This is a genomic window from Achromobacter sp. UBA4530, assembly GCF_002388205.1.
Taxonomy (GTDB): domain Bacteria; phylum Pseudomonadota; class Gammaproteobacteria; order Burkholderiales; family Burkholderiaceae_B; genus Achromobacter; species Achromobacter animicus.
This window is the reverse complement of record NZ_DGMA01000019.1, coordinates 1-113179: the sequence shown is the minus strand read 5'-3', so window position 1 is coordinate 113179 and position 113179 is coordinate 1. Positions and strand designations below refer to the sequence as shown.

The window sequence follows — 113179 nt, the reverse complement described above, 5'->3', positions numbered from 1 at the left end:
CCTGATCTTTTCCGGCCCGGCGGCCGCGCAAGGCGCGCCCGGCACGCAAGGCACGGTGCAACCCGCCGCCAACCCCGCGCTGGCCGCGCAGATTGACGAACGCGCCAAGGCCATCGAAGACAAGCTTATCGCGTGGCGCCGCGACATCCATCAGCATCCGGAGCTCGGCAACCAGGAACACCGCACGTCCAAACTGGTCGCCGATCATCTGCGCGCGCTGGGCATGGACGTGAAGACCGGCGTTGCGGGCACCGGCGTGGTCGCGGTCCTCAAGGGCGGCAAGCCAGGGCCCGTGGTGGCGCTGCGCGCGGACATGGACGCCCTGCCCGTCAAAGAACAGGTAGACGTGCCGTTCGCGTCCAAGGCCAAGGGCACGTACCTCGGCAAGGAAGTCGACGTCATGCACGCGTGCGGCCACGATGCGCACACGGCGATCCTGATGGCGGCCGCCGAAGTGCTGGCCGGCATGAAGGACGAGCTGCCCGGCACGGTCAAGTTCATCTTCCAGCCCGCCGAGGAAAGCCCCGCGGACTTCGAGCCCGACGGCAAGAAGGTCTGGGGCGCGAAGATGATGGTGCAGGAAGGCGTGCTGGACAATCCCAAAGTCGACGCGATCTTCGGTCTGCACGTGTCCAGCGCTTACCCGGCCGGCTGGCTGGCATGGCGCGCAGGTCCCGCAATGGCCGCCGCCGACCAGTTCTGGATCGACGTGACCGGCAAGCAGACGCACGGCGCGCGCCCGTGGTCCGGCATCGACCCCATCGTAGTCAGCTCGCAGATCATCCTGGGTTTGCAGACCATTCCCAGCCGACAGATCAACAGCATGCTGGAACCGGCGGTGATCACGGTGGGCGCCATCCACGGCGGCAACCGCATGAACATCGTGCCCGACAGCGTTGCGATGACCGGCACCATCCGGACATACGACGAAGGCATGAAGAAGGACATCCATCAACGCATCGCACGCACCGCGGACATGATCGCGCAAAGCGCGGGCGCCAAGGCGGACGTGCGAGTCGTCGAGCTTTACAACGCCACCGTCAATCCGCCGGCGCTGGCCGAGCAGATGGGTCCCACGCTGCGGCGCGTGGCGGGCGAAGGCAACTATGGCTTGCAACCCAAGTCGACGGCGTCCGAGGACTTTTCGTTCTATCAGGAGAAGGTGCCCGGCATGTTCTTCTACCTGGGCGTAACGCCCAAGGGAACGGATGTCGACAAGGCCGCACCGAACCATTCGCCGCGCTTTCACGTTGACGAGTCGGGGCTCATCAACGGCGTGCGCGCGCTGTCGAACCTGACGGTCGACTACATGGCGAGCGCGCGCAAGGGCAGTTGATCGTTCTTACCGGGATCGCCGATGCACGCGCCGCGTCCATCGCGGAACGTGCATCGGCAACGGTGGCGACAGGCTTTACGCCTGCTATCGCTTCGGCTACCAGGACGGCATAAGCAAACGGCTACAAATTCTTTGTCAGCCGCCGCCCCGCTTCTTACAGTGTGCGCCTTTGCCGCCATGCGGCCGCACGACAGAAGCTTTCGCCATGCCGATCTCCCGACGCAAATTCCTGCTTGCCAGCACGCTGGCGCTGCCGCTGGCTCGGCCTCGACTGGCGCGCGCGTCAGACTGGCCCGCGCGTCCCATCCGTCTTGTCGTCACGTTTCCGCCCGGTGGCGCCAGCGACATCGCCGCGCGCATCATTGCGCCCGTGCTGGCCGAACGGCTGGGTCAGTCCATCGTGATCGAAAACAAGCCGGGCGCGGGCTCGACCATCGGCGCAAATCTTGTCGCACAGTCGCCCGCCGACGGCTACACGTTGCTGATGTCGAACTCGGCGCCCCTGTCGATCTCGCCGGCGCTGATGCCGCAGGGCGGTTACGACGCGCTGGCCAGCTTCCGCCATATTGCCTACCTGGGCGCAGTGCCCACGGTGTTTGTCGTGCACCCGTCCGTGCCGGTGTCCAGCCTTGCCGAGCTGACCGCCTGGATCAAGGCGCAGGACCAGCCGGTGCAATATGGCAGCGGCGGGCTGGCGTCCGTGGGGCAGATCGTGGGCGAGCTGTATTCGCGGCAGACGGGCGCGCCGCTGCAGCACATTCCGTACAAGGGTTCCGGCGCCATGCGCAACGATCTGCTGGGCGGACAGATCCGCGTGGCGGTGGATGCCCTGCCGCAGAACCTGCCCTTCCTGCGTTCAGGGCAACTGCGCCTGTTGGCCGTCACCACGCAGGACCGCGTGCCGCAGGCGCCCAGCATCGCTTCGGTGGGCGAACTGGGCTATCCGGGCCTGGTCGCGGAAAACTTCATCGGGCTCTCCGCCCCCGCGGGCCTGCCTGACGCGGTGGCGGCGCGGCTGCATGCGGACGTCGCATCCGTCATGGGCGATCCGGACATTCGGGCCAAGCTCGAGGGCCAGGGCTTCGTGCTGGCGCAGAAGACGCCGGCGGAGTTCACCGATTTCGTGCGCCGGCAGGCCGATAGCTGGGGGCCGGTCGTGCGCGCGACGGGAGCCAGCCTGTGAGCGCCCGCCGTCTGCTCGTGCTGTTCGGCTTTCCCGGCCGGGGCGGCTTCAACGAGGCGGCATTGCAGGGCGCCGAGCGCGCGGCGCGAGCGGGCCATGCGCTGCACGAGGAATGGGTCGCGGCCACTGATCCGGCCGCGCGTGCCGAGCGCCTTGCGCAGTTGTGCAACGGCAATCCGGATCTGGTGATCGTGCACGGCGGCCAGGGCGACGTGCCCGTTGCCGAGGTGGCGCCGCATTTTCCGCGCACGCAGTTCGCGATCACACAAGGCAGTCATACGGCGGCCAACGTCGCGAGCTATGAGATTCTGCAGGAGCATTCCGCGTTTCTTGCCGGGATTCTGGCCGGCTTGCGGACGCAGGGAGATGGCGCGGGTGACCTGGTCGCGGATGGCCGCCCCGCGGGTGGCCGCCCCGCACACCTCTCCGGCGAGCGCGTCCCGCCCGGTCTGAAGGGCCGCGCCGCCTTTGCCGACGGCGTGCGCCGCATGACGGGCCGGGATCCGCTTACGGGCTTTTGCGGCAATCAGCACGACCCCGACCTGGGTGAGGCCTGGACACGTGCGCTCGCCGCACAACGCGCCCGCGTGCTGTTCGCGATGATGGATGGCGGCCGCGACGGCGTCACGCGCGCCTGCCGCGAGGCCGGCATCTGGCAGATCGGCAACGTGCTGGATTGGGTAGCCCGCGATCCGGAGGTCTATCTGGCATCGGCGCTGGCGGACTCCGGCCTGTGCGTTGAGCGCGCGGCCGCGGACCACGCCGCGGGCGCGCTGGCCGCGGGACGCATCACGCGTTTCGGCCTGGAGGCTGCGCACTCGTTGCGGCTCGTGCTAGGCGCAGACGTCACCGCCTACGAGCGGCGCGAGCTGGACGCCTGGTCTGGGCGCCTGGCGTCCGGCGAGATCGAGATTGCCAGCCACTACGACGGCCAGGAATTCGCGCTGTCGTAGATGCCCTCGCAGCGTCACCGCACCGGCAACATGTGGCGCGTTGCGGGCAACGTGACCCACGGCCCTGCGCACACGTCTCGCGAGCCTTGCGGGCATCCCGCATTGACGCGTCGCCATGCCGTGGCTACAGTGGCCGGCAGTCTTGCGGCAAGGCTTTTGCGCCGCATTTTCGAACCGCCCGCGGTCCCGCCGTTGGCCCAACACTCCGGATACCCATGAACAGCTTCCGCGTCGGCATCGCCGGCTTCGGCGCCATCGGCCAGGCCGTGGCGCAATCCCTGGATGCGGGCCTGCCCGGCCTGACCCTCGCCGCCGTCGCGGTGCGCGATCCCAACGCCCCGCCCGCCTTCGACTGGAAGAACGGCGCGCCCACGTTCACCACCATCGGCGGGCTTACCGAGCACTGCGATGTGGTGGTGGAATGCGCGCCCGCTGCCGTGTTCCGCGACATCGCCGAACCCGTGCTGCGCGCCGGCAAGAAGATGGTGGTGCTCAGTTCGGGCGCGTTGCTGCGCCACGAAGACCTGATCGGCATCGCGGGCCAGCATGGTGGCCAGGTCATCGTGCCGTCGGGCGCCATTCTTGGGCTGGACGCCATCACCGCCGCCGCGGAAGGCGTCATCCACTCGGTCACGATGATCACCCGCAAACCGGTGCGCGGCCTGCTCGGCGCGCCCTACCTTACCGAAAACAACATCGACATCGAAGGCATCACCGAACCGCGCCTGATCTTCCGCGGCTCGCCGCGCGAGGCCGCCGTGGGCTTTCCGGCCAACCTCAACGTGGCCGTCAGCGTGTCGCTGGCGGGCATCGGCCCGGACCGCACCACGCTGGAAATCTGGGCAGATCCCTCACTCGAACGCAACGTGCATCGCGTCGAGGTCGTGTCGGATTCCGCCTCGTTCTCGGTGGAAATCCAGAACATTCCCTCCGCCAATCCCAAGACCGGCCGCATCACCGCGCAAAGCGTGATTGCCGCGCTGCGCAAGCTGACCGGACCGCTGCGCGTGGGCACCTGATTTCCGGTGGAACGTATCAAAGGCCGCTGCTCGCTGCCTTTTTTCATCTTCGTTTGGAGCAGTGTCAGACGCCCCTGCGACGCTTTGGGTGATTGGCCTTCAAGCCGCCGCTCTGCGCAGCGCATCGCCATGGCGCGACGCCGGCATCGGGCCGACCTTCCAACGGCCCGTTCCATCCAGATCCAGCCGCTGCGTATGGAACGCATCCAGCGTGCTGCGATGGCCCACGCTGACCAGCATGCTGTCCGGCAACGCGTCGCGCAGCAGGCTGTACAGCATGTGTTCCAGTCCTTCGTCCGTGGCCGAAGTGGCCTCGTCCAGAAACACCAGCGCCGGCCGGTTGTACAGCACGCGCGCAAACGCGATGCGCTGCTGCTCGCCCAGCGACAACACGCGCGACCAGTCGTGCACCTCGTCGAGCCGGCCGGCCAGATGCCCCAGGTTGACCTGCCTGAGCGCGTCGGCCAGACGCGCGTCGTCGGCCGGCTGCGCCAGTCCCGGATACGCCACCGCGCCTCGCAGGTCGCCTAGCGGCAGATAAGGCCGCTGCGACAGGAACAACGCGGACTCGCCTTGCGGCCGCCGCACCTCGCCGCTGGCATACGGCCACAGGCCCGCCAGCGCGCGCAGCAAGGTCGTTTTGCCGCTACCCGACGGCCCCTTGATCAGCAGGGCCTGACCGGGGTGCAGGCGCAGGTTCAGGTTTTCCAGAAGACGCGCGCCATCCGGGCGCGACACGTTCAGGCCTTCGATCTGCAGCCCGTCCGGCAGGGCTTGCGTCTGCACCTGCGGCAGCGCGCGGGCGGCCTCGTTAGCGTCCAGGAATCCGTTCAGACGATCCAGCGTGGCGCGGTACTGCGCGAAGGTGTCGTACGAACTGCGAAAGAACGACAGCGATTCCTGGACCTGCCCGAACGCCTGCGAGGTCTGCATGACATCGCCCAGCTTGATTGCCCCGCTGAAGAAACGCGGCGCCTGCAGGATGAACGGAAACACCACCGCGATCTGGCTGACCGACAGGTTGAAGCCGTCGAACTTCAAGCCCCGGTACACGCGCTGCCAGAGATTGGCGATGTAGGAGGTGAAGCGGGTCCACAAGGTCGCGCGCTCGACTTCCTCGCCCTGGTAGAACGCGACGTTCTCGGCGTTCTCGCGCAGGCGCACCAGCGCATAACGGAAGTTGGCGGTCAGACGCTCGGACAGGAAGTTCAGCTTGATGAGCGGACGCCCGATCTTGAAGGCCAGCCACGTGGCGACGATGACGTACAGGTACACCACAAACACCATGGCGCGCGGGATTTCAACGCCGCCGAGTGTCAACGGCCCTGACAACCCCCACAGGATCGACGTGAAGGCCACCAGCGACACGATCGCGCTCAGCGCGCCGATAGCCAGCGTGCGCGAGCCCGTCACGAACTGCGCGATGTCCTGCTCGATCCGCTGGTCGGGGTTGTCGACGGGTTCGGCCAGGAAGTGTCCGCGGTAGTAGGCGCCCGCGCCCAGCCAGTCGCGCGTCAGCCGATCATTCAGCCAGACGCGCCAATGGATGTCGAAGGCCTGCCCCACATAGCTGTCGGCCAGGCTGCGCACCACATGCACGGTGGCCAGCACGGCGAAAATGCCCAGAAAGTGCCAGAAGACGGCCTGATCCAGCGCCTGCAGGGCGCTATAGAAGCCGTTGTACCAGAACGAAAACAGCACGGTCATGCGCACCGCGAACATCGCCAGGAACAGCAGCAGCGCCAGCGTCAGCATCGGGCGCCAACTGCGGCGGGGCGTGAGATACGGCCAGGCCAGCCGCCAGAATTTGCGGCCCCAGACGGTGGTGCGGGTCAGTACGAGCGTGACCAGCGCCAGCGCGACGGCGGAGATGCCGAATGCGCGCGCGAGCCACAGGGCGCTTTCCGCGAGTTGCTGCTGCCAATTCAGATCCATGAGCCCGGAACCTCGCAAAGACGTTCCTGGTTAGACGGCGGGATCGACGGCAGTTCCGGCAAAAACGCGGTTTTAAGCCTCGCTTAAGCCTGATTGAAGGACGTTGAAGGGCCGTTGAAAGACGTGACGCACTTTATTCAGATCTGAGATCCAGATTGGCGAACAGATCCGCCAGCGTCGGCACGCTGCGCGCCGGCCAGATCGCGCTCAAGTCGAAGCTGGGCAGACGCTCGCCATCGCGCACTTCGCAAAAGCGGACGCCCCGAAATCCCATGGACCGGATCCAGCTGGGCAGCAAGGCCACGCCGCAGCCGCCCGCCACGCACGACAGCACCGTCAGCGTGAGGCTCGCCTCCTGGTTCACGTGCGCATCGTGGCCGCCCTTGCGCATGGCATCCAGGATGGCCGCATAAAATGCAGGCAGCTGCGTCTGCGGGTACATCACGAGACCAGCCTGCGCGATCTGCGCCATCGACACCTGGCCGTCGGCATCGACCTCGAATTCGTCGGGCACGGCGGCCACCAGCCGGTCGCGCAACAGCTGGCGCTCGCGCATGCGGCCGCCGACGGCCACGGGCGTATGCATCAGGCCGATGTCGATGTCACCGGTCTGCAAGGCCTCGGCCTGTTGGGCGTTGCTCATTTCACGCAGGATGATGCGCACGCCGGGCGCCTGCTTGCGCATCTGCCGCAGCGCGCGGGGCAAGGTGTCAAAGAGCGCCGAGGAAACCAGCCCGACCGTCAACTGGCCCGCGCTGCCCCGCCCGATCTCCCTGGCGCGCCGGGCCGCCGCATCAATGCGGGCGACGCTGGCGCGCACGTCCTCCAGGATGGCCTGCGCGGCGGGCGTGGGCGTCGTGCCCTGCCGCGACCGCTCGAACAGGCGCACGCCCAGGTCTTTCTCCATGCGCGTCAACGCCTGGCTCAGCGCCGGCTGCGCGATGCCCAGCCAGTCCGAGGCGCGGCTCACGCTGCCGTGGTCAACCACTGCCAGGAAGTACCGCAGATGCCGGGTTTCCATATCGTTCCAATATATTTATTGCGCCTTTCCAGAATGGAAAACTATACCCCGACTTCCTAGAATCCCGACTTACAGAACACTACATAGCGCGTCGCCGTTCCAAGAGAGCGGTGCGCCGCATGAGGAGACCGCTTTGCCCTCGCCGATTCCAGGCGCCGCCGTCGACACCCACGCCCACGTGTTTCACCAAGGCCTCGCCTTGGCCAACACGCGCCGTCACACGCCCGACTACGACGCCACGCTGGCCGAGTACCTGGGGCTGCTGGACGCGCACGGCTTGACCCACGGCGTCCTGGTGCAGCCCAGTTTCCTGGGCACGGACAACAGCCATCTGGTCGAGGCGCTGCGTGCCGCCCCCGCCCGCCTGCGCGGCGTGGCCGTCGTGGCGCAGGATGCCAGCGAATCCGAACTGCAGGCCCTGGCCGACGCCGGCGTGGTCGGCATCCGTCTGAACCTTTTCGGCCTGGACACGCCCGCGCTGCACACGCCGGCGTGGCAGGTGCTGCTGGCCCGCGTCAATGCCCTGAACTGGCACGTTGAAGTGCACTTGCAAGCCGCGCGCCTGGACGGCGTGTTGCCGGCCTTGCTGGCGGCCGGCTGCCGCATCGTGGTCGACCATTTCGGACGCCCGGATCCCGCGCTCGGCGTCCTGGACGCAGGCTTCCAATACCTGCTGCGCCAGGCGGACAGCGGCCGGATCTGGGTCAAGCTGGCCGCGCCGTACCGCAACTGGGCGGCGCCGGCCTGCGCCGCGGCCGGCCGTCTGGCCACGCAGCAATTGCTGGACGCCTACACCCCTGAACGCCTGATGTGGGGCAGCGACTGGCCCCATACCGAACATCGCCACCTGGCGTCCTATCCCGCCGCGACGCAGTGGCTGGACGCCTGGATCGACGACCCCGCGCAACGGCGCACCGTACTCGCCGACACGCCGTTGCGGCTATTCCAATTCCAAGGAGACGCTCCATGACCCCTCTGTTCAAACGCCTGGCGCACCGTAGCGCGCTGTTCGCCGCCGCCGGCCTGCTGGCTGGCGCTGCTGGCGCCGCGCACGCCGCCTACCCCGAACGCGCCGTCACGCTGGTCGTGACCTACCCGCCCGGCGGCACCGTGGACGTGGTCGCCCGCCTGATCGGCCCGAAGCTCGCGGCTGAACTCGGCCAGCCCGTCGTCATCGAAAACCGCGGCGGCGCCGGCGGCATGATCGGCGGCGCGGTCGTCGCCAAGGCCCAGCCCGACGGCTACACGCTGATGCTGGACGCTTCCAACCACGCGCAGAACCCCGCGCTGCACAGCAAGATGCAGTTCGACACGCTGTCGGCCTTCGCGCCCGTGTCGCTGCTGCTGCGCGTGCCCAACGTGCTGGTCGTGACGCCGTCGTATGAAGTGAAGTCGGTCGGCGACCTGATCAAGCTCGGTCAGCCCGATGCCAAGGAGCCGGTGTACTTCGCGTCGGCCGGCCCCGGCTCCGCCCAGCACCTGGCGGGTGAACTATTCAACCTGCTTGCCAAGACGCAGTTGCAGCACGTCGCGTACAAGGGCGGCGGCCCGGCCATGATCGACGTGATGTCGGGCCAGGTCCCCGTCATGTTCGCAAGCATGGGCTCGGCGTGGCAGCACGTGAAGAACGGCAAGCTGCGCGCCGTGGCCGTTGGCGGGCTGGAACGCTCCAAGACCGCGCCCGAATTGCCCACCATCGCCGAGTCGGGCGTGCCGGGCTACGAGACCTACGAATGGAACGCCGTGTTCGCCCCGGCCGGCACGCCGCCCGCCATCGTCGAGCAAGTCTCGCAGGCGCTGGCCAAGGTGCTGAAGGATCCTACGATTGCCGAGCAGCTTGCCGGCATCGGCGCCGAGCCCATCGGCTCCACGCCCGCCGAACTGGACACGTTCCGCCGCGCCGAAATCGAGAAGTGGCAGCGCGTCGTGAAGGAAGCTGGATTGAAGCTGGATTGAGTACTGCCGGGCCCCACGGCCCGGACACCGCGTAGCCGGTTTGCGGCGCTCTTCGGGGCGCCGCTTTTTTTTGCCCTGCGCGGTCGCCATTGCGGCAACGGTTGGCGACGCGCGCGCGGGTGCATGCCATGCCCGCCGGCGCTTCCGGTCTCCGGGCGGCGCTATCATGACGCCTTGACCAGCTTTACCGCAGGAACCCGCAGGATGGACAAGATCCGGCTCGACAAATGGCTTTGGGCGGCGCGCTTCTACAAGACGCGCAGCCTGGCTTCGGATGAAATCGGCAAGGGCCGCGTGTTCGTGAACGGACAGCCCGCCAAGCCCGCGCGCGAGGTCGGCGCGGGCGATGTGATCACGGTACGCAAGGAAGACCCCGCCGTGCAGGTGCGCGTCGTGGCCGTCAGCGGCGTGCGCGGGCCTGCCCCGGTTGCGCGCCAACTGTACGAAGAGACGCCCGAAAGCGTGGCCGCCCGCGAACGCGCTGCCGAAATGCGCCGCCTCGCGCCGGAGCCGGCACTGGGCATCGAAGCGGGGCGCCCCACCAAGCGTGACCGCCGTCTCATCGACCAGATGCGGGGCAAATCCTGATGAAGCGCGCCGCAACCGGCGGCCTGGTCTATTCCACCGAAACCGGGCGCATGTGCCCGCAATGCCGTCAGCCCGTCGCGCAATGTCAATGCAAGGCGGCGGCCTCGAAAGTCGCGGCAGGTGACGGCGTGGCGCGGGTCTCGCGTGAAACCAAGGGCCGCGGCGGCAAGAGCGTGACGCTGGTGCGCGGACTGGCGCTGGCGCCCGACGCCTTGAACGCGTTGGGCAAGCAACTGCGGACCGCGTGCGGTTCGGGCGGCACCGTCAAGGACGGCGTGATCGAGGTGCAGGGCGACCACTGCGACCGCATCCTCGACGCGTTGACGAAACAGGGCCACCGCGCCAAGCGCGCGGGCGGCTGAACCGTATCAGGTATCAGGTATCAGGACAGAACGATGGAAATTTCCGTGACCGACGTCGCGAGCTGGCATGCCCATGTGTACTTCGACGCGGCAAGCCGCGACACCGCGTTCGCCCTGCGCGAACGGATCGTCGCGACGTTCGACGGCAAGATGGAAATGGGGCGCTTCCATGAGCGCCCCGTGGGTCCGCATCCGCAATGGAGCTACCAGATTGCGTTCGGCCCGCAGCATCTGGCCGAGATCGCCACGTGGCTCACGCTGAACCACGGCGCGCTCGATGTTTTCATGCACCCGAACACCGGCCATTCGCTGCGCGATCACCGCGACTGCGCGGTGTGGATCGGGCGCAGCCACATGTTGAACCTGGCTGCGCTGGGCGGCTGAAGCCTTACAGCGCCCGGCCCACGATCAGCGAGTCGATCGCCATATGCGGGTCGTCGCTCTTGCCCTCGTAAGGCAGGCGGCTCAGCACATAACGCATGGCGTTCAGACGGGCGCGCTTCTTGCAGTCGGACTTGACCACGATCCACGGCGCGTCGGCGGTGTCGGTGTGGGCAAACATGGCTTCCTTGGCGCGCGTGTAGTCGTCCCACTTGTCCAGAGATGCCAGATCGACCGGGCTCAGCTTCCATTGCTTGAGCGGATGCACCTTGCGTTGCTGGAAGCGGCTGCGCTGTTCTTCTTGGCTGACCGAAAACCACAGCTTGATCAGCGTGATGCCGCTACTGACCAGATGGCGCTCGAAATCGGGCGTCTGGCGCAGGAACGCAAGGTATTCGTCCTGCGAGCAAAAGCCCATCACGCGTTCGACGCCGGCGCGGTTGTACCAGGAGCGATCGAACATGACGATCTCGCCGGCGGTCGGCAGGTGTTGCACGTAACGCTGGAAGTACCACTGGCCCTTTTCGGTATCGGACGGTTTTTCCAGTGCGACCACACGCGCGCCCCGCGGATTCAGGTGTTCCATCATGCGCTTGATCGTGCCGCCCTTGCCTGCGGCGTCGCGCCCCTCGAACAGGATCACGACACGCTGGCCGGTGGCCTTGACCCACGCCTGCAGTTTCAGCAGTTCGACCTGCAGCTTGTACTTCTGCTTTTCGTAATTGCGCCGCAGCATGCGGTGACGATACGGGTAGACGCCCTCGCGCCAATCTCGCGCCAGCTCGTCGTCGGGATTGCGGCGCGTGCCCGGGGTCTGACGGTTGGCCTCCAGCAGCGCGCGATGCACCGCCTGCGCGTCGTCGGGCGACAGCGCGTCGATAACGGTGCGCAGCGCCGCGTGCGCCTCACCGGGATTGCCGATGGTGTAGCGGCTGGCGATATCGGCCAGCACCGCCGCGGTCTCCTGCCGCGCCGCGTCCTGCCGCGCGGCCACCCGCTTGCGCAATGCAAGGGCCGGTTCAACGGCGGGGTCGGTGCCCGCCCCTGCAACGCCGGGCGGCTTCGCTTCACCCTTGGCGGCGCGGGTGACGGGCGCGCGGCGCGCGCTTGCCGTGCGCTTGGCTGCGGCTTGGCCGCTGCTGGACCGCTTGGCGGGCGCCGGCGCGGCGTCTTGATCGGGGGCTGGCGATGTCTTGTCGGTCATTGGTCCTGTCCTTGCTGCGCAAACATCAAACCCTAACTTGCGCCACGGCACGCGGGATTGATGGGGATCAACAGTTGTAACATTTTTTCACGAACCCGGCCCCATTACACTGCACGTCCCTCCTCCCCTCATTCGCGACGCCATGTGGTCACGCATCAAGCGATGGTTTGCCGGTCCGCCAGCGGCCGAAGACCCCTTGCAGGAAATCGTGCGCTTTGAAGACGCCGGCCTCACGCGGTCGGGCGAGCTGGCGCGCGCCATGGGGCTGCAGCAGTTCTGGCCCTGGCGCGACGTGCATGAGTTCGGCTTCGCGTTCACCCAGGCGATCTACCCGGATCCCTGGTTCGGCGACTACATGGAAAGCCTGTGGTTCGTCCGCGTGGCCAACGAAGACGGCGGGCTGATGCGGATGGAGTTCGACGAGCGCGTGCTGGATATCAACGACTTGCCGCCCGCCCTGCTTCGCAACATGCCGGGACTCGACATGGACGTGCTGCGGGAGGGTCTGGCGACCGCCGCGCGCGGCCTGCGTCATTTCGAAGGCGATGGCGAGTGGGTGGCATGGCGGCGCGACGTTTCCGAGGAACAGCCGTCATCACCGTCCTGATCGCCGCCGTAAACGCCGCCCCATCAACGTCGTAATTGCCGCCTTTTGCGTCTTGCTGATCGCTGCCCTCAACGGCAGATCCGATGCCAGGCCCGGCTACACGCGATCCAGCCCCTGCTTGAGATCGGCCAGAATGTCCGCCGGCGTTTCCAGCCCGACCGACAACCGCAGCAGGCCTTCCGACAGCCCATAGCGCTCGCGGTCTTCGGCCGAGTAGCTGGCATGCGTCATCGATGCCGGATGCTGTATCAGCGTCTCGGGATCGCCCAGGCTGACCGCGATGCGCGCCAGCTTCAGGCTGTTCAGCAGCGTCTTTCCCGCCGCAAGGCCACCCTTCAGCTCAAAAGCCACCAACCCGCCGCCCGCCGCCTGCTGGCGCTGCGCAATGTCGGCGCCCGCCGTGCCGGACAGGCCCGGATAGAACACGTCGGCCACCGCCGGATGCTCGCGCAGCAGCTTGGCCACCCTCAGCGCGGATTCGCTGTGGCGCTGCACACGCAGCTCCAGCGTCTTGATCCCGCGCAGCACCAGAAACGCCGTGAACGGCGACAGCGTCGCGCCCGTGAAATACCGCAGGCCTTGCAGCCGGATGGCGTCGATGTGCTGCTTGCGGCCCACCACCGCGCCCGCCAGCAGGTCGCCATGCCCGCCCAGGTACTTGGTGGCCGAATGCAGCACGATGTCCGCACCGTGTTCAAGCGGCCGCTGGAGCACCGGCGTGGCAAAGGTGTTGTCGACGATGGTCAGCAACCCCTTGCCACGCGCGATGGCCGAGATGGCCGCAATGTCCACCAGGCGCAGGTTCGGATTGGCGGGGGTCTCGAAGTACACCGCCCGGGTATTGGGGCCGATGGCCGCGGCCACGGACTGCGGCTGGGTGAAATCCGCGAATACGGCGCGCACGCCGAATCGGGACAGCCCCTGCGTGAACAGCGTGAAGGCCGTGCCGTAGACGATCTGGTCCACCACGATCTCGTCCCCGCTTTGCAGCAGCGAGAACAGGGTGGCCGAAATGGCCGCCATGCCCGACGCCGTGACCACGCCAGCCTCGGCGCCTTCCAGCGATGCCAGCCGCTCTTCCAGCAGCGCCTGCGTCGGATTCCGCGTCCGGCCGTAGACATAGCCTTGGGCCTCGCCGAGCCGGATCCGGTCGAAGGCCTCGATGCTGTCCTGCGTGTAGGTGGACGTCAGATACAGCGGCGGCGACAGCGCGCCCTGTTCGTCCAGCGGATCGTAGCCCAGGTGGATGGCGCGAGTCGCAAAACCCTGCTGCGCGTGGTCGGTCATGGTGTTCACTCCTGTCATGGGTGGGTGCAGGGGCGCATCGCGCCTGCCTGGAAATCGGAAAGTGCCGCCAGCCCGCGGCATTGACGGGGCCGAAGCGAGTCTTTACAGTCAAACGCCGTATCCCCGTTTTCGTGCGCGACATGAACGACCCGCAAGCGCCCGCCACGGCCGCCGGCCCGGCGGTTCCCCCCGCGACACCGCCCCAACCCGGCTGGCTGCTCAAGGCCGCCACCTGTCTGGTCTATTCCGGGGTGCTGGCGTGGGCGGTCTACAGCAGCCGGCCCGCCACCATGCTGGACGTGGCCAAGCTGGCCTTCGGCGGGGCCATCCTGCTGGGCCTCCTGCCGTTTGTCGTCCTGGGGGTCTTTTCGATCTGGAAGCGCTTTCGCACGCCGCGCAACCGCTTGCGCATCATGCTGGGCACGGGGGTATTTCTGCTGGCCGCCGTGGCCGGGCCGCTTGCCGAACGCAACCACGACAACCGCCAGCGCGACATTGCCAACACCGAAATCCGCAAAGCCATCGACGCGCTGCGCCTGCAGGCCGGCGGCGGCAGTGGCGCGCCCGAAGACGTGCCCGCCATCGACCCCTCGCCCAAAGCCACCGGCCCGTACGGCGAAATGGAACGGGCCATGAAGACCATCGCGGGCAAACGGCTGGCGCAGCATCGCGCCTACCTGCAGGAACTCAAGGAAATCGGCCTGCCCAAGCTGTTCGACGCCCGGCGGCTGGCGCGCGACTCGGGCCTGATCGAAAGCCGCCTGATCCTGGAACAGGCAGAAAAGCTTGTACCGGGGTACCGCGAACAAAGCATGGAAGTCTTGAACGGCATGCCGGCGCTGGTGCGTTCGCTGACCATTGCCGAGCCGGAAAAGGACAAGATCCTGAAAGCGCTGCAGGACTCGCGGGCGGCTAGCACCGAAAAGCTGGCGCGCGTCTGGGACCTGGAAACGCAGATCCTGCACGAGTTCGGGATGATGATCACGCTGCTCGATGACAACCGGCAGTTCTGGTACGCGGACCGCGACGAGCTGATGTTCGGCCGCGACGCCGACCTGGCGCGCTTTCATCAGCATCAGGACGCCGTCAACCGGCTGGCCGGCGAGCAGGAGAAGCTGGCGACGCAGTCCCTGGCCGCCATGCCGCAAGCGCCCTTGCGCTGAACCGGACGATGTCACGCGCGCGGCTCGCATTGTTCACCGCTTGTGATCGGCGCGGCGCGACAGCCACTCGCCGGTGAACTGCACGATCGACACCAGCGCGATCAGGATGACGATCACCTCGAACATCACCCGGGTCTCGTAGCGCTCGTAGCCGTAGCGGATCGCCAGGTCGCCCAGGCCGCCCGCCCCCACCGCGCCCGCCATCGCTGACGCGTTGATCATGGCGATGACGCTGACCGTCATGCCGCCGATGATGCCCGGCAGCGCCTCAGGCAGCAGCACGTGCCGCACGATGTGCCAGCGCCGGCAGCCCATGGCGCGCGCCGCCTCGACCAGACCGGGGTCCACGTCGTTCAGGCTGACCTGCGCAATGCGCGCAAAGAATGGAATCAGGTTGGCCGACAGCGGCACGATCGCGGCCCATGTGCCCAGCGTCGTGCCGACCAGAAAGCGCGTGAACGGCAGCATCGCCACCAGCAGGATGATGAACGGGATGGCGCGGAACGTGTTGACCGTGATCGACAGCGCCTTGTTGAACCGCGGACGCGGGTAGAGATTGCCGGGCGCCGTGATGGTCAGAACCACGGCCAGCGCCAGTCCGGTCGCGATGGCGATGGCGGCGGAAATGCTCACCATCGTCAGGGTCTGCAGAAACGCCTGCAGGTACTTGTCAAGCATCGGTAGCGACATAGCCCAGCACCTTGATCTGATCGGCCACCAGCGCGGCGCGCGCGGCCTCTTCCTGTAGCGCGTGCGCGGGCACGGACACCAGCAGACTGCCCTGCGCATGGCCGCGCAGCCGGTCCAGTCCGCCGTGCAGCAGCGTGGCGCCCGGCCCCATTGCCGCCAGCGCCTGAAGCGACACGCCCTCCGGCCGGTCCTGTCCGGTGAAGCGCAGGCGCAGCACCGCGACGCCGGCGCGTCCTTGCAGGTCGGGCACCAGCTTGGCCGCCAGGTCCGCGGGCAGGTCGTGTTGCAACGGCCGCAGCAGTGCGCGCGTGGCGTCGGCCTGAGGGTTGCCGAACACGCGCCACACTTCGCCCAGTTCGACGTTGCGGCCGCCGTCCAGCACCAGCACGTTGTGGCAGACCTCGCGGATGACGGCCATGTCGTGCGTGATCAGCACGACAGTCAGGCCCAGCTTGCGGTTGATGTCCAGCAGCAGGCCCAGGATCGACTGCGTGGTTTCGGGATCGAGCGCGGAGGTCGCCTCGTCGCACAGCAGGATCTCGGGCTCATGCACCAGCGCGCGCGCGATGCCCACGCGCTGCTTCTGGCCGCCGGACAGCTTTGACGGATACACGTCGGCCTTGTCCCGCAGGCCCACCATCTCAAGCAGCGCTTCGACCCGCGCCCGCGCCGCGGCGGGCTTAACGCCGGCCACGCGTAGCGGCAGCGCGACGTTCTCGGCCACCGTCTTGGCGGACAACAGATTGAAGTGCTGGAAGATCATGCCGATCCGGCGGCGCAGGCCGACGAGCGCATCCTCGTCCAGGCTGCCCACGTCCACGCCGTCCACCCGCACGCGGCCGGCGCTGGGACGTTCCAGCATGTTGATCGAGCGCAGCAGCGTCGACTTGCCTGCGCCGCTGCGGCCGATGATGCCGAACACCTCGCCGCGCGCGATCGAGAACGACACGTCCGACAGCGCCACGACGGGGCCCGCGGGCCCTTGATATTGCTTTTGCAGGCCCTCGAACACGATGTGCGCGTCGCGCCCCGGCGATGGCGCTGCGCCGGCCGCGTCCGCGGCCAGGGAAAGTTCGCGTTGCATCTTGGCTTAGAAGACCGGAATCACCGAACCTTCGAACTTGGTCAGGATGAACTGGCGAACCTCTTCCGAGTGATACGCCTTGACCAGCGCGGGCACCCACGGCGCGTCCTTGTCCTTCTCGCGCACGACGATGATGTTCACGTACGGATTGTTTTCTTTCTTCTCGACCGCGATGCCGTCGCGCGTGGCGATCAGCCCGGCTTGGTACGCAAAGCTGTTGACGATGGCGGCGGTGTCCACGTCGGGCAGCGAGCGCGCCAGCACCACCGAGGCGCTTTCCACGAAGTTGAGCTTCTTGGGATTGGACGTCACGTCGGCCAGCGTGGCGGTGCCGGTGGCCGGGTCGAAACCGTCTTTCAGCGTGATCAGGCCCTGGTCGCGCAGGATGACCAGTGCGCGCGTCTGGTTGCTGGGGTCATTGGGAATGCCGACCTTCGCGCCCTCCGGCAAGTCCTTGAGCGACTTGTATTTCTTCGAATAGAACGCGATGGGCGAGATCAGCGTGTTCGCGACCGGCACCAGCTTGTAGCCGCGCTGCTTGATCTGGTCGTTCAGGAAGGGAATGTGCTGGAAGGCGTTGGCTTCCAGGTCGCCGTTGTTCAGCGCTTCGTTCGGGCTGGCGGTGCCGGTGATGACGACCGGCTCGACGGCCAGTCCGTTTTTCTTGGCCACCTGCGTCACCACTTCCCAGATCTGCTCGTCCACGCCGCCGCGCACACCCACCTTGAGCGGCTTGGGGTCTGCCGAGAACGCCGGGCCGTGGAACATGGCGGCCGAGGCCAGCACGGCGCCCAAGAGGCGCTTGAACAGCGGCGTCCATGCCATGCGCGATTGCTGCGCGGCTTGGGAAACGCCTGCATCCGCGGAAGCCCCGGCGGCAAGAATACGGATAGTCATGATGGAATCGCCTCTAAGTCAACGCAGTTATGAGAGAGACGATTCTAGGGACGGGGCTTATGCGCGCGAACGAATAGTTGGTTGAGTCGTTATTACGGGGTTTTTTGGATATGGCGCGTTGGCATATGGCGCGTCGGCGCGGTGCCGAACGCGCAGTCAGGCCGGGCCGATCAGGCCGGGGCGATCAGAACGGCTTGACCACCGCCAGCGTCACGATGGCCGTCGCCGCCAGCACGACATAAGGCGCCTGCAGATCGATCAGGGGCGGCCGCTTGCCGCTGCCGCCGGCCATGCGCCGCAGCGATGCGCTTTGCATGCCGAGCAACCCCGACAGGCTCAGCGCAAAGGCCACCTTGATCCAGATCCAGTTCATCGCGAACCACCCGAACGTCATGGCCAGATGCAGGCCGATGAGCCAGGTGATGACCATGGCGGGCGTGGTGACGTAGAGCGTCCAGCGGCGCAGCGCGTGGAGCATCTTGCGTTCCTTCGGCGCATCTTCGCCTTCCTGCGGCTGCGAGGTCAGAAGAAACAGGGCAACGAAGAGCGAGCCGCAAAGCCACGCGACCGCGGCCGCGACGTGGGCCATCTTGAGGAGTTGATATGTCATGCGCGGCATTATCGCCGCTCGCTGGAAGAGCCGTGCGGCGCGTGCGCGCAGGCAGTTTGCGATACGGCAAACCGGGCGGCGGTCGATGCGCTGGGATGTTGGGCGTTAGTTGACGGACTGCGGCGCGGGCGGCGTGGCGGGTGCGGCGGGCGAACCTGTATCGGGCGTCGCTGCCGCGGGCGCTTTTTCCGTGGCCGATCCGGCAGCCGGCGCCCCTTGGACAGGCGATCCTGCGGCAGGCGATCCTGCGGCAGGCGCTCCCCCCGTAGGCGTCTTCGCAGGCGCCGCATCGCCAGCCGGGGCCGGCTTGTCACCGCCAGCCTCCGTCGGATTCAACGTATCCGCCGGCGCATTCGGCGCCACCACCGGGTCTGCGGGCGCAGGCGCCGGGGCGGACTTGGGCGCGGCGCCCTTCGTCCGCACGGTCGGCTCATGCGGCGCGGCAGCCGCCTGCGCATCCGGCAGGAACCGCTGCAGCAACTGGAAGAACCCGTCATAGAACTTGGGCCGCGTCACCGTCTGGCTGGCGGTCTTGACCAGCGAATCGTCGCTGCCCCCAAACGGCATGGACACCTGCCCCAACACGCTGACGCCCACGCTGGCCGAGTTGCCGGTGCGTTTGATCGAATAGCGGTCCTGCACGGCGTTCGCAAATACGGTGGTGCGGTCGCTCGCACCGCCGTCCGATGCACATTCGACGTTGAAGCTGATCTGCGTATGCTGCCCGTCCTCGCCCTCGAAGTTCTTGTGGCCCGTGACGCGAGACGGCTCGTACTTGTCGATGAGATAGCCCTGGCTGAGCAAGGCGCGCCGGCCCGCGTCGCACGCGGCGCTGCTGGCCGCCGGAACGCTGCGCGAATAAGTATCCGTTTGCGCGAAGTCCTCGCGTTCGTAGACGGGCTTGGGGGAAGAACATCCGGCCAGGACGGCCGTAAGGGTGGCAAACAACGGAAAAGCGATACGGCGGGTGACGCGAGGCATGAGAGGTCCGGCGTGGGGCGACGACCTGCATTATCGGACAAGAAATCCGTTTATTTATTGGGGACAGGATAAGCCGGAGATATGTTGAAACAGGTTCGGGCGGTCTGTCATGACCGCCAAAGCGGTTCCCCCTGCGTACCGGCGGGGCATCCCATACCGGCACACGTCGTAATTCGTATCGAAATCGGCGCGCCATTCCATGGCCCGCGCGCAACACCCTTGGCAACGCGTCAGTGCACACGTTCCTGATGCCGACGCGCCGCGGGCCTGCTCCCGGCGCGCGGCGCAAACCTGCAATCAACGCGCGGCGCGGGCCGCGGACGGCTGCTTGTCCAGTTCGCCCAGGATTTCCGCCGCCAACCGCACGCGCGCCTCGTTCGGATAGTTGCGGTTGGCCAGAATGACGATGCCCAACTTGCGCGCGGGCACAAACGCCACATAGGCGCCAAAGCCGTTGGTCGAGCCCGTCTTGTTGATCCAACTCTCGGCCAGCGGCGCCAACGGCGGTTGCAGCGCCTGGGCCGGATGGCTCTGGCTGTTCAGCGTGCCGGCGTTGGCCGTCAGCAGCGTGTCCAGCGCCACCGGATACGGAAACTGTTCCCATGCCATGTCCTGCGTCATGCTGCCTACCTGGTAGTAGCCCACATGGGTATCCGCAAGGGCGCGGCGGATGTCCTTGTCCAGCACGTCCATGTCCATGCTGGCTTCAATAAAGCGCAGCATGTCGCGCGCGCTGGACTTGACGCCATAGGCCTCGGCCGCGAGCACACCGGGATTCACGCGCACCGGCGCGCCCTGTTTGTTGTAGCCCTGCGCATAGCGCGACATCTTGGCGGCGGGCACGTCGATGTACGTGCTGGACAGGCCCAGCTTCGGAAACAGGTCCTTTTCCATCGCCTGCGAGAACGGTTGCTTCAGGCTGGCGGCGGCCACGACACCCAGCATGCCGATGCTGGGATTGGCATACGCGCGAGACGTGCCGGGCGCGTGTTCAGGCTTCCATGCCTTCAGGTACTGCATCAATTGCGCGTTGTCGCGCACGTCGTCGGGCACCTGCAATGGAAACCCGCCCGTGGTGTGCGTGGCAAGATTCACCAGCGTCAGCTTGGCGAACTCGGTGCCGGCAAGCTCGGGCACGAACCGGGCCGGACTGTCGGTCAGCGTCAGCAGTCCCTTGGCCTGCGCGTAGGTGGCAAGCGTCGCGGTGAAGGTCTTGCTGATCGAGCCCAGCTCGAAGAGCGTGTCCCGATTGACCGCGCGCCGCGTTTCCAGCGACTCGACGCCGTAGGTGTAGAAGCGCTGGCGGCCCTGATGCGTGACGGCGATCACCATGCCCGCGATGTCGTGCCGCCGCATGACCGAGCGGGCCGCTTCGTTCACGACGCTGTCGATGTAAGGCAATTCAGAGCGGCCAAGGGCGGGACCGGACACGGCAGTAAGAATGCCGGCGCAAAGCAGGCCGGCGCAGAGGTGTCTACGGGTGTTCATGCAGCGTTCTCAGGGAGGGGGACAAACGAGCCGGCAGGACGGGCGGCGCGGCGATGTCGAATCGTACCGCGACGCGCGTCCCGTCTGGCGCAATTTCCCTTCCTGCGATCGCCGCAGCGCCTGGCAATGGGACCCCTTCTCCCCTTCGCCCCGCGCTCTGCCTCAGGCCAAGGCCGGCTCCGCACGCAGCGGCTGGGCCGGGTTCAATAGCCCCGTGCCTTCCTGCCCCGTGCCGCACGTGTCCTTGCAGACCTTCCCGTCCTTCATCACCAGCACGATCCGCGCGGGATCGACCAGCAGCGACAGATTGTGCAGCGGATTGCCGTCTACCATGACGACGTCCGCAAGATACCCGGGCCGCAGCATTCCCAGCTCGTCAGGGCGCTGCATGATCTGCCCGCCCAGCCGCGTGGCCGCGACTAGCGCCTCGACCGGCGTCATGCCAATGTAGTCCACGAAGTATTGGAGGTCATTGGCGTTCGTGCCGTGCGGCATCCAGGCAAATCCGTAATCACCGCCCGGCAGGATTCGTATGCCGCGCTTGTGCATCTTGCGCAGGCTATCCGCGGCGATTTCCAGCTCGCGCTTGTAGCCCATGCTTTCGGCTATGGCGGGCGTGATGCCGTAGTCGGACGCATGGTAGGCGGTGCGGACCAGCCAGCCGATGCCCGGCGCGACAAAATGCTTGTCCTTGTTGGCTTCCAGCATGTCCAGCGCTTCGTCGTCCGCAAAGCTGGCGTGATAGACCATCTCGATACCGTGGCGCACGCATTGCTTGACCGATTCGCTGGACCGCGCGTGGGCCGCGATCCGCTTGCCGTACCGCTTGGCCTCCGACGCCAGCATGGCGACCTCGTCTTCCGCGAAAGGCGACATCTCGGCTGGCAGGCCAGCGATGTACTCGCCCGACAGATTGATCTTCAGATGGTCGACGCCGTACTTGATGAATGTGCGGACCGAGCGGCGAATCTCCTCGGGACCGCTGCAGACGCTGCCAAAGCTCAGCTCTTCGAAGTGCATGTGCGGCAACGTGTTGTCGCCTAGCGCACCGATGGTCGTAATCTCCTGGCTGCCGGCCAGGTAGCGCGGACCCGGGCACTCGCCGGCCTCGATCGCATTGCGCAGCACCACATCCAGCCGCGGCTTGGCGGCGGCCGCGCCGATGGCGGACGTCCACCCCATTTCCAGATAGCGCTTGGCCACGCGGACACACCACAAAATGTGCTCTTCGGGCGGCATGAACTGAATCGCCGCCAGCGTGGGCTGGTCATTCCACGAGAAATGCGTGTGCGCCTCGGTCATTCCCGGCATCAGGAACCGGCCTTTGCCGTCGATGACGCGCGCGCCGTCCCGGCTGACCCGTTCGGGCAGGCGCGCCACCTCGGCGATGCGGCCGCCGTCGATCAGCAACTCTCCGTCAAAGACGTCGTCGCCGCTTCCGTCAAAGATGGCGACATTGGTAATCGCGATTCTGGACATGCGTGGTCTCCTCCTGGCCCGTGGGGGCCGGAATTTTTTTATGAAAAGTGTTGATGCGAAATGGTTGCTGCGAATCCAGAGCTGCGGCTCGAGGACTCGCTCGATTACCGCCAGCCCGGCAGTCAGGCTCGCTTCATCGAGCCAAGCCCGCGTGAAACGCTTGCAACGCTTCAATGCAAGCGCCGGGCTGCTCAAACGTGGTCCAGTGTCCGCAGTCCGGGACGATGGTGCAGCGGCTGCCCGGGATGCGCCCCGCCATCACCTGCACGTTCGCCGGCGGCGCAACGCCGTCTTCGTCGCCCGTCACCAGCAGCACGGGCACATCCAGACGCTCAAGATCGGCAGACTCCGCCGCGGCCAGCGCTTCGCAGCTTTGCGCATATCCTTCCGGCGGCTGCCGCATCACGCTTTCCCGGACCAGCGCCAGCACCGCGGGTTGTTCCGCCTTGGTGCGACGGCTGGTGGCGCCCTTGACGATGGCATCGGCGATCTCCTGCATGGCGGGCGCGCCCTGGCGGGCCAGCGCCGCCCGCGCCCGGATGCCTGGCCGCCCCGCCTCCGGCGGCTCGGCCAGCGGTCCGAACAGCGCCAGCGATTGGACCCCGGCCGGTTCCTTCAGCGCCAGATGCTGCGCAACGATGGTCCCCAGCGAATGCGCCACGACGTGCACCGCACCGCAGTCCAGCGCTTTCAACACCGAGACCAGCGCGTCGACATAGCCCGAGATGGACAGCTTGCCGTCCGGCAAAGGCGATCTGGCGCTCCCCGGCAGATCCGGGCGGATGACGCGATACCCCGTCAAGGCGCCCATCAGAGGTGTCCAGGTGTTGGACGAACCGCCCAGCCCGTGAATGCACAGCAATGCGGGCCCGTCGCCGTCGATTTCCACCGTCAGGCCATTGATCGTTCTTGTCGTCATGACGCCTTCTCCACGAATTCGTTCTCGATGCTGCCCAGCCCCTCGACCTCCACGCGAACCACGTCGCCAGCCGCCAGATACCGGGGCGGCGTCATCCCCATGCCGACACCCGCTGGCGTCCCGGTGGCGATCACGTCGCCGGGATACAGCGTGATGCCGCGCGAGATCGTTTCGATCAGGGTCGGGATGTCGAAGATCATGTTCTCCGTGGGACCGTCCTGCCGAAGTTCTCCGTTGACCCAGCAGCGCACGCGCGTTCTCGTCCCATCGAATGCATCTGCCGTGACGATCCACGGCCCCATTGGACAGAAGGTATCGAACGACTTGCCCATGTCCCATTGCTGATGCCGCATCTGCACGTCGCGGGCGGTGACATCGTTGATGACGGTGTAGCCGAAGACGTGTTCCATCGCCGCACCGCGCGCGATGTTCTTGCCCGTCTTGCCGATGACTACGCCCAGCTCGGCCTCGTAGTCGATCTGCGCGGACACGCCGACCGGCAGCAGAACCTGCGCGTGCGGTCCCACCACGCATTCCGGCACCTTGGTAAAGACAATGGGCCACGATTCCGGATTGGCGTCGTTGTCCTTGAAGACGGACGCAGACAACTCCTTTGCATGCGCATGGTAGTTGCGCCCCACGCACCACACGTTGCGCCGCGGCCGGGGTAGCGGCGCCCGCAGGTCGACGTCGGACAGGCGCAGCGGCGCCAACGTGTCGGGCAGCGGGCGGCCCGCCGTCAACAGGTCGATCACGGCCTGCGCGCCGAGATGCCTGCCCGCCGCCTCAAGCGCCAGGGGCGCGACCGACAGGCCGTCGTCCGACACCAGGCCGACGCCGGGCTCTCCATTCATCAAAAAACTTGCAATCCGCACCGCAGTCTCCTTCGTGCTTCTGAAAGTGGGCGAGCGGTTCATGCCTCGCCGTCAGCACGACTTTAGAAGCGCCGGCACGGCCGCGCTTATCGTTCGGTGCGGGAACTTATCGCAGAGTCAGATGGCGAGATAGGTGTATACACCTAGAGCCCGGCAATGCCCGAAACCACGCCCATAAAATTCCCGCAGAAGGCCCCGGCGGACAGGTGGCCATGGCGAGGCGAGTGCGCGCGCCTCGCCCGATCAGAAACTGGGAGACAGATCATGCAAGAGACTTACGCCTTGCACGAAGGCGCGTTCGGCCGCGCGGTCGTGCTGGAGCTGCGCGGGGATTTGATTGCGCATGCACATGCGGAAGTGCAGCTTGCCCTGTGGCTGGGCGGCGCAAGAGCCGAGGCGCACGTCGGCTCGAAACTGGTGCCCTACAGCGAACATCTTGCGCTCGGCACCAACACCTATGAATCCCATGACGCCCGCCTGCTCGACCGCTCGGGTCCGGCCGTCTTCCTGGTTCTGTACATCGCCAAGCCCTGGCTGGACGAGCGCCGCGCCGCCACCGGTCGGCCGTTTCGTTTCACCGCGCCCGGCGTGCCCATCGACCCGGCCGTGCGCCAGGGCTGTTGGAGCCTGCTGGACAAGATCGTCGCGCCGCAGGACCATCCGCGCGCCGACATCGACGCCGAGGTCGAGGCCCTGCTGCAGGCAGCGATCGAATCGTCCTCCCAGACCAGCCGCCCGCCCGGCGCGGCCGCGCGCCCGCAGACGCTGGACCGGCGCCTTCGCACTGCCATCCTGTACATGCGCGAAAACGTCCACGAACCGGTTGCCGTGGAAGACATCGCCAGCAAGGTGGGGCTGTCGCGGGGGCACTTTTTTGCGCTGTTCCGCGACCAGCTCAACACCACGCCGCAGGTGTTCTGGAGCGCGGTGCGCGTGGAGGAAGCCGTGCGCAGACTGGTCCAGCAAGAACAGCCGCTGACCTCGGTCGCGATGGACCTGGGGTTTTCGACGCCTGGAAATTTCTCGCGATTCTTTCGCGATCACATGGGCGTGTCGCCGTCGCGCTTCCGGCGCGCGGCCTCGGGCTCCGCGCCCCATCTGCTGACGGGGATCCCCTGACTACGCTTCTCCGCACTCCCAACGCGGCACCACCTCGAAAGGCGCATCCTCCGCCGGCGGCAACAGCGCCAACGCCGCATCCACGGACGCCTCATTGATCCAAACCGTCAAGCCGTCCGCCGGCGCTGACGGGGCATCCGCCATCAACCGGTCCAGTTCCGCCTGCATCACCAACGGCAGGTATTCCTTCAATGCGTTGATGTTCGCCGCGACACAAGCCACCGCCTCGGCCGCCGTGAGGCCATCCTCGACAAGATGCCCCACGTCCGCCGCGCTACGCACCAGCGCGTCGAACACAAACGCCTCGAACGATGCCCACTCCACGCGCGCATCGCCGCTGTCATGCCAGACGAGGGCAACGCCCACGCCGCCACCCGCCGTGGGCGTCAGGCAATAGGCATCGCCCGCGCCGGACTCTGCAAAGGGCAGAAAGCGCCTGCCATGCTGATAGCCGGGATTGAGCCACTCCTCGGCGGTTTCGCGCGCCTGATGCGCATCGATCCACTCCAGGTCATCCATGCAGGACAGCACGGGCCGCGCGGCCAGCGTGTTGCCCTTCCAGTCAGCGCGCCACGCCGCGCTGTCCTCGCCATAGCCGGTGCGCCCGGCGTCGATCAGCCGGGCCAGCATCCCGGGCAATGCCACGCCGCAATCCTCGGCCAGTTCGGCAAACGTCGCCATTCGTCTTTTTCCTTCGTCAGAACTCAAGCACATCCAGAAAGCACTCGGCCTCGACGGGGTCGCCCAGCACAATGGTGAGCGCCTGCAACGCACGCGCCCGATGCTCGGGCCTGATTTCCCAGTCATCATTGCGCAGGTCTTCGTCGGCCTCCAGGCAGACGACGCCCACCGCGGCCAGCGCGGCCGCGAACGTCGGCAGATCGGGCGCCACCACGTCGGCGTCCCACGCGCCCGTGCCGTGCATGGCGTAAAGAATCTCGCCGGTCCCGGTGTCCAGGATGAAGGGGTCCGCGTTCTGGTCGGCAATCACCAGCCAGTTGTCCTGCCATTCTGCAACGCGTTCGCCGTTCGACGCGTCCCAGCGATAGCCGGCCTGCCGGTCCCACAGCTTGAACAGCGGCGGAAAGCTGATGTTGGTTTCGGAAAGCGTGATGCCGACCGGCCCCACGTTCTGGTGATAGGTGGCGCCCCACGGCCCCACCTGTTCGTAGAAGTCGGCGAGCACCTGTGGCAGCGCAATGTCGCCCTGCCACGCGTCGCGCGGCTGCGGGCGCAGTTCGCCAAACCGGGCGAACTGCGCCCGGAGGGATTCAAAGGAATTCATGTTGATGCGTATCTGGACAACGTATTAGCGATAAATCTTGCCGCGCCGTCAGCGCGGACGGTAGCGCGGACGGTAGCGCGGGTGGTAGCAACTGAACTTCGCACGCGGCGCCAGACCGCATTTTGCTACATTTGAACGCCCTGCTCCGAGGCGACGCACGATTGAAGCGCCACAGGGCGGCGGCAGAAGAAAACCGCTTTCGACCACGGACAATCCATGCGCCTACCGTTTGCAGTTTCCGCCTTAACCTTGGCCGCACTCCTCGCCGGCTCCGGCGCTCACGTGCAGCAATGGTTCGACGTGCCGCCGCGTCCCGATCACCCCAACGTCTCGATCCGGATCGGGGGCCTGCCCAACACACAGCAAGCGTCGGGCAACGCCCGGGGCAGGATGGAACTGCGCTACACCGCTGCGCAGACCATTCCGGGCGCGGACAAACAGCCCGTGCGCTATGACCGGTCGGTGACCGAGGTGCTGTTCGATTGCCGCCGGTCGCAGGTCGGCTTCTTGCCGGCCACCAGCTACTTCCTGAACGACACCCTGGTCACCACCATCAAGGACGAGACACTGGACGAAAGCCAGGTTCAGTTCGTGCGCTTTGCGCCAGGCAGCCCGCAGATGAAGGCGTTGCAGGCCGCCTGCGGAAAATAGCGGCGCTAAGCAAGCATCAACGTGCCCGGGGCGCGAGTGGGATCTTGCTCGGGTCCGCGCCGCGTGGCGTCTTCGGACAACCGAAACACGCCCACCGCCCGCACCAGCTCGCGTGCCTGGTCCTGCATCGAGCCGGCGGCGGCAGCGGCTTCCTCGACCAGCGCCGCGTTCTGCTGCGTCACCTCGTCCATCTGCGCCACGGCGAGGTTTACCTGATCGATACCGCTGGCCTGCTCGTGCGACGCGGCGGCGATCTCGCCCATGATGTCGGTCACGTGCTGCACGGCGGTGACGATCTCTTGCATGGTGGCGCCCGCGCCCTCGGCCTGACGCGCGCCCGCGCCCACCTTGCCGGCGGAATCCTCGATCAAGGCCTTGATCTCGCGCGCGGCCTGCGCGCTGCGCTGCGCCAGCGAGCGGACTTCGCCCGCCACCACGGCAAAGCCCTTGCCCTCCTCGCCCGCACGGGCCGCTTCAACGGCCGCGTTGAGCGCAAGGATGTTGGTCTGGAACGCGATGCCGTCGATCACCGACACGATGTCGGAAATCTTGTGCGAGCTGGCCGAGATCTCCTGCATGGTGCCGACCACCGCGGACACCGCCGCGCCGCCGCGCAGCGCGATTTCCGATGCGCTGGCTGCAAGGTGGTTGGCCTGGCGCGCGTTGTCCGCGTTCTGCTTCACGGTCGAGGCCAGCTCCTCCATTGACGCCGCGGTTTCCTCGAGCGATGCCGCCTGTTCTTCGGTGCGGCTGGAGAGATCGGCGTTGCCCGCCGCGATCTGGCTCGAGGCGCTGGAAATTGTTTCCGACCCGTGCCGGATTGCACGGACGGCGCCCGCCAGCCGCTCCTGCATGTCCTGCAAAGCGTGAAGCAGGCGCCCGGTCTCATCGCGGGAGCCCGCTTCGATCCGCTGGCCCAGGTCGCCGCCCGCCACGGTTTCGGCGGCCTTGACCGCACGCGCCAGCGGACGGGTGATCGACCGGCTGACCCGCCACGCGAGCAACGCGCCCAAGGCGAGCGCCAGCCCGGCCAGGCCCACGTTCAGGCGCTCGGCTTCCTGGATGACGGCCTGGCTTGCAATGCCGGCCTCGTCCATGTCGGCCGACTGTTCCCGGGACAACGCGATGATGTGATCCTGCAGGCTGTCCAGAATGGGCAACGTCTCTTGCAGCATGCGCTGGCGGGCGCCATCGCGATCAGCGCTCCTGAGCAGGGCGCCCACCGATTGGAAGGACTTCACGTAGCGGCCCCGAGCCTCTTCCAGCGTGCGCAGCCGGGCGCTGGCATCGGCCGTCGCCATCAACGGCCGCAGTGTGGCCAGGGCGTCGTCGATGCGTTTACGGTTGGCCTCGATCTGCTGGAACAGCTTGTCCATCGCGGCCGGGTCGGCGTTGACGATCAGTTCCAGATTGACGCGGGCGTTGGCGCGCGTCGTGACGTCGACCACCGAGATCGCGTTGGCCTTCACCCAGGTTTCCTGCGTGATGGCGCGGTTGATGCTGCCGATGCGTGTCAGTTCGAAATGCGACACGCCGGCCAGGGCCAGCAGCAGGGCCAGCACGACGCCGAAGCCCAGGCCCAGTTTGGTGCCGATGGAGAGATTGCCGAAATGGGTGCGGAGCTTCATAGAGGGGCCTCAGGGAAAACCCCAGTCTATGTTTGCCGACACATTTCGCAAACATTTGCGCACGTCGTTGTTTGCGATTCCACAAAGACAACGAAGATAGGGCGTGGCGCAGCAACACTGCTGAAACAAGCTTGACGTCGGCCCGCGAGCGGCAGCGTTCAAGCGGAGTTTGCCGCGCAATCTCCGTGCTATTGATACCGCTCGCGATATCCCACGGGCGACATGCCGCAGTATTTGTTGAAGATGTCGCGGAAGGCCTTGGTGTCGTTGTAGCCGACTTCGTACATGACTTCGGCGACGCTCTTGCGCGAGCTTTCCAGCCGCTGCTTCGCGGCTTCGACGCGCACGCGCTGAACGTATTCCACGATGCTGTTGCCGGTGGCCTGGCGGAAGCGCCGCTCCAGCGTGCGGCGGCCCAGCGCGTGGCGGCCGGCCAGTTCCTCGACGGTGATCTTTTCCTGGTAGCGGCCTTCAATGTATTCCTGCACCGCCCGCACGATCTCGTCCGCGTGCGACTTCTGCCCCATGAAGACCGAAAAAGGCAACTGGCTCTGGCGGCTCCAGTCCAGCTGGAAATACTTGGCGCACCAGATCGCGGTGTCGCGGTCGGTGTACTTTTCGATCAGGTGCAGCACGAGATGCGCGGCCGAAAATGCGCCGCCGCTCGTATAAACGCCGTTTTCTGCCATGACGACGCGATCGCTGGTCCATCGCACCGTCGGAAAAAGGCTGGCGTACAGGTTTTGCGCAACCCAGTGCACCACCGCCTGCTGCCCGTCGAGCACGCCGCCCGCCGCGAGCAGCGCGGCGCCCATGCACAGGCTGGCGACCTCGCCGCCTTCGCGGTGATGGCGCGACAGCCATTCGATGAGTTCGCGGTTGGACAGGACCGCGTCCGATACCGAACCCAGAAGCGGCGGCGCAATGCAGATATGGATGTCGGTGGCGTCGGCCAGCACCATGTCGGCCTGCACCTTGATGCGTCCGTCGTCCAGGCTGACCTCGCGCGTCAGCGCAAGCGTGCGCACATGGAACCGCGGCTCGCGGCCGTGCGCGCGCAGGTATTCGTTGGCCACCATGAAGCCGTGGCGCGCGGTTTCCAGGGACGCAATATTGGTCCCCTTGGGCAGCAGGAACGCGACGTTTTTCATGTTGCCAAGCATACGCCTGCAGGCTGACGCAATCCACCCGCAAGATTGTCGCAATTGCCTATCTGAAAGCCGCGCGGATCCCGATAAAGTGGTTCCTGCCGATCCAGGAATCCGGACGGCGGCCGGAACGGATTGCGGACGTGCCGGCCCGAACCAGAACAACACGGACGTGAGGAGTGATCGATGGACAAGTACATAGACGGTTTCCTGCTGTGCGTACCCAAGGCCAACCTGGAGACGTACAAGAAAATGGCCACGCACGCCGAGGGCATCTGGCGCGAGCACGGCGCGCTGGACTACCGCGAAGGCGTGGCTGACGACATCGACGGAGAAGGCTTCGCGTCGTTCAGCGCGGCAGCCGGCGCGCGCGAAGGCGAAGTCGTGGTCTTTGCGTGGATCCTGTATCCCAGCAAGGAAGCGCGCAACAGCATCAACGCCAAAGTGATGTCCGATCCGCGCCTGGCGGAAATGTGCTGCGAGGGGGTGTTCGACGTCAAGCGCATGTGCTGGGGCGGCTTTGCCACGCTGGTCGGCACCTAGCGTGCGAGGCCACGCCCCGAGCGCAACCATTCAACCCGCAGCCGTTCAATAAACCTGGAGACACATCATGGCCACCAAAGCAGCCAAGCCCATTCCCGACGGCATGCACACGCTGACGCCGCATATCATTTGCGAGGGCGCCTCCGACGCGCTCGCCTTCTACAAGAAAGCCTTCAATGCCGAGGAGCTGATGCGGCTGCCCGGACCCAACGGCAAGATCATGCACGCGGCCATCCGGATCGGCGATTCGGTCCTGATGCTGATGGATGATTTTCCGGAATGGGGCAGCCTGGGACCGAAGGCGCTCAAGGGCACGCCCGCGGTGCTGCACTTGTACGTGACCGACGCAGACGCCGCGATCCAGCAGGCGGTCGCGGCGGGCGCGCAAGTCACGATGCCCGCTGCCGACATGTTCTGGGGCGACCGCTACGGGCAGGTGGTTGACCCATTCGGCCACCGCTGGTCCATCGCCACGCACATGCAGGACCTCACGCCCGAGGAGATCCAGCAGAACATGGCGAAGATGGGGCCAACGGATGGCTGCGGGGACCCGTCAAAAAATTGAGCGTGCGGCGCGGCGCGGGGGACGCCGCGTCCGCCTTGATTCATCAGGGGGCCAGTTGCGGGTACGGTCCCAGGAAATCCAGCTTGCCGATCGGCACGCCTGCCTGGCGCAGGATGCCGTAGGCGGTGGTCACGTGGAAGTAGAAGTTGGGCAGCGCGAACGTCAGCAGATACTCGTCGCCCTGGAATTCAGGCTTGAAGTTGCCAAAGCTCAGCGTGATGCGACGGCCTTCGGCGCCGTCGACCTGCTCGGGCTTGACGCTTTCCAGATATGCGATCGTGTCCGCGACGCGCTGCTGCAATTGTGCAAGCGTGGTCTCGGTGTCGGCGAATTTCGGGGCGTCGCCTTGCGACAGCCGCTGTGCCGCGAACTTGGACGCATCGCTGGCACGTTGCACTTGGCCCGACAGCGGGTACATGTCGGGCGCGAGGCGCGCGTTAACGAGTTCCGCAGGGTCGATGCCGGTGGCTTGCGCATGCGCGGCAGCCTTTTCCAGCAGCGCGGCCAGCACGTTCAGGCCGCGGATGAAGACAGGCACGGACGCCTGGTACATGGACAGGGGCATATCGACGATTTCCGTAAAAATGGGGTTGGCGAAGGGTGTCAACGGGCGCCAGGCGCTTTGAGATTGCAGCGATGTTACGCCGCCACGGAGTCGCCCGGACGCCGGTGGCGGCGACAACATCATTCTGGATGCCCGGACAATGGCGCACCGCAGCCGGCCACCTGCCTGCTGCCCGCCGCCAGCCACCAGCCAGTCCTTTTTGACGCCGGTGTCTGTCATTGCGCAACGGCAATCGCGCCCGTACGCCGCTGACTCTGAAAGAACCGCCAGACCAGCGCGGAGGCATCAGGACCGCTGCGCGCGTGATACCGGATGGCAGGATCCCCGCCACTCCAGGCGTGTTCAAGCCGCGTGATCTCGCACAACCGCAGCACCGTCTTGCGGCCGCGCAGCACATCCACCCTGCGGTACGCTTTTTCGGTGCCCAACCCCAGCACGCGCTCGATCGGCAACGCGTGCGGATCAGCGGCATTCAGGTTGCGGAACTGTTCGAACAACTGCCTGGCATTGCGCGGCGCCACGGCCGGATCAAGCTGGCCGTGCAGGATCAGTGCCGGCATGCCCAGGTCAAAAACGGCGGGGTCCGCCACGGCTTGCACCAGCGGCGCCAACGGCTTGATACTGCCGCGCCGCATGGTGCTCAGGCCATTGCCGGCGTTATGCGCGTCGCCCACGACCGGCCCCGAGTGCATGGCCACCGCAGCGATCAGGCTTGGATGACGCAGGGCGACCAGGGCCGCCATCCCCGCCCCTGCCGACAGGCCCGCCACGTAGACGCGTTCGGGGTCCAGACCGTGACGCACGACTTCCGACCGGATCAGGGCCGCGATCAGATCAGCCTCGGCCCCGCCATGATCGTCATCCGGCTGAAACCAGCGCCAGCAGCGCTGCACCTGACGCGCCAGCGATTGCTGCGGATACAGCACCATGAAATCCCCGGCGTCCGCCCACTGGTTCATGCGCGATCCACGCGCGAAAGCCTCGGCTGTCTGTCGGCATCCGTGCAGCATCACGACCAGCGGCATGCCGGCGGCTGTGGCACTTACGGAAGCGGGGGTGTAGCGGGCAAAGGCCAGCCGGCGGCCGGTCTTGTCCGTGAACTGGCGGGAGGCCTCCCAGCGGCCGGCGCCAAGCGACGCCGCCTCGGGCGCTGCTGCCCTGCCCGCGCCCGCCGTCCCGCCTGGCCGCGCCGTCTTGACCGCACGCCCCGCCGTGGAGCCGGCGGCCGTCTTGCGCGCCGGCGTGGCGCGCTTGCGGGCTGGTTTGGGGGCCGCCATGCGCATTGCCGTGCGCTGGAGGCGGGTGATCTTTTTTGCCGCTTTGAAAAACAGACTGCTGAAACTGCGCGCCATTGTTAGGGCCTGTTCGGAAGTTCCTGTTTGCCGCGCCGCCCGGGGTGCCGGGGTTGGCAGCGCCGGACGGCGGTCGCCGCGGCTACGCCGCTCCGCAAGGCGGATGCCTGTCGTCTGGTGCGCACGCGTGGATGGGCGGAGAGGACGCCCCAACCGAAAGACCTGGTGCCGGATTCATGAGTGCTTCCCCTAAGAGTGTCGATCACGGCAACGCCTGGCGCGGCCGACGTGCAAGCCCGGAGTGAAGAACATGCGACGCCTCTTTGGGCGATTCGTTCGCGGGACGAATGTATCACAGCGTAACGACGTTGCGATCGGTCAAGCCTACCCGACGCGCGCCTTGAGCGCGCATGCCAAAAAGCCTAAGGTGGAAAACTTGTCATCAACAGGCTCCCCATGTTTCCCAACGACCGACCCCAGACCCTGGGCGAAGAAATCGCCAACAGCATCAGCCACGGCCTGGGCGCCGTGGGCGCGCTGGCCGGCACGCCGCTCCTGATTGCCGCCGCCGTGCGCCAGGGCGATGCCGCCTTCATCGCCGGCGCCGCCGTGTTTGCCGCGTCAATGTGCCTGCTGTACCTCGCGTCCGCCATCTATCACGCCCTGCCCCGCTGCCGCGCCAAGCAGATCTTCAATGTGCTGGACCACTCGGCCATCTACCTGCTCATCGCGGGCACCTACACCCCGTTCGCGCTGGGCGCGCTGCGTGGCCCTTGGGGGTGGACCCTCTTCGGACTGGTGTGGGGCCTGGCGCTGCTGGGCGTGGGCCTGAAGGCCAGCAAGCGGCTCAACCGGCCCTCGCTATCCACCGGCCTGTATCTGGCGATGGGCTGGATCGTCGTTATCGCGGTCAAACCCTTGCTTGAACTGGTGCCGACCGGCGGCCTGTGGTGGCTGGTGGCTGGCGGCCTCGCCTACACCGGCGGCGTGGTCTTCTTTGTGTTCGACAACCGCTGGCGCTACAGCCATTTCATCTGGCATCTGTTCGTGCTGGCCGGCACCGTCTGCCATTTCTTCGCGGTGTTCTGGTACGCGGCGTAAGCCCGCAAAGGCGCCGGATCCGCTTCCGAAGGACAAACCTAAGGACACATCGCGGCCAGCAGCGACTACGAAACCGCGCAAAACGTTTCGAGCGCAAGGGGCCGGCCCCCCCCGGGGCTGCCCCCGCGCCGCGCGTCGGGGATCTCGTGGTCTGCCGACACAGGAAAACACATCGCGAAACTTGTCCCACGGCGGTCCGGCTGGTCATCATGGTCGGACTTTCAACCGGAACAAGGAGTTTTGATGCAGCGTTCCAAATATGCATTCCTATCCGCCGCCATTCTGACGACGGCGCTGTCCGGTGCCCCTGCCCTGGCTCAACAGGCCGCCCAGGCTCCGGCGCAGACGCAAGCTCAGCCGGGCATGGCGCCCGCCGTGCAGAAGCCGACGGATCAGCAATTGCAGAAGTTCGCTTCGGCGTCGCAGAAGATCTCTGGCGTCGTTGACGAATACCGTCCGAAGGTCGAAGCCGCCAAGACCGACGACGCCAAGCAGAAGGTCGTCAAGGAAGCGGACGAAAAAATGGTCAAGCTGGTCCGCGCGGACGGGCTGTCGGTCGAGGAATTCAACGGCATCGGCCAGGCCGTGCAGCAGGATCCCCAGCTTCGTGATCGCCTGATGAAGATGCAGCCGGCGCGGTAAGCCCAGGCGCTGACGGGCACGCAGTCACGCCGCCCACGACGGCCGCCTCGGAAAAACAAGGCGCCGCATGCCCTGAACGGGACATGCGGCGCCTTTCGCATTGCGCGAGGCTCGACGCTGCTGTTGTATCAGGTCTTCAGGCGGTAGCCCGTCTTGAAAATCCACCGCACGCCAATCAGGCATGCAACCAGGAAGGCCAGCGTCATGCCCACGCTGACGCCGATGCTGACGTCCGCTACGCCAAAGAACGCCCAGCGGAAACCGCTGACCAGGTAGACCACCGGATTGAACAGCGTGACGGTCTGCCAGAACGGCGGAAGCATGTTGATCGAATAGAACGTGCCCCCCAGAAAGGTCAGCGGCGTGATGATCATCAACGGAATGATCTGCAGCTTTTCAAACCCGTCGGCCCAGATCCCGATGATGAAACCGAACAGGCTGAACGTGACGGCGGTCAGCACCAGGAACGACAGCATCCAGAACGGATGCGCCACGTCGAACGTCACGAACAGGCGCGCGGTGGCCAGCATGATGAGGCCCAGGATGATGGACTTGCTGGCGGCCGCGCCGACGTAGCCCATCAGGATTTCCACATACGAAATGGGCGCCGAATGGATTTCGTAGATCGTGCCTGAAAAGCGCGGCATGTAAATGCCGAACGAGGCGTTGGCCACGCTCTGCGTCAGCAGCGACAGCATGATCATGCCGGGCACGATGAACGCGCCGTAGCTCACGCCGTCAATTTCGACCATGTGCGAACCGATGGCGGAACCGAACACGACGAAGTAAAGAGACGTTGAAATCACCGGCGACAGCACGCTTTGCATCAGCGTGCGCCAGGCGCGGGCCATTTCGAAAAGGTAGATGGCGCGGATGGCGTAGAAGTTCATGATTGACCGTGCACCAGGCTGACAAAGATGTCCTCGAGCGAGCTTTCCGAGGTGTTCAGGTCTGCAAATTCGATCTGCAGGCGGCTCAGGTCCTGCAGCAGACGCGAAATATCGCCGCCGCGCTCGTTGTCGTAGGTATAGACGAGCTTGTAGCCGTCGGGCGAAAGCTCAAGCTGGTAGGCGTCCAACGCCGTCGGAATGCCGGGCAGCGGCGCCTTCAGTGTCAGCGCAAGCTGGCGTTTGCCCAGCTTGGCCATCAGCGCATTCTTCTCCTCGACCAGGATGATCTCGCCCTTGCGGATCACGCCGATGCGGTCCGCCATTTCCTGGGCTTCTTCGATGTAGTGCGTGGTGAGGATGATGGTGACGCCGCTTTCGCGCAGCCGTCGCACCATTTCCCACATGCCGCGCCGCAATTCGACGTCGACACCCGCGGTGGGCTCGTCCAGGAACAGGATGGCCGGTTCGTGCGACAGCGCCTTGGCGATCATGACGCGCCGCTTCATGCCGCCGGACAGCGCCATGATGCGGCTGTCCTTCTTGTCCCACAGCGACAGATCGCGCAGGACCTTTTCGATATAGGCGGGGTCCGCCGGCTTGCCGAACAGCCCGCGGCTGAAGGTGACCGTGTTCCAGACGCTTTCGAAGGCGTCCGTGGAGATTTCCTGCGGCACCAAACCGATCTTGGACCGGGCGGCGCGGAAATCGGACACGATGTCGTGGCCGTCAGCCAGCACCGTGCCGTGGGTGGGATTGACGATGCCGCAGATGATGCTGATCAGCGTCGTCTTGCCCGCGCCGTTCGGCCCGAGCAACGCGAAGATTTCGCCGCGCTGGATGTCCAGGCTGACATTCTTGAGCGCCTGGAATCCCGACGCATATTGCTTGGATAAGCCTTGTACTGAAATGACTGGCTGCACGCGAGCCCCCAACTTGACCATAGCCGGAGGATTTTACCCGTCGCGCGGCCCGCGCTTGTTCAACCTGGCGGAACGGTGTGTTTTCTTTTTGGGAACACTGGAACTAGTTTTTGGAACACTGGAACTAGAAGTCGTCGTCCTCTTCAACCTTGGGCATCAGGTACGCCGTCAGCGCGCTGGACAGGCCGGCCATCACCCACAAGACAAAAAACGACACCGTGTAGAAGCCCATTCTGCCGGTTGGGACGTAGCCGAAAATGGCCACGTCCAGCGGGTCGATCAGGGCGAAGATCAGTGCGCTACCCGCAGCCGCCGCCATGAACGACGGCCACAGGATCCACATCAAAGATCGCAATCCCATGCGTGAACTCCCCCGATCAAGGTTTGGCGGCTGCAGAGCCGGCGGGCGTCGATGCCGGGCTCGCGGTCGCGCCGGTCGCGGTCTGTTCGATGACCAGACCGCGTTTGACCACACCCTCCTGGATGGGCTGGCTGGCGAATTGGGTCATTGCGAAGTAGATCGTGATGAAGCAGCCGACCATGGCGGCGAACGGACCCGCCATCAGGATCCACGGCCAGGGCTCGCGGTACCAGGGCTTGGCGGGATGCGCCGCGTCGGCGGCGTCAACGGTGATTTGTGCAGCGTTCATGAAGATTCCTTTTGGTGACCAGGGCGGTGTCTGCCCTACTCGGGCACGTAGAAACTGGCAGCTTCGTCGGTTTCAACCTGCCGGTTCTCGCCATCCTGCCCCTTGGCGCGCAGCGTGATGGGATGGGCGCCGGGCGCCGCGCCCGCCGGGGCGCGGATGACCATCGGCACCAGTTTGTTGGCGGCGGGTTCGACCTCGACCACGTCCGATCCCTGTTGGCCCGCCAGCACCGCCAGGTCGGGCATGCCTTCGGCCGTCAGGCGCAGCCGCATGGGCGCGTCCGACGTATTGATGATCTGCAGGCGATACACGTTTTCGATCATGCCCCCTGCTACCTCGCGGCCCAGCACGCCGCGGTCGCGGATCACATCGACGCGCAGCGGGTTGCGGACCACCAGCGAGACGACGAAGGCGATCGCCAGCAACAGGATCAACGTGCCGTAGATCAGGACGCGGGGCCGCAGCAGATGCGACCGCGCGCTCTTCGTGGACAGGCCATCCAGCATGGCGCGCTCGGACGTGTAGCGGATGAGGCCCGGCTCGTACTGCATCTTGTCCATCACCTGATCACAGGCGTCGATGCAGGCGCCGCACCCGATACACATGTACTGCAGACCGTCACGGATGTCGATGCCGGTCGGGCAGACCTGCACGCAGAGACTGCAATCGACGCAGTCGCCCAGCCCCTTCGCCTTGTGGTCCACCTTGCGCGAGCGGCCGCCACGCGGATCGCCGCGGCGCTTGTCGTAGGTGACGACGAAGGTGTCCGGGTCGACCATCACGCTCTGGAAGCGGGCGTACGGGCACATGTACTTGCACACCGATTCGCGCATGAAGCCGGCGTTGCCCCAGGTGGCGAAACCGTAGAACAGCATCCAGAACCACTGCCAGGGTCCGAGCTGCAGCGCGAAGAGTTCGTGACCGAGTTCGCGGATGGGCGCGAAGTAGCCGATGAACGTAGAGCCGGTCCACCAGGCCAACGCGATCCACAGGAAATGCTTGGTGAACTTCAGGCGGAACTTGCGCCAGCTCCAGGGGGATTCGTCCAGCCGGATGCGCGCGATTCGGTCGCCTTCGACCTTGCGCTCGATCCACATGAAGATTTCGGTGTAGACGGTCTGGGGACAGGCGTAGCCGCAGAACAGGCGCCCGGCCACCGCGGTGAAGAGAAACAGCGCCAATGCCGAAATGACCAGCAGCACGGCAAGGTACACGACGTCCTGCGGCCACAGCACCAGGCCGAAGATGTAGAACTTGCGCGCGCCCAGGTCGAACAGCACCGCCTGGCGGCCGTTCCATTCGAGCCAGGGCAAGCCATAGAAGATGATCTGCGTGATAAAGACGAACGCGATACGCCAGCGGGCAAAGATGCCACTGACGGATCGCGGATAGATCTTGCTGCGCACCCCCGCCAACGTCTGCTCCAGGGTCTCCTGGCCAGGACGCGGCGGCCGCGTATGCGGCCGCCAGGGCGGCGGGTCACCGCCAGGCGAACTGCTGACGCTTGCGGTTGACCCATCTTCCATTTGCTGCTCCGTGCTTGTAAGTGCTTAGTGATATGGGAGGCCGCGCGGCCTCCCATTTACGTGCTGCCGGTTCACTGCTTGGCAGTGCTGGCCTCGGCCGGCGCGGCAGCGGTCTGCGTAGACGCGTCGGGCTTGTTGGACAGTCCCCAGACCCACGCAGTCAGGATCTTGATCTGCTCGGGACTCAGGATGTGTTCGTGCGCCGGCATGCGGTTGTCGCGGCCATCAAGAATGGTCTTGACGATGCTGGCTTCCGAACTGCCGTAGAGCCACACGTCGTCCGTCAGGTTCGGCGCACCGACAAGCTGGTTGCCCTTGCCATCGACACCGTGACAGGCGACGCAGAAGTTGGCGAACTCGCGCTTGCCGCGGAACACGCGGACCGGATCGGCGGTCAGGCCCGACAGCGAACGCACGTACTGCGCGATGTCGCCGGCCATCTTGGGATCGATCGAAGCCTTCCAGGGCGGCATGATGCCGTGGCGGCCTTCTTTGATGGTCTGCATGATGGCTTCGGGCGAACCGCCGTGCAGCCAGTCGCCGTCCGTCAGGTTGGGAAAGCTGGGCGCACCCTTGGCGTCGGAGCCGTGGCACTGCGCGCAGGTGTTCAGGAAGAGACGCTGGCCGATTTCACGGGCGCCCGGATCCTGCGCAATCTGCGGCACCGTCATGGTCTCGAAGCGCGCATAGATGGGACGCACGGCTTCAGCCATCTTGGCCTGCTGCTGCGCCACTTCGTCTGCGCTGCTGTAGCCCAGCTTGCCCTTGTATTCGCCCAGGCCCGGCATCAGGAAGAGGTATCCCAGTGCAAAGGCGCAGGCCAGCAGGTACATCCACGTCCACCAGGTGGGGACCGGGTTGTTGAGTTCGGTCAGGTCGCCGTCCCAGACGTGCCCGGTGTCCTCGACCTGGCCGCTGGCCGGCTTGGCGGTGAGCCAGCGGCGTTGCGTGTACAGCAGCCACACGCACCACACCACCCCGCCCACGGCGACGATCGAGATGAAATACCCCCAGAAGCCATTGACGAAATCGCTCATGACCGATTCGCTCCATCTTGTTGTGCCTGCCCGAATTCATCGGGCAGTGCGAACGGCAGCATGGCCGATTCGCGGTTGGCGCCCTGGCGGCCGCGCGAGCAGGCCCACCAGACGATGCCGAAAAAGGTTGCCATCGAGATGGCGGTGACGATTGCGCTCAGGTAGCCGACCATGATCAGCCTCCTGTGGCCGCTTGCGCGGCGGGTTGCACGGCCGATTGGGCGGCAGGTTGCTGAGCCTTCTTGGCCGCTTCCGCCTTGGCCTCTTCGGCCTGCTTGGCAAGCTGCGCCTTGCGCACGCCGACACCCAGGCCTTGCAGATAGGCCACCAGCGCGTCTTCTTCCGTCTTGCCTTCGATTGCCTTGGGCGCGGCGGCGATTTCCTCGTCGGTGTAAGGCACGCCCAGGGCACGCAGGGCACGCATGCGCTGGTCGACGTTCTGGCCGGTGATGACCGTCTTTTCCAGCCACGGATACGCCGGCATGTTGGATTCCGGCACGACCTTGCGCGGATCGCGCAAGTGGATGCGGTGCCAGTCGTCGGAGTAGCGCTCGCCGACGCGCGCCAGGTCCGGACCCGTGCGCTTGGAGCCCCACAGGAACGGGTGATCGAACACCGATTCGGACGCCAGCGAGTACGACCCGTAGCGCTGGACTTCAGCGGCGAGCACGCGCACCTGCTGCGAATGGCAGCCCACGCAGCCTTCGCGGATGTACACGTCGCGGCCCATCAGCCGAAGCGGGCTGTAGGGCTCGACGCCCGCCACGGGCTGGGTGGTGCTGTGCTGGAAGAACAGCGGGATGATTTGCACCAGGCCTGCGAAGGAGACCACCAGGATGCTGGCGATGATCATCCAGCCGATGTTCTTCTCGAGGGTCTGATGAGAAAAGAAGCCGTGATTCTTGTTGGCCATGATGTCCTCGTCAAACAGTGGCCGGCACGGCGGTCGCGGGGACCGACGGACGGGCGGCATGGGGATCGTCTTGCGGAATGGCGGGATTGACCGCGGTCGCGCCGCTCACCGTCTTCCATACGTTCCAGGCCATGACGAACACACCGCACAAGAACAGGGTTCCACCCAGCAAACGGATCAGGTAGTACGGAACGCGCGTCTTCAGTTCTTCGACGAAGCTGTAGACCAGGGTGCCGTCCGGCGCCGTGTCGCGCCACATCAGGCCCTGCTGCACGCCGGCGATCCACATGGCGGCGATGTACAGCACCACGCCGATGGTCGCGATCCAGAAGTGCAGTTCGATGGCCTTGACGCTGTACATCTTTTCGCGGCCATAGAGGCGCGGGATCAGGTAGTAGAGCGAGCCGAACGAAATCATGGCGACCCAGCCCAGCGCGCCGGAGTGCACGTGGCCGATGGTCCAGTCCGTGTAGTGCGACAGCGCGTTCACGGTGCGGATCGACATCATCGAGCCTTCGAACGTGGACATGCCGTAGAACGACAGCGCGGTGACCATGAACTTCAGGATCGGGTCGGTGCGCAGCTTGTACCAGGCGCCCTGCAGGGTCATGATGCCGTTGATCATGCCGCCCCAGGAAGGCGCCAGCAGGATCAGCGAGAAGGTCATGCCCAGCGACTGGGTCCAGTCGGGCAGCGAGGTGTACAGCAGATGGTGCGGGCCCGCCCACATGTACGTGAAGGCCAGCGCCCAGAAGTGGACGATGGACAGGCGGTACGAGTAGATGGGACGGCCGGCCTGCTTGGGCACGAAGTAATACATCATGCCCAGGAAGCTGGTGGTCAGGAAGAAGCCCACCGCGTTATGGCCGTACCACCACTGCACCATGGCGTCCTGCACGCCCGCGTAGGCGGAGTAGGACTTCCACATCGACACCGGCATTTCAATGTTGTTGAAAATGTGCAGGATGGCGATGGTGAGGATGTACGAGCCGAAGAACCAGTTGGCCACGTAGATGTGCTTGGACCGGCGCTTGATGATGGTGCCGAAGAACACGATGGCGTAGGCGACCCAGACCAGCGTGATCAGGATGTCGATGGGCCATTCGAGTTCGGCGTATTCCTTGCTGCTGGTAAAACCCATGGGCAAGGTGATGGCGGCTGCGACGATGACGACCTGCCAGCCCCAGAACGTGAAGGCGGCAAGCTTGTCGCAGAAGAGGCGCGCCTGACAGGTGCGCTGGACGACGTAATAGGACGTCGCGAAAAGTGCGCTGCCGCCGAAGGCGAAGATCACGGCGTTGGTGTGCAGCGGGCGCAGGCGGCCGTAGCTGAGCCATGCGGTGTCGAAATTCAATTGAGGCCAAATTAGCTGAGCGGCCAGAAAAACACCGACAGCCATGCCGACAATGCCCCAGACCACGGTCATGATGGCGAACTGCCGCACGACCTTGTAGTTGAAGGTATCGGACTTGCTTGCGATTGCGGGGCAATCGTTCATCACCCATCCCCTAAAGTAACAAGAACTTCCAGGTTTCGATGATGGGACTAGTCACTCGAGGAGGCGTTGATTTGGATCAACCGGGTTGCGACGCCTTGGACATCGCTGCATAACCGCAACGCTATTAGGGGTATCGGGCCGTGAAAAGACCTGGCCGATGCGCTGCGGCGGGGTCCGCAGAGGCGCATCGGCGGCGGTAATTTGCGCCCCGGCGATCAGCGGCGGCCGGCGGGGCCGCTGTCGTCGTCGCGCAGGATGGCCGTGCCGGCGCTGTCGGTGTCGTCGTACTGACCGTTGAAGACGGCCCACCACAGCGATACGCCGATCGCCAGCACGAAAAGCAGCGACAGCGGCAGTAGCAGGTAGAGGATGGTCATGGCGCGGCTCCCAGTGCGGCGCCAGCGGCCAGACGGCCCGACCAGTCGCGGCGGCACAGGCGCCAGGAGTTGTAGGCCACGGCCAGCGACGACACCAGCATGGTGATGGCGGCAAGCCAGGGCGTGACCCAGCCCACCAGGGCCAGCGGCGTCATCAGCAGATGCCAGACGAGCGAGCCGTAAAGATTCTGCCGCGCCTTGCGCCGGGCATCGGCAAGCAGCGCGTCAAGCGCGGCCTCGGGCATGTCCGGATGCGCCGCCAGCGCGCTGTGCGCGGAAGCCATGGCGGTGGGGACGGCCATGGACATGGCACAGGGACAGCTCATGACCAGCAGCGCCACCATGACGGGAATGCTGTGGGCGGGATCGATGTAGGCCCAGCCCGCCGCGGCGGCCAATGCCAGCGCGACCTGCACCATGACGAAACGCGACGCCACGCGGTCGGCGCGCGTGCCGAGCAACAGGCGCTGGTCTTCGACGCGGGCATGGCGGCGGCCGGCGGAACCCGCGCCGCCGAAGGATTGGCGGGCGCACAGTTCCAGATAGCGCGCGGTCAGCAGGAACGCGACGAACATCGTGACCGAGTCGAAATAGACTTCGCCCCGCCCCGTATACGTGGCGTGGACGCTGGGGATGAAGGCGGCAATGATGCCTAGCGCCACCGGCACATCCATGCCGGCGCGGCCCTGCCGCAGATTGGCGCCCGCGTGGCGCCAGATGGGCCATGCCGAATACAGGACGACGGGCACGGTCAGCGCGAAGCTGGCCCAGTTCATGAGGACGATGGCCCAGTCCAGGGTTTCCAGCGCGTCGGCGGGCATGGATTCATGGCGCAGATAGCCGGGCCAGGCGAACATCATGACCTGCATCATTGCCAGCCAGGCGAGCGACAGACGCACCAGCGCATGGCGGCGTTGCTGGCGGTCGGCATCGGGCAGGCTGGCCGGGACGGCGAAAATCGATTTGGCACGCATGTTGCCGATGGTAGTCAGGCCTGTCCCCGACCGCCTTGATCTGAATCAAGACGCCAAAGACGATTTGCCACTGCCCCGCCGCCCCGCCGCCCTGCCGCCTCCCCGCCTCGCCTCCCCGCCTCGCCATCATGCCGCCCGCCCATCCTCCGGCACTGATCTATGTGACGGGTGGCGCGCGGACGGGGCAACTGATAAAACGGTGCTCTGGCCGCTGCGGTTGTCCATTGCGCTGCCGCAGCCGCCTCCCCTACGCCCGCGGCACGTCCGCAGGTTCCGGCGCTGTCCGGCCGCGCTCGACCAACATGGGGCCGTGGTGACCATTCACCTGGCTTGCGGTATGCAGAAGACATCGACGCGGCGCCCCGTCGGGGTTTTTGTAACCGGCACCGATACCGGTATCGGCAAGACGCTGGTGTCGGCCATCCTCGCCCGCGCCTGGAACGCCGACTACTGGAAACCCGTGCAGACGGGTGTCGCCGAGGATCCGGGCGATACCGACACCGTGGCGCAGCTGGCGCAGTTGCCGCCCCACCGCCTGCATTTACTTGCCTACGTCCTCCAGGCGCCGCTATCGCCATGGGCGGCAGCCACGCTGGAAGAGACCGTGGTCGATGCCACCAGCATCGTGCCGCCCCCGACACGCGCGCCGCTGATCGTGGAAGGCGCGGGCGGCCTGTATATGCCGATCGACGATACGCACATGATGATCGACCTGATCGCGCGCCTGGGCATGCCGGTGGTGTTGGCGGCGCGCAGCGGACTGGGCACCATCAACCACACCTTGCTCAGCCTCGCGGCGCTGCAGCGGCACGGCATTCCGGTGCTTGGCGTGGTCATGAGCGGACCGCCCTCCGCGGGCAACAAGGAAGCCATCGAACGCTTTGGCGGCGTGCGGGTGCTGGCCGAGATACCGCCGCTGCCGCGTGTGGACGCTGCCGCGGTCGACGAACTAGCCAAGGGCATTGCGCCGCTGACCGAATGTCTGGCGTCGCTGTACGGCGCCGAGGCCGAAGCGGACTAGCCGGGCCAGCGGCTTCGTGCGCGGCGCGTCACTGCCGCGCCATGTCGATGAACGCCCGCAGCGCCGATGACACACGGCGCTGGCGGGGGTAATACAACATGAATCCGGGGATCGTCGGGCACCAGTCCTCAAGCAGCCGCACCAGCTTGCCGGATGCCAACAGTCCGGCAACGTAGTTTTCCGGCACGTAGCCGATGCCGATGCCGTCGGCGGCCGCCCGCACCTCGGCGTGCACGTCGCTCAGGGCCAGACGCCCCGGCACGTCGAACTCCAGCACCTCGCCGTCCCGCTTGAATACCCACTTGAAGTACCGGCCACTGGGGAAACGATAGCGGACGCATTCGTGCCTCATCAGGTCAGCCGGATGCCGTGGCGGCTCGCGCTCCCGCAGGTAATCCGGCGAGGCCACCACCACGGAGCGCAGCGCCGGGCCGATGGGAACGGCCACCATGTCCTCGGGCACCGCTTCGAGCAGACGCACACCTGCGTCGAAGCCGGACTTCACGATGTCGACAAAGCTGTCGTCTTCGCCGATCTCCAGGCGGATGTCCGGGTAGGCGGCCAGGAACTGAGCCGCCATCGGCATCAGCAGCAGGTACGACGCCGCGCGCGACGTATTGATGCGCAGCGTGCCGGCGGCGGAGCCGCGAAAGTGGTTCATTTCGTCCAGCGCGTCGTCCAGCCCGTGCAGCACCGGCTGCAAACGCTCGGCCAGGCGCTGGCCCGCGTCGGTCAGTGCCACGCTGCGCGTCGTGCGGTTAAAGAGATTCACGCCCAGCCGCTCTTCCAGTTTGCGGATCGCGTAGCTGACCGCCGATGTGGACAGGCTGAGCTCTTCGCCCGCCTTGCGGAAACTGCCCAGGCGGGCCACTGCTGAGAACGCGGCAAGATGGGACAGGTTGTCGAGCGGCATGATTATGCAAATTCATTCAATAAATCATGCCGAAATTCTAGCTTGAATGGGGTCCTTACCCGGAATATTGTGAACGCCTGCTCAACAAATACCCCAAGAGGCCGTCATGATCCAAGCCCAAGGCTACGCCGCCCACAGCGCCGACACCCCGCTCGTCCCCTTCAGCTTCACGCGCCGTGAACCCGGCGATGACGATGTGCTGATCGACATCCTGTATAGCGGCATCTGCCACTCCGACCTGCACCAGGCGCGCGGCGACTGGGGCAATTCCATGTACCCCATGGTGCCCGGCCACGAGATCATCGGCCGCGTCGCGCAAGTGGGCAAGAACGTGTCGAAGTTCAAGGTGGGCGATTACGCCGGCGTGGGTTGCATGGTGGACTCGTGCCGCCATTGCAAGGCATGCCAACTGAACCTCGAACAGTACTGCGAGGAAAACGCCACGCTGACCTACAACGACAAGGAACGCGGCAGCGACCAGCTGACGTTTGGCGGGTATTCCGATCGCATCGTGGTCCGCGAGCATTTTGTCGTGAAGGTGTCCGACAAGCTCGACCTGAAGGCCGTCGCGCCGCTGCTGTGCGCCGGCATCACCACCTACTCTCCGCTGCGCCACTGGAAGGTCGGCCCCGGCAAGAAGGTGGGCGTCATCGGTCTGGGCGGCCTGGGCCACATGGGCGTCAAGTTTGCACACGCGATGGGCGCTCACGTGGTGATGATCACGACGTCTGCCGACAAGGCGCGCGACGCCAAGCGTCTGGGCGCGGATGAAGTGCTGGTGTCGCGCGATGCCGACGCCATGGCGGCGCACGCCGGCACGTTCGACTTTCTGTTGAACACCGTTCCCGTCAGCCACGACGTCAATCCCTACATGGCGCTGCTGGCGCTGGACGGCACCATGGCGCTGGTGGGCGCATTGACGCCGTTGGATCCGATCCCCGGCGCCAACCTCATCATGGGCCGCAAGTCCCTGGCGGGCTCGGCGATCGGCGGCATGGAAGAGACCCAGGAGATGATGGACTTCTGCGCCGAACACAACATCGTCAGCGATGTCGAAATGGTGCCGATCCAGGCCGTCAACGAGGCCTACGAGCGGCTGGTGAAGAACGACGTCAAATATCGCTTCGTGATCGACATGGCTTCGCTGAAGGAAGAACGCGCCGCCGCGTAGGTCAACACACACGCAAGGCAAAGCGGGGCCGGGTTCGTTACGGACGCAAACAAAAAAAAGCGGACCCGGATTCACGTCGTCAATCGGGATGGCGGCCGACCTGCGCGCCGCAGACCTACGCCGCATCTCTTAGAACAAAAGGTTGAGATTTCACTTCAACCGTTCCTCTGGCGTCATCCTTCCTACAACCTTCGTTTACATCCATCCGGCTTTTCCGGACGTTGCTGCGGTCGCTCGTGGAATCGTGTGCGGCCGCAGCCGGGGCACGCGCGGCCTCCCGTCACGACATTGACGGCAGACGCGGCGGGCGGATAGATTTTCGCCACTTGCACCGTTCGATTCAGATCGGGCAAATCAAGCAGTCCGACATTCAAGCAGTTCGCTGTGCGCAGTTCGATTCGCAGGTAGCTGGACCATCGCCCGTACACGGGCATGGGCAGGGATTTGTTTCCCGGGTTCCTTGTTTGGAGAACTGGCATGGCCACGAAAAAGCCTCGTCCGGCTGCGAAGACCGACACCGTGAAACGCCGCGAACCTGCGGCAGGCGAACCTGCGGCAGGCGAACCTGCGGCTGGCGGACTCGCCGCAGGCGGACCAAGGGTGGTGATCGATGGCGGCGTTGTCCGCATCCCGCCCATCCTTCCCCTCTTTCCGCCCGATCACAACCGCAACTTTTTCGACGGCTCGCGTCCCGGCCATCCGGTATTGCGCGCCGACGATCTGCTGGCCTTGCGCATCGAACTGCGCAACCTGACCATCACGCCGGGACAGCCGCCGCGGCTGCAAAAAACCGCCAGCGGCGCCGCGACGTTGATCCTGCACTTTCCGCCGCAGTCCATCGCCGAGGAAACGTTCTTCGAGACTGCGGCCGCCGGCACGAAGAACCCCGACCCGCCGCGTCCCGGCACGCCCGCCAAGCCCGAGCCGTCCGGCGGCGGCGCCGAACCGCCGACCGGCCCGCCGGTGCGCGCCCGCATCGCCAACGAGTCCCGGCTGGCCTTTACCGTGCCGGACGGCTTTGACGTGCCGTACACGCTGGAACGGGTGCTGCAGGCCGTCGAGTCGCTGCCGTTAGCCGTGCCCGCCAACGCACGGCCGCCCACGGCCAAGGCGCCGCGCCCCCCGCTTCGCTGGCACGACCTGCTGGAGATCGGTTTTGACAAGCGCGTGGCCAAGCTGCCCCCGGCGCAGCGCGCGGCGCTGTCGAGCTTTGCCTTGCGCAACGCGCGCATCGCCATGCAGCCCGACGCCCCCGGCGCCAATCTGCTGCTGCGGCAGGCAAGCGGCAGTCCGGGACTGCGGGCCTACCGCCTGCCGGCCGTCCGGACCGACGTACCGCCGCTGCGCGCCGGCGACATCGCCATCCCCGTGCCGCGGGGGCCGCGCCCCGCGCCGCCAACGGCGCAGCAGACGGCGATCGAACTGCCGTGGCGGCTGATCCTCAGCCCATATGCACAGGAGCGCTGGCGCCACGCCAAATCCCCCGCCACGTCAGCAGCCACGCTGCATACGGAGCTATGGCATTCGCGGCTGCTGGCGCCCGCGTCGGCCGATCCCGACGTCGAACCGCCGCAGGCCGACGCCCAGCGCACCGTGCGCGCGGTCTGGGCATTGGGCGGCGAAGGCACCACGAAGCCCATGCAATCGGCCTTTCCCGTGCCGGCCAGCACGTATCTGCCCGCCCCCGGCATCAGTCCCTTCCGCATGCCGATGGACGACTTCGACCGGTTCCAGATCGCGCATCTGTCTTCCAATTTCTCGGTGGCCAATTACGCGCCGCAGGCCATCGGCACAAACCTGCTGATGTTGTCCGCGCTGGGCGCATGGCTGGATTCTCGCGGCAACTGGGATGCGCCCGGGCTGTCGCTGGAAGAATGGACGCATCGCGGCACGATGGGCCGCGACCACTATGTGCGCGTGGTCTACAAAGGCCTGCTGTTTCCGTTCGGCCATCGCGTCTCGCTCATCAAGGTCAGCGAACGCAAGTTCCATCGCGACCGCAGCGGGAATCCGGCGTACCTGCGCCAACGTCTTTTCATCGTCGTGCGCGAGCGCGAAAAGGTCTTTGCGCATCCCGACTACGTGACGCGCGATCCGGCGGGCAACACCGTGTTCCTGCACCGTCAGATGCCGTTGACCAGCGTGCGCATCCTGACCTCGTCCACGCCCAACCTGGATTCGCCGCTGGCATCGCCCGGCGGCATCTTGGGCCAACTGTTGTTCTGGCCCTACGTGGGCGGCGCGCCCTTCCGCTTCGCGTGCGCGGCCACGGACATCGACGGGCGCGTCATGCAGTTCGACCTGCCCATGATCTTCATGGACGGCGGCGAGGCCTGCCCGCGCAAGCAATCCGGGCAATGGCTGACGCCCATGTTCGACAAGGCGGAGGACTTTGCCGAAACCGCCCGGACCGCGTGGCGAAACGCCCCGCTGTCGCAGCGCAGCGCGCCCATGAACCAGCAGCAGGTAACGCTGGCGCCCAGCCAGAAGGCGGGCGACACCGCTGCGCAGGCCGACTCGCTGGAATTCGACGCGGTCGTCGACAAGGGCAATGTGCAGTTGCGGGCCTACAGCGACGACCTGACCGGCCCCGTCTTCTATCCGTACATCCGGCGCGCCGCCATCCGCATCGCCGCGCTGGCCAAGCTGACCGGCAGCGCAAAGAACAGCACGCTGACATGGAATCCGTACTACCTGGCGCACGGCTTTGACGGCAATGCCGGACAGGTGTTCGGCGACATCGATGCGGAGCCCGGCTACCAGGGCGGCGCGTCCCTGGACTTCTCGGCGCAGGGCGACCGCTCGGGCGGCTTCGTGCAGCCGAATCTGCGGCCCACGGCGCTGTCGCGGCTGGCGGGCCCGATCAGCGGCAAGGCCGACGACTTCATCGCCGGGCGCATGATCGGCGCCGACGTGTTCCCCGCGTCAGGCGGCGGGCTGCCGTTGCCGCTGTTGTTTGGCTGCATTCCGCTGGGCGACGTGATCCAGGTCGTGGAGGACGTGGCCGGGCAGGCGGACAAGGTGCCGCGCTTCGTGGCCGAGGCCTGCTCGCAGCTCGAAAGCCTGGTGAACGACGCGGGCCGGCTGTACGGGCTGGTGGCGGGCATGGTGCAGGAACCGGGCCGCATCGCGCAAGGCGCCCTCACCGCGCTGGACGACACGCTGGACGACCTGCAGGAGCAGGCCGAGGCGTACGCGCAACCCCTGGTGCAGAACGCGCGCGACCAGGTGGACGCGCTGGCGGCGGCTGCCACGGCGATCAGCGCGCAGGTGGCGCAGCTGGCCGGCATGTCCTTCGACACGGCGCCCGCCCTGCCCGGCCTGCCAGCAGCGTTGACCACGGCGCAAGGCGCCATCACCAACTTGCGGGGCGCGGCGGACGCCAAAGTCGGCGGCGTCTCGCTGCCGTCGGGTCTGCGCCAGTCGCTCCTGGAGGCGGCACGGACAGCCGAGATCCTGGTCAACGGCCTGGGCGTCGTGCCCGTGCTGCTGACGCAAGGCAAGACGCTGTACGACGCGCTGGATGCACTGGTCGGGCAGCCCGATCAACTGGGCGCGATCTTCTCGGACCCCACGGTGCTCAAGCCCCGGCTGCAGGCCGTCTCCGCGGCGGTGCAACCGCTGGCCGACACGATTGCCGCTTCCGTACTGCTGGACGGCGCGCCGCGCCAATTGCTGACCACCGCGCTGCGCGCCGTGAAAACCGCCATGGACGCGGTGCTGGCCAGCGCCGAGCTGCTGGAGATGCTGACCGGCGACGAATTGACACTGCGCTTTGACTGGAACCCCGCGATCAAGAGCTGGTCGCTGGTCGCGGGCGAACCGCCGCTCTTTCGCGTCAATGACCCGCAGGGCTTTCGCGTGGCCGTGGAAGCCAAGGTGCGCAAGAACGGCCAGAGCGCGCCCAAGCTGTCGGTGACGTGTTCGCTCAAGAGCTTTGACCTGGTGCTGATCGCGCCGGCCAGCTTTCTGGAACTGAATTTCGAGAAGATCGAGTTTCGCGTGAACACCGCGTCCAAGATGAACGTGGACGTGCTGCTGACGGGCATCAAGTTCGTCGGGCCGCTGTCGTTCGTGGAAACGCTGCGCGACCTGATTCCGCTGGACGGCTTCTCCGATCCGCCGCATCTGGACATCACGCCGCAAGGCATCGACGCGGGCTACAACGTGGCGCTGCCGGCCATCGCCATCGGCGTGTTCAACCTGTCCAACCTGAGCCTGGGCGCGGGCTTCACGGTGCCCTTCATCGGCCAGCCGCTGTCGGTGCGCTTCAACTTCTGCACGCGCGAGCAACCCTTCAACCTGTCCGTCTGCATGTTCGGCGGCGGGGGCTTTTTCGGCATCACGCTGGATCCGAAGGGCGTGCAGATCATGGAGGCGGCGTTCGAGTTCGGCGCCAGCGTGTCCGTGAACCTGGGCGTGGCCTCGGGCGGTGTGCACGTCATGGCCGGCATCTACTTCCGCATGGAGCAGACCGCGTGCTCGCTGACCGGGTACTTCCGCATGGGCGGGTACGTCAGCGTGCTGGGCCTGATCAGCGTGTCGATCGAGCTGTACCTGGAGATGCGCTACGAGTTCGAAAGCGGCAAGTGCGCCGGACGCGCCACGCTGACGATCGAGATCGAGATCTTCATGTTTTCCAAGACCGTGGAGATCAGTTGCGAGCGCAAGTTCGCGGGCGCCAACGGCGACCCGGGATTCCGCGACCTGATGGGCCCGCGTCCCGACCTGCCGCTGGACGAGGAACTGGCGCTTATCGACGACGACAGCCGCTACGCCTGGCGCGAATACGCCGAAGCCTTTGCCTGAGGACTGCCCATGCCCAAGCAAACCATCCTGTGGACCGTCATTCCCAACGGCCGCGTGCCGGACGGTGAATTCGCCGGCCGTCTGCGCGTGTCCATCGTGGCGTCGCCCCGGCTCACGCCGCAGGCCGCCGACGAGCAGCGGCTGGATGCCTACGCGGACTGGGTCGACTGGCCCGCCACGCTTGCCCGCGCGCGCTTCACGCTGAACGCCGATGGCGAGGAGATCCCGCTGGAAACGCTGCCGCAGGCCGATTCGCAGCTCTGGACGCGGCTCCTGCCGCCCGCGACGCCCGTGGCGGGCTTTGTGTTCCGCGACATGAGCCGCGTGAACCTGTTTTCGTTTTCCGTCGCCAGCGTACTGAGCCTGACGCGCGAGCATTATGGAAACCTGGCGCTCAACGCCACCACCACGCACCCGACGCTGCTGCCATGGCGCAACGCGCATCCCGGGTTGCGCGGCCTGCTGGAAGCCTGCGGCACCCGGACCGAACACGTGCGCGGCGACGGCCGCGAGCGCGTCGAACAGCTGGTGCCGGGCCTGGACCGGTTCTTCGGCGATCGCGAAGGCGGCATCGACCGCGCGCTGCGCGGACAGGTCTATGGCGAGCACAGCGTGTATCCCGGCAAGACCACTGCCCCCGGCAGCGAGGCCGATGGCAAGCCGCAGGCCGGCCCCACGTTTGCGCTGCGCGCCATGCCGGGCCGGTGGCAGGACCCGGCGCATCAAGGTGTGGACCAGAGCCTGATGGCGAGCTGGCGCTCGCAGGGCGAGTACACGCTCTTCATGGCCAACCGCTTCTATCGCCGCGATCCGCCCACTGCCGCCCAGCGCGCGATCCGGCGGCCCGACGGCAAGAACGTACCGCCTCCGCCCAAGCAGCCCGAGATGGATTTCCACGCCATCGTGGCCTCGTATGGCGATTACCCGGCGCTGATGCGGCGGCTGGGGCTGGTGATCGACTGCGTGCTGCCTGCCGATTCGCCGCTGGACAAGCGGATTGCCGCCGGGCAGCAAACCCAGGGCCGAATCTTTTTGGTGCCGCGCTGGGACGGCGGGCAGCCCGAGGGTGGCGCCTTTCCCGCGACGGCCTGGCGGGGCGATGCGGAGCGCTTCACGACGCGGCCGCGCAGCCCCGACCACGAGCGCGGCATGCTGCGGCTGCGCAGCGCCGACGACCGGTGGAATCTTACTGAGCCGCGCAATCCGCTGTTCGACGTCTACCAGCTGGATCCGGACGGCGCCGCGCTCAAGACGGTCGACTTCGTTTTGACGGCACAGAACCTGATCGGCCGCAGCCTGAAGCACGGCGCCGACGGTGAGGTGACCTACAGCACCGGAGACAAGCAGCCCGTGGCGGCGCTGCGTTCCGGCGGCCTGGGCATTTCGCGCCGCGACCGTGCGCGCGAAGTCGCGCAGAATGCGGCCTCGGCGGCGCTCAAGAATGCGGCGCTGGAGGGCGCCCCCGGCAGCATGCTGCTCTACACGGAAGACCTGCTGCGCGGCTACCGTATCGACGTACAGCCCTACCCGGCCAATGACCCGCAAAAGTGGCAATCGCTCTGTCATCGCCACGGCGTGTACCGCTGCACCGACGGCGGCCCGGACCTGGATCTGCCGGACGACGAAGGCTACGTCAAAGGCGCGTCCGCCACGGGCGGCGGGCAGCCCGACGATCACTACCTGCACGAATCGCTGTTCCGATGGACGGGCTGGAGCCTTGTCGCCCCGCGCCCCGGGCGCACGCTGCGCGACCAGACGGACCCGGCAAGCGGCGTGCAGGGCGAACGGCCCGAGGACGTGCAGGACACGGTCACGGACAAGGGCAACGGGCTGGCGGTGACCTTCAGCGCGGTCAAGGGCAGCCTGCCGCGGCTGCGCTACGGCATGCCCTACCGGCTTCGCGCGCGTCTGGTCGACCTGGCGGGCAACAGCCTGGCGCCGGACGATCCGTCGCTGGAAAAAGACGACAACGTCACGCAGCCGGTGACCTATTGGCGCTTCGAACCCGTGGACCCGCCCGCGCTGGTGCATCGCACGCGGACCAGCGAAGGCGAATCGCTGGAACGTCTGGTGATCCGCAGCAACCGCGGTCAGGATCCCCAGGTCTATCTGGCCAGCCCGGATTTCCTGGCGTCGGTGACCACCACCGATTTCACCTACAGTCCGGTCAACGAACGGCATGTGGTGCCGCCGAAAGCCGCCCAGCTGCAATGCGAAACGCATGGGCTGTTCGACAGCATGTTCGGCACCGCGGATGGCATCAAGAAGGCGTACGAGATTTCGGCGCGCGACATCGGCACGCTGTTCGACAAACTGCCCGGTTCGCAGGTGGAGCTGATTACCCCGCAAGCGCTTGCCGAGGTCGCCCGGACGGATCAGGTGCCGCCGCAGCAGCCCAGCGCCGAAGAACCCACGGGTCAGCGTCTGGCCGCCGGCCAATACGTGATCCACGGCGAGGAGCAGGTGCGCACGCCGTATCTGCCCGACGCGGCCGCCTGGGGCATCTGCCTGCGCGCGCAACCCGGCTACAGCCTGCCGGGCGTCACGGGACCGGCATTACTGGGTGAAGGCGTCGCCGTGCTGGCCACGCCGTCCGCCGGTGAACTGGTGCTGCTGGTCACCTATGCGGGCCAATGGCCCGACACGCAGGGCTTGCGCATTGCGCTGGCCGAACGCCCCGCGACCCTGACCGATCCGCCCTGCTCCGAAAGCTATCCGGACGACGGCATGCCCAAGTGGGACAAGGACAACCGTATCCTGACGTTCTTCCTGCCCAAGGGCATGATTGCGCGGCTGCGCTACTCCAGCTTCGTGCACCACGGACTGCTCAAAGCGTTCGGCCTGCCGGAATGGACCGGCACCGACGCTGGCCGCAAGACCTTGCAGACCGCCGCCATCCTGGGCAACTGCTGGATGCTGACGCCGTACCGCCCGCTCGTGCTGGTGCATGCCACCCAGCAGCCCGTCTGCGACCCGCTCCTGCTGCTGCCCGGCCAACCGCAGCGCGAATCCGGCGCGGCGCATGTCGATCTGGAAGCGCGCGTGCGGCTGCACGGGCCGACGACCGGCAAGATCGAGATCGAGGCCGACTGGCACGAATGGGAAGACGATCCGGCGCGGCCGCGTCCAAGACGGCTCGATGGTCACGGCGTGCTGGCCGAAATGCCGCTGGCCGAGAACTATCCCAACCTCTTCAGCCTGAGCCACATCATCGCGGAACAGTCGTTCAACGGCACACGCCAGCGCGCGCCGGGCAACCGCCACGAATTCGGCGATACGCGCTTCCGGCTGATCCGGTACCGGCTGCGCGCCACCACGCGGTTCCGCGAGTACCTGCCGCCCGCGCTGTACGACCAGACGGATAAGGTGACCGTGTTGGGGCCCGTCGCGCAGGGGCCGCTGGTGCAGGAAGGCGCCCCGGACGACCCCGGCGCGCCCGTGCTGGCGCAGGCCGGCGAAGCGCCCAACACCATCGTGCCGGCCAGCGCACCGCCCGATGCGCCGCGCCTCATGTACGTGCTCCCCACCTTCCGCTGGCAGCAGACCGCGGGCGACGGCACGCTGGACATCACGCGCCTGGGCAACGGGCTGCGCGTGTGGCTGGAGCGCCCGTGGTTCTCGTCGGGCGACGGCGAACTATTGGGCGTGGTGATCTACGGTGAAAACAAGAACTTCACCGACGTGCCCGACGCCTTGACGCCGCTGGTCACGCAGTGGGGCATGGATCCGCTGTGGGACGCGCCGCTGCCCAAGCACCGCACCCGCGCCGCCGACTTTCCGGCGCGCGTCATCGACGATGACGTGCCGTTGCAGGAAATGCCCGGCCAGCGCGTGCGCGTGGTCGGTCACCGCGTGCGATGGGACGACGAGCGTGCGCGCTGGTACTGCGACATCGAGCTGGACCCGGGCCGCAGCTATATGCCGTTTGCGCGGCTGGCGCTGGCGCGGTATCAGCCCAACGCCATCGACAGCGCCAAGCTCTCTCGCGTCGTGCTGGCCGAGTTCTCGCAGGTGCTGCCGCGCCGCCGTGCCGTCTTCACGCGCCAGCGCGGCCGGCTGGCGTTCACGCTGCGCGGCGTGGTTCCGGCGCACGGGCCGATGCTGTTCCCGATGGAGTCCGAGTATCTGGACATCTCGTTCATCCCCGGCCCCGGGCAAACGGGCGAAACCGGCCGCAACCGGGTCGAGCTGGTACTGCAGACCCGCGATCCGGCGTTGGACACCGACCTGGCGTGGACCGATGCCAGCGTGCTGGCCTCCAGCCTGCTCAGTCCGGCCAGCGGCGGCATCGCGCAGACGATCAGTCCGGCGGTCACCGACGTGGCGCGCCGGTTGACCCCGCGCGACGTGTCGTTGCACGAGGCGCCGGCCCGGCTCGGCGAGATCGTTGCCGGTCCGGTGGTGCGTTTTCCGCCGGTGTTCGAAGGCCCCGTGCTGGGCGAGCTGCTGGACCCTGTCATCTGGAGCGCGGGCGTCCCCCTGCCCGATCTTGGCGGCAAGCCGGCACGCGTCGCGGTGCGCGAGTACGAGCGCTATTACACCGACAGCACCGTGCCCGAGCAGCGCGCGGGCGCCGTGCGCCAGCGGCGCGTGGTGGAGGAGCGGCTGGTGTATTCGGCCGTGTTCGATCTGTGAGATCGATCTGTGAGTTCGATCTGTAATGCGGCGGCGCGGACGGGTGGTGCGGGCAAAAAAGAGGGTGCCCGCAGGCACCCTTGAATCCACCCTACAACAGCACCTGCAACTACACACCTGCGCGCGGCGTCCGGCATCCCAGGTGGGAACCGGGCGCCGCCGATCGACACCGCCGCGTTATGCGGCCTTCTGCGTCTTGCCGTGTTCGAACTGCGCTTCTTCGGTCGAGCCGGTCAGCGCGGTCGTGGACGACTTGCCGCCCTCGATCGTCTGCGTCACGGCGTCGAAGTAGCCCGTACCCACTTCGCGCTGGTGCTTCACAGCGGTGAAGCCCATTTCGGCAGCGGCGAATTCCTTCTGCTGCAGTTCCACGAAGGCGCTCATCTGGCGGCGGGCGTAGCCGTGGGCCAACTCGAACATGCCGTAGTTCAGCGCGTGGAAACCGGCCAGCGTGATGAACTGGAACTTGTAGCCCATGGCGCCCAGCTCACGCTGGAACTTGGCGATGGTGCCGTCGTCCAGGTTCTTCTTCCAGTTGAAGGACGGCGAGCAGTTGTAGGCCAGCAGCTTGCCCGGGAATTGGCGATGGATGGCGTCCGCGAACTTGCGCGCGTATTCCAGATTGGGCGTGGACGTTTCGCACCAGATCAGGTCGGCGTACGGCGCGTAGGCCAGGCCGCGCGAAATGGCCTGATCGATGCCGGCGCGGGTGCGGAAGAAGCCTTCCACCGTGCGATCGCCCGTGATGAAGGGGCGGTCGTTTTCGTCGACGTCGCTGGTCACCAGGTCGGCGGCGTCGGCGTCGGTACGCGCCAGCAGCAGCGTGGGCGTGCCCATCGTGTCGGCGGCCAGGCGGGCCGACACCAGCTTGGCCACGGCTTCGCGGGTCGGCACCAGCACCTTGCCGCCCATGTGGCCGCACTTCTTCACGGAAGCCAGTTGGTCCTCGAAGTGGACGCCCGACGCGCCGGCCTCGATCATGGCCTTCATCAGTTCATACGCGTTGAGCACGCCGCCGAAACCGGCCTCGGCGTCCGCCACGATGGGCGCGAAGAAGTCGATGTAGCCCTCGTCGCCCGGGTTCTTGCCTTCCATCCACTGAATCTGGTCGCAGCGCGTCAGCGAATTGTTGATGCGGCGAACCACTTGGGGCACGGAGTTGGCGGGGTAAAGCGACTGGTCGGGATACATTTCGCCGGCCAGGTTGGCGTCGCCGGCGACCTGCCAGCCCGAAAGATAGATGGCCTTCAGGCCGGCCTTGACCTGCTGCATGGCCTGGTTGCCGGTCAGGGCGCCCAGCGAATTGACGAACGGCTCGCTGTGCAGGAGCTCCCAAAGACGCGTGGCGCCGCGGCGGGCAAGCGTGTGTTCGACGCTGATCGAGCCACGCAGGCGGATGACGTCTTCGGCGCTGTAGTCGCGCTTGATGCCCTGCCAGCGGCTGTTTTCGGCCCAATCTTTCTGGAGATTGCGGATTTCGGTTTCGCGATTGCTCATTGTGATGCTCCTGGTCAGTGATAAGAGACTTCAAAAGATTCGCGTCTGGCTTTGCGTGAATCGATGGGAGAAAGTCTATGCCTGTGCTGCGGAGCAATGTGACGCCGGGTCTTATACAAGAGGAAAAATCTTAGTCAGTTAAATCAATGGGTTACAGACGGGATTTTGTATAATGAAACGCCATTGTCGTTTGTGAAATGCCGTCCCGCTGCTGCGCAGCACGGACTTTCACATGCCGAGAATTACGTTTCACATTGTGGAAAATCGGCCGCTTTTTAAGCGCCTACAATGCCGCCATCCCCCGTTCTATTTGTCTCTGCTATGACCCTGTCTCACGGCCCGCTTGGGCAGAGCGTGGCCTACGCCTCGCAATACGATCCGTCGCTGCTGTTTCCCATTGCGCGTTCGCACAACCGCGCAGCGCTCAATCTGACCGCCGGCAGCCTGCCGTTCACGGGCGTGGACCTGTGGAACGCCTACGAGCTGTCGTGGCTGGATGCCAAGGGCAAGCCGCGGGTGGCGATGGCGACGTTTTCGGTGCCGGCCGACAGCCCCAACATCATCGAATCCAAGTCGTTCAAGCTGTACCTGAATTCGTTCAACCAGACCCGCCTGGTCAATTCGGCAGCCCTGCGCGGCCGGCTGGAACGCGACCTGAGCGCAGCCGCGGGCGCGCCGGTCGGCCTGGACTTCTTCCTGCCGCAGCGGTTTTCCGAGCTGCAGATGGGCGAGCTGGACGGCATCTATATAGACAAGCTGGATATCGAGATCGACACCTACGAGCCCGCGCCCGAACTGCTGCGTACCCGGGCGGGCGATGTGGTCGAAGAGACGCTGGCGTCGCGCCTGTTGAAGTCGAACTGCCCGGTGACCGGCCAGCCCGATTGGGCGACGGTGCAGATCCGCTACCGGGGCAAGCCGATCGATCGCGAATCCCTGCTGCGGTATGTGGTGTCGTTCCGCCAGCACGCGGAGTTCCACGAGCACTGCGTCGAGCGCATCTTCAGCGACATCATGCAGGCCTGCGGGCCGGAGCAGTTGACGGTGTATGCGCGGTATACCCGGCGCGGCGGGCTGGACATCAATCCGTGGCGCAGCAACTTTGAAGCGGCGCCGCCCGCGGACGTGCGCACGGTTCGGCAGTAAGCATTCCAGCAAGCACATACGCGCCGATATCGGTTATCGATAGCCGGCGCTTACCGCAAACGGCCTTCCCGGGAACTGACCCGGGAAGGCCGTTTTGTTTTACCGCTGTTGCTTCACCGCTTTTCCTTCACCGTTTTCGCATCACTTCACGAACGGTTCGGGCCGCGGCGTATCGTCTTCGGAAGGCGGCAGGAACGGGTACTGAATGACCGGCTGGTCGCCCGTCAGCGTCTTCAGGAACGCGACGATCTGGCCGTTTTCCTCGGCGGTGAATGTGCGGCCCAGTTGCAGGCGGCCCATCACGTCGACGGCCTGCGTCAGCGTGGCCGCTTCGCCGTCGTGGAAGTACGGATAGGTCAGCGCCACATTGCGCAGCGTCGGCACCTTGAAGTTGAAGCGGTCCGCGTCCTTGCCCGTGACCGCGGCGCGGCCTTCGGCCTTGTTCTCGGTCACGTAGGGCGTGACCAGACCCATCTTCTGGAACGAGTTGCCGCCCACCGCCACGCCGTTGTGGCAGGCCACGCAGCCGCTGTTCTTGAAGAGCTCATAGCCCGCCAGCTCGCGCACCGTCAGCGCGTTCTTGTCGCCCTTGAGCCATTGGTCGAAGCGCGAATTCGGCGTGACCAGCGTTTCTTCAAACGCGGCCAGCGCGCTGGTGACCTCGTCAATGGTGATCTTGTCCTTGCCGAAGACTTGTTTGAATTCGGCGCGGTAACCGGGGATGGAATTGAGCACCTGCACCGCCAATTCGTGCGTGGAGGCCATTTCCATCGGGTTTTCGATCGGGCCGCCGGCTTGCTCGCGCAGGTCCTTGGCGCGGCCGTCCCAGAATTGGGCAATGTTCAGGCTGGAATTGAGCACGGTGGGCGAGTTGATGCCGCCCTGCTGCCACTTGTGTCCGATGGAGGCCTTCAGGTTGTCCGAACCGCCCATGGCCAGGTTGTGGCACGAATTACAGGAGATTGCGCCGGAGCGCGACAGTCGGGGATCGAAGAAGAGTTTCTTGCCCAGTTCGACCTTGGCCGGCTCTTTGATAACCGCCGGTTCGACGGGCTGGATGGGCTCTTGCGATGCGCTCCAGACCTGCCCTGCCCACAGTCCGAGTACCAGCCCCGCAGCCAGCAACGTTGTTTTCTTTCTCATTTGCTTCTCCTGTGAATAACCAGACCAACCATGTGGTTATTACAGCGAGGAAGCCATGCAGTGACCTTGCGAGGCGTCAATCGGCGCCGGCCGGCGCCAGAGACCGAAACCGAAGCTTGACGGCGCGCAACATGGCGTCGGCGCCGTCAAGGCGGATCAAGGGTGTCCAGCGGTCAGGGGCGCGCGGCGGCCACCGCGGCGGGCGGTTCGGCGCGGCGCGCCTGCACCGCGATCCACTGCGCCAGGAAAGCGGCCACGGCGAACGCCACGCCCGCGCCCACCCATGGCCCCTGCCGCAAGCCGGCGTCCAGCAGCAGACCGAAGGCCAGCGGCCCCAGGGCCGAGCCGACGTCCATCCCCGAATACACCAGGCCGTACACCGACCCCGTCGAGCCTTTGGGCGTCACGCGGCGGATCAGCATGTCGCGCGACGGCGCGGCCACGCCCGAGCAGAAGCCCGCCAGCCCCACGACCGGCGCGGCCAGCACGGCGGGCACAAGGCCCAGCGCCAGCACGACCAGCGTCAGACCGGCCAGGATGAGCGCGACCATGACGGTACGCTCGGTACGCGGATTGGCCGACACCAGGAAGCCGCCCGCCGCCATGCCGACGGCCGAGGCGACCATGTAACCGGACAACGCCGAGCTGGCCGTGACCTTGGACAGGTCGTACAGCTGACCCAGCAGCGGAATCGTGTAGTTCTGCACCGAGGACAGCGCAATGGACGTGCAGGCAAAGAACAGGAATGCGCCCCACAGCGCGGGCTTGGCAAGCAGCGCGGACAGGGTCGCGAGCACGCCTTCCTGCGGCTTGGCGGCAGGCTTGGGCGCATTGCCGGCGTCCTTGGCGTCGCCGCCCGCCTCCACCGGTGACGGGCCGCCCAGCAGATCGCGTCCCAGCACCGTCAGCAACAGCACCAGCGCCACGAGGCCGGCGGCGCTGTAAGCCGCGACGCGCCAGTTGGCGAGCAGCGTAATGGTGGTGATGAACACGGGCGTCAGCGCCCAGCCCAGGTTACCGGTCAAACCGTGCGTCGAGAAGGCGTGGCCCAGCCGCGGCGCGGTGATGCGGTGATTGATGATGGAATAGTCCGCCGGATGGAACACCGAATTGCCGATGCCCCCCACGACCGCCGCAGCCATCAGCATGACGTAGCCGTTCGCCGAGCCGATCAGCACACCCGACAGCACAAAGCACGCCAGCCCGAACCACAGCACGGGACGCGCCCCGATGCGGTCCACGACGAAGCCCGACGACGCCTGGCCGATGCCGGACACCACGTAGAAGGTGGACACCAGGAGGCCCAGCCGCGCGAAATCCAGCCCGAATTCCAGGCCGAGCGCGCCATAGAGCGACGGCAGGACCAGCTGGAAGAAGTGGGACGAGGCATGCGCCACGCCGATGAGCAGGATGATTTTCCAGTCGCGCCGGCGTACGGCGGCGTCCGAGAGCAAGGGGGTGGCGGCGGTAGCGGTGTTCATTGCACAAGGCCGCGCATGGGCGGCAGGTTGCGGGCCGCCTTGGGCGGCTCGCGGGTTGTCTCCGGCGTCGCGCAGACTTGTGTCCGGGCGACGTATTCATGGCGATTGCGGCGCGCGTGCCGTGCCGGATCGAGCCGGCGTATCGCTCTTGAAGTGACACGGCGGCCGTCTTGCGCGAGCCGGGCCGCCGTGCGGTATTGCAACTGCACCGGGCCGGCTGTTGCGCAGCCGGCCCGGCAAATCGGTCACATGGCCTTTTCGCGGATTGCGGGCCAGGCGCGCTGCAGGTAATACAGCATCGACCAGACCGTCAGCACCGCGGCCACGATGATCAGGATGTCACCCAGCAGCTTGGTGTTGATGCCGTAGATGGACTGGTTATACAGCAGGCACGGAATCGCGATCATCTGCGCGGCGGTCTTGAACTTGCCCAAGCGGTGCACGGCCACGCTGGCGCTGGCGCCGATCTTGGCCATCCATTCGCGCAGCGCGGAAATGGTGATTTCGCGGCCGATGATGATGAGGGAGATGAAGGCATCGACGCGGCTCAGGTCGAGCAGCACGATGAGGGCGGCGCAGACCATCAGCTTGTCGGCGACGGGATCCAGGAAGGCGCCAAATGCCGATGTCTGGTTCCAGCGCCGGGCGAGCCAGCCGTCAAACCAGTCGGTCAGCGCGGCAATGATGAATGCCCATGCCGCCAGCGTGTCGCGCATGGGAACAGACATCCAGCTTTCGGGCAGATAAAACAGCCCGACCACCAGCGGAATCATGGCGATACGCAGCCACGTCAGAATAATGGGAACGTTAATTGGCATAGTGTCCGTATCCTAACAGAGGGCGGTCCCCCCCGAAGCGCCTTTGGCGCCTCCCCCAGGGGCGCCGCAGCGGACCGGCGGAGCCGGATCCGCGCGGCCCGGATTGCTCGTCGGGGCGGGTGGTGGAAATTTGGGGGCGGGTTGATGAGTTGGGCGTGAATTGAAGCGTTCGCTCTGGGACGTCGTCAAGCTTATCGGCGAGGCTCCACGTTCGGGCGTCTCGGTGGTCGGCGTCGAGGGTGACACAAATTCGTGACATCTGGGCGATTCCGGGGCTTCAGCGCAGCGCCTCGTAGATGCGGATTGCCAGGTCTTGCGAAATGCCGTCCACCGATGCCAGGTCCTCGATGCTGGCGCGGGCGACGCCGGAGAAGCCGCCGAAGCGGGCCAGCAGGCGTTGGCGGCGGCGGGCGCCTACACCTTCGATTTCTTCCAGGCGCGAGACGTTGCGCGTCTTGGCGCGGCGGGCGCGCATGCCGGTGATTGCGAAGCGGTGGGCTTCGTCGCGGACCTGGGCGATCAGCATCAGGGCGGCGGATTCGCCGCCTAGCGCGACGGGCGGGCGGCCGTCGGCGAAGACCAGGGTTTCCAGGCCGACCTTGCGCCCTTCTCCCTTTGCCACGCCGACCAGGGTCTGGATGTCCAGGCCCAGTTCCGCGAAGACCTTGCGTGCGACCTCGACCTGGCCCTTGCCGCCGTCGATGAGGACGAGGCCCGGCATCTGCGCGTCGCCGTCGGCGACCTTGGCAAAGCGGCGGGTCAGCACCTGGCGCATCGCGGCGTAGTCGTCGCCGGGCGTGATGCCGGCGATGTTGTAGCGGCGGTACAGCGAGGGCTGCATGTCGTGGTGTTCAAACACCACACAGGACGCCTGGGTGGCTTCGCCGGCAGTGTGGCTGATGTCGAAGCATTCGATGCGCAGGGCGTCCAGCGCGGCTTCGTCCGTGTCCAGATCCAGGGCTTCGGCCAGCGCCAGCGTTCGGGCGGCGCGGGCGCCGGATTCGGTCAGCGCGCGGGCGAGCGCCATCTCGGCGTTCTTGGAGGCCTGTTCCAGCCAGGACCGGCGCGTGCCCTGCGGGCGCGTCAGCACGCGGGACGGCCGGCCGCCGGATTGCTCGACCAGCAGCGCGATCAGCTCGGGATCGGGCAAGGTATGCGAACAGACCAGGATGGGGGGCATCGCGTTGTCGGTGTAATGCTGGGCCACAAAGGCCTCCAGCACCTGCGGCGCGGCCTCGCCCTCGGCGTGCGACGGAAAGAACGGTTTGTCGCCCAGATGGCGGCCGCCGCGGACCATGGCCAGGTTCACGCAGACCTTGCCGCCGGCGATGGCCACCGCAATGATGTCGGTGTCCTCGCCGCTGACGTTTTCCATGGTCTGCTGGTGCAGCACGCGCGCCAGCGACCCCATCTGGTCGCGCAGCGCCGCGGCTTCCTCGAAGCGCAGTTCCATGGAGGCCTGCAGCATGCGGGCCTCGATCTCGCCCATGACGTCCTTGGCCTCGCCGTTCAGAAAGCGCACGGCCCGGTGCACGTCGCGCTCGTATTCGGCCGCTTCGATCGCGCCGACGCACGGCGCGGAGCAGCGCCCGATCTGATGCAGCAGACAGGGGCGCGAGCGGTTCGCAAAGACGCTGTCTTCGCAGGTGCGCAGGCGAAACACCTTCTGCAGGATCTGGATGGTTTCGCGCACCGCCCAGGCGTTGGGGAACGGGCCGAAGAACTGTCCGCGCTTGTTGGTGGCGCCGCGGTAATACGCGATGCGCGGCCATTCATGCCCGGTGATGTGCAGGTACGGATAGGACTTGTCGTCGCGAAACAGGATGTTGTAGCGCGGCTTCAAGCTCTTGATGAGGTTATTTTCCAGGATCAGCGCTTCGGCTTCCGAGCGCGTCACCGTGACCTCAAGCCGCGCCACCTTCGCCACCATCTGGGCGATGCGCGGGCTGGACAGCGTCTTCTGGAAATACGACGAGACGCGCTTCTTCAGGTCGCGCGCCTTGCCGACATACATGACCTCGCCGGCCGCATCCAGGTGCCGGTAGACACCCGGCAGATGCGGCAGGTCAGACAGGAACGATTTGAGATTGAAGTCGTCGGGCATTCTGGTAACGGCTTTCGGCTTGCAGGGTGTCCCAATCGGGCGCATCGAAACGCGGCATCAGGCGCCGGATGCGCGCCACGGACTCGGGCGCATGGTCGAATTCCAGGCGCGCCAGCAGGTCGTCGGCCAGGTCCGGGCGGTTGCACACCAGCACCATGTCGCAGCCGGCGCGCAGCGCGGCGTTGGCGCGGTCCAGGATGTCGCCCGCGACCGAGGCGCCTTCCATCGTCAGGTCGTCCGAGAACACGACGCCATCGTAGCCCAGTCGCTTGCGCAGGATGTCCTGCACCCAGCGCTTGGAAAAACCGGCGGGATGCTTGTCCACCTTGGGGTAGATGACGTGCGCGGGCATGACGGACGGCAGCACGGCGTCGCCCAGCCATGCATAGGGCGCGGCGTCGTCCTTCAGGATTTCATCGAGCGTGCGCGGATCGACCGGAATCTCGTGGTGCGAGTCGGCGCCCACGTAACCGTGGCCGGGGAAGTGCTTGCCGCAGGACGACATGCCGGCCAGCGCCAAGCCCTGAACCAAGGCGCGCGACAGCATCGTCACCACGCGGGGATCGTGGTGGAAGGCGCGGTTGCCTATCACCTTGCTGACGCCGTAGTCCAGGTCCAGCACCGGGGTGAAGCTCATGTCCACGCCGCAGGCGCGCAGCTCGGCGGCCAGGACGTAACCGGCCTCGGTCGCCAGGCGCATGGCCTGCAGGGGATCGGTGTCCCACAATTCGCCCAGCGCGCGCATCGGGGGCAAGGGCGTGAAGCCGTCCTCGCGGAAGCGCTGCACGCGGCCGCCTTCGTGATCCACCAGGATCAGCAGCGGCTCCTTGCGGGCCTTGTGGATCTGGCGCGTCAGCGCGGTGAGCTGGGCGCGGTTCTCGAAATTGCGGGCAAAAAGGATGACGCCGCCCACCAGCGGGTGGCGCAGGCGCTTCTTTTCCGCCTTGGTGAGCGAATATCCCGCCACATCGACCATCACGGGGCCGGGGGGCAGGACCGCCTTGGATTTTTTCTTGGCCATGGAGGCTGTCCTTGTAACTGGGTGCGGCAAGCCGGCGGGGATGGCCCCGAGTGCAGGGCTTAGGGCTTGCGCTCGACCACCACATACGCGGCGGCCATGTCGGATTCATCGGTAATGGAAACGTGGGCCGCGCCAAACCGGTCAGCGTACCAGCTCAGCAGTTCGGGAGCGATCACCAGCACGGGGCGGCCGCCCGGCGCGTTCAGCGTCTGCACGCGCCGCCACGTCATTGGCATGCGCATGCCCAGCCCGATCGCCTTGGAAAACGCTTCCTTGGCGGCAAAGCGGGTGGCCAGAAAGCGCAGCCCGCGCACCGGGTCGCGGGCGCGGCGGGCGTGGAATTTCAGGAGTTCCTCGGGGCCGAGGATCTTTTCGGCAAACCGGTCGCCGTGGCGGGCGAGCGCGCGCTCGATGCGGTCGATGCGCAGGAGGTCCATGCCGATGCCGGCAATGGCGCCGGCGGGCGTGGCGGAAGAAGAGTCGGACATCGGCATCGCCTGGCTAGCGGTCAAAACGCGTCATCGGCCCGCGTTCAAAGCCCGCGCAGCGCGTGCAGGCGCGCCTGCACCATCAGCGCCTTCATGTCGCGCACGGCCTTTTCCCAGCCGTCGAAGATAGCCTGCGCGACGATGGCGTGGCCGATGTTGAGTTCGGAAATGCCGTCCAGCGCGGCCACCGGCTTGACGTTGCCATAGTGCAGGCCATGGCCGGCGTTCACGCGCAGTCCGTGGCGCAGCCCTTCGGCCACGGCCACGCGGATGCGTTGCAGTTCCGCTTCGGCGGCTTCGCCCTCGGCTTCGGCGTAGGCGCCGGTGTGCAGTTCGATGACGGGTGCGCCGGCCTTGGCGGCAGCGGCGATCTGGACCGGGTCCGGATCGATGAACAGCGACACGCGGATGCCGGCTTCGGCCAGCAGCGCCACGGCGTCGGATACGGGGCCAAACGCGCCGGCCACTTCCAGCCCGCCTTCGGTCGTGAGCTCGGTGCGCTTTTCGGGCACCAGGCAGACGTCGCTGGGCTTGACCGCGCAGGCGATCTCCAGCATTTCCGGCGTGACCGCGCATTCCAGGTTCATGCGGGTGCGCAGTTGCGGGCGGATCGCGTAAACGTCGGCGTCCTGGATGTGGCGCCGGTCTTCGCGCAGATGCAGCGTGATCAGGTCGGCGCCAGCATCTTCGGCGCGCAGCGCCGCGGCGATCGGGTCGGGATAAGCCGTATGGCGCTGCTGCCGCAGCGTGGCGACGTGATCAATATTTACACCGAGTTCTATCATTGCACTTTCGTTGTTTCTTCCCAGCCGCCGCCCAGCGCCTTGTACAGCTCCACGCGGTTGATCAGCGCGGCCAGGCCGGTTTGCACGAGCGACAGCTGGGCGTTGAAAAAGTCCACCTGCGCGGTCTGCACCTGCAGGTAGCTGTCGATACCGTTGGTATAACGCAAATTCGACAACTCCAGCGTCCGCGCCGACGAATCCTGCAGCGCGCGCTGGGCGTCAAGCTGCGCCCCGTAGGTGGCCTCGCCCGCCAGCGCGTCCGACACTTCGCGGAACGCCTGCTGGATGGTCTGTTCGTACTGCGCGACGGCGATATTGTCGCGCGCCTTGGCCAGGCTCAGTCCCTCGCGGATGCTGCCGCCGGCAAATAGCGGCGTCGTGATCGACGGCGAGAAGCTCCAGTAGCCCTGCCCGCCCTTGAAGAGGTCGCCCAGCGACGGACTGGCCACGCCCAACAGGCCGGTCAGCGAGATGGTCGGGAAAAACGCCGCGCGCGCCGCGCCGATGTTGGCATTGGCGGACAGCAACTGGTTTTCGGCGGCCGCGATGTCGGGACGGCGTTCCAGCAGGTCGGACGGCAGGCCGGACGGCACCGTGGCCAGCAACTGGTCGCGGCCGAAGGTGGCCGGCGGGGGCAGCGTGTCGGGCAGCGGCGTGCCCACCACCAGCACCAGCGCGTTCATGGCTTGCGACCGGGCGCGGGCCAGTTGCGCCAGGTCGGCGGAGGCCGTGTCCAGCAGCGATTTGGATTGGTTCAGGTCCAGTTCGGACGCGACGCCGCCATCGAAACGGCGTTTGACCAGGTCATACGATTCCTGGCGCGAGGCCAGCGTGCGCTGCGTCAATTCCAGCTGGACCTCGGCCGCGCGCAGATTGAAATACGACTGCGCGACGGATCCGACCAGCGTGATGTGCACGCTTTTTTGTGCCTGTTCCGTCGACAGGTACTGCTGGTACGCGGCTTCGGACAGGTTGCGCAGGCGGCCGAACAGGTCGATCTCGAAGGTCGTCAGACCGATCCCAGCCTGGTACGAACTGCTGATGGAACTGGAATCGGGACCGCCGGGTCGCATGTTGGCCGGCAGATGCTGACGCTGGCCCTGGATGCCGGCGCCGATGCTGGGCCACTGCGCGCCGCGCTGGATGCCGTACTGCGCCCTGGCTTCTTCGACACGCTGGACGGCGACACGCAGGTCGCGGTTGTTGACCAGCGACAGTTCGATCAACGCCTGCAGGCGCGGGTCGCGGAAAAATTCGCGCCAGCCCAGGTCCGCGGCAGGCGTGCCGGCTTGCGGCATCACATCGGCGGCGGGCTGCGAGCCCAGCGTGGTGGCGCGCGTGTACGCGCCGTACTGCACCTTGGGCTGGTCGGGCCACGCCGGGCTGACCGGCGCGTCGGGACGCTTGTAATCGGGAGCCAGCGAGCAGCCGGCCAACGCCACCGCCACAAAGGCGGACAAGGCGGTCTGTCTGAACATCAGGGCTTTCATTCCTTGCCCTCCTGGCCACCAGTGGGTTGTGCGGGCTGCGGCGTTCCGGGCAAGGACGCCTTTTCGGCCTCCGCCTTCTTGGCAGCCTGTTCTTCCTCGAAGAGACGCTTTTCGGCGCCCAACAGGCGCGGGCGGGTCTTGAAGAGACCCAGCACCACCACGAAGAACGTCGGCACGAAAATCACGGCGAACGGCGTGGCGGCCAGCATGCCACCCAGCACGCCCAGGCCCACTGCGCGCTGGCTGGCCGCACCGGCGCCGGTGGCCATCGCCAGCGGGATCACGCCCAGGATGAACGCCAGCGACGTCATCAGAATCGGACGGAAACGCAGTCGCGCCGCCTCGACCGCGGATTCATAAAGCCCCATGCCGCGGGCGTACTGGTCCTTGGCGAACTCCACGATAAGAATGGCGTTCTTGGCCGCCAAGCCGATCACGGTCACCATCCCGACCTGGAAGTACACGTCGTTGGACATGCCCAGCGCGCTGACCAGCGCCACCGCGCCCAGCATGCCCAGCGGCACCACCAGCATGACGGAAATGGGGATGGCCCAGCTTTCGTACAGCGCGGCCAGCACCAGGAACACGACCAGCAGCGACAAGCCCATCAGGATCGGGGCCTGGTTGCCGGCCTGCAATTCCTGGTAGGACAGCCCGGTCCACTCGTAGCCGAAGCCTTGCGGCAACTGCGCGACCAGACGCTGCATTTCTTCCATGGCCTGGCCGGTGGAGTAGCCCGGCGCCGAGGCCCCGCCGATACGCATGGACTCGTAGCTGTTGTAGCGCACCACCTGCACCGGCCCCTGAACCCATTCCGCCGACACGAACGTCGACAGCGGCACCATCCCGCCCTGCCCGTTGCGCGCGTTCAGCTTGAGCACGTCGGACAACTGCATGCGGTACGGCGCATCGGCCTGGACCCAGATGTTCTGCATCCGGCCCATGTTGGGGAACTTGCTGAGATACGCCGAGCCGACGGCGGTGGAAATGAGCGAGGCGGCTTCATTGAAGTCCACGCCCAACGCGGCCGCCTTGTCGCGGTCGATGTTCAGCGTGAGCTGCGTGCCCGCCGACAGGCCCGTGATGCGGACCTGCGACAGGATCGGGCTCTTCATGGCCTCGCCCATCAGCTGGGCGGTGGCCGCGGCAAGCGCCTCGGTGCCGGCCGCGCCGCGGTCCTGCAGGCGCAGGTCGAAGCCCGTGGCGTTGCCCAGCGACGAAATGGCCGGCGGCACCAGCGTGAACACCTGCGCGTCATGGATGCCCATGAGCTGCTTTTCGAAAGCGGTGAACGCAATGGCGCCGGCGGAATCCTGGCGCTCCTTGCGGTCCTTGAAGTCCTTGAGGGTGGTGAACGCAATGGCGGCGTTCAGGCCGTTGCCGTTGAAGCTGTAGCCCTGCACGGCGATGATGTTCTCGACGGCCGGAATGCCCTGGAAGTATTTCTCGACCTGCTCGATGACCTCGACCGTGCGATTGGCGCTGGCGCCGGTGGGCAGCTCGATGTTGCTGACCACATAGCCCTGGTCTTCCTCGGGCAGGAACGACGACGGCAGACGCAGGTACAGCCAGCCCAGCAAGAGGACCAGCACCAGGAACACCAGCATCATCCGGCCGCCCTTGTGCAGGATGCGCGACACCCAGTTCTGGTAGCCGTGGGTAGTGGCGTCGAACTTGCGGTTGAACCAGCCGAAGAAACCCTTCTTGTCCTCGTGGTGGCCCTTGGCCACCGGCTTGAGGATGGTGGCGCACAGCGCCGGCGTGAAGGTCAGCGCCAGCAGTGCCGAGAAGAAGATGGACACGGCCATGGCCACCGAGAACTGACGGTAGATCACGCCCACCGAGCCGCTCATGAAGGCCAGCGGCAGGAACACTGTCACCAGCACCAGCGTGATCCCGATGATGGCGCCGCTGATCTGCGGCATGGCCTTCTTGGTGGCCTCTTTGGGCGGCAAGCCCTCGGTCGCCATGATCCGTTCAACGTTTTCGACGACCACGATGGCATCGTCCACCAGAATCCCGATGGCAAGCACCATCGCGAACATGGTCAGCACGTTGATCGAGAATCCAAGCGCCAGCATCACCGCGAACGCTCCCAGCATGGCCACTGGGACGACCAGCGCCGGGATCAGCGTGTACCGCACGTTCTGCAGGAACAGATACATGACCAGGAACACCAGCACCATGGCTTCAGCCAGGGTGTGCAGCACCTGTTCGATGGACACCTTGACGTAGGGCGCGGTGTCGTACGGCACCGAGTACTGGATGTTGTCCGGGAAGTACTTGGACAGCTCCTGCATCTGGTTGCGCACGCCTTGCGCCGTGGCCAGCGCGTTGGCGTTGGGCGACAGCACAATGGCGAAGGCGGCCGTCGGCTTGCCGTTCAGGCGGGCGCCGAACTGATAGTTGTCGGCGCCGACCTCGATGCGGGCGACGTCGCGCAGCAGCACCTTGGAGCCGTCGGTATTGGCGCGCAGGACGATCCGGCCGAAGCCGTCGACCGTGCTGAGCTGGCCGTTGGCCGTGACCGTGGCCGTGATGCGCTGCGAATCCGGATTGGGCGGCGCGCCGATGCTGCCGCCGGAGATCAGCACGTTCTGGCCGGCGATGGCGTTGTTGACCTCTGACATGCTGAGGTTGAAACCCACGAGCTTTGCCGGGTCCACCCAGATGCGCATCGCGCGCGGCGCGGCAAAGAGCTGGAACTGGCCCACGCCCGGCACCCGGGACACCGGATTCTTCACGTTGCGGGTGATGTAGTCGGCCAGGGCCGTCTGGTCCAGGGTGCCGTCCGTGGACGACAGCGTCACGATCATCAGAAAGCCGGTGCTGGTCTGCTCATACTGCAGGCCCTGCTGCTGCACGGCGGCCGGCAACTGGGCGATCACGTTGGACACGCGGTTCTGCACGTCCACCTGTGCCAGGTCGGGATTGGTGCCGGGCGCAAACGTGGCGGTGATGGTCGAGGTGCCGTAGGAATCGCTGACCGACTCGTAATAGATCAGGCCCTTGGCGCCGTTGAGCTGGTCTTCGATGATGCTGGTGACCGACTCGGCTACTTCCGGGGCGGACGCGCCCGGGTAGGTGGCCGTGATCGTGATGGCGGGCGGCGCCACATCGGGGTACTGCGCGACCGGCATGTTCGGGATGGCCAACACCCCTGCCAGCAGAATGAAAAGGGCGACTACCCAGGCGAAGATTGGTCGATCGATAAAAAATTGCGGCATGTGGGCTGACTCTGAAAGCGATGCTCACCAAAGAGGAACGCGGCGCTTGCTGCGCCGCGTGCCGCTTACGATTTCTGGCCTGCGGCCTTGTCCTGCTGGGCAGGTTCGGCCGGCTTGGCGCCGGGCTGCGGGGCGGATTCGGCGGGCTTGGCGGCGGGGGCTGCGGCACCCTCAGCGGGCTTGGCGCCAGGCTGCGCGGCTGGCGCGCCGCCCTGTTTCCATTGGCTGACCTGCACCGGCGCGCCGGGGCGGATCTTCTGGAAGCCCTCGACCACCACCACGTCGCCGGCCTTCAGGCCGCTGGTGATCAGCCAGTTGTTCTGGAAGGCGCCACCGGTGGTGACCGGCGACTGCGCAATCTTGTTGTCGCGCACCAGCATCAGGCTCTGCTTGCCGTCGGCCGTGCGTTGCAGCGCCTGCTGGGGAACCATCAGGGCAACGTCGTCAAAGCCCTGCTCCAGCCGGACGCGCACATACATGCCGGGCAGCAGGATGCCGTCGGGATTGGGGACTTCGGCCCGCAGGTTCACCTGGCCCGTGCTGGGATCCACGGTGATGCCCGTGAACAGCAGCTTGCCGGGGTGATCGTATTCGGAGCCGTCTTCGAGCACGACGGTGGCGCGGGCCGCGTCCTTGCCCACCTGCTGCAGCCGGCCGCTGGCAAAGGCGCGGCGCAGCGCGGCCAGGTCGGCGGTGGACTGCGTGAAGTCGACGTAGATGGGGTCCAGCTGCTGCACCGTGGCCATCTGCGTGGCGGAGGTGGATTCGACCAGCGCGCCTTCGGTGACCAGCGGCTTGCCGATGCGGCCGGTGATCGGCGAGGTGACGTCCGTGTAGCTCAGATTGATCGCGGCGTTGTCCTGCGCGGCCTTGGCGGCGGCGACGGTGGCGTCGGCCTGGCGGAAGGATGCCACGGCGTTGTCATATTCCTGCTTGCTGACGGCGTTGGCCTTGACCAGCGGGGCGTAGCGGTCGGCCAGCAGCTTGGCGCTGAACAGGTTGGCCTGCGCCTGCTTCAACTGCGCCGTTGCCTGATCGTAGGCGGCCTTGTAGGGCGCCGGATCGATCTTGAACAGCAGCTGGTTTTCTTTCACATCGCCGCCCTGCTCGAACGTGATGCGCTGCACGATGCCGGTGACACGGGCGCGGATCTGCGCGTCGCGCACGGCGTCCACGCGGCCGGGCAGTTCAGAGACGATGGGTGCGCGTTGCGGCTGCACGGTGACGACGCTGACCTGGGGCATGCCAGGATTCATCTGGGGCTTTTCACCACAACCCGCCAATATCAGCGCGAGGACGCCACCGGAAACAGCCAGACCCGAAAATCGTTTAGGCGAAAACCGCATTGAAACCCCCGCGTAGCGTAATGAATCGCGTCGTGAAATCGCGTCAGGAACCGCAGCAATCCGAACGTGCCAGGAGGCAGCGATCAAATCATGACCAAGCGTCACCAACGACACGTGAATAGCCCAGTAATGTAACTCAGATATTGGGGAAATCACGTACTTTCGGGCGGTTCGCGGGAACTTTCGGGAGTAATTCCGCAACAATTTTTAGCCGGTGGCGAGCTCCCGCAGATTGCCCAGGAATGCGTAGCCCACGCCATGCACCGTGTGCAAAGGCAGCCGTGCGCCCGCAAGGCGGACCTTGGTGCGAAGCCGGCAGATGGCGACGTTGAGCGACCGCATGTTCATGCCGCCACGCAAGGATTTCACTTCGCTGCGGGCCAGTTCGCGGCGCGGGTTCTTTAGCAGGCACGCAAAGCAGGCGCGCTCGACCTCGGTGAGATCCAGCCGCACACCGTTGGGCAGTTGTAGCGTCCAGCCCCAATAGAGCAGGCTCCACCAGCCGTCGACGGGTTCGTGCGCCTGGCTGGAAGACCACGGGCCGGGAGCCGTAACACCGGCAGCAACGACAGCCGTCATGCCAGGAGCCACGCCGGCAGAAACGCCAGCGTGAACGGAAGCAATACCGGGATCAGGAAAGGGAGCGTTCAAGGCGGATCTCCACCAGGACGGCCGGTGGCTCGCTTTGGGGCGGCCCGTCCCGGAACAAGGTTGCGGTTTGTCCCGGAAGGCTACCCTCACGGCGGGGTTCTGCGCCCGTCGCCGCTCATCTATCAGACCAATCCGACTTTTACGCCGCCGGATGATCCCGCCGCCCGCTACGAATGATGGGTGCCGTTGCGATGAATGTCGTGCGTGACGAAGCAGCTGTCCTGCGTCGGACGGGCCAGGATGCCCGGCTTTTCAAGCGTGCGGCGGATGTCCGTCAATCCCGACTCCCAGTGCTCGCGCATGGCTTCGGTGCCGAACTCGTAGTCCTTGGAGTACCGCTCGCGGTGCTTGGCCTCGTAGATGAGGTTGACGATGTTGGTGGCCGGCGTGTGCGAAAGCTTGCGGATGTCGGCCAGGTCCGGCGCGTCGCGTTCGCTTTCGGGCAGGCGCTCAAGCAGCCGCTGCAGTCCGTGGCGCAGTTTCAGCACGCGCCGCAGCTGATCGGTGACCAGGCGGGTGCGGCTGGAATACTGGATATCCTTTTGCCGCTCGGCCACCTCTTCGAGCGACGTGGGCAGATCGCCGCGCGCCGGCCAGAGATCGACCTGGAACGCGAGCGTGTCACGCATGTTTTCGGTGGTCAGCACCTGCGCCAGCGGCGTGTTGGAGACGACGCCGCCGTCCCAATAGTGCTCGCCGCCGATCTCCACCGACGGGAACCCCGGCGGCAAGGCGCCCGAGGCCATGACGTGCTCGGGACCGAGCGTGTGATGCAGGGTGTCGAAATACGCGAAGTTGCCCGAGCGCACGTTCACGGCGCCGAAGCTGGCCCGCACCGCGCCGCTGTTGAGCAGCTTGAAATCCACGAACTGGCGCAGCGTGTCGGCCAGCGGCGTGGTGTCGTAGAAGCTGGTGGAAGCGGCGCCGCGGCCCCGCACCAGATAGGGCGGCGGAAAGCGCGGCTTGAAGAAACCGGGCTGGCCGGTCAACAGGGCCTGCATTGCCGAGACCTGCCCGTTCATCGCGGGCGAGCCAAAGCCAAACGGCTGGCCCTCGAACATGCGGGTGAAGGCATCACCCCAGGGCAACGAGGCAAAACCGGTAGGCCGGCAGATACTTTCCCAGAAACCGCGCAGGCGGTCGACCCGCTCGTCTTCCGGGGATCCTGCGATGATGGCGGCGTTGATCGACCCGATGGAAATGCCGGAAATCCAGTTGGGCCGGATGCCGGCTTCGTGCAGGCCCTGGTACACCCCCGCCTGGTAGGAACCGAGCGCGCCGCCACCCTGCAGCACGAGCGCGACGGTATCGTAGGGCGGCGTATCGCCGGTGTCTTCGGCCAGGGCCTTGCGGCGAGCGGTCATGCGGCGTCCTCTATCGCTTGGTCTTGTCGGGCACCTGCGGCGTGCCGACGCCGGCGCGGAACGGGTATTTGGCGAAGACCTCCGCCACCACCTTGTCCACGTTCTCCGCCGAACCCGCGCTGTCGGGATTCTGGACCTCGCCCACGGCGACGCCCTCCCAGACCAGTTGCCGCCGCCGCGCATCCACCAGGTCGACGCTCAGCGTGCCTTCGGTGTATTGGTAGACGTCGTCGCCCCAGCCGTAGCCGGGCCAGCCGCCGTAGAAACCGGTGCGATACCCGTAATACGGGCCCATGGGCGCGAAGCCGGGCGTGACTTCGGTCTGCTGCTGGAGCTTGGCGCCGAAATTCAGAAGCAGGTCGGGATTGGTGGCGCTGTAGGTATAGCCGCGCATTTCCATCTGGCCGCGGGCCGCGCTCTTGAGCCGTTCGGTCAGCAGCGTGTTGTAGCCGGCCTTGTCCGTCCCCAGCGGAGACATGTAGCCGAACGTCTGATACTGCGCAAAATTTGCCTGGTGGTCGTAATCGCTCTTGACCGTTGGGCCTGAGGCGCAGGCCGCCAGAAATGCCGTCATGGAACCCGCCGTCAGCAATTTCAACGCTTTCATGTCGATCTCTCCGTGAGTTCAAGGCGACCACATAGTGCCGCGAAGCCATCAAAGTTTCAACAGAATCTCATTCGCAACCACCAAAATTCCAGGCAAGATCACGCGATGCCGCGCGTGCCGCCAAATTGGGGGTGCCTGTTCACCTGCGCGTCCGGACTGCCGTGGCGCCGTGCAGGACGACTTCCACGCCGCGCAGGATCACTTCCCTAACGCCCCGCGTGCCGGGTCCATTACACTTCCGGTCGCTTCCGGCCATCCCTACAGACACGCCCATGCTTGAACTCGACGGCTCCATTTGGTTTCGCTCCGGCGCCCAGACCTGGGGCGGCAAGAACCGCATTGATCTGCTGGCGCAGATCGACGCGACCGGATCGATCACGGCGGCGGCGCGCGCCGTGGGCATGAGCTACAAGGGCGCGTGGGACGCCATCGACGCCATGAACAACCTGGCCGGCGAACCGCTGGTGCTGCGCGCGGCGGGCGGCAAGGGCGGCGGCGGCACGCAGCTGACGGACCGGGCGCGCCGCCTGATCACGACCTTCCGGGCGCTTGAAGTCGAACACCGCAAGTTCATGGACAACCTGACGCGCGCGGGGCTGGATGCCAGCGGCGACATCGACCTGATGAGGCGTTTCATGCTCAAGACCAGCGCACGCAACAAGTTTCTGGGCACCGTCATCGAGATCCGCGAGGGCGCCGTCAACGATGAAGTGGTGCTGCGCATTGCAGGCGGCCACACGGTCACGGCCACCATCACCCGTGAAAGCACCAAAGAGCTGGGCCTCGCGCCCGGCAAGGAAGCCATCGCGCTGGTCAAGGCGTCGTCGGTCATCGTCGGCGCGCCCGGGCCGGGACTGCGCCTGTCGGCCCGCAATCAATTGCAGGGTCGCATCACCGACCTGCGCCCAGGCGCCGTCAACAGCGAAATCCTGATTGCCATGGACGGCGGCGCCACGCTGGCCGCCATCGTCACGAACGAGAGCGCGGCGGACTTGAAGCTGGATGTCGGCGCCGAGGCGGTGGCGATCTTCAAGGCGTCCAGCGTGATTCTTGGCGTGCTGGACTGACGCCGGCAATCGCGGCGGCCTTCACCCAAGTCTGGCCGTCACGCGAATCAGGCCTTCACCGTGTTGTTTACAGCCCCACGTTCTCGTCGTGGCGCCCCACCCTGCCCTCACGCACCTCGAACACCTCGTCGGCCAGGGCCTCCACGTCCGCGGGATCGTGCGTGATCAGCAGCATCGGCACATCCAGCTGCCGCTGCAACGCATCCAGTTCCTGCCGCATCTTGCCGCGCAACTGCGAGTCCAGCGCGGAAAACGGTTCGTCCAGCAGCAGGATGTCGGGCTGCAGCATCAGCGCCCGCGCCAGCGCGACGCGCTGCTTCTGCCCGCCCGAAATCTCATTGGGATAGCTGCCGACGATGGCGCCCAGTTCAAAAGCGTCCACCCAGCGCTGCGCCTCGCGCGTCACCTCGCGGCGTGGCGGATTGAGCCAACCGCCGCGCAGGCCGAATGCGATGTTCTGCGCCACGGTCAGATGGGGAAACAGCGCGTAGTCCTGAAACAGATACGCCACGCGGCGCGAGCGCGCCGGCAGGTTGATGCCCGACTCGCCGTCGAACAGCACCCGTCCATTGATGACGATGCGCCCGGCGTCGGGGCGCAGCAATCCGGCCACGGCCCGCAAGGTCAGGCTCTTGCCCGCGCCCGAGGGCCCGAACAGCGCGATGCGTTTGGCGGCCGACTTGAATTGCACGTCGAGTTCAAATTTGCGGTCGCCCGACACCATATGCTTGCGCACGGCAAGGTCGATACTCATCGCCCGCCTCCGTTGCGCTGGCCAGCGCCGATGGGCACCAGCTTGCCGGCAGCCAGCAGCACGACGATGCAGGTGATGGATGTGACCAGCACCAGCATGTTGGCGGTGGCGTCATCGCCCGCCTGCACCGCTTCGTAGATGGCGACCGACAGCGTCTGCGTGCGGCCCGGCAGGTTGCCGGCGATCATCAACGTGGCGCCGAATTCGCCCAGCGCCCGCGCAAACGCCAGCAGCACGCCGGCCGCGATGCCGCGGGCAGCCAGCGGCAAGGTGACGCGAAAGAACACGCCCGCCTCGCCCACGCCCAGCACGCGCGCCGCGTTTTCAAGCTGGCCATCCACGTTTTCAAACGCGGCACGCGCCGACTTGAACACCAGCGGAAAAGCCACCACCGACGCCGCGATCACGGCGCCCTGCCACGTGAAGACCAGCTCGATATTCCAGCGCGCCAGCGTCTCGCCGATGATGCCGCGCCGGCCCAGCAGCACCAGCAGGTAGTAACCCAGCACGGTCGGCGGCAGCACCAGCGGCAGCGTCAGGATAGCGTCCAGCAGGTCGCGGCCGGGCCAGCGCCAGCGCGACAGGCCGTACGCCGCAGCCGTGCCGGCCACGGTCGCCAAAAGCGTCGCCCAACCGGCCACTTTCAGGGAAAGCAGCAGCGGGACCCAGACCGGATCACTCATCAATACCTACGATTCAACAAAGACTCAGGGCTTCTGAAAGCCGAAACGCGACAGTATCGCCTGCCCGGCGGGCGACATGACATAGGCCACGAAGCTTTCGGCCTCCTTGGCCGCGGCCTCGCGCGTGGTCAACGCAATGGGATAGGTCACGGGCGTGGTCGACGGCACGCGCACGGCGACATTGACCTTGCCCGGCATGATGGCTGCGTCGGTCGCGAACACGAAGCCCGCATCGACCTCACCGCGCGCCACGTAGTCCAGGCTTTGGCGCACGTTCTGCGCCAGCACGCTCTTGGCCTGCACGGCGTCCCACAGCCCCTCGGCCTGCAGCGCGGCCTGCGTATAGCGGCCGACCGGCACCGAGGCCGGATTGCCGTAAGCAATGCGCTTGACCTCGTCACGCTCCAGGTCCTTGAGCGACTTGATGCCCGCCTTGCTGTCGGTCGGAACGATCAGCACGATCTGGTTGGCCGCGAAGTCCACGCGGGTGGCGGGCTTGACGGCCTTTTCCTCGATCGCCTTGTCCATCGCCTTCTGGTCGGCGGACGCGAATACATCCGCGGGCGCGCCCTTCACGATCTGCTGCAAGAGCACGTCGGAGGCGCCGAAGTTCAGGACCACCTTGGTGCCGGCATGTTCCTTTTCAAAGCCCTGCGCCACTTCCTTGAAGGCATTGGTCAGGCTGGCGGCGGCCGACACCACGATTTCTCCGGCGCTGGCATTGGCGCTCCATGCGGCGGCGAGCGCCAGGGTCAGCGCCACGAGCGGGCGTTTGTGCAACATGTATTTCTCCTGTGGATGGCGGCGTGTCAGGATCGAAATATATCCAGGTATATAACGGTCGTCAATTTCGCTTGCCACAGGGGTTTATGAAATATCAAGGGAGACGCCGGGCGGCGGAATCAGCCGCGGTCGACAGTGGTGACGTGAACGGACTCGGGCGCCAGCGCAACGCGCAGAAAGCCCAACGCGGTTTCGGGCCGGGCCGCGCCGCACATGAAGATGTCCAGGGCCGCGAAGCAGTGCTCCGGCCAGGAATGGATGCTGATATGGGATTCGCTGAGCAGGATCACGCCGGTTACCCCCGCCCCTTCCCCGAAATGATGGAAATGGGTGCTCAGCACCTGCGCCCCGGCCGCGCGCGCCGCCGCGGTCATGTGCCGTTCCAGCGCCTGCGCGTCGGTCAGGAGGTCTGGCGCCACGCCGCGTAAGTCCGCCAGCACGTGCCGGCCGGGTGTCCCGTACACGGTCACTTGTGGGATCCGCCCGAGGACCAGCCCGAGCCGCCCGAGGAGCTGCTGCCCCAACTGCTGCTACTGCTGCCGCCGCCCAGGCGCGTGCCCGGCGCACTGGCGCTGGTGGTGGCCAGTACGACCACCATCGCGTACATGGCATACAACAACTTGCCCTTCATCTATTCGTCCTCGCCTGTCAGCATGTCGGCCAGCATGGCCGGTAGCCAGAGAAACACCATCCCGATCAGAACCGGAATGAAGCGGCCGGCAAAAATATTGTTGAAGTTCAGGAACACCATCGCGATCAGCGCGCCCTTGGCCCATTTGCGATAGCCGCCCCCGCCCTTGGCCGACGCCACCCGCATCGCCTTCTGGCGATTAAGCTCCGGGCGGTCGAACCACTGGGCCAGTTGCGCCGGCGACACCGGCGCCGACGCCGACCAGCCCAGTTCCTTGTCGGCCAGTTCGCGGGTCAGCTTCAACGTGCCGACCTGGTAATCCGTGATCTGCGTGCTGTCGCCCACCTTGACGCGCCAGTTGAACGCGCCCAGCGCCATTTCAACGCGCGAGGTGTAGTCGTACAGCTTCTGGTACACCCGGTTGCGCCAGCGCACGCTGGTGGCGTTGTTGTGGCTGGGCCAGGTGTCGCAGACCTGCACGCGTTCCCAACCCTCGTCGGACTCCACCAGCCAGACGAACCCCTTGACCGGGTTGAACAGCAGGTATTCCATCCAGCTTGAAGGTTCTTCGGGATCGGGATCGGCGCACTTCATCAGGCCGATCAGCGTGAAGTCGGCGCCTTCCATCTTGGCGACCGAGCCCAGCGGCAGCGTGGCGCGGATCTTCTGCACCTTGCGCGCCTTTTCGATGACCTCAGCCGTGGGGCCCGAGCAATCGACGGCGGCGGCGCACGACGGGCAAACGACATTCGTGGCCATGGCGGCCACGAAGGAGATCGGCGCGCCGCAGTTCGGGCAGTCCAGCGCCTTGATCTGGCCGCGGAAGCGTCCCGCGGTTTCCTCGACCTGTTCTTTGGTGCGCAACGAGCCCGCCTGCATGGCGGACAGGTCGAACGCCTTGCCGATATAGAGTTCGGGCTGCGGACCGTCGGAGAAATCCAGCGTCAGGAACGCGTCCAGGCTGCGGTAGTCGGCCACCTTGGCCTGCCAGCCGTCGCCCGGCACGAAGGGCAGCTCGCCCTGCGCGCCGCCTGCCTGGCTGGTGCGCACGTCCGCCGCCACGAAGCGCTGGCCGTCGAGTTTCAGCTCGTCGCCGGGCGAGATGCTGTCGAACGCCGGCATCTCCTGTACGGACTTGACCTTGCGGCGTCGCGTGACGGCATACTGGCCCGAGGCGTCCGACAGCCAGCCGTCGGATGCGTCATCGAACCACACGTACCACTCGTTCCAGAAACCCTCGTCAAAGCGCATCTGGATGCGGCCGATGACGTCAAAGCGCTTGCCGTCATAGGTGCCCGTCGCGCCCAGGCACAGCGGCGAATAGTCCTCAAGGACGTCGGCCGCCTCGCCGATGCGCCTGACCGACTCGGCATCCTTGAGCAAGGTGCTGCGGCAGGCGCCGCAGACCGCCATGACGGAGGCCGCGGACGTGAACTTGACTGGGGCGCCGCACTGCGGACACAGAACCTGCTGCATGGGGCCTTAGCTGGTGAGTTTCTTCAGCACCTCGGCCTTGGCCGAGTCGTAGTCCGCCGCCGTGATGAGGCCCTTGTCCAGCAGGTCTTTCAATTGCTGCAGGCGCTGCACCGGATCGGCCTGCGCGGGCTGAGCGGCGGGTTGTTGCGGCTGCTGCTGCGGCTGCTGTTGGGCCGGCTGCTGTTGGGCCGGCTGCTGCGGCTGGCCCTGAGATACGCCCAGCCCCTGCGCCATCGTCTGGCCCAGCGCCGCACCGGCCGCCAGGCCCGCGCCGATGCCGGCAATGCCGCCTTCGTTCTGCGCGGCCAGCGGAATCGACGACGCGGTTTGGTACTGCGTGAACTTGCCCAGGTCGCCGGCCATGCCCATCGAGATCCGGGTGTCCAGCGCCTTCTGCAGTTCCTCGGGCAACGACACGTTCTCGACCGTGAAGTTGTCCAGCTTGACGCCGTAGCGGTCGAACACGGGCGCGAGCTGTTCGGCGATGCTCTGCGACATCAGGCCCTGGTTGCCGGCGATGTCCAGGAACGGCACCTTGGAACTGCCCAGGGCGGTCGTCATGGCGGCCACGACCATATTGCGCAGTTGCGCTTCAAGGTCGTCCACCGTGTACACGTCGCGCGTGCCGCTGATTTCGCGGTAGAACTTGCCGGGATCGGAGATCTGGTACGAATACACGCCAAACGCACGCAGGCGCACCATGCCGAATTCGCTGTCGCGCAACGTCACCGGCTGCGCCGTGCCCCAGCGCCGGCCCAACTGCAGGCGGGTGCTGAAGAAGATGACGTCCGACTTGAAGGGCGACTCGAACAGCTTGTCCCAGTTCTTCAGGTAGGTCAGGATCGGCAGCGTCTGCGTCGTCAGCTTGTACATGCCGGGGCCGAACACGTCGGCCACCTTGCCTTCGTTGACGAACACCGCCATCTGCGATTCCCGCACGGTCAGGCTGGCGCCGTACTGGATTTCGAAATCCTGCATCGGATGGCGCCAGGCGAGCACGCCGTCGCGATCCTCGTTCCATTGCAGGATGTCGATGAACTGCTTGCGAATGAATGAACCGAGACTCATGGAAAGTCCTCCTGTGTCAGATCGGAGAGTGCGCGCCGCTCAGGTCAGGCAGGCGGCGTTGACGATGCCGGCCGACAGCGAAATCGCGCCGATCAGGCCGCCCATGGCGATGTTGTTTTCGGCGATGGCGTCGGTCATGCCGCGTATGGCCTTGGACACCACCGCGTAAACGACGATCTGCACGATCATCGCCGCCACGCCCCAGACCACGAACATGACGAAGCTGGCGTGGACCGCGATGCTGGAACACAGGGTCAGGCTGAAGCCGACCAGCGCGCCGCCATAGGACAGGGCGGCGGCAATGTTGCCCTCGCGGATGAGGTCGAATTCCTTGTAGTGCGTGATGGCCGTGTAGACCGCCGTAAAAACGCCCAGCATGACAAGCGCCGAGACGATATAGATCAGATAGGTCACCGCCGGATGCATTGCTTCTCCCATTGCCAGCCTCCCAATTGCGCGCAGTATATACGTCGCGTTCGATATACTGCGAACGCATTTTTTGGCTCGGACACTCCCATGCGCGACCGCGTTCTCATTCTCTCGGTATTGATCGTTGCGTCCTGCGGGTTGGGCTACGAGCTCATCAGCAGCGCGCTCGCCAGCTATTTGCTTGGGGATTCGATCCTTCAGTTCTCCTCCGTGATCGGGTGCTATCTCTTCGCGATGGGCATCGGTTCATGGTTGTCAAAATATGTAAGAGACGAAGACGTTCTGAATCGCTTCATCGACGTAGAACTGCTGGTGGCGTTGTTGGGCGGCGTGTCGGCCGCCGTCCTGTTCCTGGTGTTCGCGTGGTTGTCCGCGCCCTTTCGCGCGGCGCTGTATGTCGGCGTCTTTATCATCGGACTGATGGTCGGCATGGAGATCCCGCTGGTGATGCGGGTCTTCAACCAGCGCAAGGCCGAATTCCGCGAAATCGTCAGCCGCGTGCTGACCTTCGACTACCTGGGCGCGCTGGCCGTGTCGCTGGTGTTCCCATTGCTGCTGGCGCCCAAGCTGGGGCTGCTGCGCACCAGCTTCCTGTTCGGCATCCTGAACGCCAGCGTCGCGCTGTGGACCACGTGGCTGTTCCGCGCCGAAGTCACCCGCCCCGGCGAAAAAGCCGTGCGCGCCGGCGTGGTGCTTGGGATTCTGGGCCTGGGATTCGTCTATTCCGGCAGCATGACCGCCTGGGCCGAAAAAGGCCTGTATGGCGACGACATCATCCACGCCGAGACCACGCAGTATCAGCGCCTGGCCGTGACGCGCTGGCACGATGACCTGCGCCTGTACATCAACGGCAACCTGCAGTTCTCGTCGCGCGACGAGCACCGGTATCACGAATCGCTGGTGCATCCCGGCCTGCAGGTGCTGCCGTGGGCGCGCAACGTGCTGGTGCTGGGCGGCGGCGACGGCCTGGCCGTGCGCGAGATCCTGAAATACAGGAACGTCGAGCACGTCACGCTGGTGGATCTGGATCCGGCCATGACGAATCTGTTTTCGCGTTCGGACCCGCTGGTCGCGCTGAACGCGGGCGCGCTCAAGGACCCGCGCGTCACCGTCATCAATGACGACGCGGGGCGGTGGCTGGAGACACACGCCGAGGTCTACGACTTCATCGTGGTGGACTTTCCCGATCCGTCCAACTTCGGTTTGGGACGGCTGTATTCCGTGCCGGTCTATCACCTGATGGCGCGGCATCTGGCGGAAAACGGCTACATGGTCGTGCAGTCCACCTCGCCCTACTTCGCGCCGCGTTCGTTCTGGAGCGTGGACGCAACCCTGAAGGAAGCGGGCCTGAACACCTGGCCTTATCACACCTACGTGCCGTCGTTCGGCGACTGGGGTTTCATCCTGGCCAGCAAGCGGCGCGACTACGCACCGCCCGAAAAAATCACCGTGCCCACGCGCTATCTGGACGCCGTCACCGTGCGCGAGCTCTTTCACTTTCCCGCCGACATGCCGGCGCTGGCCATGCCGCCGAACCGCCTGAACGAACAATCGCTCGTGCGCTACTTCGACGAGGACTGGCGCAAGGTCATCCGCTGATGCGGCGCCGCAGCTTCCTGTTGGGCGCTGCCACGGCCGCCGCGGCGGGCTCGGTCGGCTATTGGCGCGCGCGCGTCGTCGAGACGACGCCCGACGTGCACTATCCCGGCATGCAGGCCGGCCACGCGCTGCGCGACAAGGCGGCCCTGCCGCAGCCGTCGGCCACGCGGCAGCATCAGGTTGCGATCCTGGGCTCCGGAGTGGCCGGGCTGTCGTGCGCCTGGAAACTGGCCCGAGAAGGCTTCACCGATTTTGTCGTGGTGCAGGGCCCCGAATTCGCGGGCAACGCCGCGGCGGGCGTGCGCGATGGGCTGGACTATCCGCTGGGCGCGCACTACCTGCCGTTGCCCTCGCTCGCGTCCGCCCACGTGCGTGAAATGCTGGCCGACTTCGGAATCATCGAGCGCGGCGCGGGCGACGCGCGTCCCTACTACGACGAAGCCGTCCTGGTGCATTCCCCGCAGGAAAGACTGCTGCGCAACGGGCGCTGGGAAGAACACCTGCTGCCGATGACGGACGTGCCGGATGCCGACGCCGCCCAGCACCAGCGCTTTCTGGCGCTGGTCGATCAGCTGCGCACGCAGGTCGGCAGCGACGGCCGCAAGGTGTTCTGCATCCCGCTCGATCTATCGTCGCGCGATCCGGCGTGGCGCGCGCTGGATGCGCTGACATTCAAGGACTGGCTGGCGCGTGAAGGCTATACCTCGCCCGCGCTGCATTGGTATCTGAACTACTGCTGCCGGGACGACTACGGCGCGGGGCTTGAGGTGGTCTCCGCTTGGGCGGGGCTGCATTACTTTGCCAGCCGCGACGGCCATGCCGCCAATGCCGGCGAAGGCGCCGTGTTGACCTGGCCGGGCGGGCTGGCGACGCTGGCCGAACGGATGCGCGCGGCCATCACGCAAAAGCTCGGCCACGCAGACTGGCTGCTGCCGGGCACGGCGGTCCGTATCGAGGAACTGGCCACCGGCCCGCGCGTCCTATGCATCCAGACTTCGGCCGATGGCGCCGCCCGCGCCTATGCCTTGCAAACCCGCCGCACCGTCTGCGCCATGCCGCTCTTCGTCGCGCAACGCCTGCTGCCGGACCTCCGCGCGTACGGCTACGACCCGGCCACGCACGCCGCGCCGCACGCGGCCTGGATGGTGTCGAACTTCGTCATGGACGGCTATCCGCTGGAAGCGCCGGGCGAGCCGCTGTCGTGGGACAACGTCGTCTACGAAGGCCAGGCGCTGGGCTACGTCGTGTCCACCCATCAATTGCTGCGCGTGGCGCGTACGCCGCGCAGCGTGTTCACCGCGTATCACGCGCTGAGCGGCCAGACGCCGCGGGCCGCGCGCGAATGGCTGACACACGCCAGCCCGCAAGACCTGCGCGACGTGGCCGCGGTGGATCTGGTGGCGGCGTATGGCAAGGAGTTCTGGCGCAATGCGCGCCAGTTGGAGATCACGGTGCGCGGCCACGCCATGGCTACGCCGGTGTGCGGCTACCTGTCCAATCAGGGCCTGGCTGCCCTGCGTGCCGTGGACGGTCCGGTGCTGTTCGCGCACGCCGACCTGTCGGGGTATTCGGTTTTTGAAGAAGCCTCATGGTGGGGCGTGACGGCAGCAGCGCGTATTCTGGGCGGCCATCGACAAGGATGAGACAAGACATGGGTAATCACGTCGTTGTGCTGGGCGCCGGCATCGTCGGCGTCTGCTGCGCGCTGGAACTGCAGCGGCGCGGCATGTCGGTCACGCTTGTGGATCGACAGGCACCCGGGATGGAAACGTCGATGGGCAACGCCGGGGTGCTGGCCCGCAGTTCACTGATGCCGTTCAATCACCCTGGCCTCTGGGGACAACTGCCGCGTCTCTTGAAGAACGACACCGTCCAGTTCCGATACCGCTGGCCCTACCTGGCGTCGAACCTGGGCTGGGCAGCGCGATTCATGATGAGCGCGCGGCCGTCCGTCTTCCAGGAAACTGCCCGCGCGTTGGACGGCCTGATCCGGCTGTCCGCGCCCGAACACCTGAAGCTGCTGGATGAAAGCGGCGCGCGCCACCGGCTGCGCGACACCGGCTGGATCTTCCTGTACCGCACGGCGGCGGCCTGGAACGCGGGCGCATTGGCGCGCCGCACCTTCGCGCAGTACGTCGTGCCGACCCGCGAACTGAACCCTGCGGAACTTGCCGAGGTCGAACCCGCCCTGTCGCCGATCTTTCACCGCGCGTTGTGGATTCAGGGTTCGTATTCGGTGGATGATCCGCACGAGGTCGTCGCCGCGTACGCCTGCCTGTTCCAGCGCGAGGGCGGCACGTTCAAACGGATGGACGCCGCCGCCATCCGCCGCGACGCCAATGGCTGGGCGGTGCAAGGGACAAGCGCATCGGAATCGGTGTCGGCCGACCGGCTGGTCGTCGCGCTGGGACCGTGGTCCAAGGCGTTGCTCAAGACCACCGGCATCGACCTGCCCATGGCGTTCGAACGCGGGTATCACATGCATTACAACGGCCGCGGCGGCGTACGCGTCACCCGTCCTGTTTACGACACGGGCGGCGGCTACGTGCTGTCGCCCATGGCGCGCGGCCTGCGCCTGTCGACGGGCGTCGAGCTGAACGCTTGCGAGGCGCCCGCGCGTCCCGAGCAGCTGGATCTGGCGGAACAGCGCGCCCGCGAGGCCTTCCCGCTGGGCGACCGGCTGGACGCCGCCGCCTGGCTGGGCCGCCGCCCCACCCTGCCCGACAGCCGCCCGATGATCGGCGAAGCGCCGCGCCATCCCGGCCTGTGGCTGGCGCTGGGGCACCAGCACATCGGCTTCAGCACCGCGCCGGGCACGGCAAAGGTGCTGGCGGAACTGATGCTGGACGGTGCGGCGGCGTCGCGCCACGCGGCCTTCCGGCCCGGCCGGTTCATCTAGGCAAACGCGGTCCTTGAAGGACCGCGTTGTTGACCGCGCTATTTACCGCGCCTTTTCGACTTCAGCCCAACAAAAGCGCATCGTCTGACAGCTTCTCGCCCCGCACCCGCTCGAACATGGCCAGCAGGTCCGGCACGTCCATGCCGCGGCGCTCGTCGCCGGACACGTCCAGCACGACCTGGCCCTGGTGCAGCATGACGGTGCGGTCGCCGACATCCAGCGCCTGGCGCATGCTGTGCGTGACCATCATGGTGGTGAGCTGGTTTTCCGCCACGATGCGCGCCGTCAGTTGCAGCACGAAGTCCGCGGTGCGCGGGTCGAGCGCGGCGGTGTGCTCATCCAGCAGCAGGATGCGCGAGGGTTGCAGCGCCGCCATCAGCAGGCTGACCGCCTGGCGCTGGCCGCCGGACAACAGGCCGATGCGGTCGGTGAGGCGGTTTTCCAGGCCCAGACCCAGCGTGGCAAGGCGCTCGCGAAAGCCCGCTTTCATCGAGGCCTTTACGGCGCGGCTATAGCCGCGCGAGGCGCCGCGCATCTGCGCCAGCGCCATGTTTTCCTCGATGGTCAGGTCTTCGCAGGTGCCCGCCATCGGGTCCTGAAACACGCGGGCCACGCTGCCGGCGCGCGCCCACACGGGCTTGCGCGTCACGTCCACACCATTGATGTCGATGCGTCCCGAATCGATGGGCAGGTCGCCCGACACGGCATTCAGGAACGTGGACTTGCCCGCGCCGTTGGAACCGATCACGGTGACGAACTGGCCCGACGGGATTTCCAGCGTGAGGCCGCGCAGGGCGCGGGTCTCGATGGGCGTACCCGCGTTGAAGGTGATTTTCAGGTCTTTTGCGGACAACATATCAGCGCCCCTTCTTGCCGACCAGGCGGCGCTTGAGCATGGGGATGACCAGGGCGATCGTGACGAGCACCGCGGTGACGAGGTTCAGGTCCTGCGCCTTCAGGCCGATAAAATCGCTGTTGAGCGCCAGGGCGATGAAGAAGCGGTAGACGATAGCGCCGATGATGACGGCCAGCGTGGCCAGCACCAGCTTGCGCGACGGCAGGATGCTTTCGCCGACGATCACTGCGGCCAGGCCGATCACGATGGTGCCGATGCCCATCGAGATGTCCGAACCGCCTTGCGTCTGCGCGAACAGCGCGCCGGCCAGTGCCACCAGCGCGTTCGACAGCGCCATGCCGCCCAGGATCATGCGGCCGGTGTTCACGCCTTGCGCGCGGGCCATGCGGCCGTTGGAACCGGTGGCGCGCACGGCCAGGCCGGTTTGCGTCGCGAAGAACCAGTCCAGCGCCAGCTTGCAGAGAATGACGATGACGATCAGCAGCAGCGGGCGGGCGACATAGTCGGAAATCCACGCAGGCTGCAGGATCGTGAACACGGTGGGTTCGGTGATCAGCGGCACGTTGGGCTTGCCCATGATGCGCAGGTTGATCGAATACAGCGCGATCATCATCAGGATGCTGGCGAGCAGATCCATGATCTTAAGCTTGACGTTCAGCCAGCCCGTGACCAGCCCGGCTGCGGCGCCCGCGATCGTGGCGATGATGGTGGCGGAAAACGGATCGGTGCCCGAGGCGATCAGCGTCGCACAGACCGCGCCGCCCAGCGGAAAGCTGCCGTCCACGGTCAGGTCCGGGAAGCGCAGCAGGCGAAAGGAGATGAACACGCCCAAGGCCACCAGACTGAAGATCAAGCCGATCTCCAGCGCGCCTAACAACGAGAACAATGACATGGGTCAGATCCAATCAAGATAAGAAACGAGCATATTAAAGAAGTGAAACGTACGATTTCTTGCGTTCGCGGGTCAGTTTTACCCGAGCTTTCGCAATGAACGTTTCCCGGCATGGATTTTCTCTCGTTTCCCGCCCGCGTGCCTACGCGCCGGCGCTGCCAGCGAAAGCACGAGACCTGTCAAGGAAGCAACAGCGCCGGGCCGCGAGCATCTTGTGAACGCTGCCGCCCTGTGAAACATCGGGTAAGCACACCACGAAAAACGCAAGAAAAACCCCGCGCACGCCGGATAGGCATGGCGGGGCCGATTTCGCGCCGTATTATTTCACGACCACCGCGGCGGACTTGATCAGCGCCTCGGGCAGGGTCACGCCCTGCTTGGCGGCCGCGCCCGGATTCACGTACAGCTCGAGCTTGGAGCTGGTTTCGGACGGAATCGCGCCGGGCTTCTCGCCCTTCAGGATGCGCACGACGACCTTGCCGGTCTGCACGCCCAGATCACGGTAGTTGATGCCCAGGGCGGCAATGCCGCCGCGCTTGACGCTGTCGGTATCCGACGCGATCAGCGGGATCTTGGCGTCGTTGCCCACCTTGACCAGCGACTCATAAGCCGACACGACGTTGTTGTCGGTGTTGGTGTAGATGACGTCGACCTTGCCGATCAGGCTGCGGGCGGCGGACGCCACGTCCACCGAGCGCGGGGCGGCGGCTTCGACCAGGCTCATGCCCGACTTGGGCAGGATTTCCTGGAGTTTCTTGACGACGACGACCGAGTTGGCCTCGCCCGGGTTGTAGACGATGCCGACGCGCTTGGCGTTGGGCAGGATTTTCTTGATGAGCTCAACCTGCTTGTCCAGCGCCAGCAGGTCAGACACGCCGGTCACGTTGGTGCCCGAGGCGTCCATGCTGGACACGAGTTGCGCGGCAACCGGATCGGTCACGGCGGAATACACCACCGGCACGTCCTTGGTGGCGGCAACGACAGCCTGCGCCGACGGCGTGGCGATCGCGACGATGGCGTCCGGGCGGTCGCCGACGAACTTGCGGGCGATCTGCGCGGCCGTGCCGTTGTTGCCTTGCGCGCTTTGATACTGCCACTTCAGGTTCTTGCCCGGCTCGTAGCCGGCTTGCTTGAGGGCGTCTTGCACCCCGTCACGCACGGCGTCCAGCGCCGGATGCTCGACGATGGCGGTCACCGCGACGGACTTTTGCTGCGCGGCGACCGGCGCGGCGATGGCCATCGCCAGCGCCATCGCGCCAACCGTCAGAAAATGTTTTTTTCCGATCAGCATATGTTTGCTCCTTGAACCCTGGTGTTGCTTGTTGAATTTGCCGGTTTCTTCATGGCGGGCGCGGATTTTTGATCCGTTTGTCCTGCCACAAAGCCGTATAGTCTAACGTGCCGTCCACCAAATGGACTTGCGGGGAATCCCTGTAATGGTGCATCCATACAGGCTCGCCCCGACCCGGGGCAGCGGCGTGAATATACTGACAACCGCCGGGCAAACGCCGTTCATCCCGTTCCGCGTGCCCGCCGACGGCATCCCGAGGCCACCATGATCAAACGCGCACTGGGCCGATCCGGCCTGCAGGTTCCCCCGCTCACTTTCGGCGGCAACGTCTTCGGCTGGACCGTCGACGAGGCCGGCACCTTTTCTTTGCTGGATGCGCTGGTGGACGCCGGCCTGAATTTCATCGACACGGCCGACATGTACTCGCGCTGGGTCCCCGGCAACAAGGGTGGCGAATCCGAAACCCTGATCGGCAAGTGGCTCAAGCGATCGGGCAAGCGCGACCAGGTGCTGATCGCCACCAAGGTCGGCATGGAGATGGGGCCGGGTCAGAAAGGCCTGTCGCCCGCCTACATCCGCCGCTCGCTGGACGCATCGCTGGCGCGCCTGCAGACGGACTACGTCGACCTGTACCAATCGCACCAGGACGACCCGGACACGCCGCTGACCGACACGCTGGCCGAATACGCCAAGCACATCGAAGCCGGCAAGGTGCGCGCGATCGGCGCGTCCAACTACACGGCGGTGCGGCTGTCGGAAGCCCTGATCGCCAGCGAGCGGCACAGCCTGCCGCGCTACGAAAGCATCCAGCCCGAGTACAACCTGTACACCCGCGAACCCTTCGAATCCGGTCTGCAAAGCCTGGTGAAGACCCAGCAGATGGGCACGATCAATTACTTCGCGCTGGCAAGCGGGTTTCTCAGCGGAAAGTACCGCGGTCCCGAAGATGCAGGCAAGAGCGCGCGCGGCAAGAAGATCGTGGACACGTATCTGAATGATCGCGGCTACCGCATCCTGAAGGCGCTGGACGAGGTGGCCGAGGACGCCGGCTGCACGCCCGCGCAGGCTGCGTTGGCCTGGCAGATCGCGCAGCCGGGCATTACGTCGCCCATCGTCAGCGCCACGTCGCTCGCCCAGCTGGACGAGCTGGTCAAGGCCGCCAGCCTGACGCTGACGCGCGACCAGCTGGCCCGGCTGAGCCAGGCCAGCGATTGGCGCTGAGGTTGCTTAGTTCAGCCGCTTAGTCCAACTGCTTAGTCCAACGTGACGCCGGAGTCCTTGACGACCTTGGCCCAGCGCTGGACTTCGCTGTCGACGAACTTGCCGAACTCGGCGCCGGTCAGCGTGGGCACGCCCGTGCCGTTGCCCGCCCAGGTCTCCTTCAGCTTGGGCGTATTCAGCGCTTTCGTGATCTCGGCGGCCATTCTTTCCGTGGCTTCCTTCGGCGTGCCCGCGGGCGCCCAGATCGCATACCAGGTCGACACCACGTAGTTCGGCACGCCGGCTTCGGCAGCCGTGGGCACGTCGGGCAGGGATTGCGAACGCTCCGTGGCGGCCACCGCCAGCGGCTTGATCGCGCCGGCGCGGATGTGCCCGGCCGACGAGCCCAGCCCATCAAACGCCAGATCCACCTGACCGCCGATCAGCGCCGACAGCATGGGACCCGCGCCCTGATACGGCACGTCCACCAGCTTGACCCCCGTCTGCATGGCGAACAGCTCGCCGGCCAGGTGGTGCGTGCTGCCCTTGCCTGCCGTGCCGAAGTTGATTTCGCCGGGGCGTTTCTTTGCGTAGTCGATGAACTCCTGCAAGGTCTTGACCGGCAGCTTGCTTGCGTTGATGACGACGACCTGCGGCGGCTGCGCCACCAGGGCGACCGGCACGAAATCCTTCTGGATGTTGTAGCTCAGGCTCTTGTACAAGGAAGGGGCCAGCGCATGGTGCGCGCCGCCCATGAAGAACGTGTAGCCGTCGGGCTTGGCCTTGGCCGCCACGCCGGCGCCCACAGTGCCGCCCGCGCCGCCCTTGTTGTCGATGACCACCGTCTGGCCAAGCTGCGTGGTGAGCTGCGCGGCCAGCGGACGGGCGAACGTGTCCGTGCCGCCGCCGGCGGGAAACGGAACGATCAGCGTGATGGGGCGTTCGGGCCATTGCGCGGCGGCAACGCCGCCGAAACCCAGGGCTGCCACGGCGAACACGGCCGCGGTGGTGGTGCGATAAGTCATTTTGTCTCCTCTTGCTGCATCGGGGGACGGCGCCTGTTTTCTGGCGTCTCGTCGCTGAGATATTTTTTTCTTCTGAATGCGGCGGGCAGGTCTTATCGGGGCATTGGATGGGGATGCTTCTCCTTGGCTGCGGTAAATGAACGCGGTGAAAGAATGCGGTGATAAAAAAGCCGGCCCCGCGGGGACCGGCTTCGGTATCGACTACAGCGCCTTGTAAGTGTCGCGAAGCACGTTCTTCTGAACCTTGCCCATCGTATTGCGCGGCAGCTGGTCGATGATATGAACGCGCTTGGGCACCTTGAAGTTGGCGATGCGGCTCTTCAACTCCGCCTGCATGGCCGAGGCGTCCAGCGTCGCGCCGTCCTTGGGCACCACCACCGCCACGACGGCCTCGCCGAAGTCCGGATGCGGCACGCCGATCACCGCCGACTCCGACACGCCCGGCATGTCGTCGATGAGCGTCTCGATCTCCTTGGGGTACACGTTGTAGCCGCCGGAGATGATCAGGTCCTTGCTGCGGCCGACGATCGACAGATAGTCGTCGGGCGCCGTGCGGCCAGCGGACTCGCCGCCCCAGCGGCCCACGTCGCCGGTCTTGAACCAGCCGTCGTCGGTGAATTCTTCGCGCGTCTTTTCCGGCATGCGCCAGTAGCCCGAGAACACGTTGGGACCGCGCACCTGCACGTTGCCGATCTCGCCGGGTGCGAGCGGCTTGCCGGCGTCGTCGACCACCCGGACATCCACACCCGGCAAGGCGCGGCCGACGGTGCCCGCCAGGCGCTCGCCCAGCGCGGCGTCGTACGGGTTGGAGGTCAGCATGACGGTTTCGCTCATGCCGTAGCGCTCAAGAATGGGATGGCCGCTGCGTTCCTTGAAGTCGGAGAACGTTTCGGCCAGCAGCGGCGCGGAGCCCGAGATGAACAGGCGCATGTTGGCGCAGACGCCCCGATTGAAGCGCGGATCGGCCAGCAGACGCACGTAGTAGGTCGGCACGCCCATCATCACGGTGCTTTGCGGCAGATAATGCAGCGCCTGGTCGGCGTCCAGCTTGGGCAGCCAGATCATCCGGGCGCCCGCCAGCAGCGCGCCGTGCGACGCGACGAACAGGCCGTGGACGTGGAAGATCGGCAGCATGTGCAGCAGCACGTCGTCCTCGCGCCAGCCCCAGTATTCGTGCAGGGTGCGCGCGTTGGCCGCCAGGTTGCCGTGCGAGAGCATCGCGCCCTTGCTGCGGCCCGTGGTGCCCGACGTGTACAGGATGGCGGCCAGGTCGTCCGGCTTGCTTTCAACGGTCTTGAACGTCTGCGACAGGCCGCCGGCCGCGTCCAGCAGCGTGCCGGTGCGGTCCTCGTCCAGCGTGAAAACGTGCGGGCAGTTGGCCTTGTCGGCGGCGCGCTTGACCCAGTCCAGGTTCTTGCTGGCGCAGACCACGACGGACGGCTCGGCGTTGCCCAGGAAGTACTCGATTTCGGATTCGCGGTACGCGGTGTTCAGCGGCAGGTACACGAGGCCGGCGCGCAGCGTGGCCAGGTACAGCAGCAGCGCCTCGGGCGACTTTTCGACCTGCACGGCGACGCGCGCGCCGTCGGGCAGGTTCAGCGATTGCAGCAGGTTCGCCAGGCACGCGGTCGCGCGGTCGATGTCGTCCCAGGTGTATTGGAGGTCGGGCGTTTCCAGCGCGACTTTGCTGCGGTCTTTGGGAAAGCCGCCTTGCAGGACAGCGTATAGGTTGGCGTTGCTCACCTGTCTAGTCTCCGGTAAAGGATGGGTCTTCGCCGGCCAGGAAGGCGCGCACGCCCTCGCTGTGGTCCCGGCTTTCGGCATAGGAGAAATAATCGCGATACTCGTCCTCGGTCAAGGCGGCGCCGGTGGCGAGCCTGGCGGACAAGCGCTTGTTGATGCGGGCGGCCAGCGGCGCGCCCTGGGCGATGCGGTCGGCGCTGCGGCGGGCGGACGTGGCCACGTCGCCGTCGTCGACGATGCGGGTCAAGAGACCCAGGTCTTTGGCTTCGGCGGCGCCGAACACCCGGCCTTCCAGCAGAATGGCCAGCGTGGCGGCCCTGCCCGCCAGCGCCAGCAGGCCGCGCATTTCGTCCGGGGCCATCGGAAAACCCAGGCGATTGATCGGCACGCCGAAGCGGGCCGACGCGCCGGCGATGCGCAGGTCGCACTGGCAGGCGATTTCCAGCCCACCCCCGACGCACACGCCGTCGATCTGCGCGATGACCGGTTGCGGGCATTCGGCCACGGCGCGCAGGGCGGGCGCCAGGATCTCGCGGTGATAGCGCTGCACGCCCGCCATGTCGGCGCGTTCGGCGGGGAACTCGCGGATGTCGGCGCCGGCGGCGAAGTTGCCGCCCTCGCCGCGCACGATCACGCAGCGCACGGCGTCATCCTGCGCGATGCGCGTGAAGACATCGCGCAGTTCGCGCCACATGCCCACCGTGATCGCATTCAGGCGCCCCGGGTGCGACAGCGTCACCCAGGCCAGATGCCCGTCGCGATCGAGCCGCACACTGCCTTGGCCTTGGCCTTGGCCTGCCACGTTCTCCGTCATGTCCCCTGCCCTTGTTGTGATTGTCAGGAACCCGCCGCCGTGTGTCCGGCGGTCAGGCCACGCGCCCCACGCCGCGGCTGATCTGCGGCTTGCCCTCGTTCAGGCGCTGAAGGTTGGTGTCCAGTTCGTCAAGGTCATACAGGTAATTGACCATCATGGCGCACGACTGCTTGAGCCCCTTGGGCGAGGTGTCGGCCGCCCAGTTCAGGCGCTCGATCCGCGCGCCGTTGCCCAGATGAAAGCGCGCCACGGGATCGACCGGCAGACCGTTCTTCATCGACTGCAGATAGCAGGCCGCCAGCCGGAAGCCAGCGCGCTTGACCACGTCGGGCGCCTTGCCCTGCGCGGCCTTCGCCAAACGCGCGACCCAGCGCTGCCCGTCCGGCACGCCTTCACGCTGGCGGTCCTTGGCACGCGTCTTGTCTTCGCGCACGATCGCCTCGACGGCCTGCGCGTCCTGCTTGCCCAGCCAATCGGTAAAGCCCGGAATCGGCGACAAGGTGGCAAAGGCCTTCAGCTTGGGCAGCTCTTCCAGCAACTGCTCGACCACGCGCTTGAGCAGGAAATTGCCGAAGCTGATGCCCTTGAGGCCCGGTTGCGTGTTCGAGATGGAGTAGAAGATCGCCCAGCGCGCCTTGTCCAGGTCCTGCGGCGGCAGCGTGCTGTCCAGCAGCACCTGCACGTTGTCGGCCATCTGGCTGGCAAAGGCCACTTCCACGAAGATCAGCGGCACGCCCGGCATCTGCGGATGAAAGTACGCATAGCAGCGGCGGTCGGGCGCCACGCGGTGGCGCAGGTCGTCCCAGGATTTGATCTCGTGGACGGCCTCGTAAAGGATCAGCTTTTCCAGCAGCGACGCGGGCGAATCCCAGGTCAGCGGACGCAGTTCAAGCAAGCCCACGTCGAACCACGCAGACAGGAGGCCTTCCAGTTCCTTGTCCAGCGACTGGATGCCCGACACCTGCTTGCGCCAGCGCAGCATGTCCGCGCGCAATTCCACCAGAAAGCGCAGGCCTTGCGGCTGGGCGTTGAACCGCTTGAAGAGGCGCACGCCCTCGCCGCCATCGCCTGCATACGTGGCGCGGATCTGCGCCAGCGCGGCAAGCATCAGGCGGCGATCCTTGCCGTCGGCCGCGGCGTATTGCTCGCACCAGCGGCGCGCCAGCTTGTTGGCGGCCACGTCGGTCAGGCGCGCCTCGAACAGGCGGCGGACTTCGGATTCGCTGGGCAGGCGCCCGCGCTCCCACAGGCGGCCCAGCCGCGTGATCAGGCTGGCGCTTTCGGCCGCCGCGGCGGCATCGACCAGATCGGCCTCGGGCTCAGGCGTGCGTGCGCCGCGCGCGGGCGCGAGATTGGCGGGTGCGGACATGGGCGGGCTCCTCGATGACGATGGGATCGGACGGCGCCGCATCGGCGGCGTCTTCGTTGCTAAGGACGCGCAGCGCTTCAAGCTGGCGCATCAGATGGGTGTGCGCCAGCGCCTGCGCGGCGTCGGAATCATGGGCCTTCAGGGCCTCGAAGATGGCAAGGTGTTCGGCGCAGGATTGCTCGATACGGCCGGGCCGCGACAGGCTGCGATGGCGCGACAGGCTCAGCACCTTGCGCAGATTGCCCACCATGTCGGACAGCCATTGGTTGCCGGCCAGCGCCTGGACGGCTTCGTGGATGAGGTAATTGGTCTTGTAGTAGGCGTCGATGCGGCCCGCCTTCGCATGGCCGGCCAGCGCGGCGTGCAGCGGTTCCAGTTCGGCTAGCTGCGCGTCGGTGGCCTTGCGCGCGGCCTCGAAGGCGCAGCGCCCTTCCAGCATGGCCATCAGCGGGAAGATGTCTTCCAGATCCTGGGCGGACAGTTCGTTGACGAAGCAGCCGCGGCGGGGTTCCAGCCGGACCAGCCCTTCGGTCGCCAGCACCTTCAGCGCCTCGCGCAGCGGCGTGCGCGAAATGCCCATTTCGCCAGCCAGGCGGAGTTCATCGATCCATTCGCCGTTACGCAGCGACCGCGCATGGATCATGCCGCGCAGGCGGTCCGCGACTTCCAGATACAGGGCTTGCCGGACGATAGGTAGGGTCATGGGCAGACGGCGGGGAAATGCCGTAATTCATAATTATGAATAAGCCGATGATAGACCTGGGTGGGAAGAAAGGTAAACCCCGCGTGACCTGGGACCTACCCTAACAGCGGATCACCGAAGCCTTAGCGCAAGTTGAATCGATGGGCCGGGACGATTTGGAATGAGCCGCGCAATGGCGCGTGCCTCCATCAAAAATGCAGAACCCCGTCGACCGCATGCCGCGTCAACGAGCGCGCCCAGCGGCGAGCAGGCAGCCCGTACTTCCCTTCCACGATCTCGGCGCGCGCCAGCAATTCAGCCGGGGTGATTGCCAGGCTTGGGCCGGAAAACGCCAGCACGATCTGGTTGCCGGCCTCGACCTCGGGCAGCAGCACGATGCGATCGTCGAAGGCCTTGGACAGGTTGTCGATGTTCTTGCCGAAGCTTTCGTGCCGCCCGAACAGGTTCACGGCCAGGATGCCGACTTCGCCCAGCACACGGCGGCAGTCGCGGTAGAACTTCACGCTGTCGCGTACCGGGCCCTCGGCGGCCGCGTCGTACAGGTCCACCATCAGCACGGGGCACCGTCCGGCGTTCAGCGGATCGGCCACCCACGCGCCGGCGTCGGCGTGCTCGACCTGCAAGCGGTTCGCGCCGGGCAGGCGGAAGAACATATGACAGGCGGCAGTGACGCGCGGATTCCATTCCACGGCCAGCAGCGGGCCGCGCGTGTGCTTGGCGCAGAAGCGCGCCAGCGACCCGGCGCCCAGGCCCAGCATGCCGATGGCCTCTTCCTTCGGCGGCTCCAGGAACAGCAGCCAGGCCATCATCTGCGCGGTGTATTCCAGCACCAGATCGGCGGGGCTCTTGATGTTCATCGCGCCCTGCACCCATTCGGTGTTGAAGTGCAGATAGCGGACGCCGTCGGCTTCGGAAAGCGTCGGCTGGTCGAGTTCGGAGGGGAAGTTGGATTTGTACATGGGCGCGATTGTAGGCCGGCCGTCCCGTCCCCGGCCGCCGATTACGCCGCCGCTTCCCAGATGCGCTCGAGCAGGTCCGGGCCGGACACTTCAGCCTCCAGGCTGGCCGACAGCCGCAGGACGCGCTTCAGGTACAGATGCGCATCGCACTCCCAGGTCACGCCCAGCGCACCATGCGTCTGGATCGCGTTCTGGGTGGCGCGGCGGCTGGCTTCGACGGCCAGCAGCGGCGCGAACAGGCAATCGGTTGCCGCCGACGCCGCGCGGTCATCCAGCGCCGATGCCGCCGCCCAGCCCGCCAGCCGCGCATCGTCCAGCGCCATCCAGTCCTCGGCCAGCCGATGCTTGATCGCCTGATTGGCGCCGATCGCGCGGCCGAACTGCTGGCGCTCGCGGGCGTACGACGCGGCCATGTCCAGCGCCGCCGAAGCCGCCCCCAGCATTTCCGCCGACCGCAGCAAGCGCAGACGCGTGCGCAGCAGATGCCACGTGCCCGGCTTGACCTGGACATCGGTGCTTTCCAGGACCGCGGGATCCGCCGCGACCCCGACCGGCATGGTCGGATCCAATCCCGCCACGCCCGCCACAGGCGACAGCAGATCCAGACGCACGGACGCCGGACCGGCCTCGCGCACGGCAAGCGCGCGCACGCCCTCGCCGGCGCCTTCGATGAAGGCCGACCCGTCGAGGCGCAGCGTCGCGTCGGCGTACCAGGTGTCACCGGCCATCATATCGCCGGCCCATTGCGCAATAGCCCCACCCGCCTCGCACAAAGTCGGCAGCATCACCATGTTGGATACGAGCGGCAGGCTCAGCAGATGGCGCCCCGCTTCCTCGGCAACGATCCAGGCCTCGCGCATACCCAAGCCGAGTCCGCCTTGTGCCTCGGGCGCCAGCAAGGCGGGCCAGCCCTGATCGGCCAGATCGCGCCACAGCGCCTGGCGGGCCGGCGCATCTTGATGACAAGCGCCGCGCGCCATGGCCACCGGATGGCGCTGCGACAGGAAACGGTGCGCGGCGTCGCGCAGCATGCGCTGGTCTTCACTCAGATGCAGATTCATTTACGGTCAGCCCTTAGGCAGGCCGAGCATCTGCTCGGCGATGATGTTGCGCTGGATCTCGGACGTGCCCGCCAGGATGGTTTCGGCCCGCGACCATAGATAGGCGTGCGTCAGCGACGCCGCGCGGGTGTCAGCTGCGTCCACGCCCAGGCAGGCGTCCTCGCCCAGCAATTGCATGGACAGTTCGAGCAGGCGCTGGTGCGCCTCGCTCCAGTGGATCTTGGTGGACGATCCTTCCGGTCCGGGCGGATCGCCCCGCATCGCGGCGGCCAGCGCGCGCTGCGATTTCAGCGCCAGCACGTGGCTGTCGGCCGCCAGCCGCGCCCAGCGATGCCGCACCGATGCCGATGCCGACGACGCCGGCACGCGGCCCTGCTTGTCCGCCTGCAGCGCCAGCGCGCGCACCTGACGCAGCTCCTGCGAAAAACGCACGAGTCGCGGGATGAAATACGTGCCGCGCTCGAAGCTTGCGGCCGCCATCGCGATGCGCCAGCCCTGGTTCAATCCGCCCAGCAGCGCGTCCTGCGGAACGAACACGTCCTCGAAAAAGACCTCGCAGAACTCGGCTTCGCCCGTGAGCTGGCGGATGGGTTCGACCCGCACGCCGGGACTGCGCATATCCACGAGCAGGAAGCTCAGGCCTTTGTGCCTGGACGCGTCCGGATCGGTGCGCGCCAGCACGAAGCACCACTGCGCTCGGTCCGCAAACGAGGTCCAGATCTTGTGACCGTTCACGCGGAAGCCGCCCGGCGCCGGTTCCGCCCGCGTACGCACGGCGGCCAGGTCGGACCCGGCGCCCGGCTCTGAATATCCCTGGCACCACACCTCGCGGTTCGACAGGATGCCGGGCAGGAAGCGCTGCTTCTGCGCCTCGGACCCGAAATGCAGCAGGGTGGGCGCCAGGATGCCGTGGCCGATCAGGTTCACGCCCAGCGGCGCGCCGCAACGCGCGTGCTCTTCATGGAAGACCGCCTGGCGCGACAGCGGCAGCGCCTTGCCGCCGTACTCCGCCGGCCAGCCCAGCCCGGACCAGCCGTTTGCGCACAGCGTGTCTTCCCAGGCGCGCCGGTAGTCCAGATTGCGCGGGTCGGACCCGCCGGGCCAGGACCGTGCAAACGCTGCGTAGGCCGTGTCGAGCCAGCCCCGAAGCGTCTGCCGGAACGCCTCGTCGTCAAGCGCCGCGCTGTCGGGCACGGCGGTTTGCTGCATCGTCATGCCTCACTCCAGCCGGATGTTCGAGTCGCGCGCCACCTTGGCCCAGGTCGCTACGTCTTTCTGGATGAACGCGCCGAAGGCTTTGGGATCACTGCCGATGATGTCCAGCCCCAGCCCCTCGAACTGCTTCTTCACGTCGGGCTGCTGCAGGATCTGCGCCAGGTTCTGGTAGAGCTTGTCGATCACGGGCTGCGGCGTGCGCGCGGGCGCGACCAGACCCAGCCACGGCATGGCCGAATAGCCCGGCAGGCCGGACGCATCCACCGTGGGCAACTCGGGCAATGACGCCGAAGGCTTGGCCGTCGTGACCGCCAGCGCGCGCAGCTTGCCGTCCTTGACGAAGGGGCCCGACGAGGCCCACGCATCGAACATCACCTGCAGACGCCCCGCAACCAGGTCGTTGAGCGCGGGCGCGCTGCCCTTGTAGGGGATGTGCGCCATCTGCACGCCGGCCATGCTGTTGAAGAGTTCGGCCTCCAGGTGGGTTGAACTGCCCGTGCCGACGGAGCCGTAGCTCACCTTGCCCGGATTGGCCTTCAGGTAGGCGATCAGCTCGCCGACATTCTTGGCCGGCACCGACGGGTGGACACCCAGCACGTGAACCACCGACGCGACTTGCGTGATCGGGGCGAAGTCCTTGACCGGGTCGTAGTTGACCTTGGTGTAGATGCTGGGCGCGATGCCCAGCGACGACGCGGCCATCAGCAGCGTGTAGCCGTCGGGCTCGGCGCGGGACACGTAATCGGACGCGATCATGGTGCCGCCGCCCGGCTTGTTTTCCACGATCACCGGCTGGCCTAGCTTTCCGCTCAACTTTTCGGCCAGCAGACGGCTCATGATGTCGGTCGCGCCGCCGGGCGAGAACGGCACCACGATACGCACGGGCCGCGCGGGGTAGTTGTCCTGGGCTTGCGCGACGCTCGTGGCGCCGATGCAGGCCAGTGCGACGCCGGCCAATATTGTCTTGATCATGCTTGTCTCCTCCTGAGGAATGCGCAGACGCGCTACGGGGTTGCGGGCAGGATCAGCGCGTCCAGCACCGCAACGCCCTGTCCCGCCTCTTTGATCAGCAAGGGATTCACTTCTATTTGCGCCACATGCGCGGGCGCGGCAAGCAAGGCGTTGCCCACGGCCACGATGCTCCTGCACGCCGCCGCCAGATCGCCCCGGGGCTTGCCCCGGAAACCGTCCAGCAGCGCAAACGCCTTGAGCTCCTGCAACATCTGCAAGGCGATGTCCTCGTCCACCGGCAGGAGCCGGTGGCTGGTGTCCTGGTAGATCTCGGTCAGCACCCCGCCCAGGCCCACCGTCAGCACGGGGCCGAAGACGGGATCGCGCGTGGCGCCAACGATGATCTCCGCCACACCGCGCTCCATCTTCTGGACCATGACGCCGTCGATACGCGCATTGGGCTGCGCGCGCGTCACCGCCTGCGTCACGGTGGCATGGGCCACGCGCACCGCCTCGTCGTCCGCAAGGTTCAGCGCGACGCCGCCCGCTTCGGTCTTGTGCGCGATGTCGGGGCTCAGGATCTTCAGGGCGACGGGATAGCCTGCAATGCGCGCATCGCGCACGGCCTCGTCCGCATTGCGCGCCACCGCGGTGGCAGCCTGGGGCAGACCGAACGCGGCCACGAAGGCGCGAGCGTCCGCTTCGTTGCATGGCAGAGCCGGCGCGCTGGCCATCTCCAATGCGGGCGCCGCCGCCTGCCGCCGGGCCGTGCGCGCGTCACACCACAGCAAATATGGCGCCAGCGCCGCGACGGCCAGACCCAGATCCTCGAACACCGCGACTTCCGCCTCGCGCAGCGCGGCACGGCTTTGCGCGAGGCCCGTATCGATGGCGACGAACAACCGCGGGTGCTCCCGGGACGCTTCGGCCAACGCGTCGGCCATGCGGTCCAGCATGTAGCCGGGCGCATACACGACCACGGCATCGATGGCGTCCGACGTGCCCAACGCCTGCAGCACGGTGCGCACAAAGGCGGGATCGTTGACCACGTTGCCGGTCACGTCCACCGGATTGCCCACCATGCCGTAATCCGGAATGCCGCCGCGCAGCACCTCCTGCAGATCCGGCGGCAGGTCTGGCAGCTCCAGCCCCGCACCGATGAACTTGTCGGCCAGGATGGCCCCCAGCGCCCCCGACATCGTCAGCACCGCCACGCGCTTGCCGGCCGTGCGGTGGCGCAGCGTCGCCAGACTGGCCAGATGCGCCATCTGCGCGAAGTCCGTGGCCTCGATGACGTTCAACTGGCGAAAGGCAGCTGCATACACGCGGCGGTCGCCGGCCAGCGCCGACGTGTGCGACTGCACGGCCTGCGCGCCCTTGTCGGTGGCGCCTGCCTTCAGGGCAATCAGCAGCTTGCCCTGGCGTTCCAGCTCGCGGCACGCGCGCACGAAGCGGCCGCCATCGCGCAACTGTTCGATGTAGCCGAGCACGATTTCCGTCTGCGGGTCCGCCGCCAGATATTCCAGGTACTGCGAAAAATCCAGGCAGGCCTCGTTGCCGGTGTTGATGAAGTGCGAGAACGGCAGCCCCAGCCTGCGCGCGATCGCGTACACCGCCGCGCACACGTTGCCGCTTTGGGTCAGCAGGCTGACCGAGCCCGGCCCCTCCTGCGCCGGCGCGGTCTTGAAGACCGACGCGAAGGCGGTATGCGCCTGCGTGTTCAGGTTTGCGAATCCCATGCAATTCGGGCCCGCGACCGCCATGCCGCTTTCCGACACGAAGGCCTCCAGTTCGTCCTGCAAACGCGCGCCCTCGCCGCCCGCCTCGGCAAAGCCCGCGGCATACACGATGGCCGCGGGGATGCCCCTGGCATGGCAGCGCCGCAGCATGGGCGTGACGTCGGCCGCGGCGATGGCCAGCACCGCCAGGTCCACCGGCTCGGGCACGGCTTCGATGTCGGGCCAGCACCGCAGGCCGAAGACCTCCTGGTATTTCGGGTTGACGGGATAGATGCCGCCCGAAAAGCCAAAGCGCGTCAGCAGTTCCAGCGGCATGCCGCCAATGCGGCCCGGGTTGGCGCTGGCGCCGATCATGGCGATCGATCGCGGATTCAGCAGCGGTTCAAGGCGTGAGGTCATGCGGCTTCGCCTTTCTTGTTGCGCTGGATGGCCTGCGCCAGGCCGCGCTCGCGCACCGCCTGGAATTCCTCGCTCAGGTGCGACAACTGATGCGTGTCGAAGTGCGCCGACAGCGCCGTGCGAAAGCCCTGCGCGTCCGCCGTGCGGTTCAGCGACCGCTTGATCAGGCGCAGTCCGAACGGCGGCGCCTGCGCGATGCGCTGGGCCAGCGCCAGCGTGGCGGCATCCAGTTCGGCTTCGGGCACCACCCGGTTCACCATGCCGATGCGCAATGCCTCCTGCGCATCGACCTTCTCGCCGGTGTAGAGCATTTCCTTGGCCTTGCGCAGCCCCATGACCCAGGGATGAATCAGCACCTCGGTGGCGGCCGCGGCCAGGGTGTGTCCGACCGGGTCCGAGAAGTACGCCGTGTCCGAACACACCACCAGGTCGCACATGTTGGCGATCATGAATCCGCCCGCCACGCACGCGCCCTGCACCTGCGCCACGGTGGGCTTGGGGAAGTCCCAGATGCGCAGGCAATACCCGTAGTAGCGGCGGGACTCGTAATCCCAGCGTTCCTCGACCGTGAAGTCGGCGCGCTTGGCCTGGGCTTCCTTCAGGTCATGCCCGGCCGAGAAATGCGCGCCGCGACCGGCCAGGATGACCACCCGCACCGCATCGTCCTGCTCGGCGCGCGAGAGGGCGTCATCCAGTTCGTCCAGCATCTGCTGGCTCTGGGCATTGCGCGCGGATTCGCGGGCCAGACTGATGCGGCATACCGCGTCGTGCCGTTCGACGGCCAGGGTGGCGTATTCCATGGTCTCCTCGTCCTTGTCATGCCGCGCCGTCGGATGCAGCGCGATCTCCATGCATTGAATTAACGCACTGCAAATCCTAAAATACAAAATATTCGAATCCTTTTTCCCACAATATGAACAACCTAGGATCCACCGGCGGCACGCAGAGCATGCGTCGCGCGCTCGGCCTGTTGCGCGTGCTGGCGCAGCACCAGGAAGACGGCATCGACCTGCAGGGCGTCATGGTCGCCACCGGCCTGGAGCGTTCCACGGCGCACCGCCTTCTCAGTTGCCTGCTGGAAGAACAGTTCGCCGAACGCGACCGCGCCACCCGCCGTTATCGGCTGGGCGTGGATTCGATGCAACTGGGGTTTGCCGCCTTGCGGCGCACGCCTTTGCTGGACGCCCTGCGCCCGTTCGCGCAGAAGCTGGCACGCCTGTCTGGCGACACCGTGTTCCTGGTGATCCGCCAGGGCGACTACGCACTATGTTTGCTGCGCGAGGCCGGCTCATTTCCCGTCAAGGTATTCACCATCGACCAGGGCGAACGGCGGCTCTTGGGCGTGGGCGCGGGCGGCCTGGCGCTGATGGCAGCCCTGCCGGACGACGAGATCGCCGCGCTGTACGCAAGGCATGCGGCCAGCTACGCGCAGATCCGCGTCTCCAGCACCGCGCTGATGAAGGCGGTCAGGCAGACGCGCAATGCGGGATATTCCGAGATCGTGGACACCATCACGCCTGGCGTGTCCGGCGTGGGCGTGGCGTTTCCGGTGTCGGAGCTGACCTGGGTGGCGTTCAGTTTTGGCGCGATCAGCAGCCGGCTCGACGCGCCGCGGCGGGCGCAGATGGGCGCAATGCTAAACGCCGAATGCCAGGCGTGGGCCCAGGACTATCTGGGCCAGGCGGCCCCATGAAGAAACCCGCGAGGATCCGGCGCAGCCGGAACCTCGCGGGCTTGCCGAGCCGAACGAATCAGATCCGTTCGAAGATCGCGGCGATGCCCTGCCCGCCGCCGATGCACATGGTCACGAGCGCATAGCGTCCGCCCACGCGCTGCAGTTCATGCAGGGCCTTGGTGGTGATGATGGCGCCGGTCGCGCCGATCGGGTGGCCCAGGCCGATCCCGCTGCCGTTGGGGTTCACCTTGGCGGCGTCCAGCTTCAGTTCGCGCGACACTGCGCATGCCTGCGCGGCAAACGCCTCGTTGGCCTCGATGACGTCCAGCTGGTCGACCGTCAGGCCCGCGCGCTTGAGCGCCGCCTGCGTGGCCGGCACCGGACCGATGCCCATGATGTCGGGGTCCACGCCCGAATGCGCGTAGGCCACCAGACGCGCCAGCGGCTTGACGCCGCGTTTGGCCGCGACAGACGCGTTCATCAGCACCAGCGCACCCGCGCCGTCGTTCAGCCCGGACGCATTGCCCGCCGTGACGGTGCCGTTTTCCTTCTGGAACACCGGCTTGAGCGTGGCCAGGCTGTCGGCCGTGACGTCGCGGCGCACGTGTTCGTCGGTGTCGAACACGATCTCACCTTTGCGCGACTTGATCTTCACGGGCACGATCTGGTCGCGGAAGTAACCCGCATCGATCGCGGCGGCGGCGCGGCGGTGCGATTCCGCGGCCGTGGCGTCCTGGTCCTGCCGGTTGATGCCGAACTTGGCGGCCACGTTTTCCGCCGTGACGCCCATGTGCATCTTGCCGAAGGGGTCGGACAGCGCGCCGGTCATCATGTCCAGCATGACGCTGTCGCCCATGCGCGCGCCCCAGCGCTGGGCCGGCGCGATGTACGGCGCGCGGCTCATGCTTTCGGCGCCGGCGCCCACAGCGATCTCGGCGTCTCCCAGCATGATGGTTTGCGCAGCGGACACGATGGCCTGCAGGCCCGAACCGCACAGGCGGTTGACGTTGAACGCGGGCGTTTCCTTGGAGATGCCGGCATTCATGGCGGCCACGCGCGACAGGTACATGTCGCGCGGCTCGGTGTTGATCACGTGTCCAACGGCGACATGGCCGACTTCGTCGCCCGAGACGCCTGCGCGTTCCAGCGCGGCCCGGATGACGGTGGCGCCCAGATCGCAGGGGGGCACATCCTTGAGCGCGCCGCCGAAATCTCCAATGGCGGTGCGGACGGCCGAAGCGACGATGACTTCATTCATGGTGTTTCCTCCTTGTGTTGCGTTGTGGTTCGTGCGTTGTGGGTCGCGCGATGCGGTCCATGAAGTGCGTTCCATCATACTGCCCGCCACTCGATACAAAACCCATATCGCAAACCCGCAAAATAATATTGGACAGCTATCAGTGCATTCCCGGATAGTGGCCGTCGGCGCCTGTCGCGGCGCCCTTGCCTGACCCGGAGCGACTGATGATCGACACGCTGGAACTCACTGCCATTCCTCCCGAGGATGAAGCTATGCGCACCGAGGTGCGCGCCTTCCTGTCCGATGCGCTGGACGGCCTGGAGCCGGATGAGCGCGCCCGTTCATGGATGGGTTTTGACGCGGGCTTCAGCCGCCAGCTTGCCGAACACGGCTGGCTGGGCCTGACGCTGCCGCGCGAATACGGCGGCGCGGCACGCGGCCACTTTGCGCGATTCGTGTTGTCCGAAGAATTGCTGGGCGCGGGCGCGCCGGTGTCGGCGCACTGGATTGCCGATCGCCAGAGCGCGCCGCTCATCCTGAAATACGGCACGCCAGCGCAAAAGGATTTTTATCTGCCGCGCATCTGCGCCGCGCAGGCCTTCTTCTGCATCGGCATGAGCGAGCCGGGCTCCGGCTCGGACCTGGCCAGCATCCGCAGCCGAGCGGAAGCCGTGGCGGGCGGCTGGCGGTTGAACGGGAGCAAGATCTGGACGACGAACGCGCACCGTTCGCACTACATGATTGCGCTGGTTCGCACGTCCGGCACCGCGGACGACCGGCATCAGGGGCTGTCGCAGGTGATTGTGGACCTGTCGTTGCCCGGCGTGTCGGTGCGCCCGATCGAAGACCTGGCGGGCGATGCGCACTTTTCGGAAGTATTCTTCGACAACGTCGAATTGCCCGACGAGGCGCTGATCGGCGAGGAAGGCGGCGGCTGGGCCCAGGTAAATGCGGAACTGGCCTTCGAGCGCAGCGGCCCCGAGCGTCTGTATTCCAGCATCGCCCTGCTGGAGTGCTGGCTGGCACATTGGCACGATGACGGTGGCGATGCCGATGCCGCCAGCCGGACAGCGCTGGGCAGCATTCTGTCGCAGATGGCGGTGCTGCGCGCGATGTCGCTGGCCGTGGCCGGCAAGCTGGCGGCGGGCCTGAGCCCCGCCACGGAGGCATCGCTGGTCAAGGATCTGGGCACCGAGCTTGAACAGACGATTCCGCGCCTGATCGGCGATACGCTGGGCAGGCACCCCGACCGCCCCGTGCCGCTGCCACTGCTGCGCACGCTGGCCTATCTGGAACAGGTCGCGCCGACGTTTTCGCTGCGCGGCGGCACCCGCGAAATCCTGCGCGGCATCATTGCCCGCGGCCTTGGCCTTCGATAAGGACGACCGTCATGGACAACATTTTTGGCGATGCCGCCGAACGCCTTTTTGCCCAGACCTGCACCCCGGATGTGATCCGCCGCGCCGAACGCGGTCAGCCGTCCGGCGACGCATGGCAGGCCTGCGAGGACGCGGGGTTCGCGGATGCGCTGGTGCGGGAAGATCATGGCGGCGCGGGCCTGGGCCTGGCCGATGTGCTGCCCGTCGTGCTGGCGGCGGGGCGCCATCTGTGCCCCTACCCCATTGCCCACACGCTGCTGGCGCGCGCGTGGCTGAGCCGCGTGCAGCGGCCGCAGGCGGCGGGGGCCATCGCGCTGGCACCACACGGCCTTGCCATCGACGGCGGGCGCATCGCGGGCGCGAGCGTAGCTTGGGCGCGCAGCGCTGACTACGTGCTGGCCGGCATCGATGGCCAGACCTGGCTGCTGCCCATGCAGGCGGCGCGCGTCGAATCCAACGGGGTGCACGGCAGCCTGGACGGCGGCGTTTCCTGCGCGCTGTCCGACGCCGAACGCCTCGACAGTCCAGCGCCGCTGGATACGATGGCGGCCACCGCCTACGCGGGGTTGATCGCCGGCGCCATGGATCGCGTGCTGGCGATGACGCTGGACTATGCGAACCAGCGCGCGCAGTTCGGCAAGCCCATCGGGCGCTTTCAGGCCGTGCAGCAGCAGATCAGCGAGATGGCCGAACAGGTGTGGGCCGCGCGCATGGCGGCGCAACTGGCCTTTCAGGGCAATGACGGCCTGCCCCGTCCGCTGCTCGCCGCGCTGGGCAAGGCCCGCGCCAGCCAGGCCGTGCCGCGCGTGGCCGACATCGCGCACGCGGTGCACGGCGCCATCGGCGTCACCGAGGAGTACGACCTGCAGTTGTATACGCGCAGGCTGCGCGAATGGCGGCTCGCGGCGGGGTCCGAATCGTATTGGCATGACCGCATCGGCGCTGACGCCCTCAGCAGCCGCAGCGACGCGCTGAGCTATCTGCGTACGGCGTTGTACGGCAAGGAAACGGCGTGAGGGCCGATCCGCGCCAGCGATTCGCGTCAAAAACACGATGTAACGCGCCCTGCTTGCGGCAATGCCGCAGGCAGGCTTAGGATGGTGCTTCGATCCTCACCACCGATTCGGGAGCACATCGTGAAGACAGTTGCTGAGCTTCTCAGGGAAAAGGCCAATCACGCCGTCGTAACGGTTTCGCCGGATTCGTCGGTCTTCGACGCGATCAAGACGATGGCCGACCGCAGCATCGGGGCGGTGGTGGTGGTGGAAGGCGACGTGGTGCTGGGCATGCTGACCGAACGCGACTACGCGCGCAAGATCGTGCTGCAGGACCGGTCGTCGCGCACGACCAAGGTGCGCGACATCATGACGGACTCGGTGTATTACGTCAGCCCCACCGACACGCGGGAACACTGTATGGCCATGATGACCGAACGGCATTTCCGCCATCTGCCGGTCATCGACAACGACAAGCTGATCGGATTGCTATCCATCGGCGACCTGGTCAAGGACGTGATGAGCGAGCAGAAATTCATCATTCATGAACTCGAGCGCTACATCACGGGGGAGCGTGGTTGACGGGTGAGTGAGGCCGGCGGTATCTCGCCGGCTGCGCCCGATGGGCCTCGCTTGGCCGGCAGCGCGTAGCCGGCCGCGCCTAGCCGGCCGCACCTAACCGGCCGTACCTAGCCGGCCGCGCCTAACCGGCCGTACCTAGCCGGCCGCCAATATCCTCGTCGCCGGGACGATGAGCCCCAGGCCGGCGGCCAGCAGCAGCACGAACACCATCCGCTTGACCTTCTCCATCGAATTCTCGGTGCTGTAGCGGCGCGCAAACCACGTCACGCCGATCACGACCGGCAGCGCCTGCACGCTCAGCCAGAACGATGACGCCATGAACGCGCCCTGCCCGGTCACGAGCGCCAGGCGCACCGTGGCGTTGAGCGAAAACAGGATCAGCAGGCTGTTGCGGATGGTGGCCAACGGCAGCGGCTGGCGATACAGGTGATAGACCATGGGCGGACCGGCGCTGGAAAACAGGCCGCCCAGCACGCCCGAAACGCCACCGAAAAATACGCTGGAAGTGCGGGACGACAACTGCGCCAGCGGCTGGGTTCGCGTCACGAGCAAAATGGCGCACGCCAGGATGGTGACGCCCAGCAGCAACTGCAGCAACACCGCCATGGACCCGCTGATCCACGTCAGCGCGGCCACGCCCACCCCGACGCCGGCCAGGCTGCTGACCGCGGCGGGGGTCAGCAGCGACCAGTTCACCCCTGCGGCTTGGCGCGCAGCAAGGTGACGCCCGCATTGACCAGGGACAGCACGCTGACCACGTTGGCCACCTCGGACACCGAGGCAAGCTGGAACACGCCCGACAGGCCCAGCAGCACCAGGCCGAACGCAAAGCCCGTCATCGTCTGGGCATAGGTGGCGAGCGCCACGCAGGCCAGAAACAGCAGATGTTGATAGATGCTCATACAGGAGAGCCAGACCTCGGCTCTGCCCGGCTGCGCGCCAATTCGGACGGCAGGAGAGCGGATCGACGGGAAACGGCAGCGTAATAGTTGATGTGACAACGATTTTTCGCCGGGGATGATAGCACCGGGCGCCGCACGCATTCCGGCCCCGATATCGCCGATTCCACACATATGGTCACAAACTGATGCGCTCATGCACCCCGGGTGCGGCCGACGGCCGCTATCCTTGCCGCCCGGTAAGCCCTTCACGCCGGTCCCGCCGCCCATCCCGGATCGCGGCGCGCGGCCGAACCGCCTTCGTAGCGTAAATGACGCCCAGCGTAAAGGACGCCCCGCGAGAATGACGCCCAAACAGACCACTATCAACACGGTGACGCTAACCTGCTCCACGTGCGGCAGCGCCAGTTTCACCAAGCTGGACACCAACGAATACCAGTGCAGCCACTGCCATGCGGTGACGCTGGTCGAAGACAACGTCGCGCAGCGGCTGGAAAAGATCCTGCGCAACATCCAGCAGCCCAAGCCTGCGCCCATCAAGCCGGCCGCCATCGTGGCGATCTCGGCGGCGATCCTTGCCGCCGTCATCATCCCGCTGGTCGTCTCATCGCTCGGTTCGCGCCCGTCGCCCCTGCCCGCCCGCATTGTCGAACCGCCCATCGACGCCTCGCTGGTCAAGCTGACGGACGTGCAGGAGGTCAAGACGCGCGGGCGCAACGAGCTGGTCATGATCGTGCGCAACGAGACCGGCCGGAAGATCGACGTGCCGCGCGTGACGGCATCGTTCTTCCAGGGGGATCTGTCGCTGTCCACCGTGTCGGGCTCGGCGCCCGCGCGCTCGCTGGAACCGGGGGAGTACACCCCGCTGAAGATATCGTTGCCGTCCAAGGCGTACAGCCGCTACGACTTGCAGGTCGGCACGCCGTCGCCCGCGCGCGGCAAGAACAACGATGTGGCTGCCAGCCGCGTTCAGCTTGTGCGCAATGACGGCAATTACCGTCTGGTCGGCCTGATCCGCAACCAGGGCACCAACCCCGCCAGCAGCACGCAGATCACCGTCATGCTCTATGGCGCCGACGGCGGCCTGATTGGCACGGGCAACGGCTACGCGACCGCCAGCCCGCTGGCCCCCGACGCGCTGACGTCCTTCGACGTGCGCTGCGAAATGCTGCGCGATGGCGAGGTCGCCTCCTACGATTACATGGTGCAAAGTGAAAGCTGACCCCTCCTCCTCCCGGCGCCTGTCGCGGCCGGCCCTGGCAGGGCTGGCGCTGATCCTGTTTGGCGCGGGCGGGTATGCCGCGTGGAAATACACCGCGCTGGGATCCGCCAGCCCGCCCCCGGCGCAGGCGCAGGCCGTGACCAAATCCGCCGAGCCCGAGGCCAAGCCGCCCGTCAGCCGCATCGTGCGCGTCAGCCCGGCCAACACGCGGGTCATCGACCACGTCCGTCTGACCACCGAAGAACTGCTGGACCCGGATTTCGCCCTGTTTGATGCCGGGGCATTGAAGCTGTCCGCACCTCGCCGGCTGCTGGACGAAATCGAACGCCCGGTGCTGTATGCCGAACTGGTCAACACCAGCGACCAGTTCGTAGCGCTGTCGCCCCGGGCGGAAATCGCGGTGTTCGACGGGTCGCGTCCGCTCGAGCTGCGCCAGGCCTGGAGCCTGCCGACGCATCTGTACCCTGGCGAGCGCGTGCCCGTGGCGCTGACCGGGCGCGTCGAACGCTTTACGGAGGTGAAAACCAACTGGCTGCCCGCCAAACGCGCTGCCCTGCCCGGCCCGCGTCCGCAGTTGGCCGTGACGGTGGAAAACACCGAAGCCGCCATCGGCACCGGCACGCTGAACTTTACCTACCGCTTCCGTTACAAGTACGTGACGGTGCACGGCCGGGTGCGCAACGACAGCAGCAGCGAGGTCGAGAAGGTGCGCGTGTGGGTCAGCCTGTACGACGCGCAGGATCAGCTAACGGGCGCCACGTTCCAGGAACTGCGGGTGCCGCGACTGCCGCCGGGCGACAGTGCGCCGTTCCAGGTGGACGTCAAGCAATACGGCGGCAACTTCGCCCGCGTCGGCGTGGTGTACGACGCCGCGGCGCCCTGACCGGCTGGCGGTGGGCTTTTATACCGAAGCGGCCCTCGGGGCCGCTTTTTCTTTGCGGGGCCCCTGGGCCCTTGGCGTCCAGGGGCCCCGCCCCCACCTCCCCATCCGCCGCCGCGTGCCCGACTCCAGCCACCCGAGGCCCGCAGCCGACGACCAACGCCGGACGCCCGACGCCGGACGCCCGTCGCCCCGCCAAGGCGTCGCCACCGAACAACAGCTATCGGCTCAAGTCTTATATAAGATATAAGACATTTGCTACCGGCCCCCACTTGCTTCTACAATTCCGGCCGACAACCCTTCTTCCAACCCGACTTTGAGCAGGCCTCACATGCTGGATACTTACCGCCAACACGTCGCCGAACGCGCGGCTCTGGGGATTCCCCCGCTGCCCCTTACGGCCAAACAAACCGCTGAACTGATCGAACTGCTGAAGAACCCGCCCGCTGGCGAGGAGCAGAACCTGGTCGAGCTGCTGACGCATCGCGTGCCGGCCGGCGTGGACGATGCCGCCAAGGTCAAGGCCTCCTACCTGGCCGCCGTGGCGCTGGGCAAGGAAGCTTGTGCGCTGATCAGCCGTGCCAAGGCGACGCAACTGCTGGGCACGATGCTCGGCGGCTACAACATTGGCCCGCTGGTCGACCTGCTGGATGATGCGGAAATCGGCACCATCGCCGCCGATGCGCTCAAGAAGACCCTGTTGATGTTCGACGCCTTCCACGACGTGAAGGAAAAGGCCGACAAGGGCAACGCCAACGCCAAGTCCGTGCTGCAAAGCTGGGCCGATGCCGAATGGTTCACCAGCCGTCCGGAACTGCCGGAAAGCCTGACCATCACGGTCTTCAAGGTTCCTGGCGAAACCAACACCGACGACCTGTCGCCCGCCCCCGACGCCACCACGCGTCCCGACATCCCGATGCACGCCCTGGCGATGCTCAAGAACAAGCGCGACGGCGCTGCGTTCGAACCGGAAGAAGACGGCAAGCGCGGGCCGGTCAAGTTCATCGAGTCCCTGAAGGAAAAGGGCCACCTGGTCGCCTACGTGGGCGACGTGGTCGGCACGGGTTCGTCGCGCAAGTCGGCCACCAACTCGGTGCTGTGGTTCACGGGCGAAGACATCCCCTTCGTGCCGAACAAGCGCTTTGGCGGCGTGTGCCTGGGCAACAAGATCGCCCCGATCTTCTACAACACGATGGAAGACGCCGGCGCCCTGCCGATCGAACTCGACGTTTCCAAGATGGAAATGGGCGACGTGGTCGAACTGCGCCCCTACGACGGCAAGGCCATCAAGAACGGTGAAGTCATCGCCGAATTCGAGGTCAAGTCCGACGTGCTGTTCGACGAAGTGCGCGCCGGCGGCCGCATTCCGCTGATCATCGGCCGCGGCCTGACCGCCAAGGCCCGCGAAGCGCTGGGTCTGGCGCCCTCGACGCTGTTCCGCCTGCCCAAGGATCCGGTCGACTCCGGCCGCGGCTACACGCTGGCCCAGAAGATGGTCGGCCGTGCCTGCGGCCTGCCGGAAGGCAAGGGTATCCGCCCGGGCACCTACTGCGAACCGAAGATGACCTCGGTCGGCAGCCAGGACACCACCGGCCCGATGACCCGCGACGAACTGAAGGACCTGGCCTGCCTGGGCTTCTCG

100 protein-coding genes and 3 pseudogenes (1 of these 103 cut by a window edge) are annotated in these 113179 nt (G+C 66.3%); 34 read left to right on the top strand and 69 right to left on the bottom strand.

Annotated elements, in window-relative coordinates; all coding sequences use genetic code 11:
- The 4 genes from B2W22_RS15395 to B2W22_RS15380 form a co-directional block, all read left to right on the top strand.
- On the top strand, positions 1–1336 hold the 3' portion of the coding sequence (locus B2W22_RS15395; RefSeq protein WP_286938478.1) for an amidohydrolase. Its footprint begins 53 nt before the window's first position; 1336 of the gene's 1389 nt are visible here — the last part of the coding sequence; its start codon lies beyond the left edge, outside the window; its stop codon occupies positions 1334–1336.
- Positions 1337–1541: 205 nt separating this feature from the next.
- The gene (locus tag B2W22_RS15390) at positions 1542–2519 is read left to right on the top strand and encodes a Bug family tripartite tricarboxylate transporter substrate binding protein (RefSeq protein ID WP_175183906.1); all 978 of its coding nucleotides are present in this window, start codon (positions 1542–1544) and stop codon (positions 2517–2519) included.
- A complete protein-coding gene (locus B2W22_RS15385; protein WP_286938476.1) occupies positions 2516–3472 on the top strand; it encodes a BMP family ABC transporter substrate-binding protein in 957 nt (318 codons plus the stop codon). Before B2W22_RS15390 ends, B2W22_RS15385 begins: the two co-directional genes overlap by 4 nt.
- 215 nt (positions 3473–3687) lie before the next feature.
- Positions 3688–4491, top strand: a complete 804-nt coding sequence (locus B2W22_RS15380) for an aspartate dehydrogenase (protein ID WP_175183908.1) — start codon at positions 3688–3690, stop codon at positions 4489–4491.
- A 99-nt stretch (positions 4492–4590) separates the two neighbouring features.
- Here B2W22_RS15380 and B2W22_RS15375 read toward each other — a convergent pair whose 3' ends face one another.
- Together B2W22_RS15375 and B2W22_RS15370 are read right to left on the bottom strand one after the other, a co-directional pair.
- Positions 4591–6426: an ABC transporter ATP-binding protein/permease gene (locus tag B2W22_RS15375; RefSeq protein ID WP_286938474.1), complete on the bottom strand. Its 1836-nt coding sequence runs from the start codon at positions 6424–6426 to the stop codon at positions 4591–4593.
- 133 nt (positions 6427–6559) lie between these two features.
- Positions 6560–7447: a LysR family transcriptional regulator gene (locus B2W22_RS15370; RefSeq protein ID WP_175123573.1), complete on the bottom strand. Its 888-nt coding sequence runs from the start codon at positions 7445–7447 to the stop codon at positions 6560–6562.
- A gap of 133 nt (positions 7448–7580) precedes the next feature.
- Between B2W22_RS15370 and B2W22_RS15365 the strand changes: the two genes are divergently transcribed.
- The 5 genes from B2W22_RS15365 to B2W22_RS15345 all read left to right on the top strand — a co-directional run bounded on the left by B2W22_RS15365 (position 7581) and on the right by B2W22_RS15345 (position 10737).
- Complete coding sequence (locus tag B2W22_RS15365) at positions 7581–8417, top strand: amidohydrolase family protein (RefSeq protein WP_286938472.1); 837 nt, start codon at positions 7581–7583, stop codon at positions 8415–8417.
- Positions 8414–9403 (top strand): tripartite tricarboxylate transporter substrate binding protein, encoded by a 990-nt coding sequence (locus B2W22_RS15360; protein WP_175123575.1) that lies wholly within the window; start codon positions 8414–8416, stop codon positions 9401–9403. Before B2W22_RS15365 ends, B2W22_RS15360 begins: the two co-directional genes overlap by 4 nt.
- A 204-nt stretch (positions 9404–9607) precedes the next feature.
- The gene (locus tag B2W22_RS15355) at positions 9608–9991 is read left to right on the top strand and encodes an RNA-binding S4 domain-containing protein (RefSeq protein ID WP_175138135.1); all 384 of its coding nucleotides are present in this window, start codon (positions 9608–9610) and stop codon (positions 9989–9991) included.
- Positions 9991–10353: a translation initiation factor Sui1 gene (locus B2W22_RS15350; RefSeq protein ID WP_286938470.1), complete on the top strand. Its 363-nt coding sequence runs from the start codon at positions 9991–9993 to the stop codon at positions 10351–10353. The genes B2W22_RS15355 and B2W22_RS15350 overlap by 1 nt, the downstream gene beginning before the upstream one ends.
- 33 nt (positions 10354–10386) lie before the next feature.
- The gene (locus B2W22_RS15345) at positions 10387–10737 is read left to right on the top strand and encodes a DOPA 4,5-dioxygenase family protein (RefSeq protein ID WP_286938468.1); all 351 of its coding nucleotides are present in this window, start codon (positions 10387–10389) and stop codon (positions 10735–10737) included.
- A 4-nt stretch (positions 10738–10741) separates the two neighbouring features.
- Here B2W22_RS15345 and ppk2 read toward each other — a convergent pair whose 3' ends face one another.
- A complete protein-coding gene (gene ppk2, locus B2W22_RS15340) occupies positions 10742–11938 on the bottom strand; it encodes a polyphosphate kinase 2 (RefSeq protein WP_286938466.1) in 1197 nt (398 codons plus the stop codon).
- A gap of 142 nt (positions 11939–12080) precedes the next feature.
- Here ppk2 and B2W22_RS15335 point away from each other — a divergent pair, with 142 nt between their 5' ends.
- Positions 12081–12545 carry a hypothetical protein gene (locus B2W22_RS15335; RefSeq protein WP_286938464.1) on the top strand — a complete coding sequence of 155 codons (465 nt, stop codon included), beginning with the start codon at positions 12081–12083 and terminating at the stop codon, positions 12543–12545.
- 96 nt (positions 12546–12641) lie between these two features.
- On the opposite strand, the gene B2W22_RS15330 is transcribed toward B2W22_RS15335, so the two are convergent.
- Positions 12642–13832 carry a trans-sulfuration enzyme family protein gene (locus tag B2W22_RS15330; protein WP_286938463.1) on the bottom strand — a complete coding sequence of 397 codons (1191 nt, stop codon included), beginning with the start codon at positions 13830–13832 and terminating at the stop codon, positions 12642–12644.
- 140 nt (positions 13833–13972) lie between these two features.
- Here B2W22_RS15330 and B2W22_RS15325 point away from each other — a divergent pair, with 140 nt between their 5' ends.
- Positions 13973–14995 carry a hypothetical protein gene (locus B2W22_RS15325; protein WP_191575714.1) on the top strand — a complete coding sequence of 341 codons (1023 nt, stop codon included), beginning with the start codon at positions 13973–13975 and terminating at the stop codon, positions 14993–14995.
- 33 nt (positions 14996–15028) lie between these two features.
- Here B2W22_RS15325 and B2W22_RS15320 read toward each other — a convergent pair whose 3' ends face one another.
- The 9 genes from B2W22_RS15320 to B2W22_RS15280 all read right to left on the bottom strand — a co-directional run bounded on the left by B2W22_RS15320 (position 15029) and on the right by B2W22_RS15280 (position 24018).
- The gene (locus tag B2W22_RS15320) at positions 15029–15685 is read right to left on the bottom strand and encodes a methionine ABC transporter permease (RefSeq protein WP_175123583.1); all 657 of its coding nucleotides are present in this window, start codon (positions 15683–15685) and stop codon (positions 15029–15031) included.
- The gene (locus B2W22_RS15315) at positions 15666–16769 is read right to left on the bottom strand and encodes a methionine ABC transporter ATP-binding protein (RefSeq protein ID WP_286938460.1); all 1104 of its coding nucleotides are present in this window, start codon (positions 16767–16769) and stop codon (positions 15666–15668) included. Before B2W22_RS15315 ends, B2W22_RS15320 begins: the two co-directional genes overlap by 20 nt.
- A gap of 6 nt (positions 16770–16775) precedes the next feature.
- Complete coding sequence (locus B2W22_RS15310) at positions 16776–17537, bottom strand: MetQ/NlpA family ABC transporter substrate-binding protein (protein WP_239213300.1); 762 nt, start codon at positions 17535–17537, stop codon at positions 16776–16778.
- Between the two features lie 313 nt (positions 17538–17850).
- Complete coding sequence (locus B2W22_RS15305; RefSeq protein WP_239213286.1) at positions 17851–18276, bottom strand: CopD family protein; 426 nt, start codon at positions 18274–18276, stop codon at positions 17851–17853.
- 105 nt (positions 18277–18381) lie between these two features.
- Positions 18382–19257 carry a DUF2242 domain-containing protein gene (locus B2W22_RS15300; protein WP_286938457.1) on the bottom strand — a complete coding sequence of 292 codons (876 nt, stop codon included), beginning with the start codon at positions 19255–19257 and terminating at the stop codon, positions 18382–18384.
- Positions 19258–19554: 297 nt separating this feature from the next.
- Positions 19555–20745: an AMZ family class C beta-lactamase gene (gene blaAMZ / locus B2W22_RS15295; RefSeq protein WP_286938455.1), complete on the bottom strand. Its 1191-nt coding sequence runs from the start codon at positions 20743–20745 to the stop codon at positions 19555–19557.
- Positions 20746–20907: 162 nt separating this feature from the next.
- A complete protein-coding gene (locus tag B2W22_RS15290; protein WP_286938453.1) occupies positions 20908–22224 on the bottom strand; it encodes a metal-dependent hydrolase family protein in 1317 nt (438 codons plus the stop codon).
- 133 nt (positions 22225–22357) lie between these two features.
- Positions 22358–23143, bottom strand: coding sequence for an alpha/beta fold hydrolase (locus B2W22_RS15285; RefSeq protein WP_286938451.1), 786 nt, complete (start codon positions 23141–23143; stop codon positions 22358–22360).
- The gene (locus B2W22_RS15280; RefSeq protein ID WP_286938449.1) at positions 23140–24018 is read right to left on the bottom strand and encodes a fumarylacetoacetate hydrolase family protein; all 879 of its coding nucleotides are present in this window, start codon (positions 24016–24018) and stop codon (positions 23140–23142) included. Before B2W22_RS15280 ends, B2W22_RS15285 begins: the two co-directional genes overlap by 4 nt.
- A gap of 264 nt (positions 24019–24282) precedes the next feature.
- Between B2W22_RS15280 and B2W22_RS15275 the strand changes: the two genes are divergently transcribed.
- Positions 24283–25137, top strand: a complete 855-nt coding sequence (locus B2W22_RS15275; RefSeq protein WP_286938448.1) for a helix-turn-helix domain-containing protein — start codon at positions 24283–24285, stop codon at positions 25135–25137.
- Here the strand turns inward: B2W22_RS15275 and B2W22_RS15270 are convergent, their stop codons facing one another.
- Positions 25138–25818, bottom strand: coding sequence for an SMI1/KNR4 family protein (locus B2W22_RS15270; protein WP_286938447.1), 681 nt, complete (start codon positions 25816–25818; stop codon positions 25138–25140).
- A 16-nt stretch (positions 25819–25834) separates the two neighbouring features.
- Positions 25835–26422: an SUKH-4 family immunity protein gene (locus B2W22_RS15265; RefSeq protein WP_175183926.1), complete on the bottom strand. Its 588-nt coding sequence runs from the start codon at positions 26420–26422 to the stop codon at positions 25835–25837.
- 249 nt (positions 26423–26671) lie between these two features.
- Between B2W22_RS15265 and B2W22_RS15260 the strand changes: the two genes are divergently transcribed.
- Positions 26672–27073, top strand: a complete 402-nt coding sequence (locus B2W22_RS15260; RefSeq protein WP_286938446.1) for a hypothetical protein — start codon at positions 26672–26674, stop codon at positions 27071–27073.
- Between the two features lie 5 nt (positions 27074–27078).
- Here B2W22_RS15260 and B2W22_RS15255 read toward each other — a convergent pair whose 3' ends face one another.
- The gene (locus B2W22_RS15255) at positions 27079–28701 is read right to left on the bottom strand and encodes a methyl-accepting chemotaxis protein (RefSeq protein ID WP_239213271.1); all 1623 of its coding nucleotides are present in this window, start codon (positions 28699–28701) and stop codon (positions 27079–27081) included.
- Positions 28702–28889: 188 nt separating this feature from the next.
- Positions 28890–29864: a GlxA family transcriptional regulator gene (locus B2W22_RS15250; RefSeq protein WP_218344657.1), complete on the bottom strand. Its 975-nt coding sequence runs from the start codon at positions 29862–29864 to the stop codon at positions 28890–28892.
- Between the two features lie 171 nt (positions 29865–30035).
- Here B2W22_RS15250 and B2W22_RS15245 point away from each other — a divergent pair, with 171 nt between their 5' ends.
- Positions 30036–30392, top strand: a complete 357-nt coding sequence (locus B2W22_RS15245; RefSeq protein ID WP_175183930.1) for a DUF1428 domain-containing protein — start codon at positions 30036–30038, stop codon at positions 30390–30392.
- A gap of 67 nt (positions 30393–30459) precedes the next feature.
- Positions 30460–30957 carry a VOC family protein gene (locus tag B2W22_RS15240; protein ID WP_286938444.1) on the top strand — a complete coding sequence of 166 codons (498 nt, stop codon included), beginning with the start codon at positions 30460–30462 and terminating at the stop codon, positions 30955–30957.
- 43 nt (positions 30958–31000) lie between these two features.
- Here B2W22_RS15240 and B2W22_RS15235 read toward each other — a convergent pair whose 3' ends face one another.
- Both B2W22_RS15235 and B2W22_RS15230 read right to left on the bottom strand, forming a co-directional pair.
- A complete protein-coding gene (locus B2W22_RS15235; protein ID WP_175123599.1) occupies positions 31001–31522 on the bottom strand; it encodes a DUF1993 domain-containing protein in 522 nt (173 codons plus the stop codon).
- 215 nt (positions 31523–31737) lie between these two features.
- The gene (locus tag B2W22_RS15230) at positions 31738–32799 is read right to left on the bottom strand and encodes an alpha/beta hydrolase family esterase (protein WP_254594141.1); all 1062 of its coding nucleotides are present in this window, start codon (positions 32797–32799) and stop codon (positions 31738–31740) included.
- Between the two features lie 471 nt (positions 32800–33270).
- On the opposite strand from B2W22_RS15230, the gene trhA reads away from it, so the two are divergent.
- Both trhA and B2W22_RS15220 read left to right on the top strand, forming a co-directional pair.
- Complete coding sequence (trhA, locus tag B2W22_RS15225; protein ID WP_175183934.1) at positions 33271–33915, top strand: PAQR family membrane homeostasis protein TrhA; 645 nt, start codon at positions 33271–33273, stop codon at positions 33913–33915.
- A gap of 243 nt (positions 33916–34158) precedes the next feature.
- Positions 34159–34557: a DUF4168 domain-containing protein gene (locus tag B2W22_RS15220; protein WP_175123602.1), complete on the top strand. Its 399-nt coding sequence runs from the start codon at positions 34159–34161 to the stop codon at positions 34555–34557.
- 128 nt (positions 34558–34685) lie between these two features.
- On the opposite strand, the gene B2W22_RS15215 is transcribed toward B2W22_RS15220, so the two are convergent.
- The 11 genes from B2W22_RS15215 to B2W22_RS15165 all read right to left on the bottom strand — a co-directional run bounded on the left by B2W22_RS15215 (position 34686) and on the right by B2W22_RS15165 (position 43342).
- Positions 34686–35447 carry an ABC transporter permease gene (locus B2W22_RS15215; protein ID WP_175138116.1) on the bottom strand — a complete coding sequence of 254 codons (762 nt, stop codon included), beginning with the start codon at positions 35445–35447 and terminating at the stop codon, positions 34686–34688.
- Positions 35444–36367 (bottom strand): ABC transporter ATP-binding protein, encoded by a 924-nt coding sequence (locus B2W22_RS15210; protein WP_175183935.1) that lies wholly within the window; start codon positions 36365–36367, stop codon positions 35444–35446. Before B2W22_RS15210 ends, B2W22_RS15215 begins: the two co-directional genes overlap by 4 nt.
- Before the next feature lie 124 nt (positions 36368–36491).
- Positions 36492–36728, bottom strand: coding sequence for a hypothetical protein (locus tag B2W22_RS15205; protein WP_175138114.1), 237 nt, complete (start codon positions 36726–36728; stop codon positions 36492–36494).
- Between the two features lie 16 nt (positions 36729–36744).
- Positions 36745–37017 (bottom strand): FixH family protein, encoded by a 273-nt coding sequence (locus B2W22_RS15200; RefSeq protein WP_175123606.1) that lies wholly within the window; start codon positions 37015–37017, stop codon positions 36745–36747.
- A 35-nt stretch (positions 37018–37052) separates the two neighbouring features.
- Positions 37053–38543: a cytochrome c oxidase accessory protein CcoG gene (gene ccoG, locus B2W22_RS15195; protein ID WP_175123607.1), complete on the bottom strand. Its 1491-nt coding sequence runs from the start codon at positions 38541–38543 to the stop codon at positions 37053–37055.
- 71 nt (positions 38544–38614) lie between these two features.
- Complete coding sequence (gene ccoP / locus B2W22_RS15190) at positions 38615–39580, bottom strand: cytochrome-c oxidase, cbb3-type subunit III (protein WP_175123608.1); 966 nt, start codon at positions 39578–39580, stop codon at positions 38615–38617.
- Positions 39577–39753, bottom strand: a complete 177-nt coding sequence (locus B2W22_RS15185; RefSeq protein ID WP_056563017.1) for a cbb3-type cytochrome oxidase subunit 3 — start codon at positions 39751–39753, stop codon at positions 39577–39579. Before B2W22_RS15185 ends, ccoP begins: the two co-directional genes overlap by 4 nt.
- 2 nt (positions 39754–39755) lie before the next feature.
- The gene (gene ccoO / locus B2W22_RS15180) at positions 39756–40493 is read right to left on the bottom strand and encodes a cytochrome-c oxidase, cbb3-type subunit II (protein ID WP_175123609.1); all 738 of its coding nucleotides are present in this window, start codon (positions 40491–40493) and stop codon (positions 39756–39758) included.
- A gap of 10 nt (positions 40494–40503) precedes the next feature.
- Entirely contained in the window at positions 40504–41991 is a 1488-nt protein-coding gene (ccoN, locus tag B2W22_RS15175; protein WP_175123610.1) for a cytochrome-c oxidase, cbb3-type subunit I, read from the bottom strand.
- 215 nt (positions 41992–42206) lie between these two features.
- Positions 42207–42368, bottom strand: coding sequence for a cbb3-type cytochrome oxidase assembly protein CcoS (gene ccoS / locus B2W22_RS15170; RefSeq protein WP_175123611.1), 162 nt, complete (start codon positions 42366–42368; stop codon positions 42207–42209).
- The gene (locus B2W22_RS15165) at positions 42365–43342 is read right to left on the bottom strand and encodes a hypothetical protein (protein WP_286938441.1); all 978 of its coding nucleotides are present in this window, start codon (positions 43340–43342) and stop codon (positions 42365–42367) included. Before B2W22_RS15165 ends, ccoS begins: the two co-directional genes overlap by 4 nt.
- A gap of 244 nt (positions 43343–43586) precedes the next feature.
- On the opposite strand from B2W22_RS15165, the pseudogene bioD reads away from it, so the two are divergent.
- Positions 43587–44363 (top strand): annotated as a pseudogene (gene bioD / locus B2W22_RS15160) (dethiobiotin synthase); the annotation flags it as partial.
- A gap of 28 nt (positions 44364–44391) precedes the next feature.
- On the opposite strand, the gene B2W22_RS15155 reads toward bioD, so the two are convergent.
- Complete coding sequence (locus B2W22_RS15155) at positions 44392–45276, bottom strand: LysR family transcriptional regulator (RefSeq protein ID WP_175123614.1); 885 nt, start codon at positions 45274–45276, stop codon at positions 44392–44394.
- A gap of 106 nt (positions 45277–45382) precedes the next feature.
- On the opposite strand from B2W22_RS15155, the gene B2W22_RS15150 reads away from it, so the two are divergent.
- The 3 genes from B2W22_RS15150 (at position 45383) to B2W22_RS15140 (ending at position 55891) form a co-directional block, all read left to right on the top strand.
- A complete protein-coding gene (locus B2W22_RS15150) occupies positions 45383–46447 on the top strand; it encodes an NAD(P)-dependent alcohol dehydrogenase (RefSeq protein ID WP_175123615.1) in 1065 nt (354 codons plus the stop codon).
- A 477-nt stretch (positions 46448–46924) separates the two neighbouring features.
- Positions 46925–51256 (top strand): hypothetical protein, encoded by a 4332-nt coding sequence (locus B2W22_RS15145; RefSeq protein ID WP_286938437.1) that lies wholly within the window; start codon positions 46925–46927, stop codon positions 51254–51256.
- A 9-nt stretch (positions 51257–51265) separates the two neighbouring features.
- A complete protein-coding gene (locus tag B2W22_RS15140; RefSeq protein WP_286938435.1) occupies positions 51266–55891 on the top strand; it encodes a hypothetical protein in 4626 nt (1541 codons plus the stop codon).
- 177 nt (positions 55892–56068) lie between these two features.
- Here the strand turns inward: B2W22_RS15140 and aceA are convergent, their stop codons facing one another.
- Entirely contained in the window at positions 56069–57388 is a 1320-nt protein-coding gene (aceA, locus tag B2W22_RS15135; RefSeq protein WP_175123617.1) for an isocitrate lyase, read from the bottom strand.
- A gap of 321 nt (positions 57389–57709) precedes the next feature.
- Between aceA and queF the strand changes: the two genes are divergently transcribed.
- Complete coding sequence (gene queF / locus B2W22_RS15130) at positions 57710–58534, top strand: NADPH-dependent 7-cyano-7-deazaguanine reductase QueF (RefSeq protein ID WP_279974296.1); 825 nt, start codon at positions 57710–57712, stop codon at positions 58532–58534.
- 141 nt (positions 58535–58675) lie between these two features.
- Here queF and B2W22_RS15125 read toward each other — a convergent pair whose 3' ends face one another.
- The 13 genes from B2W22_RS15125 to B2W22_RS15065 form a co-directional block, all read right to left on the bottom strand.
- The gene (locus B2W22_RS15125) at positions 58676–59677 is read right to left on the bottom strand and encodes a cytochrome-c peroxidase (RefSeq protein WP_175123619.1); all 1002 of its coding nucleotides are present in this window, start codon (positions 59675–59677) and stop codon (positions 58676–58678) included.
- A gap of 173 nt (positions 59678–59850) precedes the next feature.
- Positions 59851–61158, bottom strand: coding sequence for an MFS transporter (locus B2W22_RS15120; protein WP_286938432.1), 1308 nt, complete (start codon positions 61156–61158; stop codon positions 59851–59853).
- A gap of 245 nt (positions 61159–61403) precedes the next feature.
- Complete coding sequence (pgsA, locus tag B2W22_RS15115) at positions 61404–61976, bottom strand: CDP-diacylglycerol--glycerol-3-phosphate 3-phosphatidyltransferase (protein ID WP_175123621.1); 573 nt, start codon at positions 61974–61976, stop codon at positions 61404–61406.
- A gap of 277 nt (positions 61977–62253) precedes the next feature.
- Positions 62254–64080 (bottom strand): excinuclease ABC subunit UvrC, encoded by a 1827-nt coding sequence (gene uvrC, locus B2W22_RS15110; RefSeq protein ID WP_175123622.1) that lies wholly within the window; start codon positions 64078–64080, stop codon positions 62254–62256.
- A complete protein-coding gene (gene nagZ / locus B2W22_RS15105) occupies positions 64043–65101 on the bottom strand; it encodes a beta-N-acetylhexosaminidase (protein WP_175123623.1) in 1059 nt (352 codons plus the stop codon). The genes uvrC and nagZ overlap by 38 nt, the downstream gene beginning before the upstream one ends.
- Positions 65102–65160: 59 nt before the next feature.
- Positions 65161–65595 (bottom strand): holo-ACP synthase, encoded by a 435-nt coding sequence (acpS, locus tag B2W22_RS15100; protein WP_370633063.1) that lies wholly within the window; start codon positions 65593–65595, stop codon positions 65161–65163.
- Positions 65596–65633: 38 nt separating this feature from the next.
- Entirely contained in the window at positions 65634–66374 is a 741-nt protein-coding gene (pdxJ, locus tag B2W22_RS15095) for a pyridoxine 5'-phosphate synthase (RefSeq protein WP_175123625.1), read from the bottom strand.
- A complete protein-coding gene (locus tag B2W22_RS15090; RefSeq protein ID WP_175183948.1) occupies positions 66371–67864 on the bottom strand; it encodes an efflux transporter outer membrane subunit in 1494 nt (497 codons plus the stop codon). The genes pdxJ and B2W22_RS15090 overlap by 4 nt, the downstream gene beginning before the upstream one ends.
- Complete coding sequence (locus B2W22_RS15085; RefSeq protein WP_175123627.1) at positions 67861–71091, bottom strand: multidrug efflux RND transporter permease subunit; 3231 nt, start codon at positions 71089–71091, stop codon at positions 67861–67863. The genes B2W22_RS15090 and B2W22_RS15085 overlap by 4 nt, the downstream gene beginning before the upstream one ends.
- Positions 71092–71156: 65 nt before the next feature.
- Positions 71157–72437 carry an efflux RND transporter periplasmic adaptor subunit gene (locus B2W22_RS15080; protein ID WP_286938429.1) on the bottom strand — a complete coding sequence of 427 codons (1281 nt, stop codon included), beginning with the start codon at positions 72435–72437 and terminating at the stop codon, positions 71157–71159.
- Between the two features lie 207 nt (positions 72438–72644).
- The gene (locus B2W22_RS15075; RefSeq protein ID WP_175123629.1) at positions 72645–73016 is read right to left on the bottom strand and encodes a helix-turn-helix domain-containing protein; all 372 of its coding nucleotides are present in this window, start codon (positions 73014–73016) and stop codon (positions 72645–72647) included.
- A 239-nt stretch (positions 73017–73255) separates the two neighbouring features.
- Positions 73256–74452, bottom strand: coding sequence for a patatin-like phospholipase family protein (locus B2W22_RS15070; protein WP_175123630.1), 1197 nt, complete (start codon positions 74450–74452; stop codon positions 73256–73258).
- A 10-nt stretch (positions 74453–74462) separates the two neighbouring features.
- Positions 74463–75059: a DUF4136 domain-containing protein gene (locus B2W22_RS15065; protein WP_175123631.1), complete on the bottom strand. Its 597-nt coding sequence runs from the start codon at positions 75057–75059 to the stop codon at positions 74463–74465.
- Positions 75060–75331: 272 nt separating this feature from the next.
- Between B2W22_RS15065 and B2W22_RS15060 the strand changes: the two genes are divergently transcribed.
- Positions 75332–76126, top strand: a complete 795-nt coding sequence (locus tag B2W22_RS15060; RefSeq protein ID WP_175123632.1) for a TOBE domain-containing protein — start codon at positions 75332–75334, stop codon at positions 76124–76126.
- 67 nt (positions 76127–76193) lie between these two features.
- Here B2W22_RS15060 and B2W22_RS15055 read toward each other — a convergent pair whose 3' ends face one another.
- The 8 genes from B2W22_RS15055 to B2W22_RS15020 all read right to left on the bottom strand — a co-directional run bounded on the left by B2W22_RS15055 (position 76194) and on the right by B2W22_RS15020 (position 81947).
- Positions 76194–76880 carry a sulfate/molybdate ABC transporter ATP-binding protein gene (locus tag B2W22_RS15055; protein ID WP_286938425.1) on the bottom strand — a complete coding sequence of 229 codons (687 nt, stop codon included), beginning with the start codon at positions 76878–76880 and terminating at the stop codon, positions 76194–76196.
- A complete protein-coding gene (gene modB, locus B2W22_RS15050) occupies positions 76877–77563 on the bottom strand; it encodes a molybdate ABC transporter permease subunit (RefSeq protein ID WP_175123634.1) in 687 nt (228 codons plus the stop codon). The genes B2W22_RS15055 and modB overlap by 4 nt, the downstream gene beginning before the upstream one ends.
- A gap of 24 nt (positions 77564–77587) precedes the next feature.
- The gene (gene modA / locus B2W22_RS15045) at positions 77588–78346 is read right to left on the bottom strand and encodes a molybdate ABC transporter substrate-binding protein (protein WP_286938422.1); all 759 of its coding nucleotides are present in this window, start codon (positions 78344–78346) and stop codon (positions 77588–77590) included.
- 119 nt (positions 78347–78465) lie between these two features.
- Positions 78466–78816 (bottom strand): adenosylmethionine decarboxylase, encoded by a 351-nt coding sequence (gene speD / locus B2W22_RS15040; protein ID WP_286938421.1) that lies wholly within the window; start codon positions 78814–78816, stop codon positions 78466–78468.
- On the bottom strand, positions 78813–78977 hold the full coding sequence (locus B2W22_RS15035) for a hypothetical protein (protein WP_175123637.1): 165 nt from the start codon (positions 78975–78977) through the stop codon (positions 78813–78815). The genes speD and B2W22_RS15035 overlap by 4 nt, the downstream gene beginning before the upstream one ends.
- The gene (locus B2W22_RS15030) at positions 78978–80453 is read right to left on the bottom strand and encodes a DUF4178 domain-containing protein (RefSeq protein ID WP_286938419.1); all 1476 of its coding nucleotides are present in this window, start codon (positions 80451–80453) and stop codon (positions 78978–78980) included. It abuts the gene before it with no gap.
- A 6-nt stretch (positions 80454–80459) separates the two neighbouring features.
- Entirely contained in the window at positions 80460–81521 is a 1062-nt protein-coding gene (locus B2W22_RS15025) for an SPFH domain-containing protein (RefSeq protein ID WP_286938417.1), read from the bottom strand.
- Between the two features lie 39 nt (positions 81522–81560).
- Positions 81561–81947: a DUF350 domain-containing protein gene (locus B2W22_RS15020; RefSeq protein ID WP_175123704.1), complete on the bottom strand. Its 387-nt coding sequence runs from the start codon at positions 81945–81947 to the stop codon at positions 81561–81563.
- A 90-nt stretch (positions 81948–82037) separates the two neighbouring features.
- Here B2W22_RS15020 and B2W22_RS15015 point away from each other — a divergent pair, with 90 nt between their 5' ends.
- From B2W22_RS15015 to B2W22_RS15005, 3 genes are read left to right on the top strand one after another with little or no spacing between them, the layout of a single operon-like run.
- Positions 82038–83549 (top strand): polyamine aminopropyltransferase, encoded by a 1512-nt coding sequence (locus tag B2W22_RS15015; protein ID WP_286938415.1) that lies wholly within the window; start codon positions 82038–82040, stop codon positions 83547–83549.
- A complete protein-coding gene (locus B2W22_RS15010) occupies positions 83549–85192 on the top strand; it encodes an NAD(P)/FAD-dependent oxidoreductase (protein ID WP_286938412.1) in 1644 nt (547 codons plus the stop codon). The genes B2W22_RS15015 and B2W22_RS15010 overlap by 1 nt, the downstream gene beginning before the upstream one ends.
- 8 nt (positions 85193–85200) lie before the next feature.
- Positions 85201–86448: an NAD(P)/FAD-dependent oxidoreductase gene (locus B2W22_RS15005; RefSeq protein ID WP_286938409.1), complete on the top strand. Its 1248-nt coding sequence runs from the start codon at positions 85201–85203 to the stop codon at positions 86446–86448.
- A 61-nt stretch (positions 86449–86509) separates the two neighbouring features.
- Here B2W22_RS15005 and B2W22_RS15000 read toward each other — a convergent pair whose 3' ends face one another.
- The 3 genes from B2W22_RS15000 to B2W22_RS14990 form a co-directional block, all read right to left on the bottom strand.
- Positions 86510–87304 (bottom strand): ABC transporter ATP-binding protein, encoded by a 795-nt coding sequence (locus B2W22_RS15000; protein WP_175123643.1) that lies wholly within the window; start codon positions 87302–87304, stop codon positions 86510–86512.
- Position 87305: 1 nt separating this feature from the next.
- Positions 87306–88196, bottom strand: a complete 891-nt coding sequence (locus B2W22_RS14995; protein ID WP_056563113.1) for an ABC transporter permease — start codon at positions 88194–88196, stop codon at positions 87306–87308.
- Between the two features lie 319 nt (positions 88197–88515).
- The gene (locus B2W22_RS14990) at positions 88516–89487 is read right to left on the bottom strand and encodes an ABC transporter substrate-binding protein (RefSeq protein ID WP_056563116.1); all 972 of its coding nucleotides are present in this window, start codon (positions 89485–89487) and stop codon (positions 88516–88518) included.
- Between the two features lie 264 nt (positions 89488–89751).
- Between B2W22_RS14990 and B2W22_RS14985 the strand changes: the two genes are divergently transcribed.
- Positions 89752–90708: an aldo/keto reductase gene (locus B2W22_RS14985; RefSeq protein ID WP_286938407.1), complete on the top strand. Its 957-nt coding sequence runs from the start codon at positions 89752–89754 to the stop codon at positions 90706–90708.
- Between the two features lie 32 nt (positions 90709–90740).
- Here B2W22_RS14985 and B2W22_RS14980 read toward each other — a convergent pair whose 3' ends face one another.
- The 11 genes from B2W22_RS14980 to B2W22_RS14930 all read right to left on the bottom strand — a co-directional run bounded on the left by B2W22_RS14980 (position 90741) and on the right by B2W22_RS14930 (position 103465).
- Positions 90741–91712: a Bug family tripartite tricarboxylate transporter substrate binding protein gene (locus B2W22_RS14980; protein WP_286938406.1), complete on the bottom strand. Its 972-nt coding sequence runs from the start codon at positions 91710–91712 to the stop codon at positions 90741–90743.
- A 201-nt stretch (positions 91713–91913) separates the two neighbouring features.
- Complete coding sequence (locus tag B2W22_RS14975) at positions 91914–93455, bottom strand: malonate--CoA ligase (protein WP_286938405.1); 1542 nt, start codon at positions 93453–93455, stop codon at positions 91914–91916.
- 4 nt (positions 93456–93459) lie between these two features.
- Positions 93460–94269, bottom strand: coding sequence for an enoyl-CoA hydratase/isomerase family protein (locus B2W22_RS14970; protein ID WP_175123647.1), 810 nt, complete (start codon positions 94267–94269; stop codon positions 93460–93462).
- Between the two features lie 52 nt (positions 94270–94321).
- On the bottom strand, positions 94322–95638 hold the full coding sequence (locus tag B2W22_RS14965) for a malonyl-CoA decarboxylase domain-containing protein (RefSeq protein WP_175123648.1): 1317 nt from the start codon (positions 95636–95638) through the stop codon (positions 94322–94324).
- Positions 95589–96341 carry a GntR family transcriptional regulator gene (locus B2W22_RS14960; RefSeq protein WP_175123649.1) on the bottom strand — a complete coding sequence of 251 codons (753 nt, stop codon included), beginning with the start codon at positions 96339–96341 and terminating at the stop codon, positions 95589–95591. The genes B2W22_RS14965 and B2W22_RS14960 overlap by 50 nt, the downstream gene beginning before the upstream one ends.
- Before the next feature lie 188 nt (positions 96342–96529).
- The gene (locus B2W22_RS14955; protein WP_175183960.1) at positions 96530–97300 is read right to left on the bottom strand and encodes a spermidine synthase; all 771 of its coding nucleotides are present in this window, start codon (positions 97298–97300) and stop codon (positions 96530–96532) included.
- Positions 97301–97341: 41 nt separating this feature from the next.
- Complete coding sequence (locus B2W22_RS14950; RefSeq protein WP_286938401.1) at positions 97342–98361, bottom strand: acyl-CoA dehydrogenase family protein; 1020 nt, start codon at positions 98359–98361, stop codon at positions 97342–97344.
- A 6-nt stretch (positions 98362–98367) separates the two neighbouring features.
- Positions 98368–99576: an acyl-CoA dehydrogenase family protein gene (locus B2W22_RS14945; RefSeq protein WP_286938399.1), complete on the bottom strand. Its 1209-nt coding sequence runs from the start codon at positions 99574–99576 to the stop codon at positions 98368–98370.
- Between the two features lie 3 nt (positions 99577–99579).
- Positions 99580–100548: a Bug family tripartite tricarboxylate transporter substrate binding protein gene (locus B2W22_RS14940; RefSeq protein WP_175123652.1), complete on the bottom strand. Its 969-nt coding sequence runs from the start codon at positions 100546–100548 to the stop codon at positions 99580–99582.
- Between the two features lie 32 nt (positions 100549–100580).
- The gene (locus B2W22_RS14935) at positions 100581–102665 is read right to left on the bottom strand and encodes an acetate--CoA ligase family protein (RefSeq protein ID WP_286938398.1); all 2085 of its coding nucleotides are present in this window, start codon (positions 102663–102665) and stop codon (positions 100581–100583) included.
- Entirely contained in the window at positions 102662–103465 is an 804-nt protein-coding gene (locus B2W22_RS14930) for an enoyl-CoA hydratase (RefSeq protein ID WP_175138156.1), read from the bottom strand. Before B2W22_RS14930 ends, B2W22_RS14935 begins: the two co-directional genes overlap by 4 nt.
- A 113-nt stretch (positions 103466–103578) precedes the next feature.
- Here B2W22_RS14930 and B2W22_RS14925 point away from each other — a divergent pair, with 113 nt between their 5' ends.
- The gene (locus B2W22_RS14925; protein WP_286938396.1) at positions 103579–104358 is read left to right on the top strand and encodes an IclR family transcriptional regulator; all 780 of its coding nucleotides are present in this window, start codon (positions 103579–103581) and stop codon (positions 104356–104358) included.
- Between the two features lie 58 nt (positions 104359–104416).
- Here the strand turns inward: B2W22_RS14925 and B2W22_RS14920 are convergent, their stop codons facing one another.
- Entirely contained in the window at positions 104417–105598 is a 1182-nt protein-coding gene (locus B2W22_RS14920; protein ID WP_175123655.1) for an acetyl-CoA C-acyltransferase family protein, read from the bottom strand.
- A gap of 206 nt (positions 105599–105804) precedes the next feature.
- Here B2W22_RS14920 and B2W22_RS14915 point away from each other — a divergent pair, with 206 nt between their 5' ends.
- The 3 genes from B2W22_RS14915 to B2W22_RS14905 all read left to right on the top strand — a co-directional run bounded on the left by B2W22_RS14915 (position 105805) and on the right by B2W22_RS14905 (position 108536).
- Positions 105805–106959, top strand: coding sequence for an acyl-CoA dehydrogenase family protein (locus B2W22_RS14915; RefSeq protein WP_286938395.1), 1155 nt, complete (start codon positions 105805–105807; stop codon positions 106957–106959).
- Between the two features lie 11 nt (positions 106960–106970).
- A complete protein-coding gene (locus tag B2W22_RS14910; protein ID WP_286938394.1) occupies positions 106971–107975 on the top strand; it encodes an acyl-CoA dehydrogenase in 1005 nt (334 codons plus the stop codon).
- 120 nt (positions 107976–108095) lie between these two features.
- On the top strand, positions 108096–108536 hold the full coding sequence (locus B2W22_RS14905) for a CBS domain-containing protein (protein ID WP_105239654.1): 441 nt from the start codon (positions 108096–108098) through the stop codon (positions 108534–108536).
- Between the two features lie 135 nt (positions 108537–108671).
- Here B2W22_RS14905 and B2W22_RS14900 read toward each other — a convergent pair.
- Positions 108672–109438, bottom strand: a pseudogene (locus B2W22_RS14900) (TSUP family transporter).
- A 340-nt stretch (positions 109439–109778) separates the two neighbouring features.
- On the opposite strand from B2W22_RS14900, the gene B2W22_RS14895 reads away from it, so the two are divergent.
- The 3 genes and pseudogenes from B2W22_RS14895 to B2W22_RS14885 all read left to right on the top strand — a co-directional run.
- A complete protein-coding gene (locus B2W22_RS14895; protein ID WP_175123659.1) occupies positions 109779–110657 on the top strand; it encodes an FxLYD domain-containing protein in 879 nt (292 codons plus the stop codon).
- On the top strand, positions 110647–111540 hold the full coding sequence (locus B2W22_RS14890) for an FxLYD domain-containing protein (protein WP_286938390.1): 894 nt from the start codon (positions 110647–110649) through the stop codon (positions 111538–111540). Before B2W22_RS14895 ends, B2W22_RS14890 begins: the two co-directional genes overlap by 11 nt.
- A 328-nt stretch (positions 111541–111868) precedes the next feature.
- Positions 111869–113179 (top strand): annotated as a pseudogene (locus B2W22_RS14885) (aconitate hydratase B); the annotation flags it as partial.

Excerpts from the sequence above, each read along its gene's own strand:
- B2W22_RS15390 (WP_175183906.1), top strand. The coding sequence starts at position 1,542 with ATGCCGATCTCCCGACGCAAATTCCTGCTTGCCAGCACGCTGGCGCTG.
- B2W22_RS15380 (WP_175183908.1), top strand. The coding sequence starts at position 3,688 with ATGAACAGCTTCCGCGTCGGCATCGCCGGCTTCGGCGCCATCGGCCAG.
- B2W22_RS15375 (WP_286938474.1), bottom strand. The coding sequence starts at position 6,426 with ATGGATCTGAATTGGCAGCAGCAACTCGCGGAAAGCGCCCTGTGGCTC.
- B2W22_RS15370 (WP_175123573.1), bottom strand. The coding sequence starts at position 7,447 with ATGGAAACCCGGCATCTGCGGTACTTCCTGGCAGTGGTTGACCACGGC.
- B2W22_RS15360 (WP_175123575.1), top strand. The coding sequence starts at position 8,414 with ATGACCCCTCTGTTCAAACGCCTGGCGCACCGTAGCGCGCTGTTCGCC.
- B2W22_RS15355 (WP_175138135.1), top strand. The coding sequence starts at position 9,608 with ATGGACAAGATCCGGCTCGACAAATGGCTTTGGGCGGCGCGCTTCTAC.
- B2W22_RS15350 (WP_286938470.1), top strand. The coding sequence starts at position 9,991 with ATGAAGCGCGCCGCAACCGGCGGCCTGGTCTATTCCACCGAAACCGGG.
- B2W22_RS15345 (WP_286938468.1), top strand. The coding sequence starts at position 10,387 with ATGGAAATTTCCGTGACCGACGTCGCGAGCTGGCATGCCCATGTGTAC.
- ppk2 (WP_286938466.1), bottom strand. The coding sequence starts at position 11,938 with ATGACCGACAAGACATCGCCAGCCCCCGATCAAGACGCCGCGCCGGCG.
- B2W22_RS15335 (WP_286938464.1), top strand. The coding sequence starts at position 12,081 with ATGTGGTCACGCATCAAGCGATGGTTTGCCGGTCCGCCAGCGGCCGAA.
- B2W22_RS15330 (WP_286938463.1), bottom strand. The coding sequence starts at position 13,832 with ATGACCGACCACGCGCAGCAGGGTTTTGCGACTCGCGCCATCCACCTG.
- B2W22_RS15325 (WP_191575714.1), top strand. The coding sequence starts at position 13,973 with ATGAACGACCCGCAAGCGCCCGCCACGGCCGCCGGCCCGGCGGTTCCC.
- B2W22_RS15320 (WP_175123583.1), bottom strand. The coding sequence starts at position 15,685 with ATGTCGCTACCGATGCTTGACAAGTACCTGCAGGCGTTTCTGCAGACC.
- B2W22_RS15315 (WP_286938460.1), bottom strand. The coding sequence starts at position 16,769 with ATGCAACGCGAACTTTCCCTGGCCGCGGACGCGGCCGGCGCAGCGCCA.
- B2W22_RS15310 (WP_239213300.1), bottom strand. The coding sequence starts at position 17,537 with ATGTTCCACGGCCCGGCGTTCTCGGCAGACCCCAAGCCGCTCAAGGTG.
- B2W22_RS15305 (WP_239213286.1), bottom strand. The coding sequence starts at position 18,276 with ATGACATATCAACTCCTCAAGATGGCCCACGTCGCGGCCGCGGTCGCG.
- B2W22_RS15300 (WP_286938457.1), bottom strand. The coding sequence starts at position 19,257 with ATGCCTCGCGTCACCCGCCGTATCGCTTTTCCGTTGTTTGCCACCCTT.
- blaAMZ (WP_286938455.1), bottom strand. The coding sequence starts at position 20,745 with ATGAACACCCGTAGACACCTCTGCGCCGGCCTGCTTTGCGCCGGCATT.
- B2W22_RS15290 (WP_286938453.1), bottom strand. The coding sequence starts at position 22,224 with ATGTCCAGAATCGCGATTACCAATGTCGCCATCTTTGACGGAAGCGGC.
- B2W22_RS15285 (WP_286938451.1), bottom strand. The coding sequence starts at position 23,143 with ATGACGACAAGAACGATCAATGGCCTGACGGTGGAAATCGACGGCGAC.
- B2W22_RS15275 (WP_286938448.1), top strand. The coding sequence starts at position 24,283 with ATGCAAGAGACTTACGCCTTGCACGAAGGCGCGTTCGGCCGCGCGGTC.
- B2W22_RS15270 (WP_286938447.1), bottom strand. The coding sequence starts at position 25,818 with ATGGCGACGTTTGCCGAACTGGCCGAGGATTGCGGCGTGGCATTGCCC.
- B2W22_RS15265 (WP_175183926.1), bottom strand. The coding sequence starts at position 26,422 with ATGAATTCCTTTGAATCCCTCCGGGCGCAGTTCGCCCGGTTTGGCGAA.
- B2W22_RS15255 (WP_239213271.1), bottom strand. The coding sequence starts at position 28,701 with ATGAAGCTCCGCACCCATTTCGGCAATCTCTCCATCGGCACCAAACTG.
- B2W22_RS15250 (WP_218344657.1), bottom strand. The coding sequence starts at position 29,864 with ATGCTTGGCAACATGAAAAACGTCGCGTTCCTGCTGCCCAAGGGGACC.
- B2W22_RS15245 (WP_175183930.1), top strand. The coding sequence starts at position 30,036 with ATGGACAAGTACATAGACGGTTTCCTGCTGTGCGTACCCAAGGCCAAC.
- B2W22_RS15240 (WP_286938444.1), top strand. The coding sequence starts at position 30,460 with ATGGCCACCAAAGCAGCCAAGCCCATTCCCGACGGCATGCACACGCTG.
- B2W22_RS15235 (WP_175123599.1), bottom strand. The coding sequence starts at position 31,522 with ATGCCCCTGTCCATGTACCAGGCGTCCGTGCCTGTCTTCATCCGCGGC.
- B2W22_RS15230 (WP_254594141.1), bottom strand. The coding sequence starts at position 32,799 with ATGGCGGCCCCCAAACCAGCCCGCAAGCGCGCCACGCCGGCGCGCAAG.
- trhA (WP_175183934.1), top strand. The coding sequence starts at position 33,271 with ATGTTTCCCAACGACCGACCCCAGACCCTGGGCGAAGAAATCGCCAAC.
- B2W22_RS15220 (WP_175123602.1), top strand. The coding sequence starts at position 34,159 with ATGCAGCGTTCCAAATATGCATTCCTATCCGCCGCCATTCTGACGACG.
- B2W22_RS15215 (WP_175138116.1), bottom strand. The coding sequence starts at position 35,447 with ATGAACTTCTACGCCATCCGCGCCATCTACCTTTTCGAAATGGCCCGC.
- B2W22_RS15205 (WP_175138114.1), bottom strand. The coding sequence starts at position 36,728 with ATGGGATTGCGATCTTTGATGTGGATCCTGTGGCCGTCGTTCATGGCG.
- B2W22_RS15200 (WP_175123606.1), bottom strand. The coding sequence starts at position 37,017 with ATGAACGCTGCACAAATCACCGTTGACGCCGCCGACGCGGCGCATCCC.
- ccoG (WP_175123607.1), bottom strand. The coding sequence starts at position 38,543 with ATGGAAGATGGGTCAACCGCAAGCGTCAGCAGTTCGCCTGGCGGTGAC.
- ccoP (WP_175123608.1), bottom strand. The coding sequence starts at position 39,580 with ATGAGCGATTTCGTCAATGGCTTCTGGGGGTATTTCATCTCGATCGTC.
- B2W22_RS15185 (WP_056563017.1), bottom strand. The coding sequence starts at position 39,753 with ATGGTCGGCTACCTGAGCGCAATCGTCACCGCCATCTCGATGGCAACC.
- ccoO (WP_175123609.1), bottom strand. The coding sequence starts at position 40,493 with ATGGCCAACAAGAATCACGGCTTCTTTTCTCATCAGACCCTCGAGAAG.
- ccoN (WP_175123610.1), bottom strand. The coding sequence starts at position 41,991 with ATGAACGATTGCCCCGCAATCGCAAGCAAGTCCGATACCTTCAACTAC.
- ccoS (WP_175123611.1), bottom strand. The coding sequence starts at position 42,368 with ATGACCATCCTCTACCTGCTACTGCCGCTGTCGCTGCTTTTCGTGCTG.
- B2W22_RS15165 (WP_286938441.1), bottom strand. The coding sequence starts at position 43,342 with ATGCGTGCCAAATCGATTTTCGCCGTCCCGGCCAGCCTGCCCGATGCC.
- B2W22_RS15155 (WP_175123614.1), bottom strand. The coding sequence starts at position 45,276 with ATGCCGCTCGACAACCTGTCCCATCTTGCCGCGTTCTCAGCAGTGGCC.
- B2W22_RS15150 (WP_175123615.1), top strand. The coding sequence starts at position 45,383 with ATGATCCAAGCCCAAGGCTACGCCGCCCACAGCGCCGACACCCCGCTC.
- B2W22_RS15145 (WP_286938437.1), top strand. The coding sequence starts at position 46,925 with ATGGCCACGAAAAAGCCTCGTCCGGCTGCGAAGACCGACACCGTGAAA.
- B2W22_RS15140 (WP_286938435.1), top strand. The coding sequence starts at position 51,266 with ATGCCCAAGCAAACCATCCTGTGGACCGTCATTCCCAACGGCCGCGTG.
- aceA (WP_175123617.1), bottom strand. The coding sequence starts at position 57,388 with ATGAGCAATCGCGAAACCGAAATCCGCAATCTCCAGAAAGATTGGGCC.
- queF (WP_279974296.1), top strand. The coding sequence starts at position 57,710 with ATGACCCTGTCTCACGGCCCGCTTGGGCAGAGCGTGGCCTACGCCTCG.
- B2W22_RS15125 (WP_175123619.1), bottom strand. The coding sequence starts at position 59,677 with ATGAGAAAGAAAACAACGTTGCTGGCTGCGGGGCTGGTACTCGGACTG.
- B2W22_RS15120 (WP_286938432.1), bottom strand. The coding sequence starts at position 61,158 with ATGAACACCGCTACCGCCGCCACCCCCTTGCTCTCGGACGCCGCCGTA.
- pgsA (WP_175123621.1), bottom strand. The coding sequence starts at position 61,976 with ATGCCAATTAACGTTCCCATTATTCTGACGTGGCTGCGTATCGCCATG.
- uvrC (WP_175123622.1), bottom strand. The coding sequence starts at position 64,080 with ATGCCCGACGACTTCAATCTCAAATCGTTCCTGTCTGACCTGCCGCAT.
- nagZ (WP_175123623.1), bottom strand. The coding sequence starts at position 65,101 with ATGGCCAAGAAAAAATCCAAGGCGGTCCTGCCCCCCGGCCCCGTGATG.
- acpS (WP_370633063.1), bottom strand. The coding sequence starts at position 65,595 with ATGCCGATGTCCGACTCTTCTTCCGCCACGCCCGCCGGCGCCATTGCC.
- pdxJ (WP_175123625.1), bottom strand. The coding sequence starts at position 66,374 with ATGATAGAACTCGGTGTAAATATTGATCACGTCGCCACGCTGCGGCAG.
- B2W22_RS15090 (WP_175183948.1), bottom strand. The coding sequence starts at position 67,864 with ATGAAAGCCCTGATGTTCAGACAGACCGCCTTGTCCGCCTTTGTGGCG.
- B2W22_RS15085 (WP_175123627.1), bottom strand. The coding sequence starts at position 71,091 with ATGCCGCAATTTTTTATCGATCGACCAATCTTCGCCTGGGTAGTCGCC.
- B2W22_RS15080 (WP_286938429.1), bottom strand. The coding sequence starts at position 72,437 with ATGCGGTTTTCGCCTAAACGATTTTCGGGTCTGGCTGTTTCCGGTGGC.
- B2W22_RS15075 (WP_175123629.1), bottom strand. The coding sequence starts at position 73,016 with ATGACGGCTGTCGTTGCTGCCGGTGTTACGGCTCCCGGCCCGTGGTCT.
- B2W22_RS15070 (WP_175123630.1), bottom strand. The coding sequence starts at position 74,452 with ATGACCGCTCGCCGCAAGGCCCTGGCCGAAGACACCGGCGATACGCCG.
- B2W22_RS15065 (WP_175123631.1), bottom strand. The coding sequence starts at position 75,059 with ATGAAAGCGTTGAAATTGCTGACGGCGGGTTCCATGACGGCATTTCTG.
- B2W22_RS15060 (WP_175123632.1), top strand. The coding sequence starts at position 75,332 with ATGCTTGAACTCGACGGCTCCATTTGGTTTCGCTCCGGCGCCCAGACC.
- B2W22_RS15055 (WP_286938425.1), bottom strand. The coding sequence starts at position 76,880 with ATGAGTATCGACCTTGCCGTGCGCAAGCATATGGTGTCGGGCGACCGC.
- modB (WP_175123634.1), bottom strand. The coding sequence starts at position 77,563 with ATGAGTGATCCGGTCTGGGTCCCGCTGCTGCTTTCCCTGAAAGTGGCC.
- modA (WP_286938422.1), bottom strand. The coding sequence starts at position 78,346 with ATGTTGCACAAACGCCCGCTCGTGGCGCTGACCCTGGCGCTCGCCGCC.
- B2W22_RS15035 (WP_175123637.1), bottom strand. The coding sequence starts at position 78,977 with ATGAAGGGCAAGTTGTTGTATGCCATGTACGCGATGGTGGTCGTACTG.
- B2W22_RS15030 (WP_286938419.1), bottom strand. The coding sequence starts at position 80,453 with ATGCAGCAGGTTCTGTGTCCGCAGTGCGGCGCCCCAGTCAAGTTCACG.
- B2W22_RS15025 (WP_286938417.1), bottom strand. The coding sequence starts at position 81,521 with ATGAGTCTCGGTTCATTCATTCGCAAGCAGTTCATCGACATCCTGCAA.
- B2W22_RS15020 (WP_175123704.1), bottom strand. The coding sequence starts at position 81,947 with ATGCATCCGGCGGTGACCTATCTGATCTATATCGTCTCGGCGCTTGTC.
- B2W22_RS15015 (WP_286938415.1), top strand. The coding sequence starts at position 82,038 with ATGCGCGACCGCGTTCTCATTCTCTCGGTATTGATCGTTGCGTCCTGC.
- B2W22_RS15010 (WP_286938412.1), top strand. The coding sequence starts at position 83,549 with ATGCGGCGCCGCAGCTTCCTGTTGGGCGCTGCCACGGCCGCCGCGGCG.
- B2W22_RS15005 (WP_286938409.1), top strand. The coding sequence starts at position 85,201 with ATGGGTAATCACGTCGTTGTGCTGGGCGCCGGCATCGTCGGCGTCTGC.
- B2W22_RS15000 (WP_175123643.1), bottom strand. The coding sequence starts at position 87,304 with ATGTTGTCCGCAAAAGACCTGAAAATCACCTTCAACGCGGGTACGCCC.
- B2W22_RS14995 (WP_056563113.1), bottom strand. The coding sequence starts at position 88,196 with ATGTCATTGTTCTCGTTGTTAGGCGCGCTGGAGATCGGCTTGATCTTC.
- B2W22_RS14990 (WP_056563116.1), bottom strand. The coding sequence starts at position 89,487 with ATGCTGATCGGAAAAAAACATTTTCTGACGGTTGGCGCGATGGCGCTG.
- B2W22_RS14985 (WP_286938407.1), top strand. The coding sequence starts at position 89,752 with ATGATCAAACGCGCACTGGGCCGATCCGGCCTGCAGGTTCCCCCGCTC.
- B2W22_RS14980 (WP_286938406.1), bottom strand. The coding sequence starts at position 91,712 with ATGACTTATCGCACCACCACCGCGGCCGTGTTCGCCGTGGCAGCCCTG.
- B2W22_RS14970 (WP_175123647.1), bottom strand. The coding sequence starts at position 94,269 with ATGACGGAGAACGTGGCAGGCCAAGGCCAAGGCCAAGGCAGTGTGCGG.
- B2W22_RS14965 (WP_175123648.1), bottom strand. The coding sequence starts at position 95,638 with ATGTCCGCACCCGCCAATCTCGCGCCCGCGCGCGGCGCACGCACGCCT.
- B2W22_RS14960 (WP_175123649.1), bottom strand. The coding sequence starts at position 96,341 with ATGACCCTACCTATCGTCCGGCAAGCCCTGTATCTGGAAGTCGCGGAC.
- B2W22_RS14955 (WP_175183960.1), bottom strand. The coding sequence starts at position 97,300 with ATGTACAAATCCAACTTCCCCTCCGAACTCGACCAGCCGACGCTTTCC.
- B2W22_RS14950 (WP_286938401.1), bottom strand. The coding sequence starts at position 98,361 with ATGAATCTGCATCTGAGTGAAGACCAGCGCATGCTGCGCGACGCCGCG.
- B2W22_RS14945 (WP_286938399.1), bottom strand. The coding sequence starts at position 99,576 with ATGACGATGCAGCAAACCGCCGTGCCCGACAGCGCGGCGCTTGACGAC.
- B2W22_RS14940 (WP_175123652.1), bottom strand. The coding sequence starts at position 100,548 with ATGATCAAGACAATATTGGCCGGCGTCGCACTGGCCTGCATCGGCGCC.
- B2W22_RS14935 (WP_286938398.1), bottom strand. The coding sequence starts at position 102,665 with ATGACCTCACGCCTTGAACCGCTGCTGAATCCGCGATCGATCGCCATG.
- B2W22_RS14930 (WP_175138156.1), bottom strand. The coding sequence starts at position 103,465 with ATGGAATACGCCACCCTGGCCGTCGAACGGCACGACGCGGTATGCCGC.
- B2W22_RS14925 (WP_286938396.1), top strand. The coding sequence starts at position 103,579 with ATGAACAACCTAGGATCCACCGGCGGCACGCAGAGCATGCGTCGCGCG.
- B2W22_RS14920 (WP_175123655.1), bottom strand. The coding sequence starts at position 105,598 with ATGAATGAAGTCATCGTCGCTTCGGCCGTCCGCACCGCCATTGGAGAT.
- B2W22_RS14915 (WP_286938395.1), top strand. The coding sequence starts at position 105,805 with ATGATCGACACGCTGGAACTCACTGCCATTCCTCCCGAGGATGAAGCT.
- B2W22_RS14910 (WP_286938394.1), top strand. The coding sequence starts at position 106,971 with ATGGACAACATTTTTGGCGATGCCGCCGAACGCCTTTTTGCCCAGACC.
- B2W22_RS14895 (WP_175123659.1), top strand. The coding sequence starts at position 109,779 with ATGACGCCCAAACAGACCACTATCAACACGGTGACGCTAACCTGCTCC.